Source organism: Chryseobacterium sp. JM1 (genome assembly GCF_000737715.1).
Classification (GTDB): Bacteria; Bacteroidota; Bacteroidia; order Flavobacteriales; family Weeksellaceae; genus Chryseobacterium.
In genome coordinates, this window is record NZ_JPRN01000001.1 from 403,701 (window position 1) to 519,043 (window position 115,343).

General features: G+C 37.5%; 102 protein-coding genes and 1 tRNA gene (2 of these 103 cut by a window edge). 44 read left to right on the plus strand and 59 right to left on the minus strand.

Going from position 1 to position 115,343, the window contains the following annotated elements; all coding sequences use genetic code 11:
- Both IW22_RS01760 and deoC read left to right on the plus strand, forming a co-directional pair.
- A protein-coding gene (locus tag IW22_RS01760; RefSeq protein WP_034723648.1) for an Lrp/AsnC ligand binding domain-containing protein crosses the window boundary here: on the plus strand, window positions 1–40 show its 3' end. It extends 431 nt beyond the left edge of the window; the window shows 40 of its 471 coding nt (coding positions 432–471); the start codon falls outside the window, past its left edge; its stop codon occupies window positions 38–40.
- Window positions 41–42: 2 nt separating this feature from the next.
- Complete coding sequence (gene deoC / locus IW22_RS01765) at window positions 43–789, plus strand: deoxyribose-phosphate aldolase (RefSeq protein WP_034723649.1); 747 nt, start codon at window positions 43–45, stop codon at window positions 787–789.
- A 42-nt stretch (window positions 790–831) separates the two neighbouring features.
- Here the strand turns inward: deoC and dusB are convergent, their stop codons facing one another.
- On the minus strand, window positions 832–1,827 hold the full coding sequence (gene dusB / locus IW22_RS01770; protein WP_034723651.1) for a tRNA dihydrouridine synthase DusB: 996 nt from the start codon (window positions 1,825–1,827) through the stop codon (window positions 832–834).
- 214 nt (window positions 1,828–2,041) lie between these two features.
- Window positions 2,042–5,233 carry a hypothetical protein gene (locus tag IW22_RS01775; RefSeq protein WP_034723841.1) on the minus strand — a complete coding sequence of 1,064 codons (3,192 nt, stop codon included), beginning with the start codon at window positions 5,231–5,233 and terminating at the stop codon, window positions 2,042–2,044.
- Window positions 5,234–5,418: 185 nt separating this feature from the next.
- Between IW22_RS01775 and IW22_RS01780 the strand changes: the two genes are divergently transcribed.
- Window positions 5,419–6,354 (plus strand): T9SS type A sorting domain-containing protein, encoded by a 936-nt coding sequence (locus tag IW22_RS01780; RefSeq protein ID WP_051890906.1) that lies wholly within the window; start codon window positions 5,419–5,421, stop codon window positions 6,352–6,354.
- An 88-nt stretch (window positions 6,355–6,442) separates the two neighbouring features.
- Complete coding sequence (locus IW22_RS01785) at window positions 6,443–7,312, plus strand: lamin tail domain-containing protein (RefSeq protein WP_034723843.1); 870 nt, start codon at window positions 6,443–6,445, stop codon at window positions 7,310–7,312.
- 731 nt (window positions 7,313–8,043) lie between these two features.
- Here IW22_RS01785 and IW22_RS01790 read toward each other — a convergent pair.
- The 8 genes from IW22_RS01790 to IW22_RS01825 all read right to left on the minus strand — a co-directional run bounded on the left by IW22_RS01790 (window position 8,044) and on the right by IW22_RS01825 (window position 17,373).
- Window positions 8,044–10,866 (minus strand): aminopeptidase, encoded by a 2,823-nt coding sequence (locus IW22_RS01790; protein WP_228383973.1) that lies wholly within the window; start codon window positions 10,864–10,866, stop codon window positions 8,044–8,046.
- 54 nt (window positions 10,867–10,920) lie between these two features.
- Window positions 10,921–12,300, minus strand: a complete 1,380-nt coding sequence (gene pyrF / locus IW22_RS01795; protein ID WP_034723655.1) for an orotidine-5'-phosphate decarboxylase — start codon at window positions 12,298–12,300, stop codon at window positions 10,921–10,923.
- A 124-nt stretch (window positions 12,301–12,424) separates the two neighbouring features.
- The gene (locus IW22_RS01800) at window positions 12,425–12,766 is read right to left on the minus strand and encodes a YkvA family protein (protein ID WP_034723657.1); all 342 of its coding nucleotides are present in this window, start codon (window positions 12,764–12,766) and stop codon (window positions 12,425–12,427) included.
- Window positions 12,767–12,850: 84 nt separating this feature from the next.
- Window positions 12,851–13,390 carry a TlpA family protein disulfide reductase gene (locus IW22_RS01805; protein WP_034723658.1) on the minus strand — a complete coding sequence of 180 codons (540 nt, stop codon included), beginning with the start codon at window positions 13,388–13,390 and terminating at the stop codon, window positions 12,851–12,853.
- Between the two features lie 48 nt (window positions 13,391–13,438).
- The gene (locus IW22_RS01810) at window positions 13,439–14,002 is read right to left on the minus strand and encodes a thioredoxin family protein (RefSeq protein ID WP_034723661.1); all 564 of its coding nucleotides are present in this window, start codon (window positions 14,000–14,002) and stop codon (window positions 13,439–13,441) included.
- A 15-nt stretch (window positions 14,003–14,017) separates the two neighbouring features.
- Window positions 14,018–15,088 (minus strand): chorismate synthase, encoded by a 1,071-nt coding sequence (gene aroC / locus IW22_RS01815; RefSeq protein ID WP_034723662.1) that lies wholly within the window; start codon window positions 15,086–15,088, stop codon window positions 14,018–14,020.
- 50 nt (window positions 15,089–15,138) lie between these two features.
- Window positions 15,139–16,770 carry an LIC_10190 family membrane protein gene (locus IW22_RS01820; RefSeq protein WP_034723663.1) on the minus strand — a complete coding sequence of 544 codons (1,632 nt, stop codon included), beginning with the start codon at window positions 16,768–16,770 and terminating at the stop codon, window positions 15,139–15,141.
- A gap of 51 nt (window positions 16,771–16,821) precedes the next feature.
- A complete protein-coding gene (locus tag IW22_RS01825; RefSeq protein WP_034723664.1) occupies window positions 16,822–17,373 on the minus strand; it encodes a glycine zipper domain-containing protein in 552 nt (183 codons plus the stop codon).
- Window positions 17,374–17,623: 250 nt separating this feature from the next.
- Between IW22_RS01825 and IW22_RS01830 the strand changes: the two genes are divergently transcribed.
- Window positions 17,624–18,073, plus strand: coding sequence for a hypothetical protein (locus IW22_RS01830; RefSeq protein ID WP_034723666.1), 450 nt, complete (start codon window positions 17,624–17,626; stop codon window positions 18,071–18,073).
- Between the two features lie 486 nt (window positions 18,074–18,559).
- Here IW22_RS01830 and IW22_RS01840 read toward each other — a convergent pair whose 3' ends face one another.
- A complete protein-coding gene (locus tag IW22_RS01840; RefSeq protein ID WP_051890909.1) occupies window positions 18,560–19,387 on the minus strand; it encodes a glycosyltransferase family 2 protein in 828 nt (275 codons plus the stop codon).
- 1,082 nt (window positions 19,388–20,469) lie between these two features.
- On the opposite strand from IW22_RS01840, the gene IW22_RS01845 reads away from it, so the two are divergent.
- The 4 genes from IW22_RS01845 to IW22_RS01860 all read left to right on the plus strand — a co-directional run bounded on the left by IW22_RS01845 (window position 20,470) and on the right by IW22_RS01860 (window position 24,351).
- Entirely contained in the window at window positions 20,470–21,918 is a 1,449-nt protein-coding gene (locus IW22_RS01845; RefSeq protein WP_034723670.1) for a serine hydrolase domain-containing protein, read from the plus strand.
- Window positions 21,919–22,437: 519 nt separating this feature from the next.
- The gene (locus tag IW22_RS24545; protein WP_185113571.1) at window positions 22,438–23,166 is read left to right on the plus strand and encodes a hypothetical protein; all 729 of its coding nucleotides are present in this window, start codon (window positions 22,438–22,440) and stop codon (window positions 23,164–23,166) included.
- Between the two features lie 30 nt (window positions 23,167–23,196).
- Window positions 23,197–23,925, plus strand: coding sequence for a hypothetical protein (locus IW22_RS01855; RefSeq protein WP_034723672.1), 729 nt, complete (start codon window positions 23,197–23,199; stop codon window positions 23,923–23,925).
- A 165-nt stretch (window positions 23,926–24,090) separates the two neighbouring features.
- Window positions 24,091–24,351 carry a SemiSWEET family transporter gene (locus IW22_RS01860; protein WP_034723674.1) on the plus strand — a complete coding sequence of 87 codons (261 nt, stop codon included), beginning with the start codon at window positions 24,091–24,093 and terminating at the stop codon, window positions 24,349–24,351.
- A 252-nt stretch (window positions 24,352–24,603) separates the two neighbouring features.
- On the opposite strand, the gene IW22_RS01865 is transcribed toward IW22_RS01860, so the two are convergent.
- Window positions 24,604–24,792 (minus strand): bacteriocin-like protein, encoded by a 189-nt coding sequence (locus tag IW22_RS01865; RefSeq protein WP_034723675.1) that lies wholly within the window; start codon window positions 24,790–24,792, stop codon window positions 24,604–24,606.
- A 269-nt stretch (window positions 24,793–25,061) separates the two neighbouring features.
- Here IW22_RS01865 and IW22_RS23455 point away from each other — a divergent pair, with 269 nt between their 5' ends.
- The 3 genes from IW22_RS23455 (at window position 25,062) to IW22_RS01875 (ending at window position 27,039) form a co-directional block, all read left to right on the plus strand.
- Window positions 25,062–25,355: a hypothetical protein gene (locus IW22_RS23455; protein WP_051890914.1), complete on the plus strand. Its 294-nt coding sequence runs from the start codon at window positions 25,062–25,064 to the stop codon at window positions 25,353–25,355.
- Between the two features lie 120 nt (window positions 25,356–25,475).
- The gene (locus tag IW22_RS01870; RefSeq protein WP_131401671.1) at window positions 25,476–26,429 is read left to right on the plus strand and encodes a hypothetical protein; all 954 of its coding nucleotides are present in this window, start codon (window positions 25,476–25,478) and stop codon (window positions 26,427–26,429) included.
- 16 nt (window positions 26,430–26,445) lie between these two features.
- Window positions 26,446–27,039 carry a DUF6705 family protein gene (locus tag IW22_RS01875; protein WP_034723676.1) on the plus strand — a complete coding sequence of 198 codons (594 nt, stop codon included), beginning with the start codon at window positions 26,446–26,448 and terminating at the stop codon, window positions 27,037–27,039.
- A gap of 315 nt (window positions 27,040–27,354) precedes the next feature.
- Here IW22_RS01875 and IW22_RS01880 read toward each other — a convergent pair.
- The 7 genes from IW22_RS01880 to thrA form a co-directional block, all read right to left on the minus strand.
- A tRNA-Cys gene (locus IW22_RS01880) sits at window positions 27,355–27,425 on the minus strand.
- Between the two features lie 67 nt (window positions 27,426–27,492).
- Window positions 27,493–27,972, minus strand: a complete 480-nt coding sequence (locus tag IW22_RS23460) for an RDD family protein (RefSeq protein WP_051890919.1) — start codon at window positions 27,970–27,972, stop codon at window positions 27,493–27,495.
- A gap of 25 nt (window positions 27,973–27,997) precedes the next feature.
- Window positions 27,998–29,356 carry a DUF4403 family protein gene (locus IW22_RS01890; RefSeq protein WP_034723677.1) on the minus strand — a complete coding sequence of 453 codons (1,359 nt, stop codon included), beginning with the start codon at window positions 29,354–29,356 and terminating at the stop codon, window positions 27,998–28,000.
- 29 nt (window positions 29,357–29,385) lie between these two features.
- The gene (gene folB, locus IW22_RS01895) at window positions 29,386–29,757 is read right to left on the minus strand and encodes a dihydroneopterin aldolase (protein WP_034723678.1); all 372 of its coding nucleotides are present in this window, start codon (window positions 29,755–29,757) and stop codon (window positions 29,386–29,388) included.
- Window positions 29,754–31,067 (minus strand): threonine synthase, encoded by a 1,314-nt coding sequence (gene thrC / locus IW22_RS01900; RefSeq protein ID WP_034723849.1) that lies wholly within the window; start codon window positions 31,065–31,067, stop codon window positions 29,754–29,756. The genes folB and thrC overlap by 4 nt, the downstream gene beginning before the upstream one ends.
- A gap of 10 nt (window positions 31,068–31,077) precedes the next feature.
- Entirely contained in the window at window positions 31,078–32,019 is a 942-nt protein-coding gene (locus tag IW22_RS01905) for a homoserine kinase (protein ID WP_034723680.1), read from the minus strand.
- Window positions 32,020–32,029: 10 nt separating this feature from the next.
- Window positions 32,030–34,477 (minus strand): bifunctional aspartate kinase/homoserine dehydrogenase I, encoded by a 2,448-nt coding sequence (gene thrA / locus IW22_RS01910; protein ID WP_034723682.1) that lies wholly within the window; start codon window positions 34,475–34,477, stop codon window positions 32,030–32,032.
- Between the two features lie 31 nt (window positions 34,478–34,508).
- Between thrA and IW22_RS01915 the strand changes: the two genes are divergently transcribed.
- The 8 genes from IW22_RS01915 to IW22_RS01935 all read left to right on the plus strand — a co-directional run bounded on the left by IW22_RS01915 (window position 34,509) and on the right by IW22_RS01935 (window position 36,919).
- Window positions 34,509–34,724, plus strand: coding sequence for a hypothetical protein (locus IW22_RS01915; RefSeq protein ID WP_034723684.1), 216 nt, complete (start codon window positions 34,509–34,511; stop codon window positions 34,722–34,724).
- Window positions 34,725–34,840: 116 nt separating this feature from the next.
- Window positions 34,841–35,041, plus strand: a complete 201-nt coding sequence (locus tag IW22_RS01920) for a hypothetical protein (protein WP_131401672.1) — start codon at window positions 34,841–34,843, stop codon at window positions 35,039–35,041.
- 212 nt (window positions 35,042–35,253) lie between these two features.
- Window positions 35,254–35,430, plus strand: coding sequence for a bacteriocin-like protein (locus IW22_RS24290; RefSeq protein WP_165571857.1), 177 nt, complete (start codon window positions 35,254–35,256; stop codon window positions 35,428–35,430).
- A gap of 28 nt (window positions 35,431–35,458) precedes the next feature.
- A complete protein-coding gene (locus tag IW22_RS01925) occupies window positions 35,459–35,644 on the plus strand; it encodes a bacteriocin-like protein (RefSeq protein ID WP_034723686.1) in 186 nt (61 codons plus the stop codon).
- Between the two features lie 33 nt (window positions 35,645–35,677).
- A complete protein-coding gene (locus tag IW22_RS24295; RefSeq protein WP_165571858.1) occupies window positions 35,678–35,848 on the plus strand; it encodes a bacteriocin-like protein in 171 nt (56 codons plus the stop codon).
- A 202-nt stretch (window positions 35,849–36,050) separates the two neighbouring features.
- Window positions 36,051–36,251, plus strand: coding sequence for a bacteriocin-like protein (locus tag IW22_RS01930; protein ID WP_034723687.1), 201 nt, complete (start codon window positions 36,051–36,053; stop codon window positions 36,249–36,251).
- Between the two features lie 220 nt (window positions 36,252–36,471).
- Window positions 36,472–36,645, plus strand: coding sequence for a bacteriocin-like protein (locus tag IW22_RS24300; protein ID WP_165571859.1), 174 nt, complete (start codon window positions 36,472–36,474; stop codon window positions 36,643–36,645).
- Between the two features lie 79 nt (window positions 36,646–36,724).
- Complete coding sequence (locus IW22_RS01935; protein ID WP_034723689.1) at window positions 36,725–36,919, plus strand: bacteriocin-like protein; 195 nt, start codon at window positions 36,725–36,727, stop codon at window positions 36,917–36,919.
- A gap of 55 nt (window positions 36,920–36,974) precedes the next feature.
- On the opposite strand, the gene IW22_RS01940 is transcribed toward IW22_RS01935, so the two are convergent.
- From IW22_RS01940 to IW22_RS01955, 4 genes are all read right to left on the minus strand, one after another.
- Entirely contained in the window at window positions 36,975–37,478 is a 504-nt protein-coding gene (locus tag IW22_RS01940) for a hypothetical protein (protein WP_034723691.1), read from the minus strand.
- Window positions 37,478–38,497 carry a quinolinate synthase NadA gene (gene nadA, locus IW22_RS01945; protein WP_034723693.1) on the minus strand — a complete coding sequence of 340 codons (1,020 nt, stop codon included), beginning with the start codon at window positions 38,495–38,497 and terminating at the stop codon, window positions 37,478–37,480. Before nadA ends, IW22_RS01940 begins: the two co-directional genes overlap by 1 nt.
- 110 nt (window positions 38,498–38,607) lie before the next feature.
- Window positions 38,608–39,174: a guanylate kinase gene (gmk, locus tag IW22_RS01950; RefSeq protein WP_034723696.1), complete on the minus strand. Its 567-nt coding sequence runs from the start codon at window positions 39,172–39,174 to the stop codon at window positions 38,608–38,610.
- 70 nt (window positions 39,175–39,244) lie between these two features.
- Window positions 39,245–40,102: a YicC family protein gene (locus IW22_RS01955; RefSeq protein WP_034723698.1), complete on the minus strand. Its 858-nt coding sequence runs from the start codon at window positions 40,100–40,102 to the stop codon at window positions 39,245–39,247.
- A gap of 128 nt (window positions 40,103–40,230) precedes the next feature.
- Between IW22_RS01955 and miaA the strand changes: the two genes are divergently transcribed.
- Window positions 40,231–41,142: a tRNA (adenosine(37)-N6)-dimethylallyltransferase MiaA gene (gene miaA / locus IW22_RS01960; RefSeq protein ID WP_034723700.1), complete on the plus strand. Its 912-nt coding sequence runs from the start codon at window positions 40,231–40,233 to the stop codon at window positions 41,140–41,142.
- 117 nt (window positions 41,143–41,259) lie between these two features.
- Window positions 41,260–41,874 carry a SixA phosphatase family protein gene (locus tag IW22_RS23465; protein ID WP_081873868.1) on the plus strand — a complete coding sequence of 205 codons (615 nt, stop codon included), beginning with the start codon at window positions 41,260–41,262 and terminating at the stop codon, window positions 41,872–41,874.
- Between the two features lie 70 nt (window positions 41,875–41,944).
- Here IW22_RS23465 and IW22_RS01970 read toward each other — a convergent pair whose 3' ends face one another.
- The 4 genes from IW22_RS01970 to IW22_RS01985 all read right to left on the minus strand — a co-directional run bounded on the left by IW22_RS01970 (window position 41,945) and on the right by IW22_RS01985 (window position 48,848).
- Complete coding sequence (locus IW22_RS01970; RefSeq protein ID WP_034723702.1) at window positions 41,945–43,357, minus strand: efflux transporter outer membrane subunit; 1,413 nt, start codon at window positions 43,355–43,357, stop codon at window positions 41,945–41,947.
- 151 nt (window positions 43,358–43,508) lie between these two features.
- Window positions 43,509–46,691 carry an efflux RND transporter permease subunit gene (locus IW22_RS01975; protein WP_034723703.1) on the minus strand — a complete coding sequence of 1,061 codons (3,183 nt, stop codon included), beginning with the start codon at window positions 46,689–46,691 and terminating at the stop codon, window positions 43,509–43,511.
- A gap of 40 nt (window positions 46,692–46,731) precedes the next feature.
- On the minus strand, window positions 46,732–47,892 hold the full coding sequence (locus IW22_RS01980) for an efflux RND transporter periplasmic adaptor subunit (protein ID WP_034723705.1): 1,161 nt from the start codon (window positions 47,890–47,892) through the stop codon (window positions 46,732–46,734).
- Between the two features lie 359 nt (window positions 47,893–48,251).
- Window positions 48,252–48,848: a TetR/AcrR family transcriptional regulator gene (locus IW22_RS01985; protein ID WP_034723706.1), complete on the minus strand. Its 597-nt coding sequence runs from the start codon at window positions 48,846–48,848 to the stop codon at window positions 48,252–48,254.
- Window positions 48,849–49,248: 400 nt separating this feature from the next.
- Between IW22_RS01985 and IW22_RS01990 the strand changes: the two genes are divergently transcribed.
- The 9 genes from IW22_RS01990 (at window position 49,249) to IW22_RS02030 (ending at window position 61,595) form a co-directional block, all read left to right on the plus strand.
- Window positions 49,249–49,803, plus strand: a complete 555-nt coding sequence (locus tag IW22_RS01990; protein ID WP_034723708.1) for a thioredoxin family protein — start codon at window positions 49,249–49,251, stop codon at window positions 49,801–49,803.
- Between the two features lie 288 nt (window positions 49,804–50,091).
- Entirely contained in the window at window positions 50,092–50,550 is a 459-nt protein-coding gene (locus IW22_RS01995) for a T9SS type A sorting domain-containing protein (RefSeq protein WP_051890926.1), read from the plus strand.
- 10 nt (window positions 50,551–50,560) lie between these two features.
- Window positions 50,561–57,040 (plus strand): RHS repeat-associated core domain-containing protein, encoded by a 6,480-nt coding sequence (locus IW22_RS02000; RefSeq protein WP_034723710.1) that lies wholly within the window; start codon window positions 50,561–50,563, stop codon window positions 57,038–57,040.
- The gene (locus IW22_RS02005; RefSeq protein ID WP_034723712.1) at window positions 57,037–57,663 is read left to right on the plus strand and encodes a hypothetical protein; all 627 of its coding nucleotides are present in this window, start codon (window positions 57,037–57,039) and stop codon (window positions 57,661–57,663) included. The genes IW22_RS02000 and IW22_RS02005 overlap by 4 nt, the downstream gene beginning before the upstream one ends.
- A gap of 204 nt (window positions 57,664–57,867) precedes the next feature.
- Window positions 57,868–58,860, plus strand: coding sequence for a hypothetical protein (locus IW22_RS02010; protein WP_034723714.1), 993 nt, complete (start codon window positions 57,868–57,870; stop codon window positions 58,858–58,860).
- A complete protein-coding gene (locus tag IW22_RS02015; protein ID WP_034723716.1) occupies window positions 58,842–59,267 on the plus strand; it encodes a hypothetical protein in 426 nt (141 codons plus the stop codon). Before IW22_RS02010 ends, IW22_RS02015 begins: the two co-directional genes overlap by 19 nt.
- Window positions 59,268–59,437: 170 nt before the next feature.
- Complete coding sequence (locus tag IW22_RS02020) at window positions 59,438–60,028, plus strand: hypothetical protein (RefSeq protein ID WP_034723718.1); 591 nt, start codon at window positions 59,438–59,440, stop codon at window positions 60,026–60,028.
- A gap of 146 nt (window positions 60,029–60,174) precedes the next feature.
- On the plus strand, window positions 60,175–60,807 hold the full coding sequence (locus IW22_RS02025) for a hypothetical protein (protein WP_034723720.1): 633 nt from the start codon (window positions 60,175–60,177) through the stop codon (window positions 60,805–60,807).
- A 260-nt stretch (window positions 60,808–61,067) separates the two neighbouring features.
- Complete coding sequence (locus IW22_RS02030; RefSeq protein WP_131401674.1) at window positions 61,068–61,595, plus strand: hypothetical protein; 528 nt, start codon at window positions 61,068–61,070, stop codon at window positions 61,593–61,595.
- Between the two features lie 580 nt (window positions 61,596–62,175).
- On the opposite strand, the gene IW22_RS02035 is transcribed toward IW22_RS02030, so the two are convergent.
- Window positions 62,176–63,081: an AraC family transcriptional regulator gene (locus tag IW22_RS02035; protein ID WP_034723723.1), complete on the minus strand. Its 906-nt coding sequence runs from the start codon at window positions 63,079–63,081 to the stop codon at window positions 62,176–62,178.
- A gap of 123 nt (window positions 63,082–63,204) precedes the next feature.
- Here IW22_RS02035 and IW22_RS02040 point away from each other — a divergent pair, with 123 nt between their 5' ends.
- Genes IW22_RS02040 through IW22_RS02050 form a run of 3 tightly spaced genes read left to right on the plus strand, consistent with a single transcriptional unit; the run spans window position 63,205 to window position 68,392 of the window.
- On the plus strand, window positions 63,205–64,434 hold the full coding sequence (locus IW22_RS02040; RefSeq protein ID WP_034723724.1) for an MFS transporter: 1,230 nt from the start codon (window positions 63,205–63,207) through the stop codon (window positions 64,432–64,434).
- A 2-nt stretch (window positions 64,435–64,436) separates the two neighbouring features.
- Complete coding sequence (locus IW22_RS02045) at window positions 64,437–65,915, plus strand: trehalase family glycosidase (protein ID WP_034723725.1); 1,479 nt, start codon at window positions 64,437–64,439, stop codon at window positions 65,913–65,915.
- Between the two features lie 20 nt (window positions 65,916–65,935).
- A complete protein-coding gene (locus IW22_RS02050) occupies window positions 65,936–68,392 on the plus strand; it encodes a TonB-dependent receptor (protein ID WP_034723726.1) in 2,457 nt (818 codons plus the stop codon).
- Window positions 68,393–68,676: 284 nt separating this feature from the next.
- Here the strand turns inward: IW22_RS02050 and IW22_RS02055 are convergent, their stop codons facing one another.
- Window positions 68,677–69,315, minus strand: a complete 639-nt coding sequence (locus IW22_RS02055) for an MBL fold metallo-hydrolase (protein WP_034723727.1) — start codon at window positions 69,313–69,315, stop codon at window positions 68,677–68,679.
- A gap of 70 nt (window positions 69,316–69,385) precedes the next feature.
- On the opposite strand from IW22_RS02055, the gene IW22_RS02060 reads away from it, so the two are divergent.
- Complete coding sequence (locus tag IW22_RS02060) at window positions 69,386–70,600, plus strand: type IX secretion system plug protein domain-containing protein (protein WP_034723728.1); 1,215 nt, start codon at window positions 69,386–69,388, stop codon at window positions 70,598–70,600.
- Between the two features lie 403 nt (window positions 70,601–71,003).
- On the opposite strand, the gene hemH is transcribed toward IW22_RS02060, so the two are convergent.
- Together hemH and IW22_RS02070 are read right to left on the minus strand one after the other, a co-directional pair.
- Window positions 71,004–72,056 (minus strand): ferrochelatase, encoded by a 1,053-nt coding sequence (hemH, locus tag IW22_RS02065; RefSeq protein ID WP_034723730.1) that lies wholly within the window; start codon window positions 72,054–72,056, stop codon window positions 71,004–71,006.
- Window positions 72,057–72,301: 245 nt separating this feature from the next.
- The gene (locus tag IW22_RS02070) at window positions 72,302–73,180 is read right to left on the minus strand and encodes a NifU family protein (RefSeq protein ID WP_034723732.1); all 879 of its coding nucleotides are present in this window, start codon (window positions 73,178–73,180) and stop codon (window positions 72,302–72,304) included.
- A gap of 245 nt (window positions 73,181–73,425) precedes the next feature.
- Between IW22_RS02070 and IW22_RS02075 the strand changes: the two genes are divergently transcribed.
- Window positions 73,426–73,953: a gamma carbonic anhydrase family protein gene (locus IW22_RS02075; protein WP_034723733.1), complete on the plus strand. Its 528-nt coding sequence runs from the start codon at window positions 73,426–73,428 to the stop codon at window positions 73,951–73,953.
- A 407-nt stretch (window positions 73,954–74,360) separates the two neighbouring features.
- Here the strand turns inward: IW22_RS02075 and IW22_RS02080 are convergent, their stop codons facing one another.
- Entirely contained in the window at window positions 74,361–74,810 is a 450-nt protein-coding gene (locus tag IW22_RS02080; RefSeq protein ID WP_034723734.1) for a hypothetical protein, read from the minus strand.
- Between the two features lie 83 nt (window positions 74,811–74,893).
- Between IW22_RS02080 and IW22_RS02085 the strand changes: the two genes are divergently transcribed.
- Window positions 74,894–77,026 (plus strand): helix-turn-helix domain-containing protein, encoded by a 2,133-nt coding sequence (locus IW22_RS02085; protein WP_034723735.1) that lies wholly within the window; start codon window positions 74,894–74,896, stop codon window positions 77,024–77,026.
- Window positions 77,027–77,089: 63 nt separating this feature from the next.
- Here the strand turns inward: IW22_RS02085 and IW22_RS02090 are convergent, their stop codons facing one another.
- The gene (locus tag IW22_RS02090; RefSeq protein WP_034723737.1) at window positions 77,090–77,938 is read right to left on the minus strand and encodes a M12 family metallopeptidase; all 849 of its coding nucleotides are present in this window, start codon (window positions 77,936–77,938) and stop codon (window positions 77,090–77,092) included.
- Window positions 77,939–78,300: 362 nt separating this feature from the next.
- Here IW22_RS02090 and IW22_RS02095 point away from each other — a divergent pair, with 362 nt between their 5' ends.
- The 3 genes from IW22_RS02095 to IW22_RS02105 all read left to right on the plus strand — a co-directional run bounded on the left by IW22_RS02095 (window position 78,301) and on the right by IW22_RS02105 (window position 81,184).
- Complete coding sequence (locus IW22_RS02095; RefSeq protein WP_034723739.1) at window positions 78,301–79,305, plus strand: LLM class flavin-dependent oxidoreductase; 1,005 nt, start codon at window positions 78,301–78,303, stop codon at window positions 79,303–79,305.
- Window positions 79,306–79,372: 67 nt separating this feature from the next.
- The gene (gene ribB / locus IW22_RS02100; RefSeq protein ID WP_034723740.1) at window positions 79,373–80,494 is read left to right on the plus strand and encodes a 3,4-dihydroxy-2-butanone-4-phosphate synthase; all 1,122 of its coding nucleotides are present in this window, start codon (window positions 79,373–79,375) and stop codon (window positions 80,492–80,494) included.
- Between the two features lie 108 nt (window positions 80,495–80,602).
- Window positions 80,603–81,184, plus strand: a complete 582-nt coding sequence (locus IW22_RS02105; RefSeq protein WP_034723742.1) for a Crp/Fnr family transcriptional regulator — start codon at window positions 80,603–80,605, stop codon at window positions 81,182–81,184.
- A gap of 156 nt (window positions 81,185–81,340) precedes the next feature.
- On the opposite strand, the gene fmt is transcribed toward IW22_RS02105, so the two are convergent.
- From fmt to folK, 6 genes are all read right to left on the minus strand, one after another.
- Window positions 81,341–82,285, minus strand: a complete 945-nt coding sequence (fmt, locus tag IW22_RS02110; RefSeq protein WP_034723744.1) for a methionyl-tRNA formyltransferase — start codon at window positions 82,283–82,285, stop codon at window positions 81,341–81,343.
- A 296-nt stretch (window positions 82,286–82,581) separates the two neighbouring features.
- The gene (locus IW22_RS02115; protein ID WP_034723746.1) at window positions 82,582–84,489 is read right to left on the minus strand and encodes an ATP-dependent DNA helicase RecQ; all 1,908 of its coding nucleotides are present in this window, start codon (window positions 84,487–84,489) and stop codon (window positions 82,582–82,584) included.
- Window positions 84,490–84,566: 77 nt separating this feature from the next.
- Window positions 84,567–86,003 carry an OmpA family protein gene (locus tag IW22_RS02120; RefSeq protein ID WP_034723748.1) on the minus strand — a complete coding sequence of 479 codons (1,437 nt, stop codon included), beginning with the start codon at window positions 86,001–86,003 and terminating at the stop codon, window positions 84,567–84,569.
- 196 nt (window positions 86,004–86,199) lie between these two features.
- The gene (locus IW22_RS02125) at window positions 86,200–87,714 is read right to left on the minus strand and encodes an OmpA family protein (protein ID WP_034723854.1); all 1,515 of its coding nucleotides are present in this window, start codon (window positions 87,712–87,714) and stop codon (window positions 86,200–86,202) included.
- A 72-nt stretch (window positions 87,715–87,786) separates the two neighbouring features.
- The gene (locus IW22_RS02130) at window positions 87,787–88,893 is read right to left on the minus strand and encodes an outer membrane beta-barrel protein (protein ID WP_034723750.1); all 1,107 of its coding nucleotides are present in this window, start codon (window positions 88,891–88,893) and stop codon (window positions 87,787–87,789) included.
- 18 nt (window positions 88,894–88,911) lie between these two features.
- A complete protein-coding gene (gene folK / locus IW22_RS02135; protein ID WP_034723752.1) occupies window positions 88,912–89,328 on the minus strand; it encodes a 2-amino-4-hydroxy-6-hydroxymethyldihydropteridine diphosphokinase in 417 nt (138 codons plus the stop codon).
- Window positions 89,329–89,348: 20 nt separating this feature from the next.
- Between folK and sppA the strand changes: the two genes are divergently transcribed.
- Window positions 89,349–91,103 carry a signal peptide peptidase SppA gene (gene sppA, locus IW22_RS02140; RefSeq protein WP_034723754.1) on the plus strand — a complete coding sequence of 585 codons (1,755 nt, stop codon included), beginning with the start codon at window positions 89,349–89,351 and terminating at the stop codon, window positions 91,101–91,103.
- A gap of 70 nt (window positions 91,104–91,173) precedes the next feature.
- On the opposite strand, the gene IW22_RS02145 is transcribed toward sppA, so the two are convergent.
- From IW22_RS02145 to rpmB, 7 genes are all read right to left on the minus strand, one after another.
- Window positions 91,174–91,434 carry a GlsB/YeaQ/YmgE family stress response membrane protein gene (locus tag IW22_RS02145; protein WP_034723756.1) on the minus strand — a complete coding sequence of 87 codons (261 nt, stop codon included), beginning with the start codon at window positions 91,432–91,434 and terminating at the stop codon, window positions 91,174–91,176.
- Between the two features lie 69 nt (window positions 91,435–91,503).
- On the minus strand, window positions 91,504–92,457 hold the full coding sequence (ftsY, locus tag IW22_RS02150; RefSeq protein WP_034723757.1) for a signal recognition particle-docking protein FtsY: 954 nt from the start codon (window positions 92,455–92,457) through the stop codon (window positions 91,504–91,506).
- A 9-nt stretch (window positions 92,458–92,466) separates the two neighbouring features.
- Window positions 92,467–92,934, minus strand: coding sequence for a RidA family protein (locus IW22_RS02155; RefSeq protein WP_051890949.1), 468 nt, complete (start codon window positions 92,932–92,934; stop codon window positions 92,467–92,469).
- Window positions 92,935–93,109: 175 nt separating this feature from the next.
- On the minus strand, window positions 93,110–94,066 hold the full coding sequence (locus IW22_RS02160) for an MBL fold metallo-hydrolase (protein ID WP_034723759.1): 957 nt from the start codon (window positions 94,064–94,066) through the stop codon (window positions 93,110–93,112).
- A gap of 342 nt (window positions 94,067–94,408) precedes the next feature.
- Window positions 94,409–94,561 (minus strand): DUF4295 domain-containing protein, encoded by a 153-nt coding sequence (locus IW22_RS23935; protein ID WP_002976755.1) that lies wholly within the window; start codon window positions 94,559–94,561, stop codon window positions 94,409–94,411.
- 19 nt (window positions 94,562–94,580) lie between these two features.
- On the minus strand, window positions 94,581–94,763 hold the full coding sequence (gene rpmG / locus IW22_RS02165) for a 50S ribosomal protein L33 (protein WP_027373683.1): 183 nt from the start codon (window positions 94,761–94,763) through the stop codon (window positions 94,581–94,583).
- Window positions 94,764–94,769: 6 nt separating this feature from the next.
- A complete protein-coding gene (rpmB, locus tag IW22_RS02170) occupies window positions 94,770–95,012 on the minus strand; it encodes a 50S ribosomal protein L28 (RefSeq protein WP_002976757.1) in 243 nt (80 codons plus the stop codon).
- A gap of 240 nt (window positions 95,013–95,252) precedes the next feature.
- Between rpmB and IW22_RS02175 the strand changes: the two genes are divergently transcribed.
- Complete coding sequence (locus tag IW22_RS02175) at window positions 95,253–96,965, plus strand: T9SS type A sorting domain-containing protein (protein WP_034723761.1); 1,713 nt, start codon at window positions 95,253–95,255, stop codon at window positions 96,963–96,965.
- 349 nt (window positions 96,966–97,314) lie between these two features.
- Here the strand turns inward: IW22_RS02175 and lnt are convergent, their stop codons facing one another.
- Entirely contained in the window at window positions 97,315–98,949 is a 1,635-nt protein-coding gene (lnt, locus tag IW22_RS02180) for an apolipoprotein N-acyltransferase (RefSeq protein WP_034723763.1), read from the minus strand.
- A 55-nt stretch (window positions 98,950–99,004) separates the two neighbouring features.
- On the opposite strand from lnt, the gene IW22_RS02185 reads away from it, so the two are divergent.
- Window positions 99,005–99,427 (plus strand): VanZ family protein, encoded by a 423-nt coding sequence (locus IW22_RS02185; protein ID WP_034723765.1) that lies wholly within the window; start codon window positions 99,005–99,007, stop codon window positions 99,425–99,427.
- Here the strand turns inward: IW22_RS02185 and proC are convergent.
- From proC to IW22_RS02230, 9 genes are all read right to left on the minus strand, one after another.
- On the minus strand, window positions 99,408–100,211 hold the full coding sequence (gene proC, locus IW22_RS02190; RefSeq protein ID WP_034723767.1) for a pyrroline-5-carboxylate reductase: 804 nt from the start codon (window positions 100,209–100,211) through the stop codon (window positions 99,408–99,410). The genes IW22_RS02185 and proC overlap by 20 nt on opposite strands.
- 28 nt (window positions 100,212–100,239) lie before the next feature.
- Window positions 100,240–100,794, minus strand: a complete 555-nt coding sequence (locus IW22_RS02195) for a hypothetical protein (RefSeq protein ID WP_034723769.1) — start codon at window positions 100,792–100,794, stop codon at window positions 100,240–100,242.
- Window positions 100,795–100,859: 65 nt separating this feature from the next.
- Window positions 100,860–101,921, minus strand: a complete 1,062-nt coding sequence (locus tag IW22_RS02200; RefSeq protein ID WP_410492831.1) for a cytochrome-c peroxidase — start codon at window positions 101,919–101,921, stop codon at window positions 100,860–100,862.
- A gap of 90 nt (window positions 101,922–102,011) precedes the next feature.
- Window positions 102,012–103,535 (minus strand): DUF6850 family outer membrane beta-barrel protein, encoded by a 1,524-nt coding sequence (locus tag IW22_RS02205; protein ID WP_034723772.1) that lies wholly within the window; start codon window positions 103,533–103,535, stop codon window positions 102,012–102,014.
- Between the two features lie 18 nt (window positions 103,536–103,553).
- Window positions 103,554–104,780: a DUF4876 domain-containing protein gene (locus IW22_RS02210; RefSeq protein WP_034723774.1), complete on the minus strand. Its 1,227-nt coding sequence runs from the start codon at window positions 104,778–104,780 to the stop codon at window positions 103,554–103,556.
- A 23-nt stretch (window positions 104,781–104,803) separates the two neighbouring features.
- Window positions 104,804–107,557: a carboxypeptidase-like regulatory domain-containing protein gene (locus IW22_RS02215; protein WP_034723776.1), complete on the minus strand. Its 2,754-nt coding sequence runs from the start codon at window positions 107,555–107,557 to the stop codon at window positions 104,804–104,806.
- A 139-nt stretch (window positions 107,558–107,696) separates the two neighbouring features.
- Window positions 107,697–108,710, minus strand: a complete 1,014-nt coding sequence (gene murB, locus IW22_RS02220; RefSeq protein ID WP_034723778.1) for a UDP-N-acetylmuramate dehydrogenase — start codon at window positions 108,708–108,710, stop codon at window positions 107,697–107,699.
- Between the two features lie 4 nt (window positions 108,711–108,714).
- Window positions 108,715–109,200 carry a hypothetical protein gene (locus tag IW22_RS02225; protein WP_034723779.1) on the minus strand — a complete coding sequence of 162 codons (486 nt, stop codon included), beginning with the start codon at window positions 109,198–109,200 and terminating at the stop codon, window positions 108,715–108,717.
- Window positions 109,201–109,213: 13 nt separating this feature from the next.
- Window positions 109,214–110,419, minus strand: coding sequence for a pyridoxal phosphate-dependent aminotransferase (locus IW22_RS02230; protein ID WP_034723780.1), 1,206 nt, complete (start codon window positions 110,417–110,419; stop codon window positions 109,214–109,216).
- A gap of 403 nt (window positions 110,420–110,822) precedes the next feature.
- Between IW22_RS02230 and IW22_RS02235 the strand changes: the two genes are divergently transcribed.
- The gene (locus IW22_RS02235; RefSeq protein WP_081873869.1) at window positions 110,823–112,610 is read left to right on the plus strand and encodes a T9SS type A sorting domain-containing protein; all 1,788 of its coding nucleotides are present in this window, start codon (window positions 110,823–110,825) and stop codon (window positions 112,608–112,610) included.
- 87 nt (window positions 112,611–112,697) lie between these two features.
- Here IW22_RS02235 and IW22_RS02240 read toward each other — a convergent pair whose 3' ends face one another.
- The 3 genes in view from IW22_RS02240 to IW22_RS02250 are tightly spaced (at most 59 nt apart) and all read right to left on the minus strand, a layout consistent with a single transcriptional unit that may run on beyond the window.
- Window positions 112,698–113,447 (minus strand): T9SS type A sorting domain-containing protein, encoded by a 750-nt coding sequence (locus IW22_RS02240; RefSeq protein WP_034723782.1) that lies wholly within the window; start codon window positions 113,445–113,447, stop codon window positions 112,698–112,700.
- A 59-nt stretch (window positions 113,448–113,506) separates the two neighbouring features.
- Window positions 113,507–114,583 carry an Omp28-related outer membrane protein gene (locus tag IW22_RS23470; RefSeq protein WP_051890929.1) on the minus strand — a complete coding sequence of 359 codons (1,077 nt, stop codon included), beginning with the start codon at window positions 114,581–114,583 and terminating at the stop codon, window positions 113,507–113,509.
- Window positions 114,525–115,343, minus strand: the 3' portion of a protein-coding gene (locus IW22_RS02250; protein WP_034723783.1) for a choice-of-anchor J domain-containing protein. The gene runs 33 nt beyond the window's last position; only the last 819 of its 852 coding nucleotides appear in the window; its start codon lies beyond the right edge, outside the window; its stop codon occupies window positions 114,525–114,527. Before IW22_RS02250 ends, IW22_RS23470 begins: the two co-directional genes overlap by 59 nt.

Sequence of the window (115,343 nt, forward strand, 5' to 3'; positions counted from 1 at the left end):
ATCTTTGGAACAAGGTATTTACAGACAACTGAAAGTATAACGATTATGAACATTGCCCAATATTTGGATTCAACTTATTTGAAAACACCTGCACAGTCAGGTATCTCAAACGAAGAAACATTACAATTAGATAAAGAATTAGCGCAGGAAGCCATTGATAATGGTATTTTTGCCGTCATGATCCGTCCGGATTATGTAGCTGATATCAAAAAGTATATTCAGGAAAGAAATTCAAATGTTGCGGTAGGAACCGTAATAGGTTTTCATGAAGGAAACTATTCTATTGAAGAAAAGCTTGCGGAAGCTTCGAAAGCAATTGAAGACGGAGCGGATGAACTGGATTTTGTGATTAATTACAGTGCGTATCTCAAAGGAGATCTGGAACTGGTAAAAAAAGAATTTGTAGAATGTACTCAACTGGGATTGCAGCATCAAAAAGTGGTTAAATGGATCATTGAAATTGCAGCCCTTACTGATGAGCAGATCGCAGATATCACTAAAAATATTTCAAACTGGGCAGAAGAGAAATTCTCTGAAAATGAACTCCCGAATATTTTTGTGAAATCCTCTACAGGCTTTTACCAGACGGAAGGTGGAAAACCCAACGGAGCCACATTTGAAGGCATTAAGATTATGCTGGATAACGCAGGAAAACTACCTGTAAAAGCTGCCGGAGGCGTAAGAACCCCTGAAGATGCTGAAAAAATGATTAACATGGGAGTGAAAAGAATTGGAACTTCCTCAGCAGTAGCATTAATTAAAAACGAATCCTCATCCGGAGGTTATTAAAAACATAAAAAAAAACCATCAAAATTTTGATGGTTTTTTTATTTATATCTGTGCCTGATATTCTTCGTAGAATTGCTGCGTTTCTTTAATTAAGGCATCCATTTCTTCCAAAGTATAGACCTCCAGGAATTTCTTTCTGAATTCTTTGAAGTGAGGTACACCACGGAAATAATTGCTGTAATGCTGTCTCATTTCGATAAGCCCCAGCTTTTCTCCTTTCCATTCTGCACTCCATTCTGCATGTTGGCGTACAGCCAAAAGACGGTCTGCAATCACCGGTTCAGGAAGGTGCTCGCCAGTTTCAAAGAAATGTTTGATCTCATTAAAAATCCATGGATAACCAATTGCTGCACGACCAATCATAATTCCGTCGCATGCATATTTCTGTTTGTATTCAAGAGCTTTTTCCGGAGAATCGATATCACCGTTTCCGAAAATAGGAATCTCAATATTAGGATTCTGCTTAATTCTTGAAATATGTTCCCAATCCGCTTCGCCCTTGTACATCTGTGCACGGGTTCTGGCGTGTATCGTTAATGCTTTGATACCTGTTTCCTGTAGACGCTCTGCCACTTCATCAATATTGATGCTGGTGCTGTCCCATCCCAAACGGGTCTTAACCGTTACAGGCAGGTGAGTAGAGGTTACAACAGCTTTGGTAAGTCGTACCATAAGGTCAATATCCTTAAGAACTCCTGCGCCTGCTCCTTTGCATACTACTTTTTTTACAGGACATCCGAAATTAATGTCTACCAGATCCGGGTTTACCGTCTCTACAATTCTTGCAGACATTGCCATTGCTTCCTCATCTCCACCGAAAATCTGGATCCCGACCGGTCTTTCATAATCGAAAATATCAAGCTTCTTGCGGCTCTTCATCGCATCACGAATCAAGCCTTCAGAAGAAATAAATTCTGAATACATCAGATCTGCCCCATGCATCTTGCACAGGCGTCTGAACGGAGGATCACTTACATCTTCCATCGGAGCCAGCAAAAGCGGAAATTCCGGCAGTTCTATATTGCCTATTTTTACCATGCGGCAAATTTACGAAATTATAAACATTCGGGGATATGATAATTTCTATGGTGAAGATAGAGGGCTGGATGATGAGTTATAAGTGATGAGTGATGGGTTTTGAATGATAGTCAAAAAAATTAGAAGCCAGTAATTAACTCTCAGACACTCATACACTCATACTCTCAAACTCTCAAACTCTCAAACTCTCAAACAATCAAACACTCCAACGCAACTAGAAACTCGCCTTCACCTGCATACTTCCAATGTGAATGGTTCGTTCTCCGGAATTTCTTCCCTCGTAGTTTAAATTAAGCTGAAGGAAAGAATTGATCGCCTGCTGAATAAAGACACTCCACACCTGGTTTTTCCCAGGCTTAAGGCCGTCAAGCATCTGGTTTCCTACAATACTGAAATTGTTTCCGGTGAAATTGTTGTTGATAAAAGAGAAATTCCCTCTGATTGACGTTTTCTTACGCTCCCACTGAATGGTTCCTGTAATGTCAAAAGCTTTCAGTAATTCTTCACCATCGATTCTCTTTTTCTGACGGTAAGCAGAAGAAAGTTCAGCCTGAATGGCATCTGTAAATTTATAGGTTGCCTTCGGTTTCGTTTCTACGTTATTCAGACGGTAATCCCTTGTAGTAAAAAGCTGGGATGAGTTTTTGAGATCGTGGATGGAGTTTTCCCAGTCGACCCTGAATTCCTTATTGAACCAGTAACCGATATTGACAAAGTGAGATGTTTGCTGACGTTCCTCATTACTGAAATTGGCATTGATCAGGTTGTCGTTGGTAATGAAACGGTAATTTCCGTTCCATCCTGATTTTTCAGTTGGATTGAACTGCATGGAAGCTAAAATATTCTGATTTTTGAGGATCTGGTCGCTATTTTTTTCAAAAGGATTCAATACCAGAACTTTGTCTTTTTTATAGAATGAATTTTGTGAATTTAACGAAACATTAAAATTCCAACGCTTTAAAAATTTGTTTTCAGAATTGAAAACAATGGATGGATTGACGAATAATGCCAGCTGGATTTTATTTTTATTGGAAGGAATATAGCGTACAGAATTCGTATAAATCCTGATATATTTCGCCAAGTCGGAATATTCTGCAATTTCGAATTCATCGAGCTGCTGAATACCGTCTCCGTTGTAGTCGGTCCATTTATAAACACCCTGCCCGTCTGTTACTTTAAGGTATTGAAATTCCCGCTGTGCTTCCTGTCCGTTTCCTAATTCATAAAAAGCTTGCAAACGCATCCCATTTCTGAATAGCTGTTGGTTATAAAGGATATTCCCGACAACGAAATCATTATTTCTGCTCACATCACCTTCATTACTTTGGTAGAAAAATTTTCTGTAGTGTACCAAAGCATTTAAAGTGGTTTTATCCGTTTTAATCAGCTGACTTTCCGCCATGATCCCCAAGATGTTGTTCATGTTCTCAAGCCTGTTGTTACGCACAGAGTCATTGTCCCTCATATATACTTTGGCCAGCAACTTTGTCCGGGTACTGTCACCTATTTTTTTCTGTACGAAAAGTTCTTTCCAGCTGAAACTGGTGACATCCATGAGTTGTGTATCATTATACTTTTTCTCATTATGTTCCATACTTCCTCCGAAGGCCCAGCTTCCTTTTTTACCGGTAAATTCAGTGGAAACTCCACCTCTGATGAACTTGGTATCCTGAAGGGTAGCGTTGGTATTAAGGTAGGATAAATTTCCTTTGGTGAAGAACTTTCCTGAGATCCAGCCAAAATCCAGGTCATTTTTTATCCCTTTGTACGTATCCTGTTCATCCAGATAATTGATTCTGTAGTTCAGGGTTGATTTATTGTTCCATTTATTTAAAAAGCTGAACGTAAATCTGTTTTGAGTTCGCTGGCTGAATTCCTGAACTAAGTTAAAGTCTCTTGAGAATTCCACATCATTGATACGGTCCAAAATATGGAACTGCTTATCAATATACTGGTATTCAAAACTTGGAGTTCCTTTCCATTTGCTTTTTGTGAAGGTTTTATTTCCGAAAACACGCCATGCATAGCCCATATTCTGAGCTGCATCTTTTGAGGAGAAAAGGTTCAGGTCATAATTGCTCAGGGAGAAATCTGCGCCTATTTTTCCTTCTTTTAAAAGATATTCTGAATTCACTGAATAGACCTGTGATTTCTGAGGCGAAGGAAGTTTTCTGACCGCTCTGTAATCTCCCATATTATTGCCTACGTACTCAAAAACACGTCCGTTATTCGTAGTCTGCGTGATTTTATAATCCCCCTTACTGATCCCGAAATAAGTAAAGGAAACCTGATACAGTGTTTCATTCTGATCGGTAGAGAATTCGTAGAAATTCCCGGCGGGATTTAATTTGTATAGAATTTTATTCACATCGTAAGCGGTAACCACGCCTGATGGAGCATACATCAGGTCAGGATTATTTCCTGCGTCTGCCAGAATTTGTTCGTCTTCCTTAGAAAGATTAAGGGCAAGAGGAGCATTTTTGTTGTCATTTTCCATGAACCAATTCAGTCCTACTTTAAGTTTTTCCCTTTGATGCTCAACTTTTCCGGTAAATAAATATCTTGAGTAATTTCTGTTCGTATAGTTATAGGAGATTGTAATGAAATTCTGCTGGAAAATTGGACGGAAACTGGTAAATGTGACTTCCCCAGTATTGTAGTTGATGACATAATCCTGGTTTTCCCCACGCTTCATCAGAATACCGTCAATAAATACCTGCTCTGAACCTGAGATAAGCGTGATGAACTGTTCCCCGTTTTTCCCCGTCAGACGATAAGGTCCCTGGTTACCTTCCACCCCCTGGAAACGCACCCTGTGAAATTCACTTCGTGCCACGCCCATAGAAACGTCTACAAAGGTTTTATTATCATTTCCAAACTCAGTCTGGAACTCAATTCCCATGCTTCGTCTCTGGAATTTTGCAAAATAACTCTTAGCTTCTACAAGATCAAGATGTCCGGCTCTCAGGATCGATTTATCCTTAATATTAAGCTGCATATAAATCTTGTCGAATTCTTCTAAAGTTTGCGTATAACCGTCAGCCTGAATAGGTAAGTTGTGATCCGAAATACTGGCTAAAATAGTGACGTCCTTTGAAAGACGGCCGGAGATCTGAAGGTCCATAGAGCTCTGTACAGACTGTCCCTGATTGTTACCGAAAGTAATCCCACGGATAATGGAGCCTTTAGAATTCAGCTCGCCCAAAAATCGTTTTTTATCGTTTTTGGCCAGTACGGCTTCGTCTACGATGATTTTGTTGTTGGTTCTTACGAAATCAAGGGTATCCTTGGCAAAAATATCCTGTTCAAACCTTGCGGCAAGAATACTGTCTTTCTTAATCGTGTCTTGTGGGATGTTTGGATTTTTCCACGAAAATATTTGTGCATGAGCCGAAAATATGCCCATGAAAAATAAACCGATCAGAAGAAAAAGATTGCGCAAGCCGTTAAAAATAATTCGTAAAAATAACTAAAAAATGTTAATAGTTAGGGTTTTAGCATTATTAACAAAAAATTAACCTAATTATTGTATCGGGCGAAAAAATTCATGTAATTTAGCCTCGGAAATTATTAATTATTAAATTTTAAATCATGAAAAAACTTTATTCGTTAGCTTTACTTGCTTTGACTGGTTTCGCATTCGGTCAAATTAGTCTAGCATCACTAAACACAGCCTACACACAAAATTTTGATGGTCTTGCCAATACAGGAACTGGTTCTTCTACACTTTCAGGTACACTAGCCGGTTGGAGTATTTCCGAATCCGGATCTAATGCTAATGCAACGTACACTGCAGATACGGGAAGCTTAAATGCAGGAGATACTTATAGCTATGGTTCAGCAGGAAGTACCGACAGAGCATTAGGGTCTATCGCCAGTGGTAGCCTGGTGTCGAGATGGGGAGCTCAGTTTGTTAATAATACTGGAAACCAGATCACTCAGATTTCAGTAGCATATACCGGAGAAGAATGGAGAATGGGACAGGCTAACAGAGGAACAAACGATCAAATTACATTTGAATATAGCACCAATGCAACATCATTAAATACAGGAACGTGGACAGCTGTATCTGCTTTAACTTATAATTCTACTGATGTTACAGGAGCTGCAGGATTAAGAGATGGTAATAATGCCAGTTATAGAACTGCTCTTAATGCAGCGATTTCCGGATTAAACATTGCAGCAGGTCAAACATTCTGGATCAGATTTGTTGATGTAAATATTGCTGCATCAGATGATGGTCTTGCTATTGACGATTTTTCTATTACTCCACAAGGAACTGTATTAGGAACTCTTGATAATAAACTATCTGATAAAGTATTCATTAAAAATACTTCAGTGGATAATGAAATTCATTTCGGTTTAAAAGCAGACGTTAAAATTTTCAATGTTAGCGGACAGTTGGTAAAGACAGCTACTGTTACTGAAAACGGAACTTTAAATGTTATAGATCTTCAGAAGGGGATTTATATCGTAACCGGAAATACCAATGGTAAAGCGGTTTCTGAGAAAATTGTTAAAAGATAATTTTAATTAATTGTTAATTATATACCGTCATTTTAATATAATGACGGTTTTTTTGTACTTTTATCCCATCAATTTAAAATTTTCTATAATGAAAAAAATCTTTACTGTTTTAGGATTAATTTCCGCTACGGCATTTATGAATGCTCAGATTGTGATTAATGAGGTATATGGTGGAGGCAGTGGAGGTGCTGCTGTATACATTAATGATTACGTAGAACTTATAAACTTAGGCAGCTCTGCTGCTACTTTATCAAATGCTACATTACAGTATGCATCTGCAACCGGAACTTTTAACACCTATGCTACTTTACCGGCAGCAATAACTTTAGCTCCAGGGCAAAAGTATTTGATTGAAATGGTTCCAAGTACACCCAATACGGCAGGACAACCTCTTCCAACTGCGGACTTTAGAGTTTTGAATAATACAAGTTTTACCAACGGAAACGTCTTTAGTGGAGGATTCAACATGGCAGCAGGTAGTGGTAAGATCGTGTTAGCGACAGGTGCTGTTCAGGTTTCTTCTCCAACCAGTGCAAATGTAGTGGATTTTGTTGGATATGGTTCGGCTACTATGTTTGAAGGAACAGCGGCTGCTCCAACTCCGGATGCTACAACTTCTGTTACCAGAAATGGTGCTGATACCAATAATAATGCAGCTGATTTTACAAAGACAGCTCCAACACCACAAAATACAACTTCAGGTTCACTAGCTGTTTCTGATGTTAAAAATGCTAAAGCTGGAAACTTTATCAAAAACACTTTCGTAAAAAGCGACGAAATTACTTTCGGTGCTGATGTGAAAGATTTAAAAGTGTACAACATGTTCGGACAGGTGGTAAAGTCTGCTTCTGTAAAACAAAACGGAACGGTAAACGTTTCTGAGTTAGCAAAAGGAAACTATATCGTAACAGGAACTGTAAACAACGAGCCTGTATCTCAGAAGATCTTAAAGGACTAATTTCTTAGTTTCTTTTAAAGAATACACGCTCCGGCCATTTCGAAGAAATGGCCGGAGTTTTTTTTGTAAAATCACACCTTATAGTTGAGTTTTATTTGAAATTTATTAATTAATACTTTTAAACCTGTAGAATATATTTCTTTTAAAGCGTATTCTTTGAAGATCCTTGTTTTTTGTGGTACTGTTTTTGATATATTCCATATAGAAATAACAGCCGGGATATTTGGCTAGAGTAAGATGGATTAAATCTGTTTAAAAGAATTTAAAAGTTAGTTTTCAATATAACATGTTAAAAGAAGCAGCTGTACTTTACAGTTGCTTTTTTATTTAAACCAAATTCATGGAAACGACCCAGTCTCAAACGCTATAACGTATCGTTATCTAAAATATATCTGTTGATTTTAAAACATTAAGATCAATGAAGGATGTAAGGTTAGTTAAGAAAAAATCATATGGATTTTTTTAAGTTGTACGTCTTAAATCGAAGCGAAAGCTTAATATTCTTAAAAGCTTAACAAGAATCTTAAAGGTTTGAATTTTTGCTCTAGCAGATAATATAAAGCAGATTAGAAAAAGTAGAAATCTGCATCATCTCCATAATCTGCGTGAAATTTTAGAAGCAAAGGAAATAATGGCAATTTTAAATTTTTTTATCAGATAATTGCAAGGAAACTATTAGAAATAAATGCCCAATAATAACTTCCAGCCTCCCTCTTCCAGCTTGCATCTCCTTAATACCAGCCTCTTCTAGCTGCGTTGATGACCGCTCCAAGATTAAGGACAAGCGTATATCTCATGCGTTTAGCATAATCTTTAAAAGAAGGCTCAAAACCTAAGGACGACTGTATCGGGAAATAAACTTCAAGGAAATCCGGAATCACCCTCACTTTAATACCACTGTCCCAGATGAATTCTGCAGGACGGTTTTTGTTTTTATACATTCCGACATCCGCATAAACATGGAATATCTTCCACACACTTGAATCTACATTGAAAGACGTGATCCACTGATTGACAGATCCGGGAAGAAAAGATTTAAATCCTCCATCAGCCAAGATAAACTGTTGGGCAAGTAATCCACTGTTGGCACTTTCACCCAATAGATTGTAGGAGAAAGAATAGTTTGAAACCCTTGATATTCCATAGTTGAACATATTATTTCGGGTCTCATTCCTTACGAAATAACCGGCAAATAATCTGACGCTCAGTTTCTGCTTTGGAGCAAACTCCCATCTGTAAAATCCTTCAGCAGTTATTTTATTGAAATCTTCCATACCCTGAGTGCTTAAACTTAAGCTTTTTTCATGGATCATCTGGCTGTCACTGTAGCCATAACCGGCAGTCCATAGATTGTATTTACCATAGTCTCTGTTGGCAACCATTTTTGGACTCAGATCTCTTTCCAGATAATTGTAGGAGAATCCAATACTTCTGCTGACCGTACTTCGTGGATTTTTTCTAAAGCTGAAACTCGAAAATATCGAACCTTTTCTGTAAGCCAATCCATAATCATAATGGAAATAAGATCCCGACACTCCAAACGTAATACTTCTGAAAATACTTTCAGCAGGAAGAAAAGAGTAGGAGACTGCTCCTGATCCCGTCAGTTTTCCGGTTCCGGTACTGTACGTTGGAGTAAATGAATACAGAAACTTCTGATCAAACAAAGACTGGTTTTTTAAATTCACACCCAGAAGGAATTTATCATAAGTATTATTAAAACGCACCCTTGGACTGATGTATATTTCGTTGTATTCAGGATTTGGTATGTCCTTAATCAGCTTGAATTTTATTTTTTTTGCATTCGAAAACAGACCTTTTGCATACAGGAAGTTGTCTCTGTATTTAGATTCAGGGAAGATATAGCCACTGTTAAGGGTTACTTTGTGAATGTCTTCAGAAGCAGGAAGAGCGAAATTCGTGATTCTTTCGTCTTGTTCTGTTTCTATCCAGTAAGATTTTTTCTCACCTTCACTGGTCTTGGTTTCCAGTTTTACAGGAATCGGAGAGTCTGTATTTTTTGCGATTTTAATATTTAAAGAATCATCTTCTTTTCTGACATTTTTCAGCCTGAAATTAACTCTGTTTTTTTGTTTTAAGAAATCTGAGAGATACGCTGATGTCTTATCTTTTTCAGCCAGTTCCTTCAGAAATTCTTCCGGATCTATTTTTCTGTCCGTATTTTTGACGATATAATCTTTCAAAATAGCGTTGAAATGATCATACCCCATTTTTTCCGCCGTATAATTGAAAAGACTTCCCGTTTCAAAACTGCTGACCGCCATATGATTAAAATTGCTCAACACCGTGAATTTTTCACTGATCTTCTGATCAAGGTTCTGAGACATGATGTATTGATACGATAATCCGTAACGGTCGATCAGTTTTACCTGAGAAGCATGGAAGAGTTTCAGAGGTTTTACCCCGAAAATTTTTGTTTCCGGAAGATTGCCCAATAATTTGGTGTCTTTGTAAAACTTTTGAAGATACTGGATTTCCAGATACGATTTTAAACCGTTTTTAAACCAGTGATGTTCCAGCTTATCTGCGATGATACTTTCGTCAAGGATCTTTTTGGTAATGATTCCGAAATAGTCGAGATCTGTTTTCTCAGAATCGTTGAACAGCTGAAATCTGAATTTCCAGAAAGCAATATCATTATTTCCGAAGAAATCTTCCGAAGACCTGAATTTATCAGATATAAAAAGATTTTTTGGAAGGAAACCTATCTTCTCTTTAATGAACTTTAAATGCAAAGGAAGGTAAAATTCGAGATTTTGCTTTTCTTCCGGCTTCAGATTATAGCCGAACTTGATTTCCATATCTGATCCATCCACATTGACTTTTATGGAAGGAAGCCCGCTCTGTGAGATTACGAATTCAGGATCAGAGTCAAGATATCCCTTAAATGAATTCATCTGAACCTGTGGGAGATTCCCTTCGATAAAACTGTTGGGAGGAAGATCAAAATTAACGGTCCAGAAAGTATTGAAACTTACGGACTCTTCGATATCATGATAATTTCTTTTGGAAATATTGTCCGGATCAAAATGATCCGGAACAATAAAGAAATATTTTAAGGCTGTCATTGTATCAGTTGTGCCGTAACCTGTAAATTTCTTATCAGGAAGAGACATACTGTAATGAAGCTGTAAGGTAATACTTTCACCAGGCTTTAAAGCTTCTGCTAAAGGAAGAAAAAGATTTTCATCCGTCTTGGAACTTACTGGAACGGGCTGCTGTGCTGAATTTTTGATCTCTAAATCCAGAAGCTTACCAAGTTGTTCAGGTTTTGCAAAATGAAGATCACTGCTGCGGTCTTCAAGTTTTCTGTAAACCAGAGAGGTCCCTTTTTTGTTATAAGCAGAAACCCAATTGAGAAGTTTCACCGAGTGCAGGTCTTTGTCGGAATGATTGTGGTACACAATTTCCTGATTGACCTCCAGCGTTTTTCTGTCGGCAGATAATTTCGCTTCAATGTATATGCTGTCTTTTTGCCCAGAAACCTGTACAATTCCCCAAAACAAAACAAGGCATGTGGTGATCTTTTTCAATATCCTGTGATAAAGCCCAAATATAAACTTATTTTGAATATATTCAACAGCGTTTTATCCTTGGATGGTATTTTTTTGCAAAGAATTAACATACGCGTTCCAGCCCTCGTTTTTATACGTGATAGCAGCCGTTTCAGGATCGTCAGATTTATAAATTCCTCTGCCTACAATGATGAAGTCGGAGTGAAGCATTTTGAAGACATGTTCAGGCGTATTGTACTGTTGCCCTTTTCCGTCTCCTGAATCTGCAAGATTAACACCCGGAGTGAAAAGCAAAAGCTCTTCAGGAATCTGATTCTGAGATACCCCACCGATTACGTTTGGATGCGATAATGCCACTTTCAGAGCTTCTTCACGGTAACTTGCTGTAGTCAGTGCTCCTTTGGAAGACATTCCTACAATGGCTACAACCCCTACATTTTTAAAGCAGTCCAGAGATTCAAATCCTCCGATCACCTGTGAGGTCACGAAATCTGCCCAGTCTGTAATTTTAAATACACCGCTGGTAAACTGAAGTTCCTGCGTGTTGCCGATATCTGCAAACTTTCTGTCCTCCATCAATAAGAACTGGTGTTTTTCAGCCAATGCTTTTAACGGAAGAATTGTTTTTTCATAGTCAAAATCTGAAATGATGTCAATATGCGTTTTCAATGCAATCACGTGAGGTCCTACTTTTTCGGCAAGAGCAAGTAATTCCTGTGTAGTAGTGACATCAGCCGATGCAATAAGGTTTGATTTTTTAGCCAAAGCCGTTTCAAGTAACTTTTTAGAAACTGAATGCTGTGCGTGCGCAAGTTTCTGCTCATAAGAACTTCTTGTCTTTTCCTCAAACTGAATATGATTTCCCTGAAGGAAATCCTGAATTCTTTTAACCTCTTCATCAGACAGTTCCCCGGTTTCCTGAAGAATCGTACAAACTTCTGAAATATTGAAAAGCGTGTGAACTCTGTATCCTTTGTTTTCCAATAGCTGTTTTCCGCCTTGCTCTCTGTCAAGAACCACAACGATGTCAGCTACTTTCAGATCTTCCTGTTCTACCTCTGCAATGGTTTCTACAAGAGATTTTCCGGAAGTAATCACATCTTCCACCAAAAGACAGTTCTGTCCTTTCTGATAAATTCCTTCGATCAGCTTTTTCGTTCCGTAGTTTTTGGCTTCTTTTCTTTTAATAATTAATGGAATATAACTTTCCAAAGACATAGCAGTAGCCATCGGAAGCGCTGCATAAGGCACCCCGCAGATTAAATCGAAATTATCCAACGGAAGCATTTCCAATAGATAATTAGCCAGATTTTTTAAAATTTTCGGGTCTGAAGCCAAAGGTCTCAGGTCTACATAGAACGGACTTTCGATGCCGCTTTTCAAGGTAAACCTTCCAAATTTGATGATGCCCAGCTTGTAGCACTCTAAGAAAAATTCTTTTTTACTTTCCATTATTTTTTATTAGATACTGCAAATTTAATGATTTGAAATAAGGCTTAAAAATTTATCCGTCATTTGTCAATAAAAAACCATCCCGAAATGTTTCAGGATGGTTGAAGAATATTTCTGTAAATTATTATTTTACAATTTCTGCGTCGATAACTTTTGTTCCGTTCAGCCTCTGTTCAGCTTCCCACAGTAAGAATTTGTCCACTTCTTTGATCAGCTTTGGAATCGTAAGCGATAATACCGCCAGGTCATCCATGACACCCAATACAGGGACCGCAAACTCAGGAAGAAGGTCAATAGGGGAGATCACATATAAAAGTCCCAGAAGCGGAAGGATAATGTCAATGGATCTCATAGGATATTCTCCTTTTCTCCATAGTTTTACCATTCTGAATATATCAGGGATTTTTTTTACGAAACCTTTGTGGCTGATGGCTTCTTTTGCAAGATTCAATTTTGAATATTTCATTTTGTGTTTAGTTTTAATAAATTTTTCAACACAGTAAATTTCGCAAATTTTATACCAATAAACTATAAAATTTAGTTAAAAAAATTACTTGATGATATTATCAATGAACTGATGCACAGTCTCTGTGTTCCAATCTCTGTAGGCATCCTCCTTGATGATGATCCTTCCATGCTGATCGATAAGAAACGTGGTAGGAAATACTTTAGGAAGTATTTTTTCTGAGATAGGACTTTGGGCAATATAGACAGGAACGTTGTAATTATTTTCTTTTAAAAATTTTACGACCGCCTCTTCCTTATCATTCATCGCAATAAGGACAAAATCTACATTCCCTTTTCTTGAATCATATAATTTCTGAATGGTAGGCCATTCTTTTCTACAAGGTGGACACCATGTTCCCCAGAAATTCAGGAAAACAGGTTTGTTTTTAAAAGCTTTAAGATTCGTACTCGGTACATTGATTCCTTTCAGCTCAACATCATAATCCTCTTCACTTACATGCACGGCATTTTCAATCGTAGCGATCGGGAAAAACTGATCTCTCAGGTATTCCTTCAGTCCCGGGACAAAAGCTACCACACCAATGATGATGATAAGGACAATATAAATGATATTCTTTTTCATGCGTTGATCTTTACTGTTATTTTAAGCCGTATGGAATTCAATCTTGTATTATAATAATTCTAAAATTTCCTGAACTGCATCCTTACCTCTGTTTTTGGCATAATACAATTGAAGATCGTTGTAAAAATTATCTTTCGGGTAAGCTTCAGGATTGGCCTTATGCTTCATTAAAAGTTCGTATCCGTATTTTGGACGGGGTCCCCATGAATTTTTCACATCGAAATCCTTGTCAAGGATGATCACTTTCGGGATAGATTCAGTTCCGTTGGTCATAAACTGTCCAATCAGGCTTTTATCACTGTCTCTAAGGAAAATTTTCACCTCATTGTGTCCTTGAAAAAAGGTAACAAGAGCAGGAACGGTAGCACTGGCATCACCGCACCACGCTTCTGAAATGATGAGAATCTTTCCGTCAAAATTTTTGACAGCTAATTCTTTTAACTGTTCTTCATCCGGAACATACTTTTTAAGTGTACGGTCCATTCTGTGAAGGCCCAGTTCGTAATATTGTTTGTATTCAATTTCCTGTTGAGTGGAAGGATTTTCTAATCTTTCTCTTCCGATGCGGATATATTCTTCAAAAGAAATACCCTGATCCCAGTAATTTTTCATTACTAAAGTATTTTATTAAAAATTATTGATGTTTCTTGTTTTGTTGATCAAAAACAGATCAGCCAGTACAAATGCAGCTAAGCTTTCCACTACAGGAACCGCTCTTGGCACTACACATGGATCATGACGTCCTTTTCCTTCTACGGTCACAGGATTTCCGTATTTGTCTACACTGTCCTGAGGTCTTAAAATAGTAGCCACAGGCTTAAATGCCGCACGGAAATAAATATCCATTCCGTTGGAAATTCCTCCCTGGATTCCTCCTGAAAGATTGGATTTCGTTGTAAAATCGGTATTGAAAGCATCATTGTGCTCCTTTCCGGTCATTTTTGCTCCGCAGAAACCACTTCCGTATTCAAAACCTTTGCAGGCGTTGATATTTAGCATTGCTTTGCCCAATTCAGCCTGAAGTTTGGAGAAAATAGGTTCTCCAATGCCAACAGGAACATTTTTGATTACGCACGTTACCGTACCACCGATTGTATTACCTTCCTTTTTGATTTCTTTGATCCTTTCGATCATTCTTTCTGCAGTTTCAGCATCAGGACAACGCACATCATTGCTTTCTGTTTTGGAAAAATCCAGTGCCTGATAAGGTTTTTCACAGAAAATATCGCCTACGGAAGAAACGTATGCATTGATCTCGATGCCTGACAAAAGCTGTTTAGCCAAAGCGCCAGCAACGACCCAGTTAATAGTTTCCCTTGCTGAAGATTTTCCGCCTCCGCGATAATCTCTTATCCCAAATTTCTGGTCATACGTGAAATCTGCATGACTCGGACGATAAGAATCTGCAATATGATCATAGTCCTTAGACTTCTGATTTTCATTTTCTATAATAAAACCTATTGGGGTACCTGTAGTTTTTCCCTCAAAGATTCCGGAAAGGAACTTTACCGTGTCGCTTTCTTTCCTTTGAGTGACTATCGCAGACTGGCCCGGTTTTCTACGATCCAATTCATATTGAATTTTATCGAAATCTACCGTTAATCCTGCCGGAAAATTATTGATGATACCGCCGTAAGCCACGCCGTGACTTTCTCCAAATGTTGTAAGACTGAGAAGATTACCTAATGTGTTGAACATGATACAAAATTACCTATTTTTCTTCAGATATTAAAGTTTCTGGATTTGTTCTATTTATCAGTGTTTTTGATAGTATTAATAACGTTCTCCAATTCCTTTTTTTCCTCCGGGGTGAGTTTTTTCCAGATCAATCCTTTTTTGATGTTTTTTTCGTCAGTGTATTGTGGGAAAATTCCTGACTGTACATCATCAAGAACGTATCCGGATGAAATCGCAGGAAGTGGTGTGTCAAAATTAAAAGGGTAATCTTTTGATATATTGAACTTTAAATTTCCTGTCTGGAACGTTTCAAATTTGTTGTAATGATAAGTTGAAGGTTTGTAAAGCTGCTCTTTTTTGAATCCGGCCATGAAATTTCCGGGTTTAAAACTTGGAATATGCTGACGGATAAAGTTGGGAAAACTTAAAACTCCAATCACCAGAAAACTTAATGCAGAGAAGAAGACAAGTGAATTTCTTTTGCTTAACTGAATGAACAAGATAAAAAACATGACAAAAAACACATCGATGAAAAATCGGTATTGTGCAGAAAAAGCCAATACCAGTATACTTTTTATCAACAGAGAAATACAGATCAGTGTGATGATCTTTTTCTTTTTAAGGATAGCGAAAACAGAAAACACTACTAAACTGAAGATGAAAATAATATTGATCTTTGATTTAATTCCTTCCAGTGAAAACCAGTTTCTGATTGCGTCATAAGAAGAAAATTTTTGAATTTCCTCATACGTATACTGCATATCATAGGTTTTCTGAATAGCATATTGAGAGGAGATTTTTAAAACTTCAGGATTCGGTTTCCAGCTGAATCCCAGGTCGCCTAAAGCAACAGGGAATACCGGATATCCGAATGTCCATATATTTTTAATAAAGAACAACAGAAGGATGAGAATTCCGAAGATAGAATGTTTATAATTAGGTTTAAATATGAATGCGGAGCAAAGGAAAGTGAATATAGGAAGCCAGATCATCGTGGGTTTTATAGAAAAAATAAAAACGGAATAAGCGAACAAAAGACCAATATTTTTATTTCCTTTTATAATTTCATTTAAAATAATTAATGATAAAGTGATCACCGGAAGATCAGGGCTGGGAGACTGTGAAAAAAGTAATAAGACCGGAATGAAGCATAGTTGTACCCAACTTTTTCTTTCAAAAATATAAAGAGTGTAAATGATCAGCAGTACAGTATTTATTCTTAAAAAAGGATCTGAAAAGTTGGAAAATCCTGCCTGAAAAATATGCCATACAGACATCTGTCCTAACGTGAAATCCAAATTGGAAATACCTTTAACCAGACCAAATTCGGTGAGCCATTTGATGGTAGGGACATAATACCCGAAATGATCCAGTATATGAGGATAAAAAGAACCGGTGTATAGAATGGTCAATGAAATTCCTCCAATCAGAAAAGTATCTTTCTTTGAGAATTTATAAAATTCCAGATAAAGTTTCTTGATGAAAAAAAATAAAATCCCTGCCAATACAAAAGGAATTTCTACATATATAGTAATAGGAATAAAAAATGCAAGAACGGTCCAGATCAGACTGAGTATTAAAATTCCTGTTACAATATTTCCTGAAATCCCATTCAATAATGAACCCGTAAATCTTTCCATGATTTTTCCCCATCCTGCGAGGACCGGGAGAATGAGAACCGTAGAAAGTAAAAGTAATATCATAAAAAAAGATTGCTTAAAAATAAGCAATCTTTAAATGTTATCGTGAAAATATTAATTACGCGGTTGTACTCGTCCGTCTTTTCTGTCTCCGGCCCTACCGATCGTATATCCGGTTGCACCACCAACTACACCACCGATCACCGCTCCAAGACCTCTGTTTTTCTTAGCAACAATGGCTCCTAAAGCGGCACCACCTACGGCACCAATTGCGGTTCCTTTAGCAGCTTTACTCCATCCTTTTTTCTTTTGCGTAGTTCCTTGTGAAGAACTGTTTCCGTTATCTGCATAAGTACCGCCTCCTGAATTGGAGTTGGATCCTCTGTCTCTATATACTGTTTTCGTTTCTCTTATGATCTGAGGTTTTGAATTGGCTGCAGCAGTTGCCTGAGATTTTTTACTTTCAGAGATGCTGTCTACCTTTTTCTGTGCCTCGTATACTAGTTTTTCTTTCTCAATGGCCAGCTTTTGTTTTTCTATATCAAGCTGTCTTGCCTGAAATTCAAGTTTCTGCTCTTCAAGAGATTTTTCAGCTGTCCTGTCGTCTTTTTTACAGGCTGTCAGTAAAAAAACTGATAAAATACCTGTTAATACTATCTTTCTCATAATTCAAATTTTAATAAGTAGTCTGAGCCAAAACGGCAACAACTTCCTTTGTATTTTCAATTATGAAGCCAAAATTTAGTTAATGAATGTTAAAATAATAATTTTTTATATAAAACCTCCTTTTCCGGTTCTGTCGGTTTGTATAGCTTTCCCTTATTGATCGGGGCTTAGAATGTAATTTTAAGTTAATTAAAGGTTTTTATTCAGTTCACATGAATTGGTTACTTTTGAAATACCAAATTACTTTAATATGAAAATAGCAATTTTTAAAACGATGGCTTTCGTAGCCTTGTCGGTGGCAGCTGTATCGTGCTCTTCCAATGATGATATGGTGACTGATGTTAAGCCTCAGGCGAAATCTGAAGTCTCTAAAGAAGCTTCAAAAACGAACACCTACAAAGTGAGATTCGGTCTTATTTCTTTGGATGGAGTGAAAACACTTTCAGGAAATCACGATGTTGGTAGTTTTCTGGCTGAAAATACAGCTACAGGAGAAGTGTTTGATACTTATTACAGCGGAGGTTTCCAAACACTTCCAGGATATTATGAAGGAATCCCGGCTGGAAATTACAAATTTTCCGCTATGCAGGGACAAGGAGGCTGGACAGGGTACGGGTCTGTAACAGGAACTGTATCTGATGCGCAGGTAGATGCAGATGGCTATATTACCGTTTATATTCCGGTGACCTGGGCAGAATAACATTGTGGTAAAAATATTTACATCCGTTTATTAATCCTCGCACGAGGATTTTTTTAATAAATTTATAGATATAAGTAGTTTTTATTCACAATGTGTGGAAATTTATATTAAATTTAACATTATAAAAACTGAAAACTATTCATTATGGATATCCATGACTATTCATTTATTTTAAAACTGATTATTTTGTTTGTCTTATCAATGCTCGTTATTTTGGGATGTTATGTGATTCTTAAAAAAATCAATCATAAATCTGACTTTTGGTGTTACAGCTACGATTTCCCTTACTGGAAGAAATACAGTAAAAAAAGATATTAGACATTTACTGTCGACGAATTCTGTTTGGATTTTTCTAAATAGATTTTTTTCATCATTTGTGTTTTTAGGCCTCCTTGATTGGGGGCCATTTTGATTTACAACCTGAAAGAGAAGAAACCGGTGATTGACAATAAAAAAGCTTCCCATTTCTGAGAAGCCTTAATCAAATTATATGTTGAAAGTTACTTTTACTTTATTAATCAGCCGGTGAAGTTTCTGGGTCTGATAATCCAGAAGGTCGTAAATTTCCTGTGCATTGGTATATACTTCCGGAACAGTCTTATTGTTAATTCTGCTGATCCCGCGCCTTTTCATTGTATCGTGGATAACTTTGGCGAAAGATTCCTTAGCTCCCTGTTTGGAGCTCTGTTGTGAAATGCCATTGGAGTGTAATCTGTAGAGATAAAGTGGCTCTTTGATGTATTTTACACTGCCATATTCCAGGATCTTCAGGTAGAGATCCTGGTCTACGGCACTTTTTAGATTGGGGTTGATGCCGGAAGTCTTCAGATAAGTTTCTTTTTTGAAAGTGAAGAAATGTGCAAACTGAGTAGGACAGTTGAAAAAATATCTGTCGTTGTAAATCTGTTTGGTGCTGGCATATACTTTATTCTGATTTAGATTCTCATCACAGAGCATCATCTGTGAATAGGCAGCTGTAATATTGTTTTTAGCAAACTCTTCAGCTGTTTTTTCTAGTGCATCGGTATAAAGGGCATCATCCGGATCCAGATAAGCACAGATTTCTCCTTCTGCATATTTCATGCATTCTCTCTTGGTATAGCCGCAGCCCTGATTAGTGGCGTTTTTATACAGTCGGAAACGGGGGTCATTTTGTATAATGCACTTGATCTGCTCTACAGAATCATCAGTAGAGGCATCATCGACAATTATAACTTCCCAGCTTCCGTAGGTTTGGCTAATCAACGAGTTATAACAGTCTCTAAAATACCTGCCATTATTATAATTGGCAATAAGTATAGAGAATTTAATCACGTTATATTGAATTAAAATAGATATGTAAAACTAGGAAATAAAATAGTTGAAAAACATAACCTCGATCATGTTATTTTTGATATTTTTTTCTTATTTTATATGATTATGATGCGTAATTTACGTTAGTAATTGTTTATATGTGTAAAAATTGTAAAATTGGTTGTCGATTTACAGACAAACGGTCTGATATTGTTGACTATACTTTATTTGTCCTTTAGTTGAGTGAAGAGCAGGCTATAAGAAGAAGTAAACTAAAAATGAACTTTATGAGTTCAGTCATAAAGTGGAAAGATTAAAAAGCAGTACTTTTGAATGTAAGATTAAACGATAGATAATTATTTAAAGATTATAAAAATTTTTTCATCATTTGTGTTTTTTGAGGCCTCCTTTTTTGGGGGCTTTTTTATTTTCACGTGCATGATAAAATTAAAACTCTCCGGCTGAGGAGAGTTAAAAAAAAGTATCAGATCAAAAAGTATTTCTTCGGCAAAAAATCCCAACTTTTGAAAGCAAAAAATATTGAAGTATTGAATACTTCATTTTAGACTAAATATAAAAGAAAAAGGAATGGGTAAATTATGATTGTGATCATAAATCCGGGTTTCAGATGACTTCAATTTCAGTGTGAATCTGTGAGTTATATATCTTTCGGGTTTACATTTTATTCTGAAATACCTTGTTATAGGGCTTATTGACCTGTTTTTGTCCTTGAAAAAGATATCAATCGGAATGTCCTCAGACAGAATAAATTAAAAAAAATATAGAAAAGTATTTTTACTGACAGCCACTTTGGCACGATTTTTCAATATATGAAGCAACTCATGTTTAATTTGAGTTTTCATGGTTATTAGTTTTTATCCCCAGAGCAATCTGGGGATTTTTTTTGCCTTATAATTTTGTAGGTTTAAGGACCTAATTTCGGTACCCGACTCATATACTTTAGCGAGGATTATAATTTTTGACCCCGGTTATTGAGCAAATATTTTTAGTGGCTCATTGTATGCTGCGAAAATATTCATGTTAAATTATCGAAAGATTGTAATAGATTTAGGATTCAGTTGTTTTATATGTAAAAATAAGCCATGAAAATCTATCTTTTTATTGTCGCATTACTCATTTCTTCACTCTCTTTTGCACAAAACATAAACTCCAATGTGGATGAGGTCATCCAGCGGGAAATGAAAACAAGAAGAATTCCGGGAGCGCAGATTGCAGTCGTCCGGGATGGTAAAATTGTTTTAAGCAAATCTTATGGACTTGCCAACGTAGCAGATCAAATTGCTGTTCAAAGCAATACGATTTTTCCGATTAATTCAAATACAAAAATTTTTACAGGAGTAGCGGTTATGCAATTGGTTGAGCAGGGAAAGATAAAGCTAGATGCACCTGTAAGTACGTATTTAAGCGGGCTTCCTGCAGAGTGGCAAAAAATAACGATAGATCAGTTACTGACTCATATTTCAGGACTTCCAGATATGTTAAAGCTATTTGATCCTGCTACAGGAAGTGTTGGTGCATTGAGAACGGAAGAAGCGATCTTCGGAAAACTTAAAATCACTCCGATGGAATTTAAGACCGGAGAGCAGTTCAGCTATAATCAAACCAATTATTATCTATTGGGTAAAATTATTGAAAAGCTTACTAATAAACCGTTTGCCGAGTTTTTTGGAGAAAGACAATTTAAGACAGCTGGTTTAAAGAATACGGTTTTTGGAGATTCAAGAGATATCATTCCCCATTATGCACCCAGTTACAGTTACAGAAGTTTTTTCGATGGGAAAAGAATAAACGAAGATAAATTGGCTAACAACTATTACGAATTTCCTGATTTCACTAGGACAAGCGCGGGTCTTAACAGTACTTCCGAAGATCTTGCCCACTGGATTATTAGCCTTCAAAATGGTAAAATACTCCAAAAACAGTCAACACTGGATTTAATGTGGTCTCCTGCTACGTTTAATAATGGAAGACCTACAGATTGGGTACGCGGTTGGGGCATTGCGAAACTTAGAAAAAATCATAAAGCGGTAGGAATGTCAGGTGGAAACAGATCTGCTCTGCTCATTTATCCTGATGATCATTTGGCTGTGATTGTACTCACTAATTTAGTAGGAAGTGCTCCGGAAGATTTTATTGAAGAAATTGCAGGATGCTATATTCCGGATATTATTAAGGCTGATCCGTTGACTTATCTCAGAAAAAATCTCCAAAAAACAGGATATGAAAATGCAATAGATTTTGTGAAGAATGAGAAAAAACAAAATCCTGATTTTATGCCACAGGAATCTGAACTGAACAATTGGGGATATCGGTTGTTGGCTTCCAATCAGAAAAAAGAAGCGCTGGCCATTTTTAAACTTAACGTGTATTTGTATCCTGATAGCTGGAATGCTTATGACAGTTACGGTGAAATACTATTAAAAATGGGCGAAAAAAATAAAGGCACCGAAATGTATAAAAAATCGCTTGAGCTGAATCCGGATAATGAAAACGGTAAGAATGTTTTAAAAGAAATTCAGGCCAAAAATTGAAAAATATAAAGCAAATGAATTGTTTATGATCTGGGTCATATGATGAATGTTGACTATGAATTAATTTAGCCCTGTTTATTATCATTCATTCGCAATCATTTAGTACTTACAATTCTTCCCGCAACGGGAAGTTTTTTTTGTTATAATATCCCGACTGAATTATCAGAACATGAATAGATTTTTTATGATTGTAATGATGGTTTGTTGAAGAAACAGGTCGTTGGCTGATAATTAGTGAAGTCTGTCTTTTGGAGTATTAAATTTGCAGGATCAAAATATTGATCATTTTGCATAAGTCAAGAGTAAATAAAATAGATATGATTAATTTTGATGAAAAATAATTCAAATATTAGGGATTATTTATTTGAAATAATCTATTTTTATTCATAATAGTAATAAAAACACACAATGAAAGGCTTGATAACAAGTGAATTAGTATATCATAACCATATGATGCTAATATTTACCGTATAAAGACACAAATTAAAACAATATAAACTTCACTAAAAAGATCAATTTATGAAGAAAATTTTTTCGATTTTTTACATGTGTACCGCTGTGTTAAGTTTTGCGCAGGTTGGTATTAACACTTCAAATCCACAAACTGTATTTCATGTGGATGGAGGAAAGGACAATCCTACAACAGGAGCGCCAACGGTAGCACAACAGGTTAATGACTTTGTAGTTACTGCTGCCGGGAATGTTGGAATAGGTTTGATAGCTCCACAGAAAAAGCTGGATATCGATGCCGGCAGTGCAAGTCTCAGAATTAGAAATTTGCCCCAGCAACTTCCTGATGATCATGATTTTCTTACCATCAATACAGCCAATGGAGATGTAGCGGCGACTCGGTATGTTTATACGGCAAGTATTACTGTAGCAGCGGCGGCAAACGGCACCGTTACTATTCCTGCCAGTATAAGTATTCCAAACGGAATGTTGGTGGTTAAAACAAGCAATACATGCGGAGCAAACATGATTACGAATTTTATTTATTCGGATATTTCTCTTGGATATGCAACATCCATTGCAGGTGATAAAGTGGGTACTTCAACGATTGCCCCTATACCAGGAGGAGGTGGAGGTTCCGGAGTATGGTCAGTTAAATTTCCCGGAACTGCAACTTGTGCCACGGGAAATGCGACCCAGTTTGATTTTACGGTTTCAAAACCTACAGCCAGCAGCTATTTGATTGTAAACAACGGGAATGTAGCACGAACCTATGTGGTGACTATTTTCCGTTTGTGATCTTTTCTGATTTTTACAAAAAATAAAATTATGAAGAAATATTATATCATACTTTATGTACTCATGTCTTTTCTGAGTTATGCCCAATTGGGTATTAATACAAGCAACACTCAGGGATTATTTCATGTAGATGCGGCAAAGGATAATTCTGTTTCCGGAATTCCTTCGGCAGGGCAGCAGGCTAATGATTTTATCATTACATCATCCGGAAATACAGGAATTGGAAATGTATCTCCACAGAGAAAATTAGATGTTGATGCTAATAATCAGAGTCTGCGAATTCAGAATCTGCTCCGTCAGGTTCCTGCAGATCATGACTTACTGATAAGGGGAGGGGCTACCGGAGATGTAACCACAGCAAAATACAGTTATTCTATAAACAGCACAAGCATATTGCCGGGAGCAAGTGGTACCGTTACAATACCTGCTGCAGTCAATATTCCGGCAGGAATGCTGATCATAAGATCTGGGAATGCGTGCGGGAGAACAATGATTTCCACTTATATGTATTCTGATATAGCACTAGGATATTTAAGTGCTGTTGCAAGGGACAAAGTAGGAACTGTAACAAGCTCTGCAGGCGGAGCCGGAACATCAGCCACCTGGGGACTTCAATTTGCCAATGTAACCGGTTGTGCTGACGGTGGAGGAGGTACCCAATTTGATTACACCTTGGTTAAAACGTCTGCGAATACCTATACCATTACCAATAACGGAAATATAGCCAGAACATATACTTTTACAGTTTTCCGTTTATAAAAAATAAATTTTTAAAATGATAACACTAAATCCCGTTTTAAGCGGGGTTTGTTATAGAGTAAGGAATTTAAAACAGGTATTGTCGTTTTTGGATGAAATATATTTAGAAAGACCGCTGGCATAATAATTTCTTTTACTGATGTTAACTTTTTTAAAAACAATTTTATGGATGAAAAGATGATGCAGATATTAGGGTGGGTAGCAACGGTAACTGCTATGGCGATGTACTTTTCTTATATTCCTCAAATCACACATAATATACACGGTGACAAGGGAGACTGGCTACAGCCACTGGTTGCCGCAGTCAACTGTACGTTATGGGTGATTTATGGATTTGCTAAGAAACCAAAAAAAGACTGGCCTATTGTAGTCGCAAACTCTCCGGGGATATTTTTCGGTTTTTTTGCATTCTTTACTGCATTGTAATATTACTTCAGGTTAAATTTCTGATTGTTATTTTACAACAGCAAAGAAAAAGATACCACAAAAGTCACGATTTTTGGATATACGGTATCGAACGGCATAGACCTTGGATTAAAAATAATACATCACTAATAGTATATCTTTCTTAAAATTTAAAGTTTTGCCTCCCTGCCCCGGGAGGTTTTTTTATTTCTAAGTTTGTCCTGTGGTATAAAAGAAAGGAAATAAAAAACCCTCTAAAAAGAGGGCTTTGATTTATCTTGGAAAAGGAAGCGTATTTACAGGATAACATCCACACAGGCAATCCCATTGATCGAAGTTTTCATCACATACTCCAAGAGCTTCGCATCTCCACAAAGCTCCGGGAGGGCATGCAGGAACATTTGGGCCTCCTCCTTTCAATTGCTTTAATTCTTCTCTTGAGATTTTCTTTAAATTTTTCATAGTTAAGTATTTAATTCGTTAGTATTCAAATATAATAATATTCCAATAACAGAGAATTAATTTTTTAAAGAAAATTATTATGTTAACTATGACTGTTTGGTGAACTCAATAAACAATTCCCACTTAATAAATGAGGATTGGTTTTTATTTGTTTAAATAGCTGGAGGATGTCGTGTCAAATTACAGAAATATTTTTTTGTTTTTACCAACATCACTTCAGGGTGATAATTGAAATTTAATTATATTTAACACTTAAAAAAAACAGACCAATGAAGAAAAATTTACCGATCCGGCTGCTTCTCAATGTTGCCGTGGTTGCTTGTCTGATCTCCTGCCGTTCAGAGGATCTTTTAAACAGTAGTGAAGAACAACCACCTTCCAAGTTCAGAGTATTCACTGCTCAGGAAAAGGAAACCGTCAACTATGCAAAGGGGTTCAAAACACTATTGGAACACTATGATGAAATCAACAACATCCAACATACTGCCAAAGCCTTAAGAAAGGCATTTAAAAATTCGTCAGAAATGGCAGATGAATATGTAGAACTTAATATCCGTTCTTAGGATTTCACTACGAAGACCAATGAAAAATTTACGCTTTTTCCATTAATGAGAAACCGAAAGGTTGATGGTATTATTATTGCCGTGCTGAAGGAGAATGATACTCAGGTAGAATTCCTGAAGATGTATGCGGAAGCAGAAAACTACAATACCATGCTGGATATGTTTAGAGAAGCCTATCTTAAAAACACCCTGCAGCAAAGAATTGCCGCTAAAGGAAACGGGAACTGCAGTTCTGACGGATCTCCTTGTGATACGGGAGAGGTCGTTATCACCATGCCTGGAACAGGCGGTGGCATTCCCGGAGGAATTTGGAACGGAGGACCTCCTCCCGGAGGCTGTCAACCTTATGACAACTGTCTCAATCCCGAAGGTCCCGGTGGAACTGGTGGTGGTGAAGGAAATGGCCCCTCCCCTGATGGACCACAATTAAGTCCATGTGAAAAACTAAAAGCACAAATTATTGATGTAAAATTCAAAGAAAAAGTTGACGAATTGAATAAATATTCTGTGTTAACTAAGAAAAAAGAAACTGGTTATTCTGAAAGTAAAACAGGGATTTTTACACCACTTAATCCATCAGCTTCAACAGACACATCCGATGGATTAAAGATACCTGTAACTGCTAATACAAAAGGTTATATTCATACCCACTTAGATGACTATTTAAATGGAGAATTTAACGAAAATGGTGATCCAATTCAGAGAGAACCCATTAGAATGTTTTCTCCAGCAGATGTAAATGCCTTAATGACAATGGCAGGATTTGTAACAGATGGTAATTACAGTGAACTTTATGGAACCATGGTATCAAGTACTGGAAACTATACTATTAAGTTCACAGGGGCAGCTTCAGATATTAAAACAGGATTTGATCAAGGTAAATGGGGCGATGATTATTTACAATATAGAAAAGATCGTCAATTATGGTCACTCGAAAAATTATTTTTGACTTTTCTAAAAGAAAAAATGAATGTTCAGGGTATTGAGCTCTATAAAATAAAAAGTAATGGAACTGTTCAGAAAAAAACATTAAATTCAGAAAATAAAGTAGATTCTGAGGATTGTTCTCAATAATTTTTAAATTAAAAAAATGAAAAATAAAATATATATATTCACCTTATTGTTAATGGTCTTATCACTGAAAGCTCAAGTAATTGGAACTTTAGAACAGTTGGAGGAATGTACAAATAGACCAAATCATGATGAGGAAGGTTGTCCAGATCTTGAGAATATCACTTATGTAAAAGATACAAATAACAGACTAGATCAGTTTGTTGGAATTTGGAAAGGCTCATTTGGAGGAAAACAGTATGAAGTACATTTTGAAAAAAAGCTCCAATATGGTGAAGAAGATATAAAGTGGGATCGAATTTTTGGAAGAATGATTATTAAAGATAGTAATGGAAATATTATCTATAATTCATTACAAAAAACATTGTCTGATACAGGATTGCTTCGAGGTGGTAATTTTCAGGGTAGTGTTTATGTTTTAGATTTTATCGCTAATATATATTGTAACGATAGCGGAGCAATTTTTATAGAAGTATCGAAAAATAATCCAAACCAAATGTATATGCTTTTTGATAGAGATCAAAAAACATATAACCCTGATAAATGTCCAAACTTTACTACATATGTAACAGTAATACCAAGAAATAATAAAATAACACTAACAAGACAATAAGTTTACATAAAGTTGGAAAAAGAAATAGGGCCGTCTCACAATTCGTGAGGCGGCCTTTATATTAAATTTTAATTAATAATCCTGTGTTTTATTCAAGTTTTCAACTCATAATTTCTGTAAGGATTAACGCGTACTTCTGCCTGAATAAAAAAGAAATTAGATTGGAAAGATGAGGTTGATTTAAATGAGATTAAGAGAGCGTTTTTTAAATATGTGAAAATTTCAAAATACAATAATTTCGAAAATGAGTGACACAAATATTGAAACATTTTAAAAACAAAAAACCTCTAATTATTTTAATTAGAGGTTTTATTGAGGTACCTAGCGGATTCGAACCGCTGTAGATGGTGTTGCAGACCACTGCCTAGCCGCTCGGCCAAAGTACCATTTTTACCATTTTTGAGGTGTGCAAATATAGCAAAAATTCTTAATGAACAAAAATTTTTAAATAATTTATTTCGCTCCAATGCTGTTGATATCGCTTTTTAGCTGTCTTTCAGCATCATAATTTTTGATGTTGATAACCCGGGTATTGCTCCAGCTGTCGTGAAGACCATTTTCTCCAAAAAATGAAAGCTGATCAATTAATACAATTCCTCTTATGATATTTCTTAAAAAATAATCTCCCACAGATGGTTTTTCTCCGTCGGTCATAATCACCTTTGTACCGGTAATCAGTTTTCCAAGGCTTCTCCCGCCGGTTACAGCTTCAATGAAGAAAGAAAATAATGCATAGGAAATAATCCCTATCAATCTTTGCAGCAGATCATGGGTATTGGCGAACCAACGACCGTAAGCCGGGTTAATGAGGGTAATGACCAACAGAATAACAAAGAACACAATATAAAATGCAACAAGATCAATCATATAATTGGCAAATCTTGCACCCTTGGAGGCCCGATGTCTGTCGATGATCTGTAGATATTTTCTCATGATTGGTGATTAGTTTTTTTAAAATTTAAATTCCGTTGATGATTAGTTTTAAAGTAGCATTGGTTTCAATGACTGCGGTGATTCCTGATTCATTTAAAAGAATGCTGCCGGGTTTTAGATTGTACACCCTTCCGTTCATTTTTAAACCTTTGTAATATTCTTTGTTGAAGGCGTCTTCAATGCTTTTCTTTGAAGCCAGTTCCAGATCCTGAGTTGGAATTCCATATTCATCTTCTATCATTTTTACAATCTTTCCTTTAAAGAGCAGCGTAGCGGTTTTTTGCAGGATATTGGCAGTTCTCAGATTAAATTTTGTATTGGAAAGCACAATCTTCTTTTTTGTTTCGTCATAAACAGGGATTCCGGAGATCAGCGCTTTACCGTTCACATAACCTTCTGTTTCAGCCTCAATAATCACTCTTCCGTCCAAACCGTAAACTCTGATGTCTTTGATTTTCACTTTTGAACCTCTCACATCGTATTCTTTGTTCATGAACATATTTCTAGCAATATTCGTTGCTTCCGAAAAAGGAACATTGGCTGTAGTTTGCAGGAGAAATTTATCCGCTAAAACCGGAACAAGAGTAAAATTGCCTGCTGATCTTACGTTGGGTGAAGCAGCCGGCTTACTTCCGGTAAATGTTTCCGAATAAATATCCATTCCGATATTCGTGGTGATTTCATTTCCATAGAACTTCAATGGCGTGATGTTAACCCCTACCGGACTTATTTTAAGCCATGTATTGTATTCCTCCGAAATATTAAAAGGCTGTGAAAAAACATTCCAGGCCATTACCGCATATTGCTGAAAATTAAGTTGGGCATTCATCTGCTGATCAATTGTTTTAGCAAATTTTCCCTGCTGCTCTTTCAGGCTTTTTTCGACCAGTGAAGTGATTGGGATCTGTATTTTTCCATAATCCAAGACAGGTTTTGTGACCCATCTGAAACCGTTAGGCTGCGTATTGGTAGATATTGTCCAGTTATTGTTAAAATTGATGGTGGTGTTAAAAGACATCACCGTTTCAAAAGTTGTGTTTTGGTAAGAATACACGCCCAAAGTACCGATTCCTTTTTCCGCCCAGATCTTCAGGGGAACTTCAATCAGTATATTTTGGCTGGTTCCGCCTACCAGACGGATAGGACGCGTTTTCCATACTTTGACTTTAAACTGGTCGTTATTGTTATCCGTAAACGAATCGTCCTGAAATACCAGTTCTTTTACCGAAGCATTGATCATATTACTGATCTCAGAAAGCGGAATGGTGACCGGCATGGTGATGCTGGATCTGATCTTAGGAAAATTATATGTTGGCGTATCACCTGCAGTCTGGCCGAAAACAACGGCAAAACTTAATAAAAATAATAATTTGATGGATTTCAATTTTTTATGTTTTTTTAGTGAAATAAAAATTATTGGTCACCGGGTTTGAAACTTCTTTCCAACTCGATGCTTGCGCCTTTCATTTCGCCTTGCATGGGTGGGGAAGTTTTTGTGATTTTCAGTTTGATGTAAGAAATCTGAGGAAAACTTTCATGAATTTTCATCGTAATTCTTCCCGCTACATGTTCCAATAACTTGGATTTGATGGCCATTTCCTGATGAATGATTCCATTGATATCAGCATAGCTTATCGTATCATTCAGGTCATCTGTTTCAGCGGCCTTCCAAAGATCCGTGTGCAGTTCCGCATTTAAAATATAATAGGTGCCGATGATGTTTTCTTCGGGAAGAACCCCGTGGTACGCATATATTTTTACATCTTCAAGAAAGATCTTGCTCATTGTTCGTGATTTTTATTCAACAAAAATCGTTTTAATTCTTCAAAATCTGCATGTATTTCTACAGTTTTTTTCTCCTTTTTCATCAGATCGTTCAGGGCTTCGGGAATGTCAATTCTGATATGTGCTGCTTTTTCCACTGCCTCAGGGAATTTCACCGGATGAGCGGTTCCCAGAATAAATCCTTTTTTACCCGGATTTTCATTCAGATATTGTTTGAGGGAACTAAAAGCAACGGCACTGTGAGGATCAAGAATATATCCATATTTTTCATAAACTTCGGCTATGGTTTTCAGCGTAGATTCATCATCGACAGAATAACCTGAGATCATATTTTTCAGATCTTCAAACTGATGCCCGAAAAGTTCAAGAATTCTGGTGAAATTACTTGGATCTCCCACATCCATGGCATTAGATAAAGTGGCTACTGCTTTTTTAGGATGATATTCGTTGGATTTCAGATAATCCGGAACCACATCATTTTTATTACAGGCAGCAATAAAGTGTTCGGCAGGAAGTCCCCGAAAATAGGCGAGAAGTCCTGCACAGATATTTCCAAAATTTCCGCTTGGAACGCAAATCACGGGATCTGTATTCTCTTGCTGTTGCCATTGTTTTAAGGCCAATAAATAATAAATCTGTTGAGGAAGCCATCTCGCGATATTAATGGAATTGGCGGATGTCAAAAACAATTCGGAATTAATGCTTTCATCTGAAAAAGCCTGCTTCACAAGATGCTGGCAGTCATCAAAATTTCCATCAACTTCCAGGGCAGAAATATTTCCACCCAGTGCGGTAAGCTGTTTTTCCTGAACCGGACTTACCCTGTTTTTAGGATAAAGAATAACCACATTAATTCCCGGAACATGATGAAATCCATGAGCAACAGCTCCTCCTGTATCACCTGAAGTGGCAACCAGTACAGTTACCTTCTTATCCTGATCTTTCAGAAAATAGGAAAGGCAGCAGCTCATAAATCTTGCACCGACATCTTTAAAGGCTAAAGTCGGGCCATGGAAAAGCTCCAGAACAGATATCTGCTCATTGATTTTTTTTAATGGAATATCAAAGCTGACCGTTTCAGCTGCAATTTTCTTTAATACTTCCGGGGGAATTTCATCCCCGATAAGATCTTTCATGCATCGAAACGCAATTTCCTCATCGGAGTAGAGGTGCAGATTGGAGATGAATTCCTGATCAAACTGAGGAATAGTTTCCGGAAAAAATAATCCTTTCTGACTGCCCTGGCTTTTTATAGTGGCCGTTTTAAAATCAACGGTTTCCTCTTTATCTTTTAAATTATAATACTTCATTGTCTTTGCTTTATAGGTTTTCATCATTAATTTCTTCAACGATCTCTATTCCTCCAGGATTTATTTTTGACACGTATACAAAACTCTCAATCTCAATTTCGTCATACACCGATTTCATCAGCTGAGCAATTTTTTCTGCCGTTTCTTTGGTCTCTGCCAGCATAAAAATGGAGGGTCCGGAACCTGAAATTCCACCACCGAGCGCTCCTGCTTCTAAACTTTTTATTTTAATTTCATCAAATTTTGGAATTAAAATACTGCGGACAGGCTCTATCAATACATCATTCAGGCTTCGTCCAATCAACGGAATATCATTTTTTAGAATTCCGGCGACGAGTCCTGCGATATTTCCCCACTGTTCTACCGCATCTTTCAGGAGAATATTTTTCTTTAAAATCTGCCGCGCATCGGAAGTTTTCACTTCAACCTGAGGATGTACAGCTGCCACAAACAGATTGGGAGTACTCAACGGAATAATATCAATAGGAGAGGAGGATTTCACCAAGGTGATGCCGCCATAAATACATGGCGCAATATTGTCGGCATGCCGCACTCCGGAAGCCAGTTCCTCCCCAAACATGGCGAAGTGAACCAGTTCCTCATCAGACAGAATATTTCCTAACAAAGCATTGACCCCAAAAGCTGCTCCTGCGGCACTTGCCGCACTGGAGCCGAGCCCGCTGCCCGGTTTAATATGTTTACGAATCGTCACTTCAAAACCTTTCGTCAGCTGAAGATGTTGCTGAATGTTTTGCAGAACAACACCTGCTACATTTTGAGAAGGTTCTTCCGGAAGCCCGAAATGATCTTCATGTCTGATAATGATCTCCGGGCTGTCCAATAATTTCAGTTCCATTTCGTCGTAAGGCTCATGGATGGCCATTCCCAGAATATCAAATCCGCACACCAGATTGGCAACAGTGGCCGGAACTTTTATTTTTATTTTTTTCATATTATTTATTTTAAACGGATCTTATAATATCTGCAAAAACACCACTGGCCGTAACTTCAGCACCAGCGCCTGCGCCTTTCACTACAAGAGGCTGCTCGGAATATCTTAAGGTTTTAAAGATGACGATATTGTCCTTACCGTAAAGGTGATACAAATCGCTGTCCGGAGCGGCGTGCTGCAAACCGACTTTGGCTTTTCCGTCTTTAAAATCAGCGGTATATTTTAAAATTTTACCATCTTTTTTAGCAGCATTCAGTAAATTTTTAAAATGATCTTCATATCCGGTAAGCTTCAGATAAAAGTCTTCCACACTTCCCTGAAGACATTCCTCAGGCAGGAAGCTTTCATTTTCAATTTCATCAAACTGAAGCGCATATCCGGCTTCTCGGGCCAGAATTAAAATTTTGCGGGCTACATCTGTTCCTGTAAGATCCAGACGCGGATCTGGTTCTGTATATCCTTCTTTTTGAGCTTGGGCAACCACTTCAGAGAAGGTTCTGCTTCCATCATAATTATTGAAAACGAAATTTAATGTTCCACTCAACACCGCCTGAATGGATGTGATTTTGTCACCACTTTTCATGAGATCATTAATGGTTCCAATTACGGGAAGTCCAGCGCCTACATTGGTTTCAAAGTAAAAATTACAGTTATGATTTCTGGCTGTTCTTTTTAATGTTTTATACTGTTCAAAATCTGAAGAAGCTGCGATTTTGTTGCAGGCCACAATATTCACACTTCTTTTTAATAAATCTTCATACACTTCCGGAACAGATGAACTGGCAGTCACATCGATGAATACGGAATTTCTGAGATTTCGTGAAATAATTTCGTCTGCAAATCTATAGATAGAGGCTTCAATTGCTTTTTCATTCCAGCTGCTGAATTCGTTTTCAGAGATTCCGGGATCGGAAAAGAACATTTTACGGCTGTTTGAAATTCCGGCAATTCTTAAATTGATCAAATGATTTTCCTGCAGATAACTGTTCTGTTCATAAATCTGCTGTACGAGTTTTGAACCCACATTTCCGGTTCCACAGATATAAAGGTGGACCTGTTTTATTTCCGATTCAAAAAACTCTTCATGTAAAATGTTGACCGCCTTTTTGGTGTCTTTTTCCGAAATAACAATGCTGATATTCCTTTCAGAAGATCCCTGAGCAATAGCTCTGATATTGATTCCGTTGTTTCCGAGACATCCGAACATTTTAGCACTGAGACCGCTTCTGTTCTTCATGTTTTCTCCAACTAAGGCTACGATTGAAAGCCCGGTTTCTATTTTTACGGGAGCCATTCGTTGTAACTGTATATCATCTTCAAAAGCTGCATTCACCACATTTTCGGCGTGAAATACTTCTTTCTCATTCACAGCAATAGTAATGGAATGTTCTGAAGATCCCTGGGTAATGAGAATCACATTTATTTTTTCAAAACTCAGACACTGGAACAGCTTTGCAGAAATGCCGGGAATTCCTACCATGCCGCTTCCTTCCAAAGTAAGAAGAGCGATATGACTCATATTGGAAACGCCTGCTGCAGGTTGCTTTTCATCTGGAGACTTATTGAGATTGTGAGAAACCAAAGTTCCATACGCATCCGGATCAAATGTATTTTTGATTTTAAGATCGATGTTTTTTGCCATGACGGGCTGTATGGACGGTGGATAAAGAACTTTAGCCCCAAAATGTGAAAGCTCCATGGCTTCATGGTAAGAAATCTCAGGGATAGGTTTGGCATTGGAAGCCAGTCTGGGATCTGCAGTCATCATTCCACTTACATCGGTCCAGATTTGGAGTTCTTCAGCAGAAACAGCCGCAGCAATAATGGCCGCAGTGTAATCGGAGCCGCCGCGTCCTAATGTGGTGGCGTGGCCGTTTTTATCTTTAGCTATAAAACCGGGTGCAATGATGATCTGGTTTTGGTGATCAGCGATGTAGTTTTTCAGATTTTCGTCTGTACTATCAAAATCTACCTTAGCGTGAGCAAAATTACTGTCTGTTCTGATCAGTTCAGCTGAATTCATCCAAAGACTGTCCAGTCCTTCGTACTGAAGCCTGGCTGCCATAATGTTTGAAGACAGATATTCACCATATGAAGTAATTCTGTCTCTGATTTTATCTGTGAATTCACCCAATACAAAGATTCCGCTGTAGATATCTTCCATATCATTACAGTGTTTTTTAACGAAACTCAGCCAAGAACTTTGTTCCAAAACCGGTATCAGTTCTTTGACCAGTTCAAGATGTTTTTCTTCAAGATCTTTGATGATAGGGATGTAATTTTCATCTTTAATAGCAGCATATTCTGCCGCTTTTATAAGATTGTCGGTCACTCCATGAAGAGCTGAAACGACAACGATAATCCTGTTCTGTGAAGATTCTTTTTTGATAATATGTTCTGCCAGAAGGATATTCCGGGCATTGGCGACGGATGTACCGCCGAATTTTAAGACTTTCATCTACTATGTATTTGAGATTGGAAAAAAGCGAATGTTTGCTCTTTTAAAAAAAAGAGTACGGGTGCAGGAAATGATATGTGAAAATGTACCCCGCTACGGGGTAGATGTTGTAGATGTAATCGTTGATGTAGAAACAAAAGACAGCCCCGAAATAAGTAATTCCGGTGTAGAAATAGCTGATATGTTTCTTAGAAAATTCATTCTTTACGGAACAAATGTACAAATTATTTTGAGATGGCCATATTAATTAATGGTACATATCTGTATTGTTTAATTCATATTTAAGAGAAATATATTGGGTTTTAAGCTTTGTTTTTCCAGTAAAACTGCTATATTTAGGCGTTAAAATAAAACAAAATAAACATGAAAAATTTAAAGAAAATGACCCGAAAACATTTGGGAATGATTAATGGAGCTGCTTCCAATTGTAAAAGCTGCCCTAGAGGCGGATTTGGTCCTGGAGGTTCTGCAGCAGGCTACACCTATTCATGCGAGGACTACTATGAACTTGTTACGGCAAGTTGCAGTACCTGCGTTCTTGTTAGCTCGGCGTGTTTTCAATAATCGAAAGATAAAAGAAATTCAAGAGACTGTCTGAAAAGGCAGTCTTTTTTTATGTACAATAACGGTAATCACCCAAAATGGATCACTTACTCAATATTCAGCTACACCTGTTAATTCTGGTTTTGTTTTGAACTCTGTTCGTTTCATATTTGTTTAGCATATCAACAAGATGTGAAAAAATAATACTGACAGTAATTTAAACTCAGAATATCATGAAAAAATTTAAAAAATTGACCAGAAAAGAATTAAAAACAGTAGCGGGTGCCGGGATAGATTGCGGTCCGTTTCCATGTGTATGTATTTACACCCATTATTGGTGTGAATACTCGAAGAAATGTATTCCTAAAGGGATTTATTGTGGAAAAATTCCTGTAGAAATTGGTGGTTAACAGACGTGAAATATAATTCAAAATCATTATGAAAAATATAAAGAAACTTTCAAGAGAAGAGTTAAAAGCCGTTAAGGGAGCAGCCGGAATTGATGGTCCTGTTTACATCTACTGTGGAAAAGACCGCAAATGGTGTGAAAAAGGAAAAACATGCATCTCTGCCGCAGCGAACTGCAATGATTTTGTGGTTCCCGGAGAAGGCGGAGGATGGTAAGATCTTAAGAAAACACATTAAAATACATTCAATATGAAAAACCTGAAAAAACTTTCGAGAGAAGAAAAAAGTAAGATCAGCGGTGGGTTTACTGAGTTTCAGATCGAAACCTGTGGTGGTGGTGCTTATGTATGTTTCCGTGGAGGCGGTGCTTGGGGGTGCTGGAGAACACCCGGCGGAACCTGTTATCCTCCAATGGTGTAACTGGCTTTAACCAGACTTAAGAAAATTAAGATTAAAGAAGTTTGAGGATGGAAGATGGAAGCTGGAAGTTACTGTTAGACATTCATTTTTAACAGGTAATGGTTTGAAAATTAACAAAGTTGCGTTGTGGTGCTGCTTTTAACTTCCTTCTTACAACTTCAGGCTTCTGGACATCATTATATCAATCTCAAAAAAAAATATTATGAAAAAATTATCAAAAGAACAATTGAAAAACATCAACGGTGCTGCTTGTCCCGGAGGATGTCCTTACCCTGCAGGAACTACTTTTGGACCTCCGGGATCTGGTGCGACACGCAGCTGTCAGCAGTACAATGTTTTGAGCGACTGCTGTAAAGGGCAGTATCTCGTGCATATGGGTTGTGTAGGTCCTGTTATCAACTAATCCGGGCTTAAAGAGCAGAGATGGAAGACGTTTCTTCAATGATTAATTATGGGGATTTAGAATAAAAGTAACGAAGCTGTTAATCATTATTGTTCCGGCTTTTATCTCTCTGATCTGCGCTCTTTTATTTTTCTGTCTTAATCTCATTATTTTTACATTTATACAATATTTCATCCTATAGGGATAAAATGTTATATTTATGACACAAAATAAAATTAATATGAAAAATTTAAAAAAACTCTCAAGAGAACAAAAAAGTAAGATCAGCGGTGGAGGAATTACCGAATTTCAGATTGAAACCTGCGGAGGTGCTGCTTATGTATGTTTCCGTGGAGGCGGTGCGTGGGGCTGCTGGAGAAAACCCGGTGGTACCTGTTATGCACCCATGCTCTAGTTAAAAGGGCTCTGCTTTATTCTATGTTTTTCATGAATTGGGTTTAAAATCATATATTTATGAACCAAAACAAATTAATATGAGAAATCTGAAAAAATTAAACAGAGAAAATTTGAAATCCATTAACGGAGGAAATACCTGTTTCGAAAACTGTCCTCCGGGACCTTATGGACCAGGACCGGATTATCCAAGAACATGCGATGATTTTCACGCTTTACCGGAATGCTGTAAATTGCGGGTGAAAGTAGATTATTACTGCTTGGGACCGATATAAAAAAATAAAGCACTGTGAAAAACAGTGCTTTTATAATTTCCGGTCTAATTTTTAATTACTTCGAAGAAGTAATTTTTTTCTTTGGAATATCAAGTTTAGGACTTAAAGTCGGGAAATATTTCCTTACAGATTCAATATCCTTTCCGGAAGTATCTATAAATTTCCAAAACTTCCCGTTGTCCTTTGAAATAGCAATGAGATAATAATCACCCAAAACATTTCCATTGGGAGTTTCCATTTCTATCTTTTGATGGACTACGGTCTGCAGCTCATTTTTGGTTTCGATGATATCACCTGCCTCAGAAAAATCAACTTTTTTGAAAGTATAACCTGCTTTGCTCATTTTATTAAAGGCATCCACAGATGTACTGATCATTTTATTTTTGTCACCAAACATTTTTATAACACCATCATAAACGTAGTTACTGTAAGCGTTATAATTTTTTTCCATAAAATAATTTCTCATTTCAGTTGCCTGCCTGATTACCGTTTCTTTATGATTTTGAGAAAAATAAAGACCGGCAGTGAAAAGCAATGATAATAAAAATATTTTTTTCATTATTTAATGGACTTTGAAAGATCCAGCATCGCTTCAATAGGTTTCAGAGCTCTTAAACGAAGCTCTTCGTCAATAAGGATTTGCGGAAGTTCATATTTCATGCACAAATACAGTTTCTCCATGGTATTACGTTTCATGTAGAAACATTCTGAACAGTTACAGCTTTCGTCAAAAACTAGAGCAGGGATTAGTTCTTTGTGCGGTGCACGTTTTCTCATTTCGTGAAGAATTCCTTCCTCAGTAGCAATGATGAATTTCTGACAGTCGTCTTTCTCAACAAAATTCAACAGGGCAGAAGTAGAACCGATGAAGTGAGCCAGCTTCAGAACCGCTTCTTCACTTTCAGGGTGTGCAATCATTTTCGCATCAGGATTTTCAGCCAGTTGCTGAGCAATTCTTTCCATAGAAAATGCTTCGTGCACGATACAGCTTCCATCCCAAAGGATCATATCACGACCGGTCTTTTTAGAAAGATATCTTCCTAAGTTTTTATCCGGTGCAAAGATGATAGGTCTGTCCTTTGGTAAAGCTTCAATCACCGTTTCAGCATTTGAACTGGTTACGATGATGTCGCTTTCTGCTTTTGTCTCCGCATTACAGTTGATGTAAGTGGCGATCAGGGCATTTGGGTGCTGCTCACGCATTTTCCTAAGGCCTTCTCCTGAACATCCGTCTGCCAGAGAGCATCCTGCCATCGTATCCGGAAGAACTACTTTTTTAGTCGGGTTCAGAATTTTAGCGGCTTCAGCCATGAAATGTACTCCGCAGAATACGATCATGTCTGCATTGGTATCTTTGGCCTGTCTGGCCAGCTGTAAAGAATCTCCAAGGAAATCAGCAATATCCTGAATTTCTCCCGGCTGGTAATAATGGGCAAGGATCACCGCATTTTTTTCTTCTTTAAGCTTGAGAATAGCTTTCACTAATTCTTCTCCTTGAGGAATCGCTATATCTTTTATATCCAGAAATCCTCTTACGGGAATCGCAGATTTAGCTTTTTCTAATGTTTCGGTACTCATATCAACCTCAAATTTTTGATTATAGAAGTTAGAGTTTAGAAACTAGAAGTTAGAGTTTCGATGTGACTTAAATGGGTATAATGGCACAGCTAACTTCTAATTTCCAGCTTCTAGTTTCTTTCTATAAATTTTTTTATTAAACTTTCTATTTCTTTTTTTGCTTCATCAAGATCGGTATTAATTACGATCCTGTCAAACTCTTTCGCATAGGTCATTTCTTCTCCGGCCTTTGCTACTCGGGTTTTGATGGTTTCTGCATCATCTGTGTTTCTGGAGATCAATCTTCGTTCCAATTCTTCTATGGAAGGCGGTTCAATGAAAATAGACAGGGCTTTTTCTGCAAAATATTTTTTTAAAGAAATTCCTCCTTTCACGTCCACATCAAAGATCACCACTTTTCCCTGATTCCAGATTTTGTCCACTTCAGATTTTAAAGTACCGTAATATTTGTCAGTATACACTTCTTCATATTCTACAAAAGCATCTTCTGCAATTTTCTGTCTGAATTCATCAGGACTCAAAAAATGATAGTCCACGGCATGAGCTTCACTTCCTCTCGGCTGTCTTGTGGTGCATGAGATAGAAAATGCCAGTTCAGGAAATGTTTCCAGAGAATGTCTTACTAATGTAGTTTTTCCGCTTCCAGACGGTGCTGAAAATATGATTACTTTATCCATTTAGATTAGAGATTTTTAGATTAGAGATAAGAAAATAAAATCTCTGATCTCCTGTCTATAGGTCTATGGTCTATAATACGTTTAACGTCTGTTCTTTAATTTTTTCCAAATCATCTTTCATCATGACTACCAGTTTCTGGATTTCTGCATGATTGGCTTTTGACCCTAAAGTATTGATCTCTCTTCCGATTTCCTGAGAAATAAAACCAAGTTTTTTTCCGTTAAAATCTTCATTGTCCATCACTTCTTTGTAGTATTTCAAATGCTGGGTAAGCCTTACCTTTTCCTCTGCAATGTCAAGTTTTTCTGTGAAATAAGCCATTTCCTGGTAGAAACGTGTTTCATCGACATTTTCAAACTCTTTTAAAGATTTCTGATAACGTTCTTTTACCGCAATGATTCTTTCTTCTTCAAAAGGAATAACTTCTGAAAGGTATTTGTCTATATTCTGGATATTTCTTTCCAATTCTTCGTGCAGGATTCCTCCTTCTGTCTTTCTGAATTCCATGAAACGGTCTACCGCTGCGTGAACGATTTTTGCCAGAGATTCCCATTCACCCTCCGTAAGTTCGTCAGGTCTTGAAGAAATTGCATCCGGAAGTCTTACCGCCATTTTCAGATACTCAAAGTCTGGTCCGTCTGAAGCGATGTTACGAAGCTCATTCATATAAGAGTCAATTAAACTCCTGTTGATTTTCACATCGTTTGTCTCTTCCAGGTTCTCCAGGTTGATGTAGCAGTCAACCTTTCCACGGATAATTCTGTCGTTAAGAATTTTTCTGATCTCGAATTCCTTTTCTTTATAACGTAAAGGAACTTTAATATTTAAATCAAAGCTTTTGCTGTTCAAGGATTTAATATCTATTGAGATCTTTTTCCCTTCAAAAACACCTTCGGCTCTGCCGAATCCGGTCATTGATAAAATCATAGTTTTTTATTGTTGTACAAAGATAAACATTTAAATTAGCACTGTGAAATCGCAGTGATTCGTAATATACAATCACCCATGAAGATTAAGATTCCATATGACCATTAAAAAGAATAAATAACCTGCATATGAAAAAATTGATTTCTGTTGTAGGCCCCACCGGAATAGGTAAAACGAGGCTGGCCATTGATCTGGCCAACCATTTCAATACGGAAATTGTTTCCTGCGATTCCCGTCAGTTTTTTAAAGAAATGAAAATCGGTACTGCATCACCTTCGGAAGAAGAACTGGCACAGGCACCTCATCATTTTATCGGGAATCTTTCGGTTCAGGACTATTATTCTATCGGACAGTATGAGGAAGATGCTTTAAAAAAACTCAATGAACTTTTTGTAAATCATGACACCGTTATTCTGGTAGGTGGAAGTATGATGTATGAAAAAGCAGTTATTGAGGGGTTGAATGATCTGCCTGAGGCGGATGAAAACAATCAGAAAAAACTTCAGGACATACTGGATACGGAAGGAATTGAAAAACTTCAGCAGATCCTTAAAGAACTCGATCCTGAGTATTTTGAAGTAGTAGATTTTCACAATCACCGAAGACTTTTACGCGCTATTGACGTGATCTGGCAGACGGATAAAAAATATTCCGAACAGATTGCTGTTTCTCAAGATTCCAGAGATTTCAATGTGATTCGTATCGGAATTGAAGCTCCGAGAGAAGATCTGTACGACAGGATCAACAGAAGGGTAGATATCATGATGGAGAAAGGACTTTTGGCAGAGGCTGAAAGTTTGGAAGAATTTAAAGATCTTACCGCATTAAAAACGGTGGGTTATTCCGAACTGTTTAAATATTTTGATGGGGAATGGGAACTTGATTTTGCCGTTTCCGAGATTAAAAAAAACAGCCGCAGATATGCAAAACGCCAACTGACATGGTACAGAAAAGCAGATGATATTCACTATCTGTCATTGGGGTATTCACAGGAAGATTTTGATCGTTTAATTGAATTTATTTCCATCTCAAATCAATAGAAAATTCATTCTATTTTTTAAATAATATCAATTTATAAAAAGTTTTATCGTTTTTTTTTATTTAAATTGGGCTTGAAAATAGGACAATTTCCAAACACAGTTTAAATCAATTGGATTATGAAAAAACTAATTATATCAGGTTTAATACCTATGATGATTTTCGCAAGCTGTGAAAGAGCTTTCAGCCAGGAAATCAAAAAGAAGAATATTGAAAATAATGTTCAGAGTACTGAAAACCCATTAGGCATTCGTCTCCCTTCAGAAATCAGCAGTACAGAAACGGTATGCATTCTGCTGCGTCATGCAGAAAAAGAAAATGTAGGAACAGATCCTGATCTTTCCAGTACCGGTAAATTGAGAGCAGAAGAATTGAAACGTTTGCTGGGAAATGTTCATATAGATAATATTTATACTACCGCCTACAATCGCACACGCCAAACAGCCATTCCACTGGCAGAGAGTAAAGGAATTGTTATTAAAGAATATGCGCCGGCTGCTACTATTGCTGCCACTCAATTATTTATTAGCAACATTCTTGCACAAAATAAGGGAAAAGTTGTTGTTATTATCGGACATTCCAATACAGTTCCTGAAATGGTAAAAGTGTTGAGTAATAATACGTTGAATGTAACCATCAGTGAGACACAGTTTGATAATGTATTTATTACGAAAAACGCTGCAACAGGATCGGTGTTTGCAGTTCAAAAAAAGTTTGGACAAAGTACACCATAAAACCTGAACTCTATTAAAAAAATGCGGCCCCTGAAAAGAGACCGCACTAAAAACAATATAATTAAATTTACTACTTCCAACCGCCGCCAAGCGCTCTGTAAAGATCTACAATGCTGCTCAGTCTCTGTCTTTTTACAGACGCAAGATTCAGTTCAGCCTGCAGAGAATTTCCCTGAGCTGTAATCACTTCTAAGTAATTGGCCATACCGCCTTTGTAAAGCATTTCTGCACTTTTTATTCCGTTTTTCAATGTGGTTACCTGATCTGTTGCTTTCTGTTCCTGAACTTTTAAACTTTCATTAGAAACCAAAGCATCAGAAACTTCACCTACTGCATTTAAAACAGACTGACGGAAAGCCAGCACGTTTTTCTCTCTCTGGATTTTAGCTACATTCAGATCCGTTTTCAATTGTCTCTTCTGGAAAATAGGCTGAGTAATTCCGCCCAATACAGATCCGAACAATGAAGCCGGAATCTGGAACCAGTTATCAATTTTAAATGAATTCACACCTCCATTGGCTGTGATTTTCAAAGCAGGATACATATTCGCCTGAGCAATTCCCACCATTGAATTGGATTCCAGCAGAACCAATTCCTGCTGACGGACATCCGGACGACGGCTTACCATCGCTGCAGGAAGACCCGTTGAAATAGTTTGTGGAAGGGAAGTATCAGACATCTCAATCGTTCTGTTCACTTTGTTTGGATTTTCACCCACAAGAATACTTAAAGCATTTTCCTGGATCGCAATATTTTGCTCCAACTGAGTGATCAGAAGTTCTGTAGATTGTTTCTGAGCTGTTGCCTGCTGAACTCCTAAAGAAGTCGTATCTCCGCTTTGCCACATTTTTTCAGTGATGGAAAGGGTATTGGTGCTTAATTCCAGATTTGATTTTGCGATCTGAATCTGTTTGTCAAGCATCAATAAATTGTAATATCCCTGTGCAATCGCTGCAACAACCTGTGTCTGTACAGCTTTTGTTGCTTCGTAAGTCTGCAGATACTGCATTCTTGAAACTTCCTGCTGGTTTTTAATTTTCCCCCAGATGTCAGCTTCCCATGAAAGGTTGAAGGCTGCATTATAATCCTCAACATGACTCTGACCTAAAAATGAATTTAAGCTTTTTCCGTTCATGCTGTTTTCAGAAGGCTTTGAAATTTGCGCTGAAACCGCAAAACCTACATCTGGATACTGAAGAAATTTGGCCTGTTTCAGTTTCTCCTGTGAAGAAGCTACCTGTTTTAAAGCAATCTGAAGATCATAGTTATTTTTAATTCCTTTTTCAATCAAATCCTGTAAAATAGGATCGCTGAAAAACTGTTTCCATTCCAGGTTGGCAATACTGGCTGTATCAGCAGTAGCGGTGTATTGGAACTTTTCCGGAAGCTGAAGGTCAGGTTCGGTATATGCCAGTTTGGACACACACGACACCGCGCCTAAAGCTAATATAAGGGTTAAGATAAAATTCTTAATTCTTTTCATAGTTTTAAATAGACTTTTAGTTGAATACAAAACTTTGAGCGGTTTTGTAAAGCAAAGAGGTCTTTAGTAGGAGAGTACTCTGCTTTTTTTATGATATTAGTTTGAATAGTTGCTTCTCTATGGGGCTCAAAGTTTTGTATTTCAATATATATTAATGAGCTGTGGTTAGAAGTTCTTCTTCCAATTTCTGTCTTTGAAGTCTTTTATTTTTTCTGCTCGGCATTTTTTCATGCAGATACTGGAAAATCACGTACATAACCGGGATGATGAAAATCCCGAATATCACTCCTGTAAGCATTCCTCCTACGGTACTGTACCCGATAGAGTGGTTCCCTTTGGCTGAAGCTCCCTGAGTCCATACCAATGGAAGCATTCCCACGATAAAGGCGAAAGAGGTCATAAGGATCGGTCTCAAACGTAGTCTTGAAGCCTGCAGTGCAGATTCGATCAGGCTTTTACCTGCTTTTCTTCTCTGAACGGCAAATTCCACAATCAGGATGGCATTTTTAGCCAATAGCCCGACGAGCATGATTAATCCAACCTGAACGTAAATGTTATTATCAATTCCGGCTAATCCCGTGAAAGCAAATACTCCGAATATCCCGGTAGGAATGGTAAGAATAATTGCAAACGGCAGGATATAACTTTCATACTGTGCTGCTAACAGGAAGTACACAAACAGAATACTTAAAAGGAAGACAAATACCGTCTGACCGCCTGTTTTGATCTCTTCACGAGTGATTCCCGTCCATTCGTAACCGTAACCTCTAGGAAGCGACTGTTTCGCAACTTCTTCTACCGCTTTGATGGCATCTCCGGTACTGTATCCAGGTTTTGGAGTTCCGTTGATCGTTACCGCGTTGAACAGGTTGTTTCTTGTTACCGTTTCAGGTCCGAAGGTTCTTTTTAAGGTGACCAGTGTTTTCGCCGGAACCATTTCACCTGATTTATTTTTCACATAAATCCCTTCCAGAGAATTGATATCTGTACGGTAAGGAATATCTGCCTGAGCCATTACTCTGTAGTATTTCCCAAATCTGTTGAAATCTGAAACGAAACTACTTCCGTAATAGATCTGCATCGTCTGCATCAGTTCTGTGATAGAAACTCCCAATTGATTGGCTTTGTCAGCATCTACATCAATCGTGTATTGAGGATTTCCTGCGGCATACGTTGTGAAAGCAAATGCAATCTCCGGACGTTTCATCAGTTCCCCGATGAAGGCCTGAGTCGTTGTTCCCAATTGTTCAAAAGAGCTATTGGTTTTATCCTGAAGCATAAACTCAAACCCGGAAACGTTACCAAATCCCTGTACGGTTGGGAAGTTGAAGAAGAATGCATTCGCATCTTTTACCTGGCTTACTTTTCCTGTCAGAGTAGCTGCGATCTGGTCCGGATCTTTCATATCGCCACGTTTATCGTAATCTTTAAGTTTAATGAAACCTGCAGAATAAGGAGAAGCGTTGGCATTACTGATAAAGTTCATTCCGTCTGCTACCCAAAGGTGGTTGGTAGCTTTTTCACCATTGATGATCTTATCGATCTGCGCGGTAGCTCTGTGAGTTCTTTCCAGTGAACTTCCCGGAGGTGTGTTAACTGCATAAAGAACAAACCCCTGGTCTTCAGTAGGAATAAATCCTGACGGTGCTTTTTTAATTAAGAAAACACTTGCAGCGGTAATAACTACTAATCCTCCTATCGCAACCCATTTATTTTTAATCAAAAACTTAAGGCTGTAAATATATTTACGGGTCATATTATTAAAAGCCACGTTAAATGCATTGAAGAATCTTGCTCCAAAACCTTTTTTATGACCGTGTTCTCCATGTTCTCCCTGAGGATCATTTAAGAACATCGCACATAAAGCCGGGCTTAATGTTAAGGCGTTCACCGCAGAAATCAGGATGGCAATCACAAGAGTAAAGGCAAACTGTCTGTAAAATACCCCTGCAGGACCCTGCATGAAACCTACCGGAATAAATACGGCACACATCACCAAAGTAATGGAAATAATAGCTCCGGAAATTTCACTCATAGAGTTCGTGGTTGCCTGATCTACCGGCATTCCTGTCTGTTCCATTTTGGAATGGACGGCTTCCACCACAACGATGGCATCATCTACCACAATTCCGATGGCGAGCACCAGTGCAAACAAGGTAAGCATGTTGATACTGAATCCAAACAGCTGAAGGAAGAAGAAGGTTCCGATAATCGCAACCGGTACCGCAATAGCCGGAATCAATGTTGATCTGAAATCCTGAAGGAAAATATACACGACAAGAAATACCAGGATAAATGCAATCACCAAAGTTTCAACAACCTGATGGATAGAAGCATCCAGGAAGTCTTTAGAATTGTACATGATGATCGGCTCAACTCCTTTTGGAAGGGTAGTTTTCATCTGATCAACCTGTTTTTCAATTTCAGTTAAGATTTCATTCGCGTTGGAACCTGCAGTCTGAAGAATCGCAAATCCGGCAACCGGTTTTCCATCTACTCTGTTGGTCGCTGTATACGTATAAGAACCGAATTCTACTCTCGCTACATCTTTTAATCTTAAGAATGATCCGTCATTGTTCGCTTTGATGGCGATATTTTCGTAATCTTCATTCTTGCTCAGTTTTCCTTTGTATTTAAGGATATACTCATACGTTTCCTTACTTCCCTGGCCTAAACGTCCCGGAGCAGCTTCAAGGTTGTGATCTTTAACTGCTGCAAGTACTTCCTGTGGAGAAAGATTGTTGGCTGCCAGTCTGTCCGGCTTCAGCCAGAGTCTCATGGAATAATCTCTCGTTCCGAAAACCTGAGCCTGTGCAACTCCCGGAATACGCTGTATCTGCGGAATTACGTTGATTTTAAGGTAATTCTGTAAGAAAAGTTCATCGTACTGTTTCGGATCATCACTGCTCAGTCCCATGAACATAATCATACTGTTCTGAACTTTCTGCGTGGAAATCCCCGCCTGTACCACTTCCTGAGGAAGCTGGCTCATCGCTTTCGATACTCTGTTCTGTACGTTTACTGCAGCATTATCGGCATCAGCTCCCTGTTTGAAATAAACACTCAGGGTCATGGTACCGTCATTACTGGAGTTGGAGGTCATATAGGTCATATTCTCCACTCCGTTCACTGCTTCTTCAATAGGGGTGGCTACCGAACGGGCAACTACCTCAGCATTAGCTCCCGGATAGAAAGCCGTTACCTGAACGCTCGGGGGAGCAATATCGGGAAAGAGGGCAATCGGTAAATTAAAGAGGGACAGCGCCCCCAATAATAGGAGTATTATGGAGATGACCGTTGAAAGTACCGGTCTTTCTATAAATTGTTTTAACATAAGAAGTTTATTTTTTTAAGTCTTCTGTATTCGGAATGGATTACAAAGGTCTGGCTCTCAATAAGCTGTCGGAAGAGATTGCTTTCGGCTTGACAGAAGCACCATCCTTCAACGCTCCGATTCCGGTGTACACGATTTTTTCTCCCGGAGCAACTCCTTCAGAAATAAAGTAGTAGTTTTCTGTTTTTCCTGAGACTTTAATCGGCTTGCTGGTTACTTTGTTGTCTTTTCCTAAGATATATACGTAGGTCTTGTCCTGAATTTCAAAAGTAGATTCCTGTGGAATGATCAAGGCATTGGAAAGCATCTGAGGCATACGCACTCTTCCTGTATTTCCGGTTCTTAAAGCTCCCTGCGCATTAGGGAAAACCGCGCGAACGCTGATGGCTCCCGTAGTTTTGTCAAACTGACCGTCTACAATGCTCATTTTTCCTTTTTGAGGGTAAATGCTGTTGTCTGCGATCACAAGGTCTACCATTGGCATATTCTTCAGCTTTTCATCTAAAGTAGCTCCCGGATATTTCTTCTGAAACGCGATGAAATCCAGTTCACTTAAAGAGAAGTAAGCATAAATTTCACTGATGTCCGACAGTAATGTCAATGGATTAACATCAGTTCTTGAAATAAGACTTCCTTTTTTGAAAGGAATTCTTCCGATGTATCCGCTTACCGGTGCTGTGATCGTTGTAAATCCTACATTGATCCTTGCGTTTCCTACTGAAGCTCTGGCCTGTGATGAAGCGGCAACAGCAGCAGCATAATTGGCTTTTGCGGTTTTAAGCTGTACGTCGGAAACTACTTTTGCGGCTACCAGCGGCTGAAGTCTGTCAACTTCCACTTTAGCCTTTTCAATATTGGCATTGGCAGCCTGAAGATTGGCCTGCGCCATATTCACCTGCTCGCCATACGCTCTTGAATCTATTTTAAATAATGGCTGTCCGGCTCTTACGTAAGAACCTTCTTCCACATAGATTCTGTCCAGGTATCCGTCTACCTGAGATCTGATCTCTACATTGTTTTTACCTTCCAGTGCGGTAGGAAATTCCTGATATGTTGTCGCTGGAGATGTGATCACGGTGTAAACCGGAAGTTCCGGAGCAGGCGGTGCTGCATTGGAACCTTCTGCTGCTTGGGTACAGTTCTGCAAAAGGATAATACTTGATATAAGTACGATAAACCTTATTTTTCCAGGTATTTTCATTGTGGGTTTAATTTTTTTAATGAAGTGTTAGATTTAAGTAATAGTGTTTTTTAAATTAATTCTGATATATTTCCTAACGGTGTTAATATTAAGTTCAAAAAAAATTTCAGAATTTTTAATAAAGGAGTCAGATCGTCATTTTCATAAGTGCTGTCTGTTTTTTAATGTTGAATGTATGGATAAGTGAGGTGTATTAATTGAGTGTTAATTTATCTAACAGTGTTAAGTGATTGATAAAAGCTGTCCTGAAATGTTGAATTATAGTTTCCATGTTACTTTTTTTAGTTTTTTAACTGAATATTTTACCGAAATTCGATGTTATTTTTCCTAACGGTGTTAATTTTTGGTTCAAAAAAAATTTACAGAGACTTAACGAAAGCTGAAACCGTTTCGTCTAAAGTCGTTTTATTCATTGTAGAAGGAATATCTGTATTTCGCATCATCATAATAGAGATCAAACCATGCACTGCTGAAAATAAAGCGTGAGACATATGACAGGCATTGTCCGGATTCGATCCGTTCTTTTTAATAATGTTGAAGGTACACTCATAGATCAGGTCCTGGAATGACGAAAATTCTTCTTTCATCTGGCCCTTACCGCTACACTGCATTCCCAAACCGAACATCAGCTGATAGTATTCTTTATTTTTAAAAGCAAAATCCCAGTAAGCGTCTACGATGGCCGTAAGCTGCTCTTCCGGAGTTTCAAATTTCTGCTGAGCTTTTAACAGCTCTATATGAAGACAATGAAAACCATTGATAGAAATTTCATACAGAATGGCTTCTTTGTTTTCAAAATAATCATACACTACAGGAGCACTGTACTCAATGGCATCTGCAATTTTACGCATCGAAAGTGATGCCCAGCCCTCTGTTTTAGCCAAACCGAAAGCCGCCTGCAAAATATTTGCACGTATGGATTCTTTCTCTCTTTGACGACGTTCATGTAGGCCCATGATTTTTTATTTACTAACAGTGTTAGCAAAACTACAAACTTTTAAGTATATCTTCCAAATAATATTTGATAATTAACATAAGTTCAGGATAAAACATTTCATTTTTTATCGTGAAGTAAGGAAGTCAGAAGCTCGAAGAGGGAAGTTATTGAAGTCCAAATATGTGAATACGAGAGGTATGTTATTACTATTTGTAAAACTACTTCAATACATTCAAAAGAAATTGTTCAATACTTATCGTCCAGTAGTGACTTCCATCCTCCAGCTCCATCTTCCCATCTTTTAATCTTAATTTCTTATCCGACCTCCGGTTAATTAACATTTAACGCAAGTTTATAAATTACTGAATTGGCTTGTATTAAAAGAAACTTTATCTTTGCTGATAAAGAAAATAAAGGATATGAATACTCCCTCCAATATGCTGGCTTTAGGAACCAAGGCTCCGTTTTTCGAGCTTCCGAACCCTTCAAAAACTAATAAGATCCAATCTCTGGAAGATCTGAAAGGTGAGAAAGGAACACTGGTGATCTTTATGTGCAACCACTGTCCGTTTGTTCTTCACGTGATCGACAAGATCAACGAACTGTATGAAGACTATAATGAAAAAGGGATTGAATTCATTGCAATCAATGCCAACAATGTAGAAAAATATCCGGCGGATTCTCCGGAAAAAATGATAGAATTCCAGATCGAAAGAAATTTTGATTTCCCATATCTGTATGATGAAAGCCAGGCCGTAGCCAAAGCTTACGATGCAGCATGCACACCGGATTTCTATTTCTTTGATGATAAATTAGACCTTATCTACAGAGGACAGATGGATGATTCAAGACCCGGAAACAACAAAGATGTAACCGGTGAAGACCTGATCATCGCTTTCGAAAACCTTTTGTTGGGTGAACCGCAGGAAGAAATTCAGAAGCCAAGCATGGGTTGCAATATCAAATGGAAATAATATGATGAATGGTTGAATATTTTTAGCCGTCATATATATAAGTATAGGCTGTTCTTTTTTAAGAGCGGCTTTTTTTGTGCAAACATCTGTATAATCAGGGAGATCTGTGGGAAATAAATATCCGTAGCATTTTTATGAAAGATGTGCGGGTTTACTCAGTATTCGAAGCTTGTAATATAACTATTTATATTGCCACCAATGTCTTTCGTAAAATCCAATTAAAATATTTGCGTTCCCCATTTTGGGAATTAAAAATAATTTTTATATTCACATCCTAAACATTCAAATATGAAAAAAAACTATTTAAGTGCATTTCTTATATGCACAGCTTTGGGTATATCGTATGCCCAACAAAATGAAGTCTACTTTAAGTATGATGAAGCGGGTAATCAACGGTACAGGGGTCCAGACTCAGCTACTAAGCAGGCTTCTATGCAATCTAAAACCAATAGATTAGCTACGTCACAGCTCATTGATCAAAAAACATTTTGGAAACAAATCCGTTTGTATCCTGTTCCGGTTAACGATGTCCTAACCATTAATTGGACTGACGAGGTAGATGATCTGATAGAATCAGTTTCCTTATATCAGCACAGTACAGTGCATTGGAAATTCCAGCAGCAAAATTTACCTGAATTTAATAAACAGGTAGGGATTGATATGTCAGACTTTGAATGGGGTATATATGTTCTACGTTTTACATTAAAAGACGGAAGAGTTTTCAGTAAAAACATCACCAAAAGATAAAAACACAGCTATGAAATTTTATAACAACAAAAAAAGATTACTGTTTTCCTTTGTGTTGCTTTTGATCTCTATGGTGGGCTTTGCACAAATACCTCCCGTACAGAAACTTCATGCCACCAAAGGAAATGTTGAAGTCAATGGAGCCGGACAGCTTCAATTTGCTCTGCCCGTTGCCATACCTCCAGGAGTGAAAAATGTGGAACCACAGGTCAATCTTGTTTATACCAGCGGTTCATCGAACGGAATTGCCGGATATGGATGGAATATTTCCGGAATCAGTTCAATTTCAAGAACCGGAAAGAATATCGAAAGGGATAGAGAGGTAAAAGGGGTTCAGATGGATGAGTCCGATTCTTATAATTTTGGAGGGCAAAGATTGGTTTTAAAGTCCGGTGAATACGGTCAGGATGGCGCCCAGTATGTAACAGAAAAATTTTCCAATACAATCATTAAATCTATTGGATCTATTACAGGACAAACATGGAAAGGACCTGAATACTGGGAAGTCACCTTTGCAGACGGAGCCCAGGCATGGTATGGCGGGAGTAACGCCACAGGGAGTAATTCAGCCACAACTCCTTTAGAATATAATATCGTCAAATGGAAAGATCCTCAGGGAAATTATATCACGTATGATTATACACAAGGTACAGGAACAAATGTCGCGGTAATTTCTTCTATTAAATGGGGAGGAAATGAAGCTTTAGGAAAACCCCATTTTAATGAAATTATATTTAACTATAATCTAACTACAGCGCGCGAGGTTAAAGAACAGTCTTTTGTGAGGGGCATATCCTTTTTGCAGGATAAGCTGCTCAACAGCATTACGGTAAAAACTCATGAATCTCAATATAGAAAATATGATATCATATACAAAACGGATCATACAAAATATCAGTTTGTAGAAAAAATACAGGAGTATAATTCAGAAAACCAGCCCGCTCATCCAGTTGAGTTTTTTAGAAATGAATTACAGCCCACTAATAGCTATGTTTTTGATGCAGACTGGTCAAGATTTTACAATGTTTCCTTGAGTGGTGATTTTCGCGGAACTCATTCTGCCGATTTTATCGTGTACAAAGATGCTGATGGACGTGATCCTGCCGGTTACTATTTATATTATACATATGAGGATTTACCCCAATATTATTTAGGGACAGAAAATGTGTTTCAGAATGCAGTTCCAATAGATATCAAAGACGGTAGTAATGTGGTTAGGAGCAGACAGGGAATTGTTTCCTACCAGGTAAATCCTACAAGCAGAGATTTAACCCTTAATTATTATCTTATTGATTTAGCAAAACCTATTGTATCTCAGTCTTTTCCTAATGCTCTGTATCTGGCCGCAACAAAAGTTATTCCGCGCAGTGAGTGGGATGAAAGTGAAAGCAATTTCTCTAATCCTTCCGATACCTATCAAAAAACATCGGAAATCATTAAACTTATTCCCTATGATATGGATGGAGACGGGGTATCTGAGGTTTTAATTGCAAAAAATAATTCGATAACCAATAGAATATGCACAGTACCGGAGAATCAATTCCCGACAGAAGATGATTGTCAAAGCTATACTTATGACGAAAGTAAATATATTGCCATAAAACAGCAGGATAATTCCTTTTCCTTTTTTCAATTTGATTTTGATAAAAATCTTATTTTCGGTGATTTTAATGGGGACGGTATTGATGATATGGGGAAATCTAACTCTATCCATTATACTACAATAAATGGAGAGTCTGTACCCGGAAATATCCTGCAGGCATATAATCTTAAAAAAAATGCGCAGGGCAGCCTTAGCTTATCTGAAGTTTTTTCTGCAGACTATTCCGGGGTTTCTTCCCAGGTACAGGTTGGTGATTTTAACGGCGATGGGATCTCCGATTTATTTGTGCTCACAGAGGTTAATAATCACTATATTATCAACCTCAATACAGGGAAAAGCTTCTTAAAAACTCCCTATTTCAACGACTTTAATGGGACTTATAGCTTAACGACTTCTCAATATGGTAATTATTCTACAGCCAGAGTTTTAGATATTAACTCGGATGGAAAGTCTGATATTATAAATTTTGGTACCCATTATAATATTCTCTCTCCTACTTCTGCAAATTCTTCACTCATTATAAAGGTCAGTGAAAATCAGGGATATCTGGACGGGAAAATCAAATTTGGTGATAACCCGGCAGTTACCCGGAATTATAATATTCCGTATATTTTTAGAGAGATTATAGGACTTAGGCAGAATCAATTATCTGTTTATAGTCCTTCCAACAATCAATATATTGGGAGAGTCACTTTCTTTACTCACTATGCTAACCTTCAAAAATCACCAATTAGCAAAATTATACAGGGAGGTATAGGAACATTAATCAGTTATGATGGCTCAGATTCATACAGAGGACATTATAAGCCTATAAAAAATGAACAGTATCCATTAATGGAACTGGAGAATGTAAATTCACAATTAGTTTCAAGAATTTACGAAAGTAGTTATAATGGTTCTAGACATAAAACTTTCCGCTATCGTGGCCTTATGATTAATCTGCACAATAAAAAGACCGTTGGTTTTAGGCAAATGGCGAGCTCTTCATGGTATGCATTAGGTTTTGAGAACACAATAATATGGTCAGGAACCGAAACCGATCCCCTGCAGGAAGGAGCACCAGTTAAAGAATGGTCCATCAGAACCAATGATAACTCTAAAATTTTTCCGCAGGACATTTCTGAAAATAATACCCAGCTATTAAGCTTTAAATCTACAGAATATCAATATGATAAGCTTTTAAACGGACAGATAGTAACAAGCGTTTCTGATGCGGACAGGGATAAAATAGTGACGGTGATCCTTCCAAAAACAACTAAAGCCAAAGATTTCTTAACGGGTGCTACGGCTGAAAACACCGTTACTTATGGTCATTACTATCTGCCATCACAGAGCATTTCGAAGATCAATTTGTCCTATGCAGTAACAACTTCTCATTACCAGTATAATAATAACCCGTCGGGAACTGGGCCGGACTATTACATAGGACGCCTTAAATACAAGGCGGAAACCATCCAGGCATATGGTGATACTAAAAGTACCCAAAAAGAATTCTTTTACGAGAATAATCTTGTAAAAACCACAAAAGACTGGAACAGGGATAATACAGGCTATATAAAAGATACCTTTACCTATGACGGCTTTGGAAATATTACACAGAAAGTATCTGCTAATACGGTCGATGCCGGAACCATAAGCTCAGCTTACCAGTATGACCCTAAAGGAAGATTTGTGGTAAAACAAACCGATAATCTGGGATTACAAACCGAAATTCTTTACAATAATTGGGGACAGATAACAAATAAGACAGACCCTTTTAATAATACCATTACCAATACTTATGACTCTTGGGGTAAAGTATTAACTTCCACATCGAGTGTAAGCGGAACTACTTCGTATGGGTATGAAAGAGATAATCAATCTAATGTCGTTATTACCCAAAATGATCCCGACGGTAATATATCGAAAAAATTCACCAATGTACGGGAACAGGATTACAAAACTTCAACCAAAGCTTTTGGTCAGGGACAGTTTATATCAAAAGAAACGCAATTTGATGTTTTAGGAAGAAAACTCAAAGAATCTGAGCCTTATTTTGAAGGGCAAAGCCCAGGCCCGTGGAATACAATCGCGTATGATGACTCTGTATATCCTGCAAAAATAACAGCTACTTCATTTAACGGTAAGCAGACACAAACAACCGTTTCGGGACTTATTACAACAGTTGAAGAAATTAACGGAAATAAAAGAACCAATACCAAAACAGCCGATGCTTTAGGAAACGTAATAGCTACCACAGATAAAGGAGGAACGATACAGTTTTCTTACAATGCTGCAGGAGATCAGATCCAGGCTAAATATGCTGAAAGTACCGTGAGCACAAAGTACGATTCATGGGGAAGGAAATCAGAATTCAACGACCCTTCCAATGGAGTGTACAAATATGAATACGATGGATTTGGCAGGGCTAAAAAAACAATCAGTCCAAAAGGCCAGAAAGAATATACCTATAATAATTTTGGGCAGCTTGTGACCCAGAAAGAAATTTCTACCATAGATGCCGGGCAGACAACCAATAAAACTATTTCTTTATCCTATAATGATAAAGGACTGCTCACGGCAAAATCGGGCATTATAAAAGGACAGAACTTTAGCGTGGCTCTCACCTATGATTCTCAGGGAAGGCTGTTATCTTCCACTGAAAACAGTAACGGCAGGACATATAGGCAAAAAGGGATGGTATATGATGGTAAAGGAAGAATAAGCTCTTATGAAAAAGAATTACAGGGAGGAGTAACCACTAAAGTGGCCATAGAAAATGTATATAGTGCATGGAATGGGGAGCTTTACCAGATCAAGGATAAAAATTCCGGAAAAATATTATGGGAGCTGAAAGAAACGAATGCTAAAGGACAGGCACTAAAATCCAAATTAGGAGCTGCAGATATCACTAATACTTTTGATGCTAATGGATTCTTAAGCACGCTTAATCATTCATCTGCTGTTAAACCTAAGATTCTTCAGATCATCTATTCTTTTGACGCCATCAAGAATGAGCTTAAAACCAGAAAGACTGAAGGAGATTTTGATATGAATGAATCTTTCGACTATGACTCCAATAACAGACTGATCAACTGGACCAATCCAGTAACTGGAATTAAACCTCCTGCTAACAGGAATGTGTACGATATAAAAGGCAGAATCACCCAGAATGATCAGGTGGGGACAATTAAATTTGATAATTCCGCCAAGATCTACCAGCCTACTGGAATGACTCTTAATGCCCAGGGAACACAGAATTATAATGGGGATCTGATACAAACCATTACCTATAATGAGAATAATGACCCGGTGCAGATCTCAGGAGAGAAAACAAGGATCAATTTTGAATATGGTCTGGGAAACATGAGACAGAGGATAGATATTTCTGAATTAAAACAGTCCATGGGACCAGGAAAACCGCAGCTTATATGGCAAAATACATTGACTAAATTATACAGTGAAGACGCAAGCTTCGAGATAGCAATAGATCTTATTAACCTAAAAGAAAAACATACTTTATATATTGGTGGTAGCCCCTATGAATCTGATATCGTATATTTGAAAGACTTTGGACAGAGCAGCGGTTCTTATAAATTCTTGCACAAAGATTATTTAGGAAGTATCCTGGCTATTAGTGATGAAGCTGGAAACAGGATAGAGCAAAGACATTATGATGCCTGGGGTAACTTAGCAGCTATGGTACTTGGAAACAGTGGCGCTGTTATTACGGGTAAATCGGCAATTGCTGAAACTTCACTACTTGTAGACAGAGGATACACCATTCATGAACATTTTGCAAAAGTAGGAATAATCCACATGAACGGAAGGCTGTACGATCCGCTATTAAGGAGATTCCTTAATGCGGATGAAAATATTCAGGATCCTGCAAATACCCAGAATTATAACAAATACGGGTATGTGATGAATAATCCAATGATGTACAATGATCCAACTGGAGAATTTTGGGCGTGGTTTATTGGATCTCTCGTAGGAAGCTATTTCTCCGGAGTGCAGGCCAATCATGGAAATTTTAATCCTGTAAAATGGGACTGGAAAAACACATGGACAGCTGTAGTGGGGGGAGCCTTTGCCAGAGCTGCTATTGGCCAGGGCGTAAGCAATATTAATGTATATGGAACAAAATTTATTGCAAATTCCGTAATTGGATCTGTGGGAAGTATATTTAATGGAATAGCGACCGGACAAAATATTTTTAAAAGTGCGCTAATAGGATTCTCAGGAATTAATTATACATTTAATTTGTCTTCTAATAATCCAATTAATGCCGGATATGAGTATAGTATAAGTGAAATGCTTGTTAATGATGATAATACTTTAATTGGTGGAACGGAAGCTGTTTTTAGCCGTGATACAGTATTAAAAGTTGCAAATGCTCACTATAAAAATCAATTTATCAGAGGTAGCTGGCATTTTGTAGATCAAACAAGTGACTTAAGTCCCTATATTCGAGGACAAGGCTATTCATTGGGAGGAAGTAGTAATGAAAATCTTTTAGTCAATGGGGAAAAAAGAATTTGGGGACTAACAGAAATTGTTCGACATAATAATGTAATTGTTTGGCAAAGGATATATTTACCAAAAGGAGCATTTATAAGTTTAGAACAATTAGATTTAACAATGGGACACGAGATTTTTCATTCTATATTAAACAATGCTAGGCTTTTTGATGATTATACACTCGATGGCCTCAATAGAAAATCCTCAGTTCATGAGTACTATACTTCCAGATGGGAAGAGCAATATATAAAATTCCGAGGATGGCAAAAATTAAATCTAAATATGGAATCATTTAATAATGGTGTATGGGGAGTAAAAAACTTAGAGGGTCTTATGAATAAAATAAAACCTATTTATAATAATTACTTAAAAAGTACATTGAAATGAAAAAAATTATAATTTTATTAGGGTCTTTATTTCTAGCTTGTAAACAACAGCCAAAAGACACTTTTAGTTTAAAATATATAAAGAATAATAATGAAATATCTCTTTATTTTGAAAATAATACTAATGAAGATGTCATATTTCTAACACCTAATACTTTGGAATTTGGTGATAAAAATTTTAAGGATCTTACTTCTCGAGGAGGAAAAGAGGGAGATTTCCCTATAAATGTATACGCTATAATAGAATCAAATCAATCTGAAAAAAAGTATCAAAGCAAACTTGATAGCATTTGGAGGGATTATCTCACAGAGACTGGTTATAATGATTTTATAAAAGACATAAGGTCTTACGATGGTAATTCTGTATTTTATTTAAATAGCAATGGAAAATTGAACGTAAAATATAAGTTAAACATCAAACAATCACCTCCAATACATAAATATTCTTCAAAATTTAAACAAAATTATTATCCTTATGATAAAGTGTTAAAAGGGAATTATCCCGAAGGAGAATACTTAAGAAGGTTTTCAAAGCTTAATTTTGGTAAAGCAAAGTTTGTGGCACAACCTGTTATAGAAGATAGTTTATTTTTAAATATCTCACACAATGATGCCAATAAATAAAAGTTATCTACAACTAGTATTCTAGGCGATTTACAAATTCCCTCTTAAATTAATCAAGAGGGAATTTTATTGTAGCCCAGTCACCACATAGCTGCTAAAATGGCCAACTTTTAATTTTTTCTTACTCCGACACTTTTGGAGGTCGTTAAACTCTCTCCGACAGATCTGGAGGTCGTAGATTTTTAAATTATCACTCCTTAGCAAATGATAATATTTGAGGTTATTCCTGCAAATACCCAAAATTATAACAAATACGAGTATGTGATGAATAACCCAATGATGTATAATGATCCAACTGGAGAATTTTGGGCGTGGTTTATTGGATCTCTCGTAGGAAGCTATTTCTCTGGAGTGCAGGCCAATCATGGAAATTTTAATCCTGTAAAATGGGATTGGAAAAACACATGGACAGCTGTAGTGGGGGGAGCCTTTGCCGGAGCTGCTATTGGCCAGGGCGTAAGCGATATTAATGTATATGGGACAAAATTTATTGCAAATTCCGTAATTGGATCTGTGGGAAGTATATTTAATGGAATAGCGACCGGACAAAATATTTTTAAAAGTGCACTCATAGGATTCTCAGGTATTAATTATACAATTAATTTGTCTTCTAGTGAGGGAATTAATGCCGGATATAAGTATATTATTTCTCCTAATTACAATGATTTTTATACACCAGAACAGGAAAACCCAGTAGCTCCTTGGTATTTTGATAAAAAAGGTGAAGAATTGCTTAATCACTGGCTTGGAGGATCGGGAAAAAATTTAAATTTTACGCACGATAAAGGTTGGAGTGACTATATGAGTAAGAATGGATTTATACGTGACGAGCTTGTCAAAAGGGCAGTTGCAAGAAGTTATATGATGTATTCTGAAGGAAAAACCAAATATTCTGAAACGTCAGGAAATTTTGGGTTCGAAATAGATAATACATATAATACTGGCTATGGTATGCTTCATGGAACTCAATATTTTAGTTATTTTATGAATGGAAAATATGTTAAGTCAACTGATTCGTACGTTTTTAATTTTAATTTGAAATGGACTGATCAGATAAATCATAATAATAACGTTTTAATGGATAGGGTTTTCAGTGGTATTGCAAGATCTGCTGCCCGTCCTGCTGATTATTGGATAACCATTAAATGGGCTCAAACAATTATAATAAAAAGTAAAGAATGGGAAAGATTAAGATAATTATAGTGCTTTTTTTTCTTATTAATTGTAATAAAAATTCTAATATTACAAGAAATAATAAGGATAGAGCAACATTTGTTAAGACAAATACCTTTATAAATTCGCCGGGAATATACCATTTTAGAGATATAAGTATTATTGTAAAAGAATTTAAAGATAATACTATTGTCTATGGCGTTTTTGATTATTATAATAACATATTATATCAGAGGAATATTAATACTTCAATCAGTAACAATATGAAATGGGCTATTTACATTGATAATCAAGGGCAAATATGGTTTTATAATGTGGATTATCAAGAGACTGGTGTATTTATTATAGAAGGAAAAAAAGGAACTTTTATTAAAGACAAAAATAAATTTCCACCAATACCTCGAGAGCTTATAAAATTTATAAAAGAATAGTTTTAATGTCAAAATTTGTTATAGAAGACAGCTTGTTTATCAGGATTAGTGAGAAAGATGCAAACTTTTAAAAATCAAAGAAACATAGAATAGCCTTCGGCTTATTTTAAAAATATTTATATTTTCAGCTCCTACAATACATCGTAGGAGCTTTTAAAAAGCACTTTAAAATGAGAAGCAGAATAATTTTACTGGTTTTTTCTTTCTTTTTTCTTTTTTCATGTAAAAAGAAGAAAACACATACTTTTAATCTATCCTACATAAAGGATAACAAAAATATAGTACTTAATTTTGATAATAATACCAATACTGACATCGTATTTTTGGCACCTAATATGATAGGGTTTGAGAGCGAGAAAAATAAAGACTCTCAAAATGTATATGCTATAGTAAATACTAAAAAGCAAAATAAATATTATCAAGAAATACTAGATAGTCTTTATATAAAAACATTGATAAATGAAAATATGCAGGTTCTTATTGATTTAAAGCGTCCTTCCGATGGGCATTCTGTATTTTATTTGAAAAAAGACAGCTCTTTAAAGATATTTTACGATTTAAATATACTAAGAACTGCTATCCCTTCTAAGTATAAACAGATTTATTATCCTTACAAAAGAGGAATAGAGGAGAATTATTTAGAAAGAGATTATATATCGAAATTTTCTAAACTTAATTTTGGTAAGGCAAGATTTATATTGCAGCCAGTAATAAAGGATAGTTTGTTTATAACTATTTCTGAAAAAGATACAAATTATTAAAATGTTAATCCGCCTGGCAAATGAGGCGGATTTTTATATAATTAGGGGTCAGCTTTAAACTCTCATTAAATAATATGAAAAGAATTATAATATCGTGTCTTAGCTGTACTTTTTGTTCACCACAGTAAAATTCAAAGCACTTTAAAATGAAAAATATTACATTAACTCTATTAATAATATTTTGTTTATTGTCTTGTAAGGAAAAAAAGAATGATGCCTTCAGCTTAGAGTATGTTAAAAATAGTAATGAACTGATTCTTGTATTTGAAAACAATACTTCTCAAAATATAATTTTTCCAGTACCTAACACTCTTGAATTTGGAGACAAAAACTTTAAAGATTTTTCTACACAGGGTAATATGGAAGGTTATTATCCTATTACAGTTTATGCAACAATAAAGGATAATCAATTTTCAAAATTTTATCAAAAAAAATTAGATAGCATTAGAAATTTCAACTTATCAGAGAGAGGGATGGCTGATTTAATAAATCAAGTGATGCCTGGTGACGGGGATTCTGTATTTTATTTAAAAAGCAATGGAAAATTGAACGTAAAATATAAGCTTATAATCAGACAATCTCCCCCAACAAAAAAATATTCTTCAAAATTTAAACAAAACTATTATCCATATGGTAGAATATTGAAAGGTAAATATCCTGAAGCAGAATATTTAAGAAGATTTTCAAAGCTTAATTTTGGTAAAGCAAAGTTTGTGGCACAACCTGTTATAGAAGACAGCTTGTTTATCAGGATTAGTGAGAAAGATGCAAATTTTTAAAAATCAAAGAAACATAGAATAGCCTTCGGCTTATTTTAAAAATATTTATATTTTCAGCTCCTACAATACATCGTAGGAGCTTTTAAAAAGCATTTTAAAATGAAAAATATTATATTAATCTTATGTAAGATCTACTGCCCGTCCTGCTGATTATTGGATAACAATTAAGTTATAATAAAAAGCAAAGAATGGGAAAGATTAAGATAATTACAGTGCTATTTCTTCTTATTAATTGTAATGAAAATTCTAAATATTAAAAAATGAAAAAAAGTATTGTATTAATAATAACATCTTGTGGATGTATTTTTTGTTCACCACAGATGAAACTAAATAAAAGCAAAGAAATAGACATTCTTATCAACACACCTTGGAAAATTGAAGAAAATAATAGAATAAATTATATTATTGAAAATAAGAGTAATAAGACATATGTTATTGATAGGGATGGTTTTGAAGGGGTTTCTTATTGGTTATTTAATAATGAAAAACTGAATCAAATTGATCGTTGGAGAGGTTATTACGCACGTTATAATGATGATGATTGTGCAAACGATCTAATAATAATTAAACCCAAACAAAAAATTGATACAACCTTAAATTTGAATGATCTCGATAAAGGAATCTATGATTTATCTAAATCAGGAAAATATATCTGGAATGTTAAATCTAACCATAGTAAAAAGAACACTATGCCTTCAACTTGTAAATCATATATAAATTCTTTAGAAAAGAAAGGATATATTATTTTAGAAGATAGTATTGTTGCTAAGATCCCCTTTGTAAGATAAACTTAGTATAAGTAGTCTAAATTTATAGGTTGAGAATTAAATTTTAGTAGGAGTGTAATCCTCCCATAGAAAAGTATTCTTCAAAATTTAAACAAAACTATTATCCTTATGACAAAGTATTAAAAGGGAATTATCCCGAAGGAAGGTACTTAAGAAGGTTTTTAAAGCTTAATTTTGGTAAAGCAAAGTTTGTTGCACAGCCTGTTATAGAAGACAGCTTGTTTATCATGATTAGCGAGAAAGATACAAACTTTTAAAAATCAAAGCAACATAGAATAGCCTTCGGCTTACTTTAAAAATATTTATATTTTCAGCTCCTACAATAAAATGTAGGAGCTTTTTTTTACACAAATATCTGTGTCAATCTGTAAAATCTGCGAGAGACTTTTTCAATATCATAAATAAACGAGCTCATCATTTTATTTCACGCAGATCTCACGGATCCCGCAGATGTTTATGAATAATTATCTGTGAAATTTGCGTGATCTGTGGGAATAAAATACCATGACTTCTTACAATCTTTATATGCAAGATGCTTCGACTCCGCTCAGCATGACAGGAGCACGTTAAAAGAATATTTTTAAAAAGTAGCTTTTAATGTAACCTCTTTTTCAACCTTCAGATCCACATTTACCTTATTGTGCGAGAAATTCTTTATAAACTCAGAAGGTGTCTTCTCCGTATACTTTTTAAACATCCGGTTAAAATAGGTCACATTGTTAAATCCACAGCTGTAGCTGCATTCTGAAATAGTCTTATCCTGAGCCATCAGTAGGCAGGCTTTATTGATACGGTACCGGTTTACAAATTCCGTAAAAGTGATCTGCGTCGCTTTTTTAAAAAAGTTGCAGAAAGCCGGCAGTGTAAGATTGGCTAGTTTGGCCACATCTTCGATATTGATTTCCTTATCATAATGATGTTCTACGTAGGTGAAGATATTTTCCAGTCTCGTTTTATTTTTTGAGATAATGGTGTACGGCATAATTTCCTTGTTCAAAAGATCATAATCCTTACATTTTGAAAGTTCAAATAAAATCTCAAGCAGCAACAGATATCTTTTATAGCCTTCAGATTCCAGCATGAGTTTCAGTTTGGGAAGCATTACCTTTTTGATTTTATGATGAAAGTGAATTCCGTATTTGGAAAGCTCCAGCAGATTTTTGATCGATCGGGCTTCCACTTCCTGCTGAGGAAACTGAAGAATTTCTTCCCTGAACTGAAGGACAATTTCTTCATGCGGATCCGTAGAATTTAATCCAAACCCTGAATGTGGAATATTGGAGCCTATCAACACCAGATCTCCATTCGTATAATTGCTTTTGTGATAGCCCACGTGGCGGGTTCCGTTCCCGGAAATAACACATACCAGTTCAATTTCGGGATGGTAATGGTATTCCCACTTGAACTCGCAGATGGGCGAATTGTTGTGCAGGGTGCGGAAGGAACTCTTTTCACTCGCAATAATTCTTTCAAAACTGACTTTCATCTGATTAATCGTATTTATTCAATAAAAATACTAATTATATTAATATAGTTCAAATATTGATTTATTGTGTTAAATTAATGTTAAGCGAAATGCTTCTATCTTAGCCGACAAGAAATGATCTCCATGAAAAATTTCAATATTAAAGCCGTACTGTTTTTGAACTATTTTGTTTTCGCGATTCTTTTGAATTCCGTGGGAACCGTTATTCTGCAGGTACAGCAAAACTTCGGAATCTCAAAATCTTCAGCCAGTGTTCTGGAAGGATTTAAAGATCTCCCGATTGCCATATGTTCATTTATTTTGGCGTCATTTCTGCCGAAAATAGGGATTAAAAATTCCATGCTTATTGCCCTTTTTCTGGTGAGCTGTATGTGTTTTGTGATGCCGTTTTCCAATGACTTCTGGTTTTTCAAACTGTTATTTGCCATTGTGGGAATTTCATTTGCATTAATAAAAATCTCAGTTTTTACTTCTATTGGTCTTGTAACGGACACCGATAAAGAGCATTCAAGCTTTATGGGCTTTCTGGAAGGTTTCTTTATGATTGGTGTACTGGCGGGAAATGTTCTTTTCAGTCTGTTCATTGATGATCATAATCCGAAATCGACTCAGTGGCTGAACGTATATTGGGTGTTGGGCGCCGTTTCTACCTTATCATTTTTGTTTTTATTCTTTTCAAAATTGAATGAAAGCGAGGCTAGGAGTGAGAAAACCGATTTGCTGGGAGATCTGAAAAACAGTATCAGCTTGTTCAGCTATAAAAAAGTATTGTTTTTTCTCCTGTGTGCTTTCCTGTTTGTACTGGTAGAACAGAGTTTCCAGACATGGACACCTACTTTTTATAAAGAAATTCTAAAACTTCCGACGTCGATGAGTATTCAGGCCGGAGCTGTTTTAGCCGGAGCTTTTGCACTGGGAAGATTTTTATCAGGCTTTTTCTCCAAGAAATTCAGCTGGATCTATGTGGTTTCCTTTTGCGTGATTGGTTTTGCGGTAAGTATTATTCTGGTTCTGCCATTAACGCACAATATTCAGATTGATAAAGGAACAGGTTGGTTTAATGCTCCGCTTGTCGTGTATTTATTTCCTTTGATGGGAGGTTTGTTGGCACCGATTTATCCAAGTATCAATTCTGTGATCCTGGCATCCATTCCAAAATATTTACACAGTGCGATGGCCGGACTGATCGTGGTTTTTTCTGCCATCGGAGGAACGATAGGTTCTATGATCACCGGTTTTGTATTTCAGGAATTCAGCGGACAGCAGGCGTTTTATCTTTCGTTGATCCCGCTTTCATTGCTGATCATTTCGGCGATTTTCATGAATAAATTAAAAATAAATCCTAAGAAATAATAATGAATAAACAGCTTTACATAAACGAAATCCAGACTCTTTTTGATGATGTACAGAGAGCAGAGATCTTTGAAGACCAGAAGATGATGACTGATGCTGTTCCGATGTTTCCTGTTTCGGAGATCAATGCGGAATACGAAAAGAAAAAGGGAAGTCAGGGATTTGATCTGAAAGATTTTGTGATGGCGAATTTTGATTTCCTGGGAGCGAAAATTTCTATCCACAGAGAAGATCAGTTGCCGATTGAACAGCATATTGAAAAACTTTGGGATGAACTGACGCGCACCGCTTATGAAGAGAAAGGAACCTTACTGAAACTTCCGAAGCCTTATATCGTACCGGGAGGGCGTTTCAATGAATTCTTTTACTGGGACAGTTATTTCATTATGCTTGGGTTGCAGGTTTCGGGGAGAACGGAAATGATGGAGAACATTGTAGAAAACTGTTCTTATTTAATTCAGAATGTAGGATTTGTGCCGAATGCGAGCAGAACCCATTTCCTGAGCCGTTCACAGCCACCGTATTTTTCGCTGATGCTGGATCTTTTGTTTGAAACCAAAGGAGATGAAAAAATATACACCCAATATCATGATACTTTAGAGAAGGAATATGCTTTCTGGATGAATGGGGAAGAATGGCTGGAGAATGATTCCAGTGTGAAAAGAGTGGTGAAAACGAAGAACGGAGATCTTCTAAACCGTTATTATGATGCAGAAAACGCACCCCGCCCTGAAAGCTATCTGATCGATATTGAAGACAGCGACAATGCAGGCGAGGAATTTTACAGAAATATTAGAAGCGCCTGTGAATCCGGCTGGGATTTTTCCAGCAGGTGGTTTGCAGACGGAGAACATATACAGACAATAGAAACACTGAATATTGCAGAAGTAGATCTGAACAGCCTTCTATGGCATTTGGAGAAAACACTGGCCAAATCTTCAGCGCTTCTGAATCTGACAGAAAAAGAAAATTATTTTACTCAAAGAGCAGCAGGACGCAGACAGATGATCAACACTTACTTTTGGGATGAAAACACTGAATGTTATAAAGATTATCACTTAAAAAAACACAAAAACACACCGTCTGAACATATTGCTGCTCTTTACCCATTATTTTTGGGACTGGCAGACGAGGCACAGGCTGAATCTGTTGCTCAGCATATTAAAGAGAAATTCCTTTATCAGGGAGGTCTTGTAACGACTACAAAGAAAACCGGCCAGCAGTGGGATCTTCCTAATGCATGGGCACCCTATCAGTGGTTAGGTTACAAAGCAATGAAGAATTATGGTTTCGATGAACTGGCTGAGGAAATTAAAAATAACTGGTGTAAGAATGTGGAAAGGGTCTACAGCAACACCGGAAAATTAATGGAAAAATACAACGCGCTAGACACGGAAACCATTGCGGGAGGAGGAGAGTACCCGAATCAGGACGGATTCGGATGGACAAACGGGGTCTATCTCAAATTAAAACAAAACTAACTCTATAAAAATCATTTGCTATGAAAAAAAGATCGATATTTTTAATGGCTGCCACCGCTACGCTGTACTTTAACAATGCGTATGCCCAGGAAACCTCTCAGGATTCCATCAAGACGTCATCCATAGACCAGATCGTTATTACCGGAAACTCCGGCCCGAAAAAGAAAATAGAATCAAGCACCGCCATCTCTACGTTTACGGCCAAAGAGATTCAGAAGCAGAACCCTATCAGTGCAGCCGCTCTTTTACAGAGGGTTCCGGGATTTGCTGTGGAAACTTCCGGTGGTGAAGTGGGGAACAACCTTTTTGCAAGAGGGATTCCTTCTGCAGGAGCTTATGAATTCGTGCAGGTTCAGGAAGACGGACTTCCTGTGTTTGAAGACGGAGCACTTCAGTTTGCGAATGCGGATAATTTTTTCCGTGTAGATAATACGGTGAGCCGTCTGGAAGCACTGAGAGGAGGTTCAGGTTCTATTTATGCGAACAATTCTCCCGGAGGATTGATCAACTTTATTTCCAAAGAAGGAAGTAATGATTTTAAAGGAACGGCTAAGCTTGAAACCAGTACTTACGGCCTGATGCGTACAGACATGAATGTAGGCGGTGCTTTGGTGAAGGATAAATTATTCTTTAACGTCGGCGGCTTCTACAGAACAGATAACGGAATCAGAAAGACAGGTTTCAGAGCCAATAATGGTGGACAGATCAGAATGAATCTTAAATATGTCTTTGATAAAGGTTACGCTAAAGTCTATTACAAAAAACTGGACGACAGGAATACATTCTACCTTCCGATTCCATTATTACAGGACGGGGACAAACTTAAGGAATTCCCTGGTTTTGATGCCAACTACGGAACTTACAGTTACAGAGGCGTAAGTCAGCTTAATATTCCACAGGCCGGCGGCGGATTTTTTAAGAGAGATCTTGAAAACGGAATTCACCCGAAAGTAGATGTAGTAGGCGCAGAATTTAAATATGATCTTGGAAATAATTTCAGCGTTCTGAACAAGACGAGATATACCAATATCAATATGGAATATACGGGAATGTTCCCGGCAGGAGCTCCTAAGCTGGCTTCCGATTATGCGACTAAACCTGCCGATCAGGGTGGTTTGGGAATGAGCAATTATCAGTATTCTCTGGTGAGCAATGGGGCTATTGTGAATCCTCAGTATATTCAGAAATTAGGATTCTGGGCGATTGATAAGCAGATGAATAATTTCGTGAATGATTTACAGTTCAATTACAAATTCGACAAAGGAAGTGTAACGGCAGGTTTCTATAAATCAAACTGGAAATCTCATCAGTACTGGAACTGGAGCAATGTTTTAGCGACTGCTTCTGATAAACCGGAGCTTTTAAATTTGGTGAATCCGTCTATGAGTCCTTCGGCTACAGGATATTCTCAGACTTACAATGGGGTGAAAGATATGTCTTTTCTGATCAGAGATTCCCAGATCCAGGGAAGTCTTAATGATGCGTATCTGAATTTTGATTATAATGTTACAGAGGACTTAAGCCTTAATGCAGGAATGCGTTACAGCCGTGATTATTATAAAGGATATGGAGTCAATACAACAACTGCGAATCTGAATAATTCCGGTTTAACGACTGACGGAACCCACAGTTTTGCAACGACTACGGCAGATGATAATATGGCGGTGCTGGGTAATAAATATACCTACTGGACTTATGATATCAACAAAGTATCTTATACATTGGCCGCGAATTACAAGCTTAATAAAGGAAATGCAGTATACGCCCGTTTCTCTCACGGTTTCAGATCTCCAAATGAAGAAGCTTACTACAATAATATGTCAGATCTGAGCGCGATCAAAGCAGTTGATACCAATCAGCTTGAAGTAGGATATAAATATTATTCACGTACTTTCGATATCGGGATCATTCCTTTCTATTCTACGCTTAAAAACCTTTCGTTTACTGATGTATTCTCAGACGGAACTTCAGAAAATAAATTCGCCAACACAACGAACTTCGGGGTAGAAATCGAAGGATACACAAGACTGTTCAACAATATCCTTGAAGTAACTTTCAACGGTACGATTCAAAATCCGAAATACAAAGACTTCGTAGGAAAAAATGCAGATGGAACTACTTTTGACTACGATGGAAACACGGTGAGAAGAATGCCTAAGTTCTATTTCAATATCTCTCCTGCAGTGAATATCACAAAAGAATGGAGAGCTTACGTAAGCATGAACTATTATGGAAAACGTTTCCAGAACGAAGGAAATACGGATGATAATGTTCTGCCTTCATTCACTGAAGTGGGTGCCGGAATGTCTTATCAGTTAGGGAAAATACGTTTTGCAGTGGACGGAACGAATATCTTTAACACGATTGGCATCACAGAAGGAGATCCAAGATCCCAGACTGCAGCCGGAACGAATATCAGAATGGCTAGACCAATCATGGGCGCTGCTGCAAGAGCATCCATTACATTAGATTTTTAAACTTATATTTATTTTCTTCATAAAAAAACCGTCAGGATATTTTCTGGCGGTTTTGATTTTTTTATGGGAAAGATCCAAGAGGCAAGAGCCAGGAATCAAGATTTTAAATATCAGATATGAGACTGAGATTAGAAAATATCAATGGTGAATTTTGCTTTGCAAGTGAATGGTGAATTTTAGCAACTCATAAATTTCCATGATGCGGGTTTCGCGGCTCGAACTAGTAACTAGCAACTGTCAACCAGCAACCAAACCCTCCAACTTGAAAAGCTCGTATCTCAAATCTACTTAAAAAACGGATTATACTGCTTCTCAAACCCGATCGTCGTAGGATTTCCGTGGCCTGAGAACACCTGAGTTTCGTCGTCCAGAATAAACAATTTATGGGTGATACCGTCGATTAATTGTTCATAGTTTCCTTTGTAAAGATCGGTTCTTCCGATGCTGCCTTCGAAAAGAACATCGCCGGAGATCATGAATTTCTGGTTGTCGTTATGATAGACTACGCTTCCCGGAGAATGTCCCGGAACGTGGTAGATTTTAAATTGTTCTCCATCCAGTTCAAGCACATCGCCTTCATTGACGTAAGTGATATCTACTTTTACAGGATCTAACGTGAATCCGAATCTCATTCCGCTGGCCTGAAGCATATCCAGTACATCCTGATCTTCCTGATGCATATGGACAGGAACTTTGAAGGTGTCAAAAGCCCATTGAAGCCCTAAAACATGGTCAATATGAGCATGGGTCAGAAGAATCTTTTCGATCTTCAGTCCGTTTTCAGAAATGAAGCTTTCTATTGCTTTGGTTTCCTGCTCATTCATATTCCCCGGATCTATCAGCCAGGCATTTTTATTTTCGTTGTAAACGATATAGGTGTTTTCACTGGCAAAATTGACTACGAAGCCCTGAATCTGAAGCATAACTGATTTTTTTTATTTCAAAAATACGATATTATTAAGAAAATCCCGATTTTTCGTTATCTTCGTCATAATGAAAACTTTGCGCATACTTTTACTCTCTTTGGGCGGACTGGTTTTTGGTCAGAATATCCAGAGCATCCAGCTTTTTAATCCGCAGACGAACGATGAAACACCTGTTATCAAGTTCGGTGAACAACTGGTTTTAAGCTTTGACGACCTTACCAATGCCAGCGAGATCTACAGATACACGATCAAACATTACGACAGAAACTGGAATGATGACAATCTGTTTTTTACAGAAATTGCCAATGGAAGTTTAAACGGGCTTCTGGATCAGTTCCAATATTCTTTCAATACGTTGCAGCCTTATACCCATTATAAGCTAACATTCCCGAATGATAAAATACAGCCGAAGATCTCAGGAAATTTTGAGCTGATTGTTTTTAAAGATTCAGCAGACAAACCTCTTTTCAAAAGACGTTTTTATCTGGTGGAAGATGCGGCAACTATCGCTTTGAATATCTCAAGAATTGCAGATGCCAAAAATCCCAATGTGAACCAAAGGGTAGAAGTAAAAGCAACTTCAAAAGGAGGAGACCTTTCTTCTAATGTCAATTCAATGACCTTGAATGTGATGCAGAATAACAACCCGAATGTGGTCGTTAATAGTCTGAAACCAAGTGCAACCTTAGGAAACCAGCTGCTTTTTCAGCAAATGAATTTAACATTCCCCGGCAATAATGAATTCTATTATTTCGATAACAAGAATATGAATATGGCTGCAGATATGGTGAGAGCTACGGAATTGAAAGACGGGATCAATCAGACGTATCTGCATCCGGTATGGGCTTTCCCTCTGAATTATCAATATCAGCCTGACGTAAACGGAGCATGGTATTACAGAAGAAATGATTTGGGACTGGAAAGAAATGCAGAAAGAGAAGGAGATTATTCCTGGGTGTATTTTTCTCTTGATTCCGATCCTGTGGATAAAGAAATTTATGTACTGGGAGGTTTTAATAATTTTAAACCAAGCAAAGAAAACCAGATGCAGTACGATGCAGCCAATAAAAAATATGTAGCCAGAATATTTCTGAAACAGGGTTTTTACAACTATATCCTCGCCACAAAAGAAAGCAACGGATCATTAAACTTCGGGGAGGTGAATGGTAATTTCTGGCAGACAGAAAACCTGTATCAGGCATTTTTATATTATGCTCCTTTCGGACGTAATTATGACGGATTGATGGGGTATGGCGAATTCAGAACTCCGATTGGAAAATAAATTTTGCATTCAATTTTAAAAATAGTAGGAGACATTCATTTGGGATGTCTCTTTTTTATTGTACAGATGATTTTAGATACTATTTGTTTTCTTTTTTAACCACAGATTTCACAGATGTACACAGATGATTGTGTTTATTTGTGCAGATCATTTGTGGCATTCGTGTTTAAATATTAATCACCGTTCAAAATTCTTTGAATTTTTTAACTTATGCGTACTTCTTAAACATTATCTATTCAACTTAAAAAACTGAAGTGTTCAAAAACTTTTGTGCCTTTTGTGGTTTAAATAATATTTTTTTTAATCACAGATGATTGTGTTTATTTGTGCAGATTATTTGTGGCATTTGTGTTTAAAATCCAGTCAATAAAAAAAGGAACTGTATAAAACAGCTCCTTATATTTTAGACCAGATAAAAGTCATTCAGTTTTTCTTCGCAGAGGATTTTTACTACGTCGATCCAGCGGTCTTCATCATTCAGACAGGGAATATAATGGAAGTTTTCTCCGCCTCCATGCTGAAACTGTTCTTTACCTTCTACTGAAATTTCTTCCAGAGTTTCCAGACAGTCTGAAACGAAGGCAGGACACACAACGGCCAGATTTTTCACTCCTTTTTTAGGAATCGTTTCTAATGTTTCATCCGTGTAAGGTTCTATCCATTTGTCTTTTCCCAATCTTGACTGGAAAGAAACAATGGTTTTTTCTTTCGGAAGACCCATTTTAGCGATAACAGCTTCTGTAGTTTTATAGCACTGATGTCTGTAGCAATAAGCATTGTGAGTATCCACCTGGCTGTTGATACAGTTGGCATCATCAATTTTACAGGTCTTTGACGGATCTGTTTTGTAAAGATGTCTTTCCGGAACACCATGGTAGGAGAACTGTAAAGCATCAAAATTTTCAGGAAGTTTTTCCTTAATACTTTCTGCCAGACAGTTGATATAAATGTCCCTGTTGTAGAAAGGCTGTATATAATTGATTTTTACTTTCGGAAATTTCTTTTTACGGACTTCCTCTGCTTTCTCAATCACTGTTTCTGTGGTGCTCATCGCATATTGCGGATACAGAGGAAACAGAACAATCTCTGAAACTCCCTGATCCACCAGTTTTTGAATTCCGGCTTCAATACTGGGCTGAGCATATCTCATCCCGATTTCCACAGGAACATCCACTATTTTTTGCAGTTTTTTCTGAATCTTTTCAGTGATGACAACTAAGGGCGAACCTTCATCTGTCCATACTGTTTTATAGGCTTCTGCAGATTTTGCAGGTCTTGTTTTAAGAATAACTCCCTGAACCAGTAGAGCGCGGAAAATCCAGCGGTAATCAATGACCTTTTCATCCATTAAAAATTCGTCAAGATATTCCTTTACATCATTTACCGCCGTGGATCTTGGCGATCCCAGATTTACTAATAAAATTCCTTTCTTTGAATTTAGGGATTCTTTCTGCAAAACTTTCTTTTTTTAATTATAATTTCAATTGATGGGGTTCAAGATTTGAGAACCAGGATGCAAGAGCCAAGAATCAAGAATCAAGATTTTAGACATGAGACCAGAGACGTAAGACTTGCTTTAGCATTAACAAGGTTCGGCGTACGGGTTACGAGGTTCGAACCAGCAACTGTCAACCAGCAACTAAACTTTGAACCCATATACTCTAAAACGCTCCAACCCTCATACGCTCCAACTCAAAACCATTACCCATTCACCGCTTCCACTCTTTCCACCAAATCCGGAACGAATTGTTTTAAAATATTTTCAATTCCGTTTTTCAAAGTGGCAGTAGAGCTTGGACATCCTGAACATGCACCCTGTAGAAGCATTTTCGCGGTTTTGTTTTCCTGATCGTATTCCATCAGGGAAATTTTTCCACCATCGTTTTCTACGGCAGGAGCTACGTATTCATTCAGAATATCTGAAATTTTTTGTTCGTCGTCCGTATAGTCTCTGTTGATGATTTTTTCAACAGGATTTTCATGAGTCTGAGGTTCAAGATTGGATATTTCACCTCCGTTCTGAAGATATTCAGCGATAAGACCTCTTACAGCCATCATCACTTGGTGCCATTCCACAGAATCATCTCTGGTTACAGCCACGAAATTATCAGAAATAAAAATTTCTTTAGCGAAATCAAATTCCTTGAAAATCGCTTGTGCTAAAGGAACTCCTTCTGCCGCCTCTCTTGATTTCACTTCCACAAAACCGTCAATAAGCATTTTGCTGGAAACGAATTTCATGGCATTCGGGTTAGGAGTCATTTCAGCATAAATCTGATACATTTCCTTCTTTTTCTGAAGGTAAATTCTCGGATTGGCTAGTAATTCATCTTCGATGACATTTTTCAGGCTTTCAGCAACATGTTCCCATTCAATAGTGTCCTGTTTTGCTACCGCTACAAAATTAGCAGTGATGAAAACTCTTTCCACAAAAGGATAGTTGAAAAGTTCCTGAGCTAAAGGAATTTCTGAAATATCTGAACTTCTGTCCAACTCTAAAGAGCCCGGGATCAGGTTATAATCCGCGACAAATTTCATCACTTTCGGGTTTTCAGTTGGTTCTATAAGTATCGTACGCATTTTTTCGTTAAATTTGAGATACAAAAATACGCAATTAGAAATTAGAAGTTGGAGATTAGAAATTAGATTTTTGCTATCGCACTCATTTGAAATTAGAAGTTAGAGATGAGAAGTTAGAAATTAGTATGAGTAGACGTGTGATTTTAAAATCAATTCATTTTCCGACAAAAAATTAAAAGTTATTTCATGTAATCAGAATTTACATTTTCAAATTAACTTATTTTTCAAATTTTCAAATCAAAATTATGGCAATTGTAAAAGAACTTTTAGGAAAAAAGCCTCAGATAGGAGAGGGCACATTTTTGGCAGAAACGGCCACCATTATCGGTGACGTTACCATGGGAGAGAACTGCAGTATCTGGTATAATGCAGTGATAAGAGGCGATGTACATTACATCAAGATGGGCAATAAAGTAAATGTTCAGGACAATGCCATGCTGCACTGTACCTATCAGAAATATCCTTTAAATATCGGAAATAATGTTTCCATCGGACACAATGCCATCGTTCACGGATGTACCATTCATGACAATGTACTCATCGGTATGGGAGCCATCGTAATGGATGACTGTCTGGTAGAGGAAAATTCTATCGTAGGAGCCGGTTCTGTAGTTACTCAGGGAACGCATATCAAATCAGGAGAAGTATGGGGCGGAGTTCCTGCCAGAAAAATCAAAGATATTTCTGCCCAGTTACTGGAAGGAGAAGTCAACAGAATTGCAGATAATTATGTGAAATATTCTTCTTGGTATAAGGAGAATCTGGAAAGCTAGTTTTGAGTTGGAGAATTCTAGAGTCGGAGAGTATTAGGGTCGGAGAGTATTAGGGTCAGTGAGTTTTAGAGTAAATGAGTTTGGTTGCTGGTTGGTAGTTGCTGGTTTCTAAAATCGTTGTGAAAAATTTCATATCTCTGATCCCATGTCTGAAATCTTACATCTGACGTCTCATATTCACCATTCACTTGCGAAGCAAAATTCACTATTGACAGTTCCTATAGTATTAAACCATCGGCGGTAATGGTCTGGCATCTGATGTCTGTTATCTGAAATCTATCCAACCACAAATAAACAAAAGCTCCATCTTACCGATAGAGCTTTTTTAAATCCTTAGTATAAACTCCTGAGTGAGTTTTGTTGATCATTCAACGGATATATAACCTTTGCTTTGATTTTTTTCTTTTTTATTGCTCCGGTGTTATAAGCAGGGCTTTTCCGGCGATACACTTGACAGACGTTGGTGGTGTGACCATCATACAGTCAGAGGTGATATTATACTTTTCATTGAAGGCTTTTACTTTCTGGGTATATTCTTCAATTCTTGGAAGGATAATCGTTTCTATCTTTTTAGGGTAAGCGATATATTGTTGAGGTCCTCCGCAGGCTTTAGCTCCCATTGGGGCAAAGGTCCATTCTGATGCATTGTCACATTTTTCTTTGGCGGTTTCAGATTGAATAGAGGCTTTTAGCTTATCCAGCTGTGCCTGTTCATATTTTTGACTGTCTTCATCGGCTGGTCTTTCTGAGATATCCTTAGGAAGATTGATGTCGGCATTTTTTGTTGTATTACATGAAACCAGAGTAAGTGTAGTACATAATGCCAGTAATGGAATATTGATGAAAAATTTTTTCATTATAAATTTCTTTTCAGTTAAAGAATTTTCAAAAGTTATGCCAAGGTAACAAATTCAAATTCATTTTGCGTAATTTTGGAGCGATGAACAATCATTTTTTTGACTTAATAGAGCATACGAACAGAAGTGTCTTTCTTACAGGAAAAGCAGGAACCGGAAAAACAACCTTCCTCAATGATTTTGTAAAGAAGACGAGGAAAAAATATATTGTGGTAGCGCCTACTGGAATTGCCGCGATTAATGCAGGAGGTGTAACCATCCATTCCATGTTTGGGCTGCCTTTAAGGACTTTCTTACCGACTACGGACCGTATCGATGGAAGCTTGGCGAATAATATTGCCGACCTGATGCCCCATTTCAAATACAGGAAAGACAAGCTTAAACTTTTAAGAGAAGTCGAAGTGCTTATCATTGATGAGGTCTCCATGCTGAGAGCTGACGTTCTTGATATGATGGATTTTTCGCTGAGATTTATCAGAAGAAATAATCAACGCTTCGGTGGAGTTCAAATGTTGTTCATTGGTGACCTTTACCAGCTTCCACCGGTGGTAAGAGACGAACATATTTTAAAGATCTGTTATCACTCACCGTTCTTTTTCGACAGCCATGCCGTGAAAGATATTCCTTTGCTGACCATTGAACTGACGAAGGTGTACAGACAGTCGGATGAAAAATTCCTGGATATTCTGAACGCCATCCGGGACGGAGATGTAGCTAATATCAATTTTGATGTTCTTAATGAAAGATATGATCCTGATTTTAAGGCAGGAACTGATTCCTACGTTTATCTGTGCTCGCACAATAAAATGGCAGATGAAATCAACCAGCAAAAACTGGAAGAGATTGATCTGACCGTGAAAACCTATGAAGCCAAGCTTTTTGGAGATTTCAAGGAAAACCAGTTTCCGAACGAGCAGTTTCTGGAATTAAAAGTTGGAGCGCAGGTAATGTTCATCCGAAACGATATTTCCGGAGAGAAGAAATATTTCAACGGAAAATTGGGTGAAATTATGTCACTGGATGATAACGAAATTAAAGTGGTTCTCGATGGTAGCGAAAGAGAAATTGTCGTAAAAAGAGAAGTCTGGGAACAGAAAAAATACTTCCTCGACACCGAAAAAAATATCAAAGAAGAAGTTCTGGGAAGCTTCGAACAGTTCCCGATCAAGTTGGCGTGGGCGGTTACCATTCACAAAAGTCAAGGACTGACGTTTGATAATGTCATCATTGATGCCGGGAAAAGTTTTACAGCCGGTCAGGTATATGTAGCCCTGTCGAGATGCCGTACTTTGGAAGGGATTGTTTTAAAATCCAAAATCACTCCTGAAGTTATTTTTAAAGACAACAGAATTCTGCAGTTCCAGGGAAATACTTTTGCGAATGATAATGTAGAAGCGATCCTGAACCGTGAGAAATATGACTACAGCATCAAAAAAGTACTCCGTACCGTCAACTGTCTGTGGTTCCTGAACGAAGTGGAAGAATGGAATAAACTTTCCATCACCACGAAAAGTATTGATCATGTAAAAACCAACCAGCTGTATCTTCAGTTGAAGCATGAAATTGTCAACCTTGGAAAGATCTTCGAAAAACTGGAAAGAGTTATTTCCCAGAAGGTTAATAATTTTATCGAAAATAAAGAAGAATGGTCTGAAATTGAAGGCAAAACGAAAGGTGCCGTTAATTTTTTCTTTACAGAAATCAGGGATAAAGTGTTCAATCCGTTGAAAGAATTTTATGCGGAAATCAAAGGAACAAAAGGCTTAAAACAGTACAATGAAGAATTCAGAGACTGGCTGGAAGATACAGAAGAATATCTGAACAGTCTTAAAGAAGTTCATCTGTTGGAAACTAAGCTTTTAGATGAAAAAAATGATAAAGAAATCAATTTAAAAATAGCAAAAGTTCCTTCACAGGTTCTTACCTTCCAATTATTTGAGCAGGGGAAAACCATTGGTGAAATTGCTATGGAAAGAGGTTTGGTAAAAGAAACCGTGATCGGACATTTAGCAAAATTTGCAGAACAGGGATTACTGGATATTTCAAGAGTCATTACTTCAGATAAGATCAAAGCGTTTGAAAATGAATTCTATAAAAATCCTCATGAAACCCTTACCGAATGGAAGAATGCGCTGCCAAATGATTTTGAATTCAATGAGATCAGAATTTTGATTAATCATTATACTTTTAAAAAGGAAAAGAATGATTCAATGTAACAAATAAGACTGTCTCAAAGCAAGACAGTCTTTTTTTATTTGTTTAAGAGATCATGATGGACCCTATGGATACATCGTATTGATGGTATTGATATCTCCCGTTGTAAAACCGGTTCTGTTGTAGGTGAAGGTGGTATTGTTGGCTCTCTTAATAGTGGGCTGTCCGTTTTTAGAATAGGAATTTGGCCAATACATCATCACTGAATTAATATTGAAGGGACCTATATCCGTTCCTGAATTATACATATTGAAATTATAAGCCTGTCCGTCCTGAATGTTGTTCCACTGGATGCTTACATATTGATCTCTGTCTTTACGGGCGTGTTCGTGATAAAGTCCTACTGTATGTCCCATTTCGTGAATGACCGATCCTACAGAAATATACTGGTCCAAAGAAATGGTCTGCTTTCCGCCCTGATATCCTATATGTGCCCAACCATCTGATCCGGATGAACTTCCAAAAATAAATTCCACATAGTTCGTCTGATTCGTACGGGGAATCCATTGGGTATTGGTTTTAGTATTGTACTCATTAACAGCGGAAGTGATTTTATTGGCATTGATAGAGCCCATATTACCGGCCACAGTGTAATAAATCTTAGCTCCCGGCCATCTCGAAAAACTGGCACCTCCTTTATTAACGGGATTATCTTCTGCCAGCTGTTGGTCTGTAAGAACAATATCTCCCTGGAAAAAATTCAAACCGTCCTTTTTTTCATAGGTAATAGTTTGGCCTCCCAGTTTTCCCTGTTTGATGTTCTTACTTTGAAGACCATCCGCCTGGGCTTCCGCCATTATATCTTCATTGTTTTTACTACACGAAGCAAAGGCTACCATAATAACAAAACCTGTAACTACAGACTTTTTGACCTGTAGTTTCCGATAGAATACATCTTTAATTTTTTTGTTCATAATACTATTTTTAAATGTGGTGTTCAATTTGGTGATGGTAATACGAATATATTATTTTATTTCTATTATTAGTGAATTATTAGTGTTAAAATAATGATTCGTTTGATGATTGTTAATGATCTGTTATATGTATTTTTCATTATGATGCCTTTCATTAAATAAATTTCATAAGCAAAAGTTGGAGACAGAAATTTTATTTTCAATAGTTTTTGCCTGAATTAGGCGATCAGACTTATCAATTACAAAAAGTAACTAATGCGATTTTATTGGTTTAAATTTGTTTGGTTTTAAACCTAAAATTTAAAATTATGAAATCACCGAGGGTGATTCCATATCGCTTTAAAAAAAAATAAATATCTGATATGAAAAATTTTGAAATATCGGTGCTTGATCTTGCTCCCGTAAAGCAGGGAAAAAGCATTCACGATACGTTTCAGGACAGTTTATCTTTAGCAAACCATACTGAACAATTACATTATAAAAGATTCTGGCTTGCCGAGCACCACAATATGGAAAGTATCGCCAGTTCTGCCACCACTGTTCTGATCGGTTTTATCGCCAACGGAACAAAAACAATAAGAGTCGGATCCGGAGGAATCATGCTTCCGAACCACAGTTCCCTGATCATCGCTGAACAGTTTGGAACCCTGGAATCTCTTTTTCCGGGAAGAATAGATCTTGGTCTGGGAAGAGCTCCCGGAACAGACGGACTTACCGCTCAGGCGCTAGGAAGAAATCCTGCGATCATCAACAAACAGTTTCCGAGACAGATCTTAGAACTGCAGACATATTTTTCGAAGGACAATGCTGATGCTTTAGTGCGTGCCATTCCCGGTGAAGGGCTGGACATTCCGCTTTACATTCTGGGATCCAGTACAGACAGTGCGTGGCTTGCTGCGGAACTTGGGCTTCCGTATGCTTTTGCAGGACATTTCGCTCCGGAGCAGATGGAAATGGCTTTTAAAATTTACAGAGAACATTTTCAGCCTTCCGAACAGCTGGCTCAACCTTATCTGATGGCTTGTATCAATGGAGTAGCGGCAGAAACTTCGGAAGAGGCGCACAAAATGTCTACAACGTTGTTCCAGGCATTTATCAACATTATCAGAAATGACCGTAAACCATTTGCTCCACCTGTAGATGATATGGATGATCTCTGGTCGCCGATGGAAAAATCCATGGTGCTTCAGAAACTGAAATATACGTTGATCGGAAATCAGGCAGAAATAGAAGAACAACTGAAAGATTTTCAGGAAAAATTCAATGTGGATGAATTAATTATCAACTCACATATCTACGATCATCAGAAAAGACTGAGATCTTATGAGATTTTCAGAGAGGCAGCAAACTCTTTATCCAAAGCCTAACAAACCCTCCATATTAATTGGCAGATGCTCATTTTTATAAGTATCTTTGCACAAATAAAAAGTAAACATGTCTGATATTAAATTAAATACTATTCCAGAGGCTATTGAAGACCTTAAAAATGGTAAAATAATCATAGTAGTAGATGATGAAGACAGAGAAAACGAAGGAGATTTTCTTTGCGCTGCAGAATTGACAACGCCAGAAATTATCAATTTTATGGCACTTCACGGAAGAGGACTTATATGCATGCCGCTTCCTGAAAAAAGATGTGACGAGCTTGGTCTTGAAGTGATGGTAAGCAGAAGCAGTGATCCTAAGGAAACCGCTTTTACCGTATCTGTTGACCTTCTTGGAAACGGAACTTCTACAGGTATTTCTGCCGGAGACAGAGCCAAAACCATTTTAGCTTTGATGGATGAAAAATCCAAGCCGACGGATTTCATGAGACCTGGACACATTTTCCCGCTTCGTGCAAGAAAAGGAGGGGTTTTAAAAAGAGCAGGACATACTGAAGCAGCCATTGACCTGACTCAGTTGGCAGGTTTAAAAGAAGGTGGTGTGATCTGTGAGATCATGAATGATGACGGTACAATGTCCCGTTTGCCGGAACTTCACACTTTCGCTCAGAAACATGATATGAAGATCGTTTCCATCGAAGACCTGATTCATTATCAGCTTAAAAAAGGAAACCTTATCGAAAGGCTGGAAGAAAGAAAAGTACAAACCGCTTATGGTGAGTTTGATTTCTTTGCTTTTAGAGAAACATCGAATGATCAGATCCATTTTGCCCTGACGAAAGGAGCATGGACGGTTGATGAACCTGTTTTGGTAAGAGTTCAGTCTTCAGATTCTTATTTTGATGTATTGACAAGACTGAACAACGGTGAAAAGCCTTTATTGGAAAAAGTAACCAATATGGTAAATGAAGCAGGAAAAGGAGCGGTTATTTTCATTAATAACGTTTCAAATTCTGAAAATACACTGAGAAAACTTCAGCAGTTCCTGAATTATCAGGACGGGCAGGAGCAGCATCCTACATTGGCTTACAACTACAGAGATTACGGTATCGGAACACAGATTCTGAAAAATCTGGGAATCAATAAATTTAAAGTGATCACTCAGAACCCTAATATCAAACCACAGGTTGGTGGATATGATGTAGAGGTAACAGAGCTGGTACAGCTGTAAAAATAAATTGTGAATGATCAGTAGTGAATGAATACTACAGGTCATTCATAGAAATAAATTGAATAAAAAGGTTTAGGATTTTTCTAAACCTTTTTTTATTTTTAAACCATGACAGAGTCTTTAAAGAAACACATCAGGGAGTATATTGAAATTTCAGACGAGAAGCTTGAAAAATACTGCAGCGCCTTCACCATTCAGAAAATTAAGAAAAAAGATTTCCTTTTAAAGGAAGGCGATATTTGTGAAGCCGAAGGATTTGTATTGAGCGGATGTTTTAAAGTTTTCCGTACAGACAGCAATGCAGATGATCAGATTCTGTATTTTGCCGTGGAAGACTGGTGGATTTCCGATATTGACAGTTTCATTAATCAGATTCCTTCACAGTTGAATATCCAAGCCATTGAAGACAGTGAAATTCTTCTCATTTCAAAGGAAGACAAAGAAAGACTCTATCTTGAAATTCCTGAAATTGAGAAACTGATGAGGCTTAAATTTCAAATGTCCATCATTGCTTTACAACGTAGAATTATTGATAATTTAAGCAAACCTTCCGATGAACGTTACCAGGACTTTTTGAATAAATATCCCAAAACAGCCCACCGTCTTACCAATATCCAGATCGCTGCTTATTTAGGAGTAACGCCTGAGTTTATCAGCCGAATCCGGAGAAGAATTGTAAGCAGAAACTAAGACTTTTAAGGTGAATGGTCAATAGTGAATTTTGCTTCGCAAGTGAATGATGGATATGAAAAGTTTCGGGATGCGAGATACGTGGTTCGAACCAGCAACTAAAAAACTCTAAAACACCTGATTCTCAAACCCTAATACTCTCCAACTCCAAAACTCTTACAAACTTATCTCCTCAAAATTTCTAAATCCATTCAGGAAATCCTTCACTGTCATTCTTTTTTTACCTTCTAACTGAAGTTCTTGTGGGAAATAAGCACCATCTTCCGTATAGATTTTGAATTCATTTTTAGAAATATCCAAAGTTCCGGATGGTTTTCCATGATTCATGATTTCGAATTTTCCGGCAAATATTTTTAATCCTTTTTCCTCTTCTCCGATTTTGATCGTGGTGAAGGCAGCCGGATAAGGTGACATTCCAAGGATGAACTGGTGAACTGTTTTTGATGGAGCTTTCCAGTTGATTCTGGTATCTTCCTTAAATATTTTATAAGCATTTTTAGGATGCTCAACATGAGGCTGAGGTCTTTCGGTAATAGAATTTTCAGCTAAACCGTCAAGCGTTTTTACAACCAGTGATGAACCCATCTCCATTAATCTGTCGTGAAGACTTCCCGCATTTTCATTCGGTACAATTTCCAGTTCCTGCTGAAGAAGAATATTTCCTTCATCTATTTTTTCATTGATGAAAAATGTAGTGGCACCGGTTTTTTCTTCACCGTTAATCACTGCGTAATTAATAGGAGCAGCTCCTCTGTAATCAGGAAGAAGGGAAGCATGTAGATTGAACGTTCCCATTTTAGGCATTTCAAAAAGAACCTTGGGCATCATTCTGAAAGCAACCACGATGAAAACATCAGCATCCAGTTTTCTCAGTTCTTCCAAAAATTCAGGCCTTCTTAATTTTTCAGGCTGGAAAACAGGAATATTATTTTCGGCGGCATATACTTTTACCGGAGACTGATTGATCTTCTGTCCGCGGCCACTGGCTTTGTCGGCAACAGTTACAACACCTACCACTTCATGACTGGACTGATGGATAGCCTCCAAAGAAGTCTTTGCAAACTCCGGGGTTCCTAAAAAAACGACTTTCAATGATTTCATGGTGCAAAGATAAGGGTTTTTGGGAGAGTTTTGAAGTTGGTGTATTAGAGTTGGAGTGTTTTAGGGTCGGAGAGTTTTAGAGTTTTTTAGTTGCTGGTTGTGAGTTGCTGGTTCAAACCGCGAAACCTAAACCGCGCATCCTGAATCTTGTTAATCTAAGTTCTTAGTTTTCCAGAATTTGTCTGAAATCTGATGTTTTACATCTGCTGTCTAAAATTCACCATTCACTTGCGAAGCAAAATTCACCATTCACATTACTTATCACTCATTGCCCATTACTCATTACTCATTACTCATTACTCATGATTCAGCGCATACGTTCTGAAGTTCAGCATCTTTACTTTTCCTGAATCTAAGAGGAAAATCAGGTTCTCCAGGATGTTGTTTTTAGAGTGATAGTTAAGCTGGACGGACAAATCTTCGATCGTTGATGGTTTTTTAGCCAACAGATTGATGATTTGCTGGGAAATGTTTTTTCCGAAGATGGATTGCTTGTTCTTTTCACAGACTGAACACTGGCCACAGTTCTTCGTATTTTTTTCTCCAAAGTAGGCGAGAATAAGTTTCATTTTACAATAGTCATTGTTTTCTATGAAGAACTTGATCTCTTCCCATTTCTGGATTTTATTCTTTTGGATGTGTTCAAAAAGTTTCCAGTATGCCGCATTGATGGCCCTTTCATCACGGGGTTTTAGAAACTTGATGCTCGATAAAGCACCGTCTACATATTCCAGATAATTTTTTTGCTGAAGTTCTTTCAAACGTTCTTTGATCAAAGGCAGACTAACCCCTATTTTATTGCTGACCTGCTGTTCACTGAACATTACCTTGTGAGTAGTAATTCCTGACACGGTACGGAGCAGAAGCTCTATAAAATAAGCATCCTTCTGTGGCAGCTGGTCTATTTCTTCAGCATTGAACAGAAGCTCCAGCGAAGAGAGGCTTTTGTTGTCGTTATGATAAATGATCTCCTGATTGTGCAGGAAATTGAGAACATTGCTGATCTTAGCCCTTGACAGCCGTGTAAAATTTTGTATTCCCTGGATATTCAGCTGGAAAACTTTTTCCGGCAACTCGTATTCTGCTACCTGGAAAATAGAGTAGAGGTAGGTGATGATTTTTAAAAATTCCGCTTTGTTGGGAATCTGGTTTTTTAAAATCTCGTCAAAATTAAGAAGTTCCTGTTTGTTCCAGAGAAGAAATGCAAAACTGTCTTTCCCATCTCTTCCCGCTCTTCCGATTTCCTGATAAAAATTTTCTAATGAAGGGGCAGGAGAGTAGTGGATCACAAATCGGACGTTATCCTTGTCTATTCCCATACCAAAGGCATTGGTGGAAATCAGAACATGATTATCGCTGGTATTCCAGAGGTTTTGTTTGGCGTTTTTTTCTTTCGTCGTTAAACCGGCATGAAAATAATCCACATTTTTAACCTGGTTTTTTTTGAGAAATTCGGCCAGCATTTCTGCATCTTTTCTCGTTCTTACGTAAACTATTCCTGAGTCATTATTATGTTTTAAAATATCAAAAACACGTTGAAATTTATCGGAAACTTCATCCATGAAAATTCTGATATTTTCTCTCCTGAAACTTTTCTGAAAAACAAACGGCTTTTTTAGTTCCAGTTTATTTTTGATTTCTTCCAGAACTTTAGGAGTTGCCGTAGCTGTTAAAGCCAGACATGGAATCTTTGGATTATTTTTTCTGAATTCTTTAATGTTCTGATAACTCGGTCTGAAATCCTGACCCCATTCTGAGATACAGTGCGCTTCATCTACAGCAATAAATGACAGCTGAATTTCTTCAATATTTTGCAGAAATTGACTGTTCGTCAGTCTTTCCGGGGAAACATAAAGAAGTTTCGTAAGGCCGTCTTTACAGCGGTCATAGACTGCTTCTGCATCGTATTCATCCAGCTCGGAAGATAGGTAGTCTGCTTCGATACCACGGTGTTTCAACTGGCTTACCTGATCTTTCATCAAAGCAAGAAGAGGTGAGATTACCAAACAGGTTCCTTCTTTGAGTAAGGCAGGAAGCTGGTAGCATAGTGATTTTCCGGCACCTGTTGGTAACAGAACAAGACAGTCTTTTTCGTTAATGACTGCATCGATGATTTCTTCCTGGGAATCTCTGAAACTGTCATAGCCCCAAAAATATTTTAGGGTATCAAATTTTAATTTTTGGAAATCCTGCTGAGAAATCATAGGGTAAAAGTAATAAAAGTATTACAACAAAAAAAGCCGTGCGAGGCACGGCTTTGATATATTAGCTGATAAGTGTATTATTTAGCTTCGAAGTATACTCTTCTGTTGGCTCTGTTTTTCCATTCAGGGCATTTAGTAGCTGGTTCGCACTCAGGATATTTAAGGTCTTTTTCACCTTTTCCTACTGCGTTGATTTTTCCAGTCTGAACTCCGTTTTTAATCAAATAATTCTTAACGTTGTTTGCTCTTCTTTCAGAAAGTTTCTGGTTGTAAGCATCAGTACCTCTTGTATCCGTAGCACCGATTACACTGTAAGAACCAGTTGAAGAGTTAATATAGTTTACTGCGTTATTTAAGATTGGAGTGTTTGAAGGTAAAATTCTGTCAGAATTTAGATCAAACTCAATTCCTTCAAGTTTAGTTTCTGTTTCTACTACAGGTCCTGTAGGAGTTGTAGGACATCCGTTGTTTTCAACAGGTCCGGGAACAGTTACACACTTGTCGTAAAGGTCAATTACACCGTCAAGGTCAGTGTCAAGAGCTACACCGGCACCATCCACTCTTGCGCCAGCAGGAGTATCAAGCTGTCTGTCCCAATCGTCACAAACTCCGTCGTTATCAGCATCTCCTTTTTTACATACTTCAATATCCTGGTTTTTGTTAGCCAAAACATCAAGTTTGTAATAGATTTCCTGAAGCGGGTCATGCCACATTAAGTGAGACTCATGTTTTCCTAACTTCAATGAAATACCTAAAGTGGCATTAAAGAAGTTATCAGATACCTGCTCTTCACGTTTGTTGATGGTACTGTATTTGTCACCACCTCCGTCGAATTCATCGTCACCGGTAACTACATACATCAATCTTCCTTCAAGATCAAGTCTTCTGTTGATTTTGTACTTTAGACCGGCACCAGCCTGCATAAACAGAGATCCTAATTTGAAAGGCTTGATTTCAGTAGCCAGTCTCTGCCCGTTGATATCTTTCTGATATGCTTTGTAAGCAATCGTACCGATACCTGCGTAACCGTGAAGTGCCCATCTGTAAGGAGAGTGGTTGTCCACTCTTCTTAAAAGATTGGAGAAATTGATGTCTCCCAATAAAGAGATCGCATCATACTGAGTTCTTCCTGCTATTGATGTTGCATCCGGTGCAGCATCTTTCGTATTGAAGAAACCCTGTCTCGTTTCACCTCTGTCGTATTGTAGTTTTAAACCGAAAGCATGGGTAATTGCTTTGTCAATACTTAAATAGGCAGAGTATCCAAATAGATTTTTACCATTACCATTTTTAATTGAAGTCATATCAGCTGACTGGATCAATGGTACACCGGCACCTGCTGAAATAGACCAGTCGTTGAATCTTTTTGACTGATTGGTAAACGGGGAAACATTGGCAGAACCAGAAGAAAAAGTGTTTGGATATTCTCCGTTTGAAACTGCCGTTGAGTCTTGCGCAAAGCTTACGGCAGGAATTGCCATGGCTAATGCAACAATTGCTAAACTTAATTTCATAGTGTTATTTTTTTAAGTTAATTTAAATGATTTTATTTCTTAATTAATTTATTCTTATGATCTCTTCTCAATAGTTCTGATATGCATAATTCACTACATACCGAAATGTCTGAAAAATAATATAAAGGTAGGTAAAAAATTTCGTAGTAAAAAAAATAACCGAAAAGAAATGTTCTTTTCGGTTAATATGGAAGGATTATTTTTTCTTCTTTTTGGTCTGTTTTTTCATGGGTGCATCTTCGTAATCTTTCTTTTTAATAGAATCCCAATCCGCACTTTCTACAAAACGAACCGTTACTTTTCTGTCTGCCAATCTTTCTGCATCAGATGCCGTTGCAGGCACTACAGCATAAGCTGAACCTACTCCTTTAGATTTCAGTACATTCTGGCTGACCCCTCTGTTTTCCAAAGCGCCTACTACTGCAGCGGCTCTTTCTCTGGATAATTTAAGGTTGTATGCAGCATTTCCTTTAATATCCGTATGTCCGGTTAATAAATAATTACCGCCTTTCTCTTTGATAATTTTTGCAGCAAGATCCAGTTTATCATTAGACTCCGGTCTGATGGTTGTCTTGTTGAAATTGAAGTATATATCTTTTAGATTTTGTTCTATTTCAATAGCTGTCTGGTTGTTATCTACTTTTTTTACGATTGGGCATCCGTTATTTTCTACAGGTCCGGGAACCGTTACGCATTTATCGTTAAGATCGATTACACCATCCAGGTCGATATCAAGAGCTACGCCGGCACCATCCACTCTTGCCCCTGCAGGAGTGTCAAGCTGTCTGTCCCAGTCATCACAAACTCCGTCGTTATCGCCATCCCCTTTTTTACATACTTCAATATCCTGTTTTTTATTAGCCAGAACATCCAGTTTGTAATAGATTTCCTGAAGAGGGTCATGCCACATTAAGTGAGACTCATGCTTTCCTAACTTCAATGAAATACCTAAAGTAGCATTGAAGAAGTTGTCAGATACCTGTTCTTCACGTTTGTTGATAGCACTGTATTTGTCACCACCTCCATCGAATTCATCATCACCGGTAACTACATACATCAATCGGCCTTCAAGATCAAGTCTTCTGTTGATTTTGTACTTTAGACCAGCTCCGGCCTGCATGAACATTGACCCAAGTTTAAAAGGCTTAACTTCCGTAGCTAATCTTTGTCCGTTGATGTCTTTCTGATAGGCTTTGTAAGCAATCGTACCGATACCTGCATAACCGTGAAGTGCCCATCTGTAAGGGGAATGGTTGTCCACTCTTCTTAAAAGATTGGAGAAATTAATGTCACCCAATAAAGAGATCGCATCATACTGAGTTCTTGCTCCTACAGCTTTCGCATCGGGTGCAGCATCTTTCGTATTGAACCATCCCTGTCTTGTTTCACCTCTGTCGTACTGTAATTTTAAACCGAAAGCATGGGTAATTGCTTTGTCGATACTTACATAAGCAGAGTATCCGAAAAGATTTTTACCATTACCGTTCTTGATAGAAGTAAGGTCAGCAGACTGGATCAGCGGTACACCTGCACCTGCTGAGATAGACCAGTCATTGAATCTTTTTGACTGATTGGTAAAAGGGGAAACATTGGCAGAGCCAGAAGAGAATGTATTAGGATATTCTCCTGTTGAAACTGCTGTTGAGTCCTGTGCATAGCTAACGAAGGGAATCGCCAGTGCTAATGCAGCAACAGCTAAATTTAATTTCATCATGTATTTATGTATTAAAATTTTTTTTCAAAAACTGAAGAAAGCAGTCTTTCAACTGCTTTTTTCATTGTATTATTTGGTAGGGCATCCGTTGTTTTCAACTGGTCCGGGAACGGTTACACATTTGTCATATAGATCTATAACACCGTCAAGATCCATATCCAAAGCTACACCTGCACCGTCTACTCTTGCGCCTGCAGGAGTATCAAGCTGTCTGTCCCAGTCATCGCATACACCATCATTATCTGCATCACCTTTTTCACATACTACAAGATCCTGAGATGCGTTTTCCAGAACGCTTGTTCTGTAGTATGCTTCCTGAAGTGGATCATGCCATGCTAAGTGTGAAGGGTTTTTTCCCAGTTTGAAAGTAATTCCTAGGTTCACCGTCCATGCATTATCAGATCTTGAACTTGAGATCATGTTATACTTTGAACCGGCAGTCGCAGGATCATAGTCGTTGGCCTCAGCCCATCCGCCGCCATCAAATTCATCGTCACCACTTATGATATACATGGTTCTGGCTTCAATATCGATAAGTTTGGAAACGTTATACTTTAATCCTACACCGAACTGGTAGAATAGGGAATTGATGTCGAAATCCTGTTTGATAAATAAGGGAGTTCTTTTGGGAGTATTGCTCCATCTGAATTCATTACCATCATGAAGTGATGTATCATAACCCATGAATCCAAGTCCTGCATAACCATGGAAAGCCCATCTGTAAGGAGAATGATTGTCAACTCTTCTCAATAAATTTGAAAAGTTTACATCTCCCATTAAAGCAAGCTGGTTATATTTGGTAGTGGCTGTTCCAACACCTGCAGCAGCTCCTGCTGCTCCTTCAAGCATTGCTTTCTGCTTCGTCTCTCCTCTCTGATAGATAAGGCTCAATCCGAAAACGTGTGTAATCTGCTTGTCAATACTTACATAAGCATTATACCCCCAACTTGCCTTCTTATCATAAAAAGACGTAAGGTCAGAATGCGCCATAAAAGCAGCACCCCCACCCACGGAGATAGACCAGTCGTTGAAACGTCTGGCTTTGTTGTCAAAGCGTTGTACATTAGCGGAACCTGAAGAAAAGGTATTAGGATACTCACCGGAAGACTGTACTGCAGTACTATCCTGGGCATAAGCCGCGATAGGCAGTATGGCTAATAATAAACCTAATTTCATATATGTTTTATGTTTTATTTAGATAAAATCTTTCAATAATATTCTGGAAAAATCTCTTTCAAACAAATGTTTCTGATGAGGAATTTCCAATCTTTCTGATCTGAAATTCAGACCGTTGAATTTAATGATGTCAATATCTATTATTCTATCGCTGTAGCTTCCAGATGATTTTGAATCATTAATTCTTCCCATCTCTACTTCAATACTTTTAATAAAATCAAGCAGTTGGATAGGTGAAAGATGCGTGAATATTATTGATGCAATATTACAAAAAATATTAGAACTGACAAATTCTACCGGTTCTGTTATTAAAAATTCGCTGGTTTGGGATATTTCGTTTCCGCCCTCCCTGATCTTTTCTAAAGCAAGCTCTAAATTTTTTTTTTGGTCTCCCAGGTTACTTCCTAGTAACAAAACGACCTTATGCTGCGACATATTGGAAAATTGATTGATTTATGAGAAGTTTCTTTAAAAATGTATTGGCAAATATAGTGGCAATTGTCCTATTATGTGCCGTATTTTTCGTCTTTTTCATCATGATGCTTGTGTTCAGTTCCATGGGAAATGACAAAGCCGTGTCTGTGAAAAACAATTCTGTTCTGACGATTAATTTAAAGACTAATATAATAGACAGCCCTACAGAAGAAGAAGTGGGACTGTTCAATATCAGCGATAAAAGCAAAAGCGTTCTTTTGTATGACGTTCTGGAAGCTATCAAAAAGGCTAAAACCGATGATAATATCAAAGGGATAAGTATTGAAGCTGACGATCTGCATGCCGGAATGACCCAGATCGATGATATCAGAAATGCCATTGAAGATTTTAAAAAGAGCGGGAAATTTGTGTACGCTTACGGAAATGCTGTTTCACAGTCTGCTTATTATTTAGGCTCTGTGGCAGATCAGTACTACCTTAATCCATCAGGAATGATAGAATTAAAAGGATTGGCTACTGAAGTTGCATTTTTTAAAGATTTTGCAGATAAATATGGTATTGGTATCGAAGTGATCAGACATGGGAAATTCAAGTCTGCTGTAGAGCCATTCTTAAGAAATGATATTTCTCCGGAAAATAAAGAGCAGTTAAGTACTCTTTTAAATGATATCTGGAGCAGTACTTCAACTAAAATGGCCGTTTCAAGAAAAATGGATACCGCACAGTTCAAAACGGTTGTTGACAGTTTATACGGAATGATTCCTGAATTGGGATTAAAATACAAACTGGCTGACAAGCTGATCCAGAAAACAGAATATGATCAGATGATCAAATCAAAGCTTAGTCTTAAAGAAAAAGATAAGCTGAATAAAGTGTCATTAGCCGGCTATATCAGTTCTTATGCAGACGAAGATAAGTCTGGAGAGAAAGTAGCTGTGCTGTATGCTTCAGGTGGAATTAACAATGGGGATGGCTATAACGACATCTTTTCAGAAAGATATGTGAAATATATCAAAGAACTTCAGGATGATGAGAAAGTGAAAGCGGTTGTTTTCAGAATTAATTCTCCCGGAGGAAGTGCTAATGCTTCAGATGAAATTTTATTTGAACTTCAGCAGCTGAAAAAGAAAAAGCCTTTAGTGGTGTCTTTCGGTGACTACGCAGCGTCCGGAGGATATTATATAGCAATGGCAGCTGATAAGATTTATTCAGAGCCTAATACGCTGACAGGGTCTATCGGAGTTTTCGGAGTGATTCCTTATTATAAGGATCTTGCGAACAAAAACGGTATCCGCTCAGATATTGTCGCTACCAATGCTAATTCTCAATACTATTCTGCATTGAACGGAGTTACGCCTTACGGAGTAAACCTGATCACCAGAAGTGTAGAAGGAACGTATAAAAGATTTGTGCATTTTGTAACTCAAAACAGAAAGCAGACTTTCGAGCAGATCGACAGTGTAGGTGGAGGAAGAGTGTGGAGTGGTGTTCGTGCCAAGCAGATCGGCCTTGTGGATGAATTGGGAACATTGAATGATGCTGTGAAATTTGCCGCTCAGAAAGCAGGATTAAAATCTTACCATGTTTCTTCTTATCCGAAAAGAATGACTCCTTTTGAGCAGATCTTTAAAGACCTGAACGAAGAGGATATCTCGGCAAGAATTATCAAAAATAAAATAGGTAAAGCCAACTATGAAATTCTTCAGCAGATCACAGATGAGAAACTGAAGTCTGAGGTGAAAATGGAAATGCCTTACCAGATCAAGATCAACTAAACTAAATTATATTGTACAAAAAATCCCGGAACTGAATTTCAGTTCCGGGATTTTATTTTTATCTGCTGTATTAGCTTTTCTTGGTAGCCATTCCGTAGATCCAGAGAACAATTAAAGCGCCCCCGATAGCCAGTATCCAGCTTCTAGGGTTCCAGAATGAGGTAACGTCTCCCCAGTGCAGGACGTAAACTCCTATTGCACCGCCCACGAAAGCTCCGATGATCCCTAGTATAATGGTGATCAGCCAGCCGCCTCCCTGGTTACCCGGCATAATCATTTTTGCGATAGCTCCAGCCAGTAGCCCGAAAATAATCCATGTTAAAATTCCCATAGTTGCAAATTTTTTAAGTGTTAATATGTATTGATTTGTTTGCTAAGTTAAGGGAAAACATGATCTAAATCATCTTTTCTTGAAGAATGAGTCAACAAATTCCGTACCATTGAAAAGTTGGAGGTCCGTCATCTTTTCGCCCACCCCGATATATTTTACCGGAATCTGGAACTGATCTGATATGCCTATGACCACACCACCTTTGGCAGTTCCGTCTAGTTTTGTTACGGCTAATGCATTCACTTCTGTGGCTGCTGTAAACTGTTTGGCCTGCTCAAATGCATTCTGACCTGTAGAACCGTCAAGAACAAGCAGGATCTCATGAGGAGCATCAGGAATCACCTTCTGCATTACTCTTTTAATCTTAGAAAGTTCGTTCATCAGGTTGATCTTGTTATGAAGTCTTCCTGCGGTATCTATAATCACTACATCAGCATCTTGCGCTACGGCACTTTGTACGGTATCAAAAGCCACGGAAGCAGGATCTGAGCCCATATCCTGTTTAACGATAGGAACACCGACTCTTTCGCTCCAGATGACCAACTGATCCACAGCTGCCGCTCTGAAGGTATCTGCCGCTCCCAGAACCACCTTTCTGCCTTCGGATTTGAACTGGTGAGCCAGTTTCCCGATAGTCGTTGTCTTTCCTACACCGTTTACCCCAACTACCATAATAACGTAAGGCTTTTTCGAACGGTCTATATTTCCTGTTCCTGCGTGAGGATTTTCAAGAAGTAAACCTGATATCTCTTCACGAAGAATATCATCCAGTTCACTTACGCCTACATATTTATCACGGGCAACACGCTCTTCAATTCTTTCTATGATCTTGATGGTTGTGGATGCGCCTACGTCAGATGCAATCAGTATTTCTTCCAGGTTATCCAGTACTTCATCATCTACTTTGCTTTTACCGACTACGGCCTTCGTCATTTTTTCAAAGAAACCCTGGCTGGATTTTTCCAGACCTTTATCTAAAGTTTCTTTTTCTTCTTTTTTGAAAATATTTTTAAACCAACTCATAGTTCATTCTTATTTGTTTTTTATAACTGCCGTGGCTTCCACTTCTATAAGTACATCGTCTCTGAAAAGACGGCTTACTTCCACAAGGCTGCTCACGGGAGGATTTTGAAGGTTGATATATAAGTCACGGATTTTTCTAAAGTCTGGTGTTTTGGAAATATCGGTGATGAATATTCCCAGTTTTACAATATCCTTTCCTGTTGCTCCATATTCTTTCAGGATGCTTTCAATGTTTTTAAAAACCTGTTGGGTCTGCTTTTCGACGTCGTTTCCTACGAGATTTCCTGCAGCATCCAATGGCACCTGTCCGGACAGTAAAATCATTTTGGAATTTCCACAGTCAATGCCTGTTGATTGTGACAATCCTTTAATGGTAAAAACTTCAGCCGAGTTTTTGTATTCTACACTGTTCATCTTTTTCTGACCGAATGAAAATAGAAAAATTTCTGTGAAAACCAGAATAAGAACCTTTTTCATATTTGTGTATATTGAATTGATTAATAATCCGGTGAACAAAGATAACAAAAAAACTACCCAAAATAGGAGTGGATTTTTATATTGTATATAAACAGCAAATGAATTTAATAGTTACCTGTCTTTTTACAATCAATATCAAGTGTTTCCTTACGTCCGGAATTTACATTGCCTGTTATCAGAGTTCCACTTCTTCACCAAGTCTTGCGATATTAAAACCGTTTTTTAAAACCTGTCTGCTCTGTTCACTGTCAGTATCCAGGATCTTATTGGTATGATTAAAATGAATAAAGAAGATTTTTTTCTTTTCTTTTGAAGTTAAATTTTTAAAAAGCTCCATGCTTTCTATGACAAAGGGATGTGGGATATCTGCAACATTTCTGTATCCTACTTCCTCTGCATCGTAAAATGTGGCATCCAGAAAAGCGTAGTCTACGTCTTTGATATAATCTGTAATGCTGTGTTTCCATTTATTCCACTTGTCTATGTCCGGAATAAAAAGCGCTTTCTTATGAGGTCCTTTCATAAGGTAGCCTACCGTTTCTGAGTATTCATCGCGGTGAGGGACCTGAATAGGAGTTACTTCTAAATTTGCACTGAGTTTTACAGGAACTTCATTCTGCATTTCACGGAGAGTAACATTATTAAGTTTTACCAGCTGAGACCAGGGGCCATTGTTCTCAAGAAAAACTTTAAACTTAGGCATTGTATATACCGGAACGTTTTTAGAATTCATTGCTTCTTTTCCCAGATACATAAGCCCTGTGTAATGACCAATATGGGCATGCGTTATGAAGATGGCATCCGGTACGGTTTTTTCCGGCATGCCTGAGCGTTCCTGAAGCAGGTGAACCTGTTGGGTAAAGTCCGGGGTGGCATCAAAAATATAGGTTTTCTGTACTTCATAATCCATTATGCCAATGGAAGCTACTTTTCTATCCTGTTGAGGATGTTTCCAGAGATTGGCACAGCATTCCTTTTTGCAGCCAATCTGTGGTGAGCCTGCATCCTGAACATTTCCTAATACAATAAGTTTTACCCCTTTCGTGGGAGGGTTTTTATTCTGAACAGTTTGTGACTGATAAGTCTGGAAGGTGACAGTCATACCCAGCAGCAGAGTAAGCATCTTTTTCATTTTCGTGTATTTTAAGGATTAATCTCAAAACCTGGGGAGTGAAATCAATACAATCAAACCTTTAATAGTCTGTTTACAGTTGACCTTAATTTCTTTAACCTCAATAAATTTTATCTTATTGCTTAATTTAAAGCAGTGTGGTTGTTGTTATGAATGAAGAAATCAATAAATTGATTTTTTTAAGTTTTTTAAGCACCCCATCTTTTAAGATCTTAATGTCTTAATGTTTAAAAAAAGATTTGCATCCTAAGTTTTGAAATTGATCTATTTTTAAGAAATTAAGATACACAAAAAAACTACCCAAAATATGAGTAGTTTTTTATATTGTAAATAAAGTGGAGATTATTTCTTCAAATAACCGTCTACTTCGTCTGCATTCATTACTTTTTCTTCGAAAACGTAAGCACCTGACTTAGATGACTTAACCATTTTCACAACTTTAGTCATTTTTTTTGACTGTCCGCTTTGTAGGGTTGCTACTACTTTCTTTGCCATGGTAAATTATATTTATAAATTACTTGATTTCTTTGTGAAGGGTAGATCTTTTAAGAACAGGATTGTACTTCTTAAGCTCTAATCTCTCTGTAGTGTTCTTTTTATTCTTAGTAGAAATGTATCTTGACATTCCTGGCATACCGCTCTCTTTGTGCTCTGTACATTCAAGGATTACTTGAACTCTATTTCCTTTTTTTGCCATGATTTATTAATTCTTTTTAATCAATCCGTTTCTAGTAGCTCTTTCAATAGCTTCTTCGATTCCAATCTTGTTAATCACTCTCAATCCATGAGCTGATACTTTCAGTGTTACGTGCTTATCCTGCTCCGGAAGGTAAAATTTCTTCTCTAATAAGTTAATTTCAAAACGACGCTTCGTTTTGTTATTAGCGTGAGAAACGTTGTTACCAACCATTGCACGCTTTCCTGTTATTTGGCAAATTCTTGACATATCTCGATGTTCTTATTTGTATAATATTTGAGAGTGCAAAATAACGAAGAATTTTTTATATAGACAAATGTTTTGGAAAATATTTACAAATAACTGACTGATTAATAATCATGAATTTTAAAATAAAATAAATCCCGAGACACGCTGAGCCAAGTGACTGATATATTTCATGTAAGCTTTCTGTAAAAAGCAAATCCGAATGCTTTACCTTTGTTTTTAATTAATCTAAATAAAAATAACATGAAGAGGATCTGTATTCTTTTATCTATGCTTCCTATTGGGCTGATGGCTCAGAACTACACTGAAATCCAGACCGGTATGAAGAATTTCTACTATGGATCAGCTGATGTGGCTGATATGGATAATGACGGAAAGCAGGATGTGGTGATCAATGGAGCTATTGACAGTGATGGTGATGGAAATGTAGATACATCTTTTAACGAAGTATACAAAAACAACGGGACTTCACTGGTGCCTTATGCCAATCTGGGAGCCCATGCAACCCATCTGGGAGATATCAAGTTCATGGACTTTGATAATGATGGTCTGATGGATATTATTTCTACAGGACTCAGCTATAATGACATTGTAAACTATAAGCATTACCGGTTTAAAAATACAGGAACCGGTTTTGTAAAAACGGCAGATCTTGCCGGAAAAATCTACGGATCTCTGGAAGCTTTTGATTTCGATAATGATGGAAAAGTGGATTATGCCATCAACGGAACTCAATATGTAGAAGGAACCGGTTTTGTGAATAATCTTGATTTTTACAGAAATACAGCAACCGATTTTGAACTGACTAAAGGCTGGCATCCGGGAACACAGAATGGAAGCTTCAAATTTGTAGATCTTAATAATGACAACTTTCTTGATCTTGTTATTCTGGGAGTGGCGGATGGTGATAATCCTATTGGCAAAGTCTTTCTGAATCAGTCGGGAACACTGACACTTTCACAGGATTTTACAGCGCTTACGAGTGGAAAAATGGAGTATGCGGATTTTAATGCAGATGGATTTCAGGATATTGTCATTACAGGCCAGGATGCCAGCTATGAAGGGTTTCTTGCGGTTCTTATGAATGACGGAACCGGGCATCTAAACCTACAGAAAATAAACGTTCCCGAGATTGCAGATTCGTCTGTCACTACGGGAGATGTCAATAATGACGGATACTATGATTTTATCGTTTCAGGAAATGACGGTAATAACGATGCCGTTGTAAAAACTTTTATATATAATCCTTCGAATCAAAATTTTACTAAAAATATACCTACAGGGCTGCATACGTTAGGAGGGCCAGGTTTTGTGAATCTACTTGACTTTGACAATGACCATCACCTGGATGTTTTATTGGCCGGATTTGATTGGGCAGATCCGGGCATGCCTTCACTTACCAAATTTTTCAAAAATACTTCTACTGAAGTTAATCTGAAACCTGTACCTCCGGCAGTCCTTAATGTAGTAAAAACAGGAAACCGTTTTAAATTCTCCTGGAGCGGCGCGTCTGATGACAAGACACCCACGAATGCCCTTCGATACGAGATTAAAGTAGGATCTACACCCGGAGCGGCCAATCTTGCCAAATATTTAGTTACAACACCGTCATGGTTTTTGGATCTTGATCCGTCTGTTCAGAATGTATACTGGACTGTAAAATCTATTGATGCTTCAAAAGTATTTTCTGATGCTTCTACACAAGGCACACTGGCAACACGTGATATAGGGGTAAACAGTCAGGTTTCCATTTATCCGAATCCTGCTTCTGAGAAAGTATTTATCAAAGGAGAAAAAGTTTCGGATGTTGAAATGTATTCTATGGATGGAAGAAAACAGAATATTGTTTTAAATAACGACCAGTCAGTCAATGTTTCACATCTTACGAAAGGAGTTTATCTATTAAAACTGAAAATTAAAAACGAGGTAACCACTCAAAAACTTATGATTAAATAAAACTGAAAAGTTCTATTAGTAAGAAAAGCCAGACGTCCAGCTGGCTTTTCTATTTCTTTTTTTTATTAGTTATCTTAAAAAAAGCACTTTATCCGGCCGGATAAAGTGCTTTTGATTTGAATATTGTTATGCTGTAAACCACCCCGTCAAAAATTCTTTGAATTTTCGCCACCCCTCCATGGGAGGGGAATTTACCCGTAGTTTCAATTCACTCTCAACGTTATATCAGTAATAAATAAAAATCTTTGATTTTTCAAAAACTTATGTGATCTTACTATTCGCAAAGTATTTAAACTTTAAAAAACTTAAGTGTTTATCTTTTGTGGTTGAAATATTCGTATTAAAAAAATCACGCCTTTTTCATCTTACTTCTGAACTTCTCAATCAAAAAGTAAAACAATAAAAATCCTAATGCAAAAATAGAAAACCTTGACAGCAGATCTCCGGCTCTTGTATAAAACGTCATGGTTTCATACAGATTTACTTTGGCAAATAGAGTGGTTTTATCACCATAGAAGGTATCGGCTACTATTTCTCCTTTAGCATTGATATGCGCTGAAATACCACTGTTGGCGGCGCGGGCAATTTCCCTTCTGGTTTCAATGGCTCTCAGTTTTGCGTAAGAAAGCAACTGTTTGTGGCCTTCTGTAACGCCCCACCATGAGTCGTTCGTCATGATGCCCATAAAATTGGCTCCTTTTTTAACATAATCCGTTGTGAATTCGCCATAGATACTTTCGTAGCAGATGACAGGTGCCATTCTGCCTTTGTTGTAAGGATTGGCAAATGACTTTCTCTCTTCGTCTATTCCTAAAGAAGCAACAGTTCCACCCAGATTAAGCATCGCATCACCCAGAAGAGGTTTTAAAACACTTATGTAAGGGAATATTTCCACTCCAGGAACCAATTTTCCTTTGTGATACACCTGAACTTTTTCCTGCGGTGCAATCTGAATAGCCGTATTATAGCTTTCTACCCAAAGATCAGGATTGATCTGGTAGGCTTCTTTCGGCATCTTCTCCTGATTTTTGTAAAATCGGTGTGATGAAATTCCGGTGGCAAAAACGGCTCCGGAATGTTTCGTTAAAAATCCTTTGATGTTATTTAAAAGTAAACTCTTATCAAAAGCAGTTTCAGAAATAGAACCTCTTCCCGGAAGAGCAGTCTCAGGGGCGATATAATAATCTATTTTTCCTTTTGAATTGCTTTCTGCAAGGCTTAGAAGATCGTTTTCAATGGCAAGGCTGTCCTTTGAATACTTTTCAGCATAAGGATCGAGATCGGGTTGCAGCATCAGAATATTCACCTGCCCTGAAGGTTTCTCATTAAAGTTATTGTATTTTACCATTGAAATTACCATCGGAAGGATGATCAATGCGCTTACAATAGACACATTTCTGATCAGGTCTTTTCTTTTTCTTCCGGCCTCCCAGGTTCTTATGGTGTAGAAAATTAAAACATTAATTAACAGGATCCAAAAGCTTCCTCCGGTGGCTCCCAAAGTGTCATACCATTGTATTAATTTAGGGTAATCTGAAAATACATTTCCTAAATTCAGCCATGGCCATGTCAATTCCCAGTTCAGATGGAATTTTTCAAAACTCATCCATATGGCAATCAGAAAACCTAATCCCCAGTACGTTCCCTGTGCGTTTTTGTACCAGTGGTAGCATTGGAAAACAAGGGAGTACAGAAATGAATTGACCAGTACCGGGAATACAACTGCCATCATAGAATGGCTTCCGTCCGGATTTTTGGCGCCATATAACCATCCAGTAGTTACGATATTCCAGACTACAAAACAAAGATAGGAAAGCCCAAAGACCATCCAGCTTTTTCTTTTGTAAGCTGAAAATTTTGATATGCCGTGTTCCATCATCAGAAGAGGAACAAGGGCAATAAATATAAAAAACGGAACTCCGTAAGTAGGCCACGAAACAGACAGCAGCATCGCTGAAATGAGCGTAAGTAAAACGTATTTCATTAAATTGATTTAACATACAAATTTAATGTTTTTGAAATGAATAAATTTGCACTTGATGTTAAAGAAATTTTACAAAATCATTATTGTTCCGTATACGCTGTTTTTACTCTATCTCATGTTTTTGGGCATGGGCAGATTTCAGTATGATGATAATCTGATTACAGTAGAACCTGTTTTCTCTACCATAGAATTTATTCACAACACCATTAGCTGGAAAGATATTGTAATCATTGTTTTGGGGAATATTGTTATGTTTATTCCTTTCGGGTTTCTGGGCTGGATTTTTCCCCGGCTTAGAGATTTGAAAATACTCATGTACACTTTTATGGCATCCATCGTCATCGTTGAAGCGCTTCAGTATTTTACAAGAATGGGCATATTTGAGGTAGATGATATTCTTCTGAATACCCTCGGTGTTTGTCTCGGTTGGCTGCTGTGTGGATTTATCGAAAAGAAATTTAGCCGTTTAGTTCTTTAGCTCGTTTCTCAGCATTTAAAATTCCGTTTTTTAAAATCTCTTTAAAGCTGTTGTCTTCAAAAGTTTTCAAAGCCGCTTCAGTTGTTCCGCCTTTGGACGCGACATCTTTGATCAACTGTTCAAGACTTTTCTCAGAATTGTTGATCAGGTGATAGGCACCCAGCATCGTTTGCTGGACAAACAGTTTGGACAGATTTTCATCAATACCCATTTCTACGCCGGCTTTGATCATAGCATCTACGATATAGTAAAAGTAAGCAGGTCCGCTTCCTGAAAGTGCTGTAACGCCGTCCAGAAGATCTTCGTTTTCGAGATAGACTGACCTTCCCGTGCTGTTCAATAATCGTTCAATATTGATCAGCTGACTGAAAGAAATGCCTCCTGCAGCGGTATATCCTGTGATTCCCATTCCCAGAAGGGTAGGAGAGTTTGGCATGGCTCTTACGACAAGCGGGTGATTGAGTAAGGTCTGGATTTTTTCAATTTTAATCCCAGCCATAATAGACAGAACCATCTGATTTTCTTTTAATGTAAACTTGAAATTCTGAGTAACATGCTGAAAATCCTGAGGTTTTACGGCGATGATAATAAGATCGGCATCCAGTTCCTTCGTTTCTTCAAAAGTAGAAATCTGGGATTTGGGAAACTCTTCTGCTATTTTAGAAATTTTGGACTGACTTCGAGTGATCAGATGAAGATCCTGAGGTTTAATCAGTTCATATTTTAAAAATGATTTTGAAAAGGAAAGGCCCATATTGCCGGCTCCGAGAATAGCTATTTTCATGTTTGTGCTCTTTATTTATAAGTGGTATTTATTTCAGGTACTTTCTGAAAACTTTAGAATAGTTGTCGTTAAAGTTGATGAGATCAATATTTTTGAAAGAAATTTTATCAGGTTTTTTATGGATTCTCCCCGTTGCATCATAGTTATTGATTACAACCGATTTCTCGTTTACTTCTAAAATTTCACCAATTGAAAACAAATCCTTTTTATTTTTTTTACTTTCAACAATACAGTGGTAGTCTTGTTTTTTTATTGATTTAAAAAGAGATTCTGCATTTTCCAGATTTGTTTTATCAATAATTTTGTGATCAAACTGTATCAGGTTTTCATCCATATAGATAGCCTTGGAAACTTTATCATATACATTATTACGGATGCTTGTAATTCTGTCATAGGGAATAATTTTAATGCCCATTAACGCAAAATCACTGGATTCCTCAATCATGACGAAATCATCAGAAAACTTGACTAAAAAGCCAAATACAGCAGAATCATTATCAAGATAAACCTTCACGAAATCCGTGTTCGAAATATGCTTTTTGATTAATTTTTTAAATTCCTTTTCTGAATACTTTTTACCCATAATCCCGATATTTTTAGCTAAAATAAAACTATTTAACCAAAAATAAGGTCTGAATCAGGTTAAATCTATTCAGTTGGGAATTCCGGACGTCTCATTTTAAACTTTGTTCCTGAAAGAGATTCCAGGAAAGAAACGAGCGCTCTGGTTTCTTCTTTCGTTAAGTTCAGAGGCTTTAATAAAGGATCGGTATTAGGGTGCATTGGATCCAGTTTCTTTTTTTCAGGACTGGGGTCCAATTGGTGCATTCCGCTATTGTAAATATTCACAACACCTTCAAGATCGTTGAAGAGTCCGTTGTGCATCCATGGTTGGGTAAGCATTAGATCTCTTAATTGGGGAGTTCTGAATTTACCCACATCTTCAGGTTTTTTGGTGACGTCATACAGTCCCAGATCCTGGTATTTCTTTTTGTAATAGGTAAGCCCGATATTGTGGAAAGATTCATCTGTAAGGTACTGCCCGTTATGACAATTCATGCAGCGGGCTTTGGTACGGAAAATATGCATTCCGTAGATTTCCTCATCGGATAAAGCACTGTATTTTCCTTCCAGAAATTTATCGAAACGGCTGGGTTGGCTTTTGATGGTTTTCTGAAAATCGGCAATAGCTTTTACGATTCTGTCATACGTCACTTTGTCTGTGCCGTATGCTTTTTTGAAAAGTTCCTGGTATCCTTTCACGGCCTGTATTTTGGCAGGCAGAGTTTTTACATCCATTGCCATTTCGTGATGGGCACCCAGGGGACCCGCAGCCTGCTCTTCAAGGGTTTTTGCTCTTCCGTCCCAGAAAAATGACTGACGTTCTGCAATATTATAAAGGGAGATAGAATTTCTGTTTCCTAAAAGATGGTCGCTTCCCAAAGCCACACGTCTGCGGTCGGACCAACCCATTTCCGGATCGTGGCATGAGCTGCACGAAACCTGGCTTGATTTGGATAATTTAGGATCGAAGAAGAGCATTTTACCTAAAATAACATTAGGCTTATCCTGCTCCGTGAAAAAAGCAGTATCATTTTTAATAGGAGCAAATTCTTTCCATTGGATACCGTAATCGATATCGGGTTTTGGCCAGTCGGTGATTGCTTTTTTGTAGCTTTTTACAATATCTTCAATACCCGGATCCTGCATATTCGAAAGATCCTGATGTACTTTAGGGGTGAAACTCCACAATACCAATAAAACCAATCCTAAAACCCAATATATACCTCTTTTCATCACTTAAAATGTTATTCCGATGCTTCCTCCGGCAAAATTATTATTTTTTCCCTGAATTTTTTGTGATTGGTACTGTACACTTGCAAAGAATGCGGGTAATTTTTCAAGCTTAAAATCATACCGTACAGATGCTCCAAATGTAGTGATATCACTTGCCTGGAAATTGAAATCATGAAGCATCCATTCGTCGACTCCGGCATTTGGTGTGGTAGCCAGTGCATTAATAGATTTACTCACCCTTCTTGTAGAAAAATAAGGCTGGAATGTAACCATTTGACGGTCATTGATCTGCTGTTTCAGGTCTGCATTGATCCCGAAATAAGAGTAAATAAATTTTTGTCCTGCATCTGGAAATAATCTTCTTTCTTTAATTTCTTCACGGCCAAAAAAAGGAATTGCGGTCACCGAAAAATTGTCTTTGGTGTACTGATAGAACCCTTTTATGGTCGTTTCGTAATTTTCCCTGCGGTAAGATTCTCTTTTAAAAACTTGGGTTAAAGCTACGGTGTTTAGGGAATAGCCATATTCTGATCCTGTATTTCTTGCTGCCCTGTAGTTGACTAACAAGCCTAATCTGTGTTTTTCATAAACAGTGAAGAACTTGGCTCCTTCTATTTCAAAGCTTTCATTTTTCAGATCAGAAATATCAAAGAAAGTATTGGAACTGTCATTATAACTTTTCTTATTGTTACCCGTTCCAGCGGATGCCTGAAGGTAAAAATCCTGACCTCCGTTTCCGGAAATCTGAATTCCTCCCCTGTAAGTAAACTCTTCAAACGTGTTTTTGGGAAATGTTCCCCCATTAAAGAGATAGTTGGAAAAGCCAAAGCCTGACATCTGATACACATAAGGTCTTCCCAATAAACTCTGGAAGTTGACAGAATTATTTTGGGTATATTTATTCAATTCACCGAAAATACCTATTTCATACGCCTTGAAGACCTTGTAGTTCAGTCCGGCATTAATTTTCAGATCAGAAGTCGTGCTTCTCATTCTCGGATCTTTTGAGCGGTATCCAAGCTGTGCGGAATAGCTTACCTGTCCGGCAAGGGTCCAGCGGTTTAATTTTTGGAGATATCCACCGGCAAACTGATAGCGTTCCAGGTTTAATTTACCTCCTACAGAATCTGCGGTGATGTAAGGGGCAACGCGGTCATAATCTAAAGTTTCATTCCATTTTACGGAATTGACTTTTAAGTTCTGATAGCTTGCATTTCCCCAGACATAGCGGTTGGGCTTTAGTTTTTGGAAAGATTTTGCTTCTACCGTTAAGCCTTTACTGCCGCTTCCCAACTGCTGGCGGTAGCTTTTTTCATTATTGCTATGATATCCGGTATTAAATTCTGAGAAGGAAGCAGAACTATAATCCGACATTGATGCCGGATTATAGTAAAAATTATTTTTAAAATGTCTTTCTGTGCTGTACTGGTTGTTAAGAGTTTTGAAAAGACTCAGACTGTCCTGAGCTTTTGCTGTTAATGAAAACCCAATCAACAGTAAGAAGAAAGAACTTTTGGTATGTCGCATAATAAGATAATCTGACTTTTAGTGTACAATACCGTCTTTAAGACTTGGTTCAGAATCTTTGGTAAAGTCTTTAGACGAATTGTTGGTATCCATATAAAGATCTTTCCCATTGTCCATCTGTCCTGTTACTTTACGTCTTACAGATTTTCCATAACGGGTAGGGTCTTTATCAATTGTTCCTACCGATGTCCATCCTCCATCGATGCTCGCTGAAGTTAATACGTGTACAAATTTGGTTGAAATACTGTTGTTTACCCCATCTATGATCCATGAGTTGGGAATAGAGTACGCGCTTTTTGAAGTAACTCCTCCTGCACTGTTTTGGTAAGTGTAATTATATTTGAAATTCGTTAGGAATGTATTTTCATTTTCTCCTGCAGGGAAACGGGCAATCACATAGCTTTCAAATCCACGGTCGTGAAGGAAGAACATATTGAAATTCATCTGCGTGTAAATGATTCTCGCATTCGGTACAGAAGGGTTGTCTACCTGTCCCAGTGCCGGGTTTACAGACGGAAATTCAAAGTTGGCGTTGTGAAGATCAAATGCTGTACTTGTGTTTTCCTTATGATTAATAGCATTGTCTGCAATAACGATGAAGTCACCTGGCTGTACAGGATATTCATTTCCTGTTCCGGGTAAAACCATCACCGCTTTTACAGGGAATGAAAGATCTTTGTTATAGGGAGTAGGGTTTTTATCATCCGTGGTCAGGAATTCCGACTGGCCCAGAATAAGTTTGTCGGCATACAATACTTTTTTGGTGCTGTTGGTTAATTTGAAGTAACGGCTTGAATTATAGTTTTTACCATCAACGGTTTTCACGCCTGTAAAGAATACTTCTTCAATGATAAAATCCTGGTGGAATTTTTTCAGAATCAACGGGATCTCAAGAGTAGTGATTAATTTTGAGATGTCAGTCTGTGCAGAAGCCCCCACTCCAATCTCATCATTGTTTGAAACGATGACACCATTTACTGTAATCTTATAAGAACCGTAAGGAACCTCGAAAGTATGGATGTTTTTGTTTTCTATTGTTTGTTTAATGATGGCTCCCGTGTTCACTTCTTTCAGCTCTACGTCAAGGGTTTTGTACGAAGAAATATCATCTCCCGAAAAAGACAAAGTTAAAACTCCTTTCTGGGCAGTTGTTACTCCGAAATCATCATCGCTGGAGCAAGAAGTTACCGTAAATGTAGCGGTCATCATTGCTGCTAAACTTAATAGTATAACTCTTTTTTTCATGTTATTTTCTTTTGATATATATATTAAAAATTATAATTTAATTCCATTCCGAAATAGGGAGTATTCAGTCCTTTTCTGTACACTTTTACATTGTTGAACGTATAAGGAGCACTGTAATTGAAAAGTCTGTTGACAAACAGTGAAGTCTTTAGAGCTTTGTAAATGCTCTTCGTTATTTTAATGTTTCCGGTAAGCGTAAAAGTGGTTATTTTGTCCAGGTTATCAGTTACAGATACATTTCTTACCAGCCACTGCTTATAAATATCTGTTCTGTCCGCATCCGTGAAAGGATGGATGATGCCGTCTGCTCCATAATAAGAAATAGGTTCAGCGATTCTTCTGTCATTAATACTGTGATCATACAAACTTCCCTGTAAAGAAGCCGAAACAATCAGATCCAGGCTTGGAAGGTAAGTATCGATCAGTACGTTGTAATTGATGTTGGAATTATTATAACCATTATCATTTTTATAAATTCCGTAATAAGGGAATGGTCCTACACCAATGGATACACTGGGCTTGAAAGCATAAGGAACGGAGTTTCTGTACTGCGTTTTAAACCAGGCACCGGTAAACGTAAACCTTGTATTAATAGCTTTTATTCTTGGCGAAGTATATCCAAATTCGATCCCCTGTTTTAAAGTTTCACTTCCGTTTTCTGTCACCAGATATTCCCCAAGGTTTGTTTTTAATTCGTAAGGAACATTTGTAAGATCCGGTCCGTTAGGGGTCCATTGGGAGAGGTCTACCTGTGTAGCATCATATTGTTTGTAAGAATGAGCTGCCGTACGAACCATATTACGGAAACCATTGTTCATATCTTCTTTGAAATAAGTCACGAAAAGCTCATGGTTTCTGTAGCTCAGGTCGAGACGGATTTCCTTTTTTATACTTTTAGCGGCTTCAATCGCTTTATTTTCTCTCGATTGTACGTAGGTCATGAAGTTGACATAGCGGTACTGTTCATTGTTATGGTAATAATTCAGCTGAGTATAATCCCAGTAGTCTTTATTCGGGTAAAGCATCAGGAGCGTAGGCTGCTTATAGAAAAGACCGTATCCTAAAGTGATGTCCGTCTTCAAAGGATAATTGTTGATCATCAGATGCGGAAGGTTGTACTGGAAATTCAATCTGGGCTCTGTAAAAATTTTTTTGCTGATGGCAAATGATCGGTCAATCCCTAAATTTTTAGACATTCTTAAACCTGCATACAAAGTAAATTTATGCTGATCAAGCGCATAGCTCATCTGGTCACCGAAAAAAGCAGATAACAGATTAGAGGCTGGAATTTCATCATATGCTCTCGGTCTTTCTATATTGACAGAAGCAGATGGAGGGGTTGTCATATCGTACTGCAGGCCTTTTCCGTTATTTTTTGAATACCTCCAGTCAAGTCCGGCTTCATAATTATGGGTAATTCCTCCCGTTTTTCTTACTCCATTAGCTTTGAATAAAGCAGTAATATCCAATGGTTTTCCTTCCGTAGAAAAATTGGCAACATAACGAAGATTGGGATAAAATCCTACATTTTCACCCTGTTCAGTAGCCAGAGAAAATGAACGTGGCCCCGAAAGCTGAATCAGTTTTACCTGCTCAATTTTTTCAAAACCCTGGCGGATAGCCGTGTTTAAAGTAAATTTATTGAAGAAAGAAGCCTTGTCCAGCTGATAAATGAAATTGTTGGTCAGGCTGATTCTTGTATTCGTAGATTCATACTTATCCGTTGAAGGATATCCGTTGTCCGGATCGTATTTCATTTTGTCAATGTTGGTAGAAAAGTCAATGTTGGACCTCCATTCCAAAGGTCTGCCCCATACATTTGATATTTTCTTTGAACGGATAGAAGCTGTGATACGCTGGTAATTTTCGAATTCATTCGTAGGATCAGATTTAGAATCAAGATAATCCGCACTGGCGCTCAGCTGCCATTGATCTGTAATTTTAAAACCCTTACTTACATAATACTGTTTGCTGTATCCATCCGCTTTGAATCGGGCCTGTAGAGGAGATTGTCCTATTTTACGTTCTATTTTGATCAGTCCCGAAGTAAGATCACCATAAGAGGCAGAAGGAATTCCTCTGATAATTTCTACTTTTTCAATATCATTCGTAGAAATAGTCCTCATGTCTACTCCTGAAAAAGCTGTTTCCCTGCCTTTAGGACCGTTTGAAAACTGCTTTGGATCTATTGAAATCTGCAAATCTGCATTGGAATTAATGATATTGTCATCCACCATAAACTGAACACCAAGCGATGAGGTGCTGTACTTATCACCCGAAAGGTCGCCTGTATTTTCTCTCAGAGTCGCTTTATTTACCCCTTTTAAAGAAGGATATTTTGCCAGTCCGCCGGGCAGTAATTCCATCAGGTCGGTAAAACTAGATGGCTGTAAATGCTGCATCGCCTGTCTGTCTATCACAGATTTGGTAGTTAATCCCTTACTTTCTTTTGAGAATATCACAACCTCTTCCAGTTTATTAACAGGTTTAAGACTGATCGTAATAGATTGCGTGGAAGCAACCGTAATTGTAAGTTCCTTATCCTCGTAGCCCGGATATGTTATTTTGATGGTATGTTTTCCTTTTGAGAGAGGAATACTTGTATTTCCTTCCTGATCTGTAGAGGCAGAGATCTGGCCAATAACAACAGAAACTCCACTTAGTTCTTTATGGTCTTCATTGAAAACTTTAATGCTTACCGGAGATTTCTCTTCCTGTGCATAAAACAACTGTGTGGAAAAAAAGAAAAGAACAACGAAATATAAAAACCTGGTCATTTGTATTTATTCTAAATAAAATTGATCGCAAAAGTATTTAATTTTACGGTGTAATTTAGTGTTTATTTAGAATAAATTAAAATAATTGATAAAAGTCAGAAATATAATTGAAAAAAAATTACATAATATGCTGTCCGATTTATATAATATTCACCTCTCTTTCAAGCTCTATCCCGAACTTTTCTTTAACTGAATTGATAATTTCTGTAGAAAAATCAAAGATTTCTTTTCCCGTAGCATTTCCTGTTGCATTCACGATTACCAATGCCTGAAGTTTGTGCGAAGCGGCATTTCCGATTTGTTTGCCTTTCCATCCGCATTGCTCGATGAGCCATCCTGCGGGTACTTTTACCACATCTCCGTTAGGATAACCCGGAATATTTTCAAATTTCTGTTTCAGATCTTCGAATTGGGCTAAAGGAATGGTAGGGTTTTTAAAAAAGCTTCCCGCATTTCCCGTTTCTTTAGGATCCGGCAGTTTGCTCTGTCTGATATTGATCACGGCTTTGGAAACATCCTGAATGGTAGGATGAGTAATTCCCAGATTTTCCAGTTCCGTTTTTATGGCACCGTATTCCGTTTTAATGTGATGATCCTTTTTGGTTAATTGGAAAGTAACTTCCAAAATCACGTATCTTCCTTTTCCTTCCTGCTTGAAAATAGAATCCCTGTAACCAAAACGGCACTCCTCAAGGTTGAATGTTTTAAGCGCAAGATTTTCAAGGTCTAAAACGGTACAGCTGACAAAAATGTCTTTGATTTCCGTTCCGTAAGCTCCGATATTCTGCATCGGTGAAGTGCCTACATTTCCCGGGATCAAAGAAAGGTTTTCCAGGCCGCCATAGTTTTTTTCAAGGCTGTACATCACAAATTCATGCCAGTTTTCTCCTGCTTTTGCCGTTACCAGAATTTCGTTGTCATTCAGATCTTTTTCATCAATTCCTTTTAAGCTGAGTTTAATGGCAAGACCGTCAAAATCCTTAGTCAACAGAATATTACTTCCTCCACCCAAAAATAAAATAGGCAGATCGTGTTTTTTAGAATAATGGATGGCGTCCCTTAATTCCTCAAGGGTCTGTACTTCAGTAAAGTATTTTGCATTGATGTCAACGCCGAATGTATTGTAAGGCTTTAGAGAAAAATTTTCTTGCATAGGATTATTGATATTCTGTGGGAAGAAGGAGATTAAGTTGTTCTTTAAACAGTTTCAGCTGTTTGTAATGAATCGTGTCTGCATAAGAATTGACATAAATATGAGACTTTTTCGGAGTTCTGATCTGAAAAGTTTCGTCGATGCCGTCTACAGATTGCTTGCTGGGAGAACTTTCTATGTCATCAAGATCTTTAACCCTGATGGAAGCTGTCATATTTTTCCAGTTCTGTGCAGTGATGGCCGAGTTCCATTCTTTGTGGGTCTGGAGGTCTGCAACGCCGTGTTCTGCATGGATGGAATCTTTTGTGACTTTGATGATTTTGTAATCTCCACGCTCGCCTCCGATATGGGATAAGCTGATGAAAGTGATCTCATTCGGATTCTGATGAGAGACAGAAACCTGATCCTTATTCTTGTCACAGGAAAAAAATGCCGGCAGCAAAAATAGTGAAAACAGGAGTTTCAGATCATTTTTTTTTATTGCCGGCATAGATTGTATTTTTTTATAGGCTGAATTCTGCTCTGTAAGTCTTCAGCGCCTGTTTTAGGATTTCAGCACTTTTCTTAAGATCTTCCTCTTTCAGGACGTAAGCAATTCTTACCTGCTTTTTTCCAAGTTCAGGATCACTGTAGAAACCTCCTGCCGGAGCTACCATGATCGTTTCTTTATTAAGGGAATATTTTTCTAAAAGCCATTGTGCAAATTTCTCGGTATCATCCACCGGAAGTTCAGCGACACAGTAGAATGCTCCTCTTGGCTTAGGGCAGATAACCCCTGGAATAGCGTTAAGAAGGTCTACCAAGATATTTCTTCTGTGCGTATATTCTTCTCTTACCGCTCTGATGTAAGCTCCGTCATTCTGGTGTGCTGCTGTAGCTGCGATCTGTCCCAAAAGAACCGGGCTCAGTCTCGCCTGTGCAAAAAGCATAGCAGCATCGTGTATCTTTTTTGAACGGGTTAGCATACATCCGATTCTTACGCCACACATAGAATAACGCTTGGATTCTGAATCGATGATGATGCAGTTTTCGCTCAGTTCAGGGAAATCCAGCATAGAAATCTGTTGCTTTCCGTCATACACATATTCTCTGTATACTTCGTCTGAGATCACAACGATGTCATATTTCAAAGCAATTTCTGCCAGCTTCTGAAGCTCTTCACGGGTGTAAAGATATCCGGTAGGGTTACCCGGGTTGCAGATAACGATTGCTCTTGTTTTTTCTGTAATTTTTTTCTCAAATTCTTCGATCGGAGGAAGTGCAAAACCTGTGTCAATCGTAGACGGAACTGCTACTACATGCACGTTGAATGTGCTGGTAAAACCGTTATAGTTGGCATAGTAAGGCTCAGGAATAATCACCTCGTCGCCGTCATCACATAAAGTCGAAATCGCAAAGTTCAGGGCTTCAGAACCCCCATTGGTAACGATGAAATTATCAGGGGTAAGGTCTGGAAAACCTAAAGTATGATAATACTCCGTAAGGGCTTTTCTGTATTCTATATTACCTTCAGAAAGCGCATATTCCAATACTTTAAGATCAATATTCTTTAAAGCATTTAAAGCCGTTTCCGGTGTTTCAATATCAGGCTGTCCGATATTAAGGTGATATACTTTTATTCCCTGTTGTTTCGCTTTTAAAGCGTAAGGAACCAGTTTTCTTACCGGCGATGGCGGCATATGCTGTGCTCTGTTTGAAATATTCGGCATTGTTCAAAAAATTTGTATGGCAAAAATAAGATTTAATTTCTCAATAATAAAATAACCTGTTGTTCATTTTGAGTGCTTTTTAATTGTTTTGGAAATCAGCAAATTAAAATTGATGGTTGCCTGTTCTTTTGATGACAAACGTAATTCTTTTTATTTATGTTTAATGCTGGTTATCAATTTGTTGAAAATAATAAGTGTTGGAGATTAATTATAGGTCAAAATGATTAAAATTGTTAAAATAATACATGAAAATGTGAATAAAATATTTGGTCATAAAATAATTTTTCCCTATAAATTAATATATCAATATCTTAATATTATTTATAAATGTTTGATTATTTCATAATAATATCAGTTTTGTATTATATTTTTTATTAAATTTCAGCGCTAATAAAAAATAATTATGAAAATACATTTACCATTGAGAGTCCTTTCGATTGTGACTCTTTTTGCGGCATCAGCGATGAATGCCCAAAATTATCAGACCATGCCGGTCCAGTCCGGATATACGGCAGATGTTATCGCCAATGATGTAGGTTCTGCCTTATCAAGCACCACAGAAGACGTTGACGGTGTGTCTTTTGCCTTTGTGGCAAGGGATTTTAAACTTACTCCTACAAGTTCCGCACTCACCTACGGACTTCCGGTAAACGGGATCGTAAATTCTGTAGTGGCTTCTACACCAGGATTGAGCTACAAACTGGGGGATCTTTATGGGAATAATTCTCTTAAAATTTCCACCAGTGGGACAAGCGGAACATTGTCATTTGTCACACCTATTCCTGCTTTTAAAGTATATATGCTTGCTACCGGAGGAAGCGGACCATGTACAGTGAATGTAACGGTCAACTTTACGGATAACACCACTCAGACGTTTTCAGGAGTATCAATCTCTGACTGGTATGACGGAACAAACTATGCCATCCGTGGGATTGGTAGAATCAATAGAGCGAATAATGTTTTAGAATCGAGTTCTACAAACCCGAGATTGTATCAGTCTTTATTGACACTTGATGCAGCCAATCAGACTAAGCCTATTCAAAGTATCACGGTGACTAAAGTTAGCGGCACGGGAATCGCCAATGTTTTTGCTTTTTCTGCAGATGCTTATACAGACTGTGTAGCTCCAACACTTCAGTCTGTAGGGACACTTACTTCAAACTCTGCTCAGGTTTCATGGACGGTACCGGCCACGGTTCAGGCAGTAAGCTATGATGTATACTACAATACAACCAATACGTCTCCTACAGCTGCAACAGTACCGAATCATCCCGGAGTAACAGGAACTTCCTTTACTATTCCTTCCTTATCATCAAGTACGGTTTACTATTATTGGGTAAGAACGAATTGTAGTACAGCAACGGCTCAGAGCGTATGGTCGCAGTCAGGAACATTTACTACTTTATGTGGTACTGTGGTTCCATCCTATACAAATGACTTCAACACCTTCCCGGGAACATGCTGGACGAGTAATCTTTCGGGCGGTACTCCTGCTACAGGGCCTACAGGAACAAGTAACTATTGGGCTTCAGGAGGTTTCTTAGGAACAGGGTCTGGTGGATCAGCAACAATCAATTTATATACAACAGGCAGAACGGGATGGCTCAAAACATTACCTTTCAATCTTTCCGCAGGCTCCTATAAAGTTAAATTCGATTATGGAGTAGCAGCTTACCTAAGTACCAATTCTTCACCAATGGGATCTGATGATGTGATCCAGTTCCTGGTATCTAATGATGGCGGATCTACATGGACAGTCTTGCACACATGGAACGCAGCCAATGCACCTACCAATACGTCAACGCCGTATTCTTATACCTTAACGGGATACAACAGTACGAATACCGTATTTGCTTTTTATGCAACAGATGGAGCTGTGAATGACGATCCCGATTATAATTTTTATGTTGACAACTTTACGGTTGAAAATGCTCAGCTGAGTACTTCAGAAGTAAAAGACGGGGTAAAGAAAGCATCGGTTCACCCGAATCCGTTCAAAGATATTCTGTACATTTCTGATACCAGAGAAGTAAAATATGTAACAGTGGGAGATGCTTCCGGCAGAACCGTGAAAAACTTTACAGGTGCTGTGAAAGAGCTTGATCTGAGCACACTGAATACAGGACTTTATTTTGTGACGGTTTACTTCAAAGACGGTTCACAGTCTACGGTGAAAGCGATCAAAAAATAATATATTTTTAATTAATGAAAAAACGGTGACTCTGATAAATAGTCACCGTTTTTTCATTTTTTGATATCTGAGTATTGACTCAATCAATTACTCATTCTTAATGACTTTCTTTGAAATGATTTTTCCATGATTATTTTGCAGGGTTATCATATACATTCCCGTATTCAATGTGGATGCATCTATTGTAGAGTCTCCCTTTTTCAGATTTCCTTTTAATACATGACGTCCTTCCATATTGCTTATATGATAGGTGATGTTTTCTTTGGCTATAACGGAAATGATGTTTTTAAAAAGAGTAGAGGATATGGAGGCGAACTGTTTGTGTTCTTTTCCGGTTTCATTTGTTGCTAATATGGCATTCGGGTCATACCGGTAGATAATGGTCACTGGTGTTCCGTATTCATTATTAAAATCATCTACCAGGTAATACTTTATGATATAATCAATAGGGAAAGTTCCGCTTCCGGTATTGGAATTCCACATATTATATCCACTGGCAGGTGTTTCTGAGTTGGCGTTAATCGTAATGGGAGCATTGGAATTCGAAGGGTATACAGCATTGGGAGCTACAGAGGGCAGACAGGTGTTGAGGTAGCAGAACTGAAAACCACTTCCTGTCGCATTTTGGATGCTCACAATTTTAATACGCACTTTTACAGCGGCTGATGAGGTATTTTTAATTTTATAATGAAGCGTAGCGGTGTTTTCGGCAGTGGTATTGTAGGTAAGAACCTTTCCGCTGGGAATTGTGGTTCCGTTTTCTTTTACGAGTGTTAGTTGTGCCTGATTAAAGCACGGAGCAAGAACGCCTAGCAATAAAAAAATAAAATTTTTCATAGATTTAATGATTAGGAAAAACACTGAGTTCCGATATGGAACCCAGTGCTCTCAGATTATTATTTTATAATTAACTTTTGAGTTTTTGGCGCTGAGCCTTTTTCTGTAATAGAAATAAAATACATTCCTTTGGCCAGTTTTTCAACAGAAACCGGACTGTCCGGTGATATATTGGTTTTTTCTAAAACAATTTTTCCAGATGTGTCGAACAGTTTGATATCTACATTTTTATCAGCCTGTACTTTGAAATATTCAGATGCTGGATTAGGATACACCGTCAGATAATTGGTATTGGTTTCTGCGGTGCTTGTTCCCAGACTGCCAAGCAGGAAAGAACGTGCATTGATGACTTCGCCGGTAGCTGCATTTAATAAAAGAACAACAGCCTTTACTTTAGCCAAATTATAAGTTGTGGGAATATTGGCTGTAAATGTATAATTAACAACCTGTCCGTCTGTAATTGAGGTAGGAACAGAGCCTGCCTGTCCTGTGTATCCTCCAATCAGCATTCTGCCTACATGATCATAGATCATTTGTGCTGCAGGAACAGGGTCCGGTAAGACTTCATAACCTCCCATTACACCCTGACCTCCACCGGCATAATAATTTTTTTGATTATAAGCTGTAGTAGTACCTTTTACATCATCTTCTACCAAAACTACAGCGAATCTTAGATTTGCGTTGCTCATGACAGTTCTGAATATAGCTGAAGCGTTAAGAGTAAGTGAATTTCCTGCCAAACCTCCGGATGCATTGAGTTGTGCAGGGGTGATGAGAACTTTTCTTGTATTCACCAGTGTTGTCATATTGTCATTACTTACCCCTTGATTTAAAGCAATTCGGTCTACATTCATGGATGGGAAACCATTGAAATTAGCCCCGGAATTGTATTCAGCGACTACCATTGGGTCAGCATTGTGTACTGCGATTCCAATAAAATCATTGGGATAATTGGTATCCATATGTTTCATGGCAACTGCGCCTCTAGGGCACCATCCGCACCAGGTTCCGGTACCTTCTTCAATCAATACTTTTTTAGGTGAATTTTGGCTTACAGTTCTGAACGTAGTATTTTTACTATTGTCCGCGGGTGTTGTGTCCGCAGCGCCATTTACCTGAGTAATTGTTACCGCCATATTTTTTTTCAGCCACTGAAGAATAATTGATAGCTACAGGATGTGTAATCGTAATTTCCTGGCTTGTGTTAAGAGGAGATGCTAATGGGATGGTAGAAATATGATCAGCTACTCCATCATTCCAGTTAAGGGTGATATTATTAATAGCTTCGGAACCATTGTTTTTTACGGTTGCCTTAAGCTGGTAGTCAGTGCTTATAAGCCCATATTCAGTAAGAGAAATGTTTTTCAGGGTAATGTCTTTGGCTGCAAGAGTTTTTACCTGGATATTATCTACGATTAAGTACAATTGATCTGTACATTCATAATGTCTGAATGAGATATAAACTTGCTGTCCTATAAAAGGCGTAAGATCGATTGATCTGCTTTGGAATCCACCTGTAGATACCGTTTCTGTATAAACAGGAGTAGAGGCTGTGATGGTTCCGGATGCATTGGAAGTTGTGATATACACTGAATATTTGTCGGCAGGATATTGCGTGTTCGTTGCTATATCGTACTGAAGAACAACATTCGATGCTGATACAGATCCCAAGTTGATCAGTGGAGAGGTGATGAGATTATTTGGAGACAAAGCTGCACCGGATAAGTAAGAGTAAGAAATGAGTGCTCCAGTTCCGAAATTTGAGCTTAATGACGATGCATTTACATTACTCCATTGCTTACCGTCTCCATCAATGTCTGTACTAACCCAATTGTTAAGCCCGGCAGTATTAAAATCCTGGCTGTAATAAGTTTGTGAAAAATGTATTCCCGAGAT

Excerpts from the sequence above, each read along its gene's own strand:
- dusB (WP_034723651.1), bottom strand. The coding sequence starts at position 1,827 with ATGGTAAAAATAGGCAATATAGAACTGCCGGAATTTCCGCTTTTGCTG.
- IW22_RS01775 (WP_034723841.1), bottom strand. The coding sequence starts at position 5,233 with ATGGGCATATTTTCGGCTCATGCACAAATATTTTCGTGGAAAAATCCA.
- IW22_RS01780 (WP_051890906.1), top strand. The coding sequence starts at position 5,419 with ATGAAAAAACTTTATTCGTTAGCTTTACTTGCTTTGACTGGTTTCGCA.
- IW22_RS01785 (WP_034723843.1), top strand. The coding sequence starts at position 6,443 with ATGAAAAAAATCTTTACTGTTTTAGGATTAATTTCCGCTACGGCATTT.
- pyrF (WP_034723655.1), bottom strand. The coding sequence starts at position 12,300 with ATGGAAAGTAAAAAAGAATTTTTCTTAGAGTGCTACAAGCTGGGCATC.
- IW22_RS01800 (WP_034723657.1), bottom strand. The coding sequence starts at position 12,766 with ATGAAATATTCAAAATTGAATCTTGCAAAAGAAGCCATCAGCCACAAA.
- IW22_RS01805 (WP_034723658.1), bottom strand. The coding sequence starts at position 13,390 with ATGAAAAAGAATATCATTTATATTGTCCTTATCATCATCATTGGTGTG.
- IW22_RS01810 (WP_034723661.1), bottom strand. The coding sequence starts at position 14,002 with ATGAAAAATTACTGGGATCAGGGTATTTCTTTTGAAGAATATATCCGC.
- aroC (WP_034723662.1), bottom strand. The coding sequence starts at position 15,088 with ATGTTCAACACATTAGGTAATCTTCTCAGTCTTACAACATTTGGAGAA.
- IW22_RS01820 (WP_034723663.1), bottom strand. The coding sequence starts at position 16,770 with ATGATATTACTTTTACTTTCTACGGTTCTCATTCTCCCGGTCCTCGCA.
- IW22_RS01825 (WP_034723664.1), bottom strand. The coding sequence starts at position 17,373 with ATGAGAAAGATAGTATTAACAGGTATTTTATCAGTTTTTTTACTGACA.
- IW22_RS01830 (WP_034723666.1), top strand. The coding sequence starts at position 17,624 with ATGAAAATAGCAATTTTTAAAACGATGGCTTTCGTAGCCTTGTCGGTG.
- IW22_RS01845 (WP_034723670.1), top strand. The coding sequence starts at position 20,470 with ATGAAAATCTATCTTTTTATTGTCGCATTACTCATTTCTTCACTCTCT.
- IW22_RS24545 (WP_185113571.1), top strand. The coding sequence starts at position 22,438 with ATGAAGAAAATTTTTTCGATTTTTTACATGTGTACCGCTGTGTTAAGT.
- IW22_RS01855 (WP_034723672.1), top strand. The coding sequence starts at position 23,197 with ATGAAGAAATATTATATCATACTTTATGTACTCATGTCTTTTCTGAGT.
- IW22_RS01860 (WP_034723674.1), top strand. The coding sequence starts at position 24,091 with ATGGATGAAAAGATGATGCAGATATTAGGGTGGGTAGCAACGGTAACT.
- IW22_RS01865 (WP_034723675.1), bottom strand. The coding sequence starts at position 24,792 with ATGAAAAATTTAAAGAAAATCTCAAGAGAAGAATTAAAGCAATTGAAA.
- IW22_RS23455 (WP_051890914.1), top strand. The coding sequence starts at position 25,062 with ATGAAGAAAAATTTACCGATCCGGCTGCTTCTCAATGTTGCCGTGGTT.
- IW22_RS01870 (WP_131401671.1), top strand. The coding sequence starts at position 25,476 with ATGTATGCGGAAGCAGAAAACTACAATACCATGCTGGATATGTTTAGA.
- IW22_RS01875 (WP_034723676.1), top strand. The coding sequence starts at position 26,446 with ATGAAAAATAAAATATATATATTCACCTTATTGTTAATGGTCTTATCA.
- IW22_RS23460 (WP_051890919.1), bottom strand. The coding sequence starts at position 27,972 with ATGAGAAAATATCTACAGATCATCGACAGACATCGGGCCTCCAAGGGT.
- folB (WP_034723678.1), bottom strand. The coding sequence starts at position 29,757 with ATGAGCAAGATCTTTCTTGAAGATGTAAAAATATATGCGTACCACGGG.
- thrC (WP_034723849.1), bottom strand. The coding sequence starts at position 31,067 with ATGAAGTATTATAATTTAAAAGATAAAGAGGAAACCGTTGATTTTAAA.
- IW22_RS01905 (WP_034723680.1), bottom strand. The coding sequence starts at position 32,019 with ATGAAAAAAATAAAAATAAAAGTTCCGGCCACTGTTGCCAATCTGGTG.
- thrA (WP_034723682.1), bottom strand. The coding sequence starts at position 34,477 with ATGAAAGTCTTAAAATTCGGCGGTACATCCGTCGCCAATGCCCGGAAT.
- IW22_RS01915 (WP_034723684.1), top strand. The coding sequence starts at position 34,509 with ATGTTTGCTCTTTTAAAAAAAAGAGTACGGGTGCAGGAAATGATATGT.
- IW22_RS01920 (WP_131401672.1), top strand. The coding sequence starts at position 34,841 with ATGAAAAATTTAAAGAAAATGACCCGAAAACATTTGGGAATGATTAAT.
- IW22_RS24290 (WP_165571857.1), top strand. The coding sequence starts at position 35,254 with ATGAAAAAATTTAAAAAATTGACCAGAAAAGAATTAAAAACAGTAGCG.
- IW22_RS01925 (WP_034723686.1), top strand. The coding sequence starts at position 35,459 with ATGAAAAATATAAAGAAACTTTCAAGAGAAGAGTTAAAAGCCGTTAAG.
- IW22_RS24295 (WP_165571858.1), top strand. The coding sequence starts at position 35,678 with ATGAAAAACCTGAAAAAACTTTCGAGAGAAGAAAAAAGTAAGATCAGC.
- IW22_RS01930 (WP_034723687.1), top strand. The coding sequence starts at position 36,051 with ATGAAAAAATTATCAAAAGAACAATTGAAAAACATCAACGGTGCTGCT.
- IW22_RS24300 (WP_165571859.1), top strand. The coding sequence starts at position 36,472 with ATGAAAAATTTAAAAAAACTCTCAAGAGAACAAAAAAGTAAGATCAGC.
- IW22_RS01935 (WP_034723689.1), top strand. The coding sequence starts at position 36,725 with ATGAGAAATCTGAAAAAATTAAACAGAGAAAATTTGAAATCCATTAAC.
- IW22_RS01940 (WP_034723691.1), bottom strand. The coding sequence starts at position 37,478 with ATGAAAAAAATATTTTTATTATCATTGCTTTTCACTGCCGGTCTTTAT.
- nadA (WP_034723693.1), bottom strand. The coding sequence starts at position 38,497 with ATGAGTACCGAAACATTAGAAAAAGCTAAATCTGCGATTCCCGTAAGA.
- gmk (WP_034723696.1), bottom strand. The coding sequence starts at position 39,174 with ATGGATAAAGTAATCATATTTTCAGCACCGTCTGGAAGCGGAAAAACT.
- IW22_RS01955 (WP_034723698.1), bottom strand. The coding sequence starts at position 40,102 with ATGATTTTATCAATGACCGGATTCGGCAGAGCCGAAGGTGTTTTTGAA.
- miaA (WP_034723700.1), top strand. The coding sequence starts at position 40,231 with ATGAAAAAATTGATTTCTGTTGTAGGCCCCACCGGAATAGGTAAAACG.
- IW22_RS23465 (WP_081873868.1), top strand. The coding sequence starts at position 41,260 with ATGAAAAAACTAATTATATCAGGTTTAATACCTATGATGATTTTCGCA.
- IW22_RS01970 (WP_034723702.1), bottom strand. The coding sequence starts at position 43,357 with ATGAAAAGAATTAAGAATTTTATCTTAACCCTTATATTAGCTTTAGGC.
- IW22_RS01975 (WP_034723703.1), bottom strand. The coding sequence starts at position 46,691 with ATGTTAAAACAATTTATAGAAAGACCGGTACTTTCAACGGTCATCTCC.
- IW22_RS01980 (WP_034723705.1), bottom strand. The coding sequence starts at position 47,892 with ATGAAAATACCTGGAAAAATAAGGTTTATCGTACTTATATCAAGTATT.
- IW22_RS01985 (WP_034723706.1), bottom strand. The coding sequence starts at position 48,848 with ATGGGCCTACATGAACGTCGTCAAAGAGAGAAAGAATCCATACGTGCA.
- IW22_RS01990 (WP_034723708.1), top strand. The coding sequence starts at position 49,249 with ATGAATACTCCCTCCAATATGCTGGCTTTAGGAACCAAGGCTCCGTTT.
- IW22_RS01995 (WP_051890926.1), top strand. The coding sequence starts at position 50,092 with ATGAAAAAAAACTATTTAAGTGCATTTCTTATATGCACAGCTTTGGGT.
- IW22_RS02000 (WP_034723710.1), top strand. The coding sequence starts at position 50,561 with ATGAAATTTTATAACAACAAAAAAAGATTACTGTTTTCCTTTGTGTTG.
- IW22_RS02005 (WP_034723712.1), top strand. The coding sequence starts at position 57,037 with ATGAAAAAAATTATAATTTTATTAGGGTCTTTATTTCTAGCTTGTAAA.
- IW22_RS02010 (WP_034723714.1), top strand. The coding sequence starts at position 57,868 with ATGATAATATTTGAGGTTATTCCTGCAAATACCCAAAATTATAACAAA.
- IW22_RS02015 (WP_034723716.1), top strand. The coding sequence starts at position 58,842 with ATGGGAAAGATTAAGATAATTATAGTGCTTTTTTTTCTTATTAATTGT.
- IW22_RS02020 (WP_034723718.1), top strand. The coding sequence starts at position 59,438 with ATGAGAAGCAGAATAATTTTACTGGTTTTTTCTTTCTTTTTTCTTTTT.
- IW22_RS02025 (WP_034723720.1), top strand. The coding sequence starts at position 60,175 with ATGAAAAATATTACATTAACTCTATTAATAATATTTTGTTTATTGTCT.
- IW22_RS02030 (WP_131401674.1), top strand. The coding sequence starts at position 61,068 with ATGAAAAAAAGTATTGTATTAATAATAACATCTTGTGGATGTATTTTT.
- IW22_RS02035 (WP_034723723.1), bottom strand. The coding sequence starts at position 63,081 with ATGAAAGTCAGTTTTGAAAGAATTATTGCGAGTGAAAAGAGTTCCTTC.
- IW22_RS02040 (WP_034723724.1), top strand. The coding sequence starts at position 63,205 with ATGAAAAATTTCAATATTAAAGCCGTACTGTTTTTGAACTATTTTGTT.
- IW22_RS02045 (WP_034723725.1), top strand. The coding sequence starts at position 64,437 with ATGAATAAACAGCTTTACATAAACGAAATCCAGACTCTTTTTGATGAT.
- IW22_RS02050 (WP_034723726.1), top strand. The coding sequence starts at position 65,936 with ATGAAAAAAAGATCGATATTTTTAATGGCTGCCACCGCTACGCTGTAC.
- IW22_RS02055 (WP_034723727.1), bottom strand. The coding sequence starts at position 69,315 with ATGCTTCAGATTCAGGGCTTCGTAGTCAATTTTGCCAGTGAAAACACC.
- IW22_RS02060 (WP_034723728.1), top strand. The coding sequence starts at position 69,386 with ATGAAAACTTTGCGCATACTTTTACTCTCTTTGGGCGGACTGGTTTTT.
- IW22_RS02070 (WP_034723732.1), bottom strand. The coding sequence starts at position 73,180 with ATGCGTACGATACTTATAGAACCAACTGAAAACCCGAAAGTGATGAAA.
- IW22_RS02075 (WP_034723733.1), top strand. The coding sequence starts at position 73,426 with ATGGCAATTGTAAAAGAACTTTTAGGAAAAAAGCCTCAGATAGGAGAG.
- IW22_RS02080 (WP_034723734.1), bottom strand. The coding sequence starts at position 74,810 with ATGAAAAAATTTTTCATCAATATTCCATTACTGGCATTATGTACTACA.
- IW22_RS02085 (WP_034723735.1), top strand. The coding sequence starts at position 74,894 with ATGAACAATCATTTTTTTGACTTAATAGAGCATACGAACAGAAGTGTC.
- IW22_RS02090 (WP_034723737.1), bottom strand. The coding sequence starts at position 77,938 with ATGAACAAAAAAATTAAAGATGTATTCTATCGGAAACTACAGGTCAAA.
- IW22_RS02095 (WP_034723739.1), top strand. The coding sequence starts at position 78,301 with ATGAAAAATTTTGAAATATCGGTGCTTGATCTTGCTCCCGTAAAGCAG.
- ribB (WP_034723740.1), top strand. The coding sequence starts at position 79,373 with ATGTCTGATATTAAATTAAATACTATTCCAGAGGCTATTGAAGACCTT.
- IW22_RS02105 (WP_034723742.1), top strand. The coding sequence starts at position 80,603 with ATGACAGAGTCTTTAAAGAAACACATCAGGGAGTATATTGAAATTTCA.
- fmt (WP_034723744.1), bottom strand. The coding sequence starts at position 82,285 with ATGAAATCATTGAAAGTCGTTTTTTTAGGAACCCCGGAGTTTGCAAAG.
- IW22_RS02115 (WP_034723746.1), bottom strand. The coding sequence starts at position 84,489 with ATGATTTCTCAGCAGGATTTCCAAAAATTAAAATTTGATACCCTAAAA.
- IW22_RS02120 (WP_034723748.1), bottom strand. The coding sequence starts at position 86,003 with ATGAAATTAAGTTTAGCAATTGTTGCATTAGCCATGGCAATTCCTGCC.
- IW22_RS02125 (WP_034723854.1), bottom strand. The coding sequence starts at position 87,714 with ATGAAATTAAATTTAGCTGTTGCTGCATTAGCACTGGCGATTCCCTTC.
- IW22_RS02130 (WP_034723750.1), bottom strand. The coding sequence starts at position 88,893 with ATGAAATTAGGTTTATTATTAGCCATACTGCCTATCGCGGCTTATGCC.
- folK (WP_034723752.1), bottom strand. The coding sequence starts at position 89,328 with ATGTCGCAGCATAAGGTCGTTTTGTTACTAGGAAGTAACCTGGGAGAC.
- sppA (WP_034723754.1), top strand. The coding sequence starts at position 89,349 with ATGAGAAGTTTCTTTAAAAATGTATTGGCAAATATAGTGGCAATTGTC.
- IW22_RS02145 (WP_034723756.1), bottom strand. The coding sequence starts at position 91,434 with ATGGGAATTTTAACATGGATTATTTTCGGGCTACTGGCTGGAGCTATC.
- ftsY (WP_034723757.1), bottom strand. The coding sequence starts at position 92,457 with ATGAGTTGGTTTAAAAATATTTTCAAAAAAGAAGAAAAAGAAACTTTA.
- IW22_RS02155 (WP_051890949.1), bottom strand. The coding sequence starts at position 92,934 with ATGAAAAAGGTTCTTATTCTGGTTTTCACAGAAATTTTTCTATTTTCA.
- IW22_RS02160 (WP_034723759.1), bottom strand. The coding sequence starts at position 94,066 with ATGAAAAAGATGCTTACTCTGCTGCTGGGTATGACTGTCACCTTCCAG.
- IW22_RS23935 (WP_002976755.1), bottom strand. The coding sequence starts at position 94,561 with ATGGCAAAGAAAGTAGTAGCAACCCTACAAAGCGGACAGTCAAAAAAA.
- rpmG (WP_027373683.1), bottom strand. The coding sequence starts at position 94,763 with ATGGCAAAAAAAGGAAATAGAGTTCAAGTAATCCTTGAATGTACAGAG.
- rpmB (WP_002976757.1), bottom strand. The coding sequence starts at position 95,012 with ATGTCAAGAATTTGCCAAATAACAGGAAAGCGTGCAATGGTTGGTAAC.
- IW22_RS02175 (WP_034723761.1), top strand. The coding sequence starts at position 95,253 with ATGAAGAGGATCTGTATTCTTTTATCTATGCTTCCTATTGGGCTGATG.
- lnt (WP_034723763.1), bottom strand. The coding sequence starts at position 98,949 with ATGAAATACGTTTTACTTACGCTCATTTCAGCGATGCTGCTGTCTGTT.
- IW22_RS02185 (WP_034723765.1), top strand. The coding sequence starts at position 99,005 with ATGTTAAAGAAATTTTACAAAATCATTATTGTTCCGTATACGCTGTTT.
- proC (WP_034723767.1), bottom strand. The coding sequence starts at position 100,211 with ATGAAAATAGCTATTCTCGGAGCCGGCAATATGGGCCTTTCCTTTTCA.
- IW22_RS02195 (WP_034723769.1), bottom strand. The coding sequence starts at position 100,794 with ATGGGTAAAAAGTATTCAGAAAAGGAATTTAAAAAATTAATCAAAAAG.
- IW22_RS02200 (WP_410492831.1), bottom strand. The coding sequence starts at position 101,921 with ATGCAGGATCCGGGTATTGAAGATATTGTAAAAAGCTACAAAAAAGCA.
- IW22_RS02205 (WP_034723772.1), bottom strand. The coding sequence starts at position 103,535 with ATGCGACATACCAAAAGTTCTTTCTTCTTACTGTTGATTGGGTTTTCA.
- IW22_RS02210 (WP_034723774.1), bottom strand. The coding sequence starts at position 104,780 with ATGAAAAAAAGAGTTATACTATTAAGTTTAGCAGCAATGATGACCGCT.
- IW22_RS02215 (WP_034723776.1), bottom strand. The coding sequence starts at position 107,557 with ATGACCAGGTTTTTATATTTCGTTGTTCTTTTCTTTTTTTCCACACAG.
- murB (WP_034723778.1), bottom strand. The coding sequence starts at position 108,710 with ATGCAAGAAAATTTTTCTCTAAAGCCTTACAATACATTCGGCGTTGAC.
- IW22_RS02225 (WP_034723779.1), bottom strand. The coding sequence starts at position 109,200 with ATGCCGGCAATAAAAAAAAATGATCTGAAACTCCTGTTTTCACTATTT.
- IW22_RS02230 (WP_034723780.1), bottom strand. The coding sequence starts at position 110,419 with ATGCCGAATATTTCAAACAGAGCACAGCATATGCCGCCATCGCCGGTA.
- IW22_RS02235 (WP_081873869.1), top strand. The coding sequence starts at position 110,823 with ATGAAAATACATTTACCATTGAGAGTCCTTTCGATTGTGACTCTTTTT.
- IW22_RS02240 (WP_034723782.1), bottom strand. The coding sequence starts at position 113,447 with ATGAAAAATTTTATTTTTTTATTGCTAGGCGTTCTTGCTCCGTGCTTT.
- IW22_RS23470 (WP_051890929.1), bottom strand. The coding sequence starts at position 114,583 with ATGGCGGTAACAATTACTCAGGTAAATGGCGCTGCGGACACAACACCC.